Genomic DNA, 115,343 nt, shown 5'->3' on the forward strand with positions numbered 1-115,343 from the left:
CATTTCTGGTAAGCCACCAGCGACAATCGAGTGGGAATAATTTTCCTCTAGACTGTTGAGTTTATAAGAACCAGCCTCCGGGCTGGTTTTTTTGTGCTTCAAATTTTTGAATAGGGGACTCAACTTTTTTATAGGAGATATATACATGCGGAAAAATTAGATATATATTCATTTTAATTGTTTAAATATTATAAATGGTATTGCTATGGAACAGGCTGAAGTTACCTCTCTAATTCCCATCCTTATTACTCTTTTCCTCGCGCTGACGACGAGAAATGTCGTTGTTGGTTTATTCGCTGGTGTGGTGAGTGGTGTCGCTATGCTCGAAGGGACATTTGTCGAACAAGGGCCACTAGACTCGTTTAGTGCGTTGATGAAAAGCTATCTACTGCCGCAATTAACTGACAGCTACAATGCGGGCGTCATTTTGCTCTTGGTCTTTATTGGTGGCTTTGTTGCCTTGATGGAGAAATCTGGCGGTGGTGTAGCGTTTGCTAAAAAGGTCACTCAATGGGTGGCGAGTAAGTGCCAAGCTCAACTGTCCGCATGGTTCGGTGGTGTTGTTATTTTCTTCTCAGACCTTGGTACACCGTTGATTGTTGGTCCTGTTTTTCGCCCTTTATTTGATAAGTTAAAAGTATCACGCCAAAAATTAGCTTTTATTATCGATTCCACATCCTCTCCCGTCGCAATCTTGATCCCTTTTATCGGGTGGGGCGTTTACATCATGGGTTTGATTCAAAAGGAGTTTACGGCTCTAAATGTCACGATGAGTGATTGGGATGCTTTCATTGGTGCCATTCCGTACCAGTTTTACGCCTTTCTAGCGATTGCGATTGTACCGATTGTCTCTTTCTTCAAGTTGGACTTCGGCCCGATGGCGAAGGCCGAACGGTTAGCTGAACAAGGTTCCGACTTTGGAAAAGTTCAGGAATCGATGAATGTATTTACGCATAAAAATGCAAAATCCAGTTTTGTCTGGGCGCCTTTGCTCGTTATGCTGGTGGTCCTATGTACCATCCTCGTACCACACGGTTTTCCTTTTCAAAAAGTGGCGGGCTCAACGTTTAGGGCTGCGCTGTCTTCTGCATACTTCTTCGCCGCCTTCACTTTAATTGCGCTGATGGCGTTTTATGGCGTCAGAAAGCTTTCCGATGGTATCCAAGTCTACCTGAAAGGCATGTCAAACATGATGTCGGTTGCGGTTATCTTGGTATTGGCTTGGGCGCTTAGCTCTGTTGGGAAAGAGCTGGGCGCGGCAGCATACATTGCTGAACAAGCTCAAGCGGGTTTCCCTTATTGGCTATTGCCAGCGGTTGCCTTTTTGCTTGCTGGTATTATCTCGTTCGCGACGGGATCGTCGTGGGGAACGTTCGCCATCATGATGCCATTAGTGATCCCAACCGCTGTTGCGATTGACGCTCCTTTGTTGGTTTGTATTGGTGCGGTGTTATCTGGTGGTCTGTTTGGCGACCACTGTTCTCCAATCTCTGAAACGACGATTTTGTCGTCGACAGGGGCAGGGTGTGAGCAGTATGAGCACTTCCGTACACAGTTGCCTTACGCATTACTCAATGGAATGATTGCATTAGGGTGTTTCCTTTTAGCTGGAATCAACGCCTCGCCAGTGATTGTGCTTGCCGCCATTGTTGCCCAGTGTGTGGTTTATTTTGTGTTGTCTAAACAAAAATCAACCGCGCAGCTAGACGTGGTTTCGGCAGAACAATAAAGATAGAAATATCATAAAGCGGAGGCTCATTGGGTCTCCGCTTTTCTTTTGAGTCAAGGTAACATTTTTCTTGTGACAAAATGTGTGCGAGGACTTATTTATTCATTTTGTCTCGCAGAATCAACGCACTTAGCTCGGCGTTTTGTATATATGATCCACTATATGTCTAGTTATTCCTTGTATATTGTATTGTTAAAATCCGGAGACTAGACATGTTTGCACTCAAACATCTTCCTCTTGCATTGAGTTGTGTCCTAGCTGCACAAGCGAATGCGAGTATGAATATCCAGCCCGATCCGCAGAATCCAAACGGTTATGTCATTGCTCGTGGTGACGTTCAAGCCGTAGAGCAAAGCAAAACCTCTGACCCTATGTATGCCATTTGGTCACAAGCATTAGAGACGCGCCCGAACTCAGTGGTGGAGGCGATTGTTCCTGGAGCGGCAACCAATCCAGAAAACGTGAAGCGTGTAGAGCGTGTGTTCCCTGAAAGTGAGTGGGACTTCCTGACTCAAATGGCGGCACCTGAATACACTTACACGCGTTTCCTACGTGCAATTGGTAAGTTCCCAGCATTCTGTGGTGAGTACACGGATGGTCGAGATTCGGATGCGATTTGTAAAAAATCGATCGTGACTGCCTTTGCTCACTTTGCGCAGGAAACTGGTGGTCATATTTCGATTGATAACGTATCGGATAACCCTCTTGGATTGGAAGAGTGGCAGCAAGCTTTGGTTCATGTGCGTGAAATGGGCTGGTCAGAAGGTCAAGAAGGTTACACGACAGGTTGTGGTCAGAATGACTGGCAAAATAAGCGTTGGCCATGTGAACCAGGACAAGGTTACTTTGGACGTGGTGCTAAACAGCTTTCTTACCATTTTAACTATGGCGCGTTCTCTGAAGTGATGTTTGATGGTGATGCATCTGTATTGCTAAAAAATCCAGGCTTGGTTGCGGATTCATGGCTGAACTTGGCATCGGCTATCTGGTTCTTCCTAACTCCACAAGCACCGAAACCTGCAATGCTGCATGTGATTGACCGTACTTGGGTGCCTTCACAGCGTGAGCTTGATGCTGGCATTGGTTACGGCTTTGGTACCACCATCAACGTGATCAATGGTGGTATTGAGTGTGGTGAGCAAAACAAGGATAAAGGTCAACCTGTTAACCGTATTCGTTATTGGGAAGGTCTTGCCGCCCATTATCAAATTCCAATTGAAGCTGATGAAACAAACACTTGTTGGCAGCAGACGCCTTACGGCAGTCTGAACCTAAATGGTGCGACAGACGTGCTTTACACCAACTGGGATGGTAACTGGAAATACTACTCAGATCGTCCGGGAGGTCACTCATTTGAATGTGAGCTGGTTGGTTTCCAAACTGCTTACTCTGCGCTAGTTGCGGGTGATTATGAGAAGTGTGTAACTAACTTTTACCAATCTCATGCGGGGTGGCCAGAAGTTCGTGTGGTTGAAAAACTAGACCCTGTTGATCCGGTCGATCCACCTGTAGGTGGCGTGGCGGCTTGGGATGCAGGTAAAGTGTATAACACAGGTGATCAAGTCTCTTACCAAGGTGCTGTTTATGAAGCGAAATGGTGGTCACAAGGTAATGAACCCACGCAAGGTGACCCGTGGAAGTTGGTCTCAGGCACTCCGACAGAGCCGCCAACAACGGAACCTGAACCGCCGGTGACTGAGCCAGAACCGCCCGTCACAGAACCTGAGCCACCAGTAACCGAGCCAGAACCACCAGTGACAGGTAATTTTATTCAGTGGGAGCCGGGCGTAACGCAAGTCGCTAACGGCGATAAAGTGACGTACCAAAACAAATGTTTTGTTGCGAAAAATGGTCCAGGTGTGTGGGAAAGCCCAACGCAAAGTAACTGGTTCTGGGACGAGATCTCTTGCCTGTAGTTGATTGAAAAATAGTCTAACCATCTATAAAGACTCTGCTTTTTAGCGGGGTCTTTTTTTATTTGAGCGGTTGCTTATTTATGGAATCTAAGTTTTCAATAACAGTTTTTCTCTTTTGTTCTGGCGCCCATTAAAATTCGCGCGCATTTTTTATCAACATTTTTGAAAAAAGGTATTTGTACATGTCGACAAAACTGGCTAACCCAGCACCGCTAGGTCTAATGGGTTTCGGTATGACCACTATTCTGCTTAATATTCATAATGCAGGATTTTTCCCAATTGACTCTATGATTCTAGCGATGGGCATCTTTTACGGTGGCCTTAGCCAAGTAATCGTTGGCATCATGTGCTTTAAACGCGGTGACACGTTCGGCACAACTGCGTTTACTTCTTACGGTCTATTTTGGCTAACATTGGTTGGTCTAATCGTAATGCCTCACATGGGTCTTCCTGCAAGCCCTGCAAGCTTTATGGGTTGGTACCTAGCGCTTTGGGGCATCTTCACTGGTTTCATGTTCATTGGTTCTCTATGCTACCCAACAGCGAAGCAAGTGGTATTTGGTTCTCTAACTATCCTGTTCTTCTTGCTTGCTGCTCGTGATTTCACTGGTAGCGAAGTGATCGGTGCTATCGCTGGCTTCGAAGGTATCTTCTGTGGCGCAAGTGCAATTTACTTCGCAATGGCGCAGGTACTAAACAACGAATTTGGTCGTGAAGTTCTACCTGTAGGTAAAGCAAAAATCGCTCGTAAAGTTGAAGCTGTCGCTGCTTAATCCTTTACACATAATGCAGAAAAGGGGATTAACCAATGGTTAATCCCCTTTTTTATGCCCTTAAACGGACCACTGCTTTTTCTTGTTTATGCGTTAAGGCTATGTTGATGGTTGTTCTACAGTTTCTGTAGTACTGTTGTCTGCCGTTGGTGCCTTACCCGTTTTACGCTTGTACTTATCTTCCCAGTAATCTGCGCCTTTAATGCCTAGCGCTACAGGGTTGAATGTAAAGTCGGTCACACCACGTTTTTGTTGTTCTTCGTAATCGTTCAATGCTTTGAGAGCTGGTTTCGACATAAAGAAGATGATCAAAATACCGACGATGTTAAGCCATGCCATTAGACCTACACCTACATCACCCATCGCCCAGGCTAAGTTGGCGGTTTTCACGGTTCCGTAGAACACGGATGAAATAATGATGACTTTCAGAATAAACATCAGCCCATTTACTTTGAATGTACGACGAATGTAAGCAATGTTCGTTTCTGCAATGTAGTAATAAGCTAGAATGGTCGTAAACGCAAAGAAGAAGAGTGCGATTGCGATGAATGGCTTACCCACACCAGGTAGAGCACTTTCGATCGCCATTTGCGTAAATACAGGACCATTCGCACCAATATCAGCCGGTAGGTTTTGAATTAGGAACGTACCTTCAACTGCACCATTTACGTTGTACGCGCCAGTGATAAGAATCATAAACGCGGTTGCTGAACACACAAGTAGTGTATCGATGTAAATAGAGAAAGATTGAACAAGACCTTGCTGAGCTGGGTGATCAACACTCGCTGCAGCTGCAGCGTGAGGACCAGTACCTTGACCTGCTTCGTTGGAGTAAACGCCACGTTTTACACCCCAACCGATTGCCGCACCAACACCTGCCATTGGTGTGAACGCGTCACCAATGATCATGCCGAAAATGCGTGGAACCTCACCAATGTTTAGAAGGATGATGACAAATGCAGTGATGATGTAAGCCAGCGCCATAAATGGCACAACGATTTGGGTAAAGTTCGCAATACGTTTTACGCCACCGAAGATGATGAAGGCCAGAATGACACAGACAACCGTACCAGTGAAAATTTTAGCAAAACTGAAGGTACCAATAGCGGTTTCAATCATGTCACCTGAGCCAAATGCTGCTTCTACTGCGTTACCGATGCTGTTCGATTGAACGCCAGGAAGTAGAACACCACATGCAAAGATGGTCGCGATAGCGAAGATCCAAGCGTACCATTTTTGTCCCATTGCTTTTTCAATGTAGTAAGCAGGACCACCACGGAATTCACCTTCGTCTTCTTCTTTATAGATTTGCGCAAGTGTCGACTCTGCGTATGCGGTTGCAGCGCCAAAGAAGGCAACGACCCACATCCAGAATACGGCGCCTGGGCCACCGAAACCGATAGCGGCAGCAACACCAGCAATGTTACCTGTACCTACACGGCCAGATAGTGAAACGGCAAGTGCCTGAAATGATGATATCCCTTTTGTTGAACTCTTCCCTGAAAGTAATAAGCGCCACATCTCAAAGAAGTGACGAATTTGTACAAAACGCGTCATGATTGAATAGAACAAACCTGCACCAAGGCACAAATAGATCAGTACCGGGCTCCAAATAATTCCATTCAGAAAATCAACTAATGACTGCATGAGTATTTTCCCTGTTAGTTGTGTTTGTGGTTGTTTTTCACACAATACATTACCCTTTATGTAATGCAATTGTTAACTTTTTTGGCTATAAATCCTTTGTAGCGTGATGGTGAACACAGAATGGAGAGTGATTGTTAAAATTTAGTTCTTGTTGCTTATTTGCTCCTTTGAGGTAGAAGATTTGTCTGATGATTAAATATGCAGCACATTGTCATTAAAATGTGCTGCACATTTGATGAGTTAAAAATGCCAAATACTATGCATTTTGTGGAGTAAAGGCCTGTTTGTTTTTTATGCAGATATGTCCTTATGCATAACGGCAAAGGTTAAGCTCTGTGTCATCCATCACTTTCGCTTTTTCACCAGCCATAATGCTCGCTAGTAATTGACCAGAACCACAAGCCATAGTCCAACCCAGAGTACCGTGTCCAGTGTTAGTAAAAAGGTTATCGTATTTGGTCGCGCCGATAATCGGTGTGCCATCAGGCGTCATTGGTCTAAAGCCACTCCAAAACTCGGCTTGGTTAAAGTCGCCGCAGCGAGGGAAAAGATCACGGATGACCATTTCGATGGTATTTTTTCGTTTTTGCGGAAGGGAGGCATCAAACCCTGCTAATTCTGCGGTGCCCGCTACGCGAATTCTGTCATCAAACCGAGTCATGGCGACTTTATAGGTTTCATCCATCACAGTAGATCGAGGAGAGAAGTGCTCATCTTCCATTGGGATGGTGAGCGAATAGCCTTTTACTGGATAGACAGGAATCTCAATGTCGATTTGCTTGAGTAGCGCTGTAGAATAGCTGCCAGAGGCAACCACATATTGGTCCGCTTTAAACTGTCCTCGGTTTGTTTGGACACCCATGATCTTTTTGCCTACTGTAACCCAATTGCTTACTTCGGTGTCGAACTCGAACCTCACGCCATGGGCCTTAGCGAGCTCTGTTAGTTGTTGGCAAAACTGATAGCAATCGCCTGTTTCGTCATCTGGCAGGTGCAAGCCACCAACCAGCTTATCTTTCACAAGATCCAGTCCAGGTTCTTGTTCAATGCAGCGTTCTACGTCCATCAACTCAAACCGAGTCCCGCTTTGCTCTAGAAGCTGCATATCCTTTTCAATGGCTTGCAGCTGTTGAGGCGTTCGAAATACTTGCAAGGTGCCGAACTGGCGACCTTGATATTCAATGGCATGTTCTTGACGTAATTGTTCCAGACACATACGACTGTGGTTAGCTATCGAAAGCATGCGAGCTTTGTTGACTTGGTAGCGAGACAGGGTGCAGTTGGCCACCATCTTACTTGCCCAACTGATCATATCGGCATTGAGGGTTGGTTTGATTTTGAGTGGAGCATGCTCTTCCATTAACCACTTTATGGCTTTAACAGGAACACCAGGCGCAGCCCAAGGCGAAGAATAGCCGTACGAGATCTGCCCAGCATTGGCGAAACTTGTTTCCATTGCACTGCTTGGTTGACGGTCAATAACAGTAACTTGATAGCCTGCTTGAGATAAATACCAAGCAGAGGTTAAGCCGATGACGCCGCTGCCTAATACGATGACTTCCATTGATGTACTCCACACATTTATCTGAGTGGTTAGTTTCTTTTCTTTACCTTTTGTTAACAATCGATATAAATTACATACAGCGTTTAGAAAAACTATAGGCTCAAGGATGAGAAGTAATTTAATAAGTGGCTTGTGTCTGTTTGGCCAAGTCGCGGAACACAGCAGCTTTACTGGCGCGGCTAAGTTTTTGCACCTCACTACGGGAGCCGTGAGCCAACAAATTATTCATTTGGAAGCGTTATTAGGTTTTATTTTATTTGAACGCCATTCCCGCGGTATTCGTTTAACCGCTAAAGGCACTCAGTTACACCAAGCGACGCAGTTTCACTTTTCCGAGCTGAGCAAACTGCTTGATGAGCTCAAAGTAGAAAAGCACACCAATGAGATTCGCTTAAAATTAACGCCTTCTTTTGCTTTTAAATGGTTAGTCCCAAAGCTGGAAAGTTTTCATCACGAGAACCCGGATATCCAAGTGCAAATCTTCGCGGAAGGTGCGTTAGTGAATAGTGAGATAAAAGACTATGACGTCGCGATAGACTATGGTCTTCATCCTTACCGAAATGCTAATGCGGAGTTGATTTTGGATGAGCAACTGCTGCCCGTAATGAGTCCGAAGTACCTTGAGGATCATGGTTGGCTAAAAGCGCCTTTCTATGAACAAGAATCCTTAATGTCAGTGAAGCAATGGCAGGAGGCGACGCTACTACACGATGCGATGCCATGGGAAAAAGCGACGCGTGACTATGAGTGGCTATATTGGGCGTCAGCAATGGGATTAGACTTTACAACCGATGTTGGACACTTTTTTAATCGAACGGATATGGCGATGTCTGCGGCGGAAGCAGGAGTTGGGATTGCGATGGCACGAATGGCACTGATTGAGGATGAATTGACAACAGATCGTTTAGTTTCTCCCTTTCAGCCGGTTCCAGCCAATGCAGGGTACTACTTGATCATGAACACACGAAGCCAGTCCACAAACAAGTTTCGTACTTGGTTATTACAGCAAGTGGCGAGCAAATAGATAAAGTGCCTGGTGAGTCAGATAGAAAACACCGCCTCGATAACGGCGGTGTTTTATTTTGGATTACTGTCGTTGATAAACCGATTCACCTCTGCTGATGGTTTCTTCCACGTTGAGATCTTTTAGCGCCTTAGGTTCAATCTTCATCGGGTTGTTATCGAGGATGATTAAATCCGCATTCTTACCCACCTCGATAGAACCTTTATACGACTCCTCAAAGTGTTGGTAAGCCGGCCAAATCGTCATGGCTTGCAGTGCGGTATACGTGTCAACGCGCTGATCTGGCCCCAGTACTTTATCGGTTCTGGTGGTGCGATTGACGGTCGCATCTAATACTCGGAATGAACTTGGCAGCGCCACAGGTGCGTCATGGTGTGTACTGAATTTTAACCCCGCCTTTCTCACCGCTTGAGTTGGTGAAATGAAATCAGCACGAGGATGGCCGAGTACCGAGTCCACATGCCAGTCACCCCAATAGAAAGTATGCATTGGGAACAAGGAAGGGAAGATGCCTTGCGCCGCTAAGCGATCTACTTGGTCTTGGCGCATGGTTTGGCCGTGAATGAGTACAGGTCGGCGGTCTTGCTTTCCTAGCTTTTCATTTGCTTTGGTCACTGCGTTGATAAATTGCTCGATCGCCGCGTCACCATTGGCATGCGTCAGCACTTGCCATTCATTTTTAAAGGCTGTTTCTACGTAATCGTAAGCTTGTTGATCTTCGAAAGTTGGGTAGCCAGCGTAGTCTTTATCTTGTCCATGTGGTGGGTGGAAGTAAGGCTGACTTAGCCATGCCGTTTTACCTTGTGGAGAGCCATCAAAGTTCAGCTTTACGCCACCGATGCGGAAATGGTTGGTGTACTCTGGCGTGTTGTATTCCGAGTCCATAAAATCACTGCTCGATACCATATCGGCGTACGCAACCAAGTCGATCATCAGTTTGTCGTTTTTCGACGCGCGTTTCATCGCTTCATAACCTTCTGATGTTGCTCGTCCTTCTTGAGCCGTGGTATAGCCATATTTCGCGTACATACCTTGCGAGGCTTCTAACATGCGATCTTGAAGCTCAGAATCAATCAACTTATTGAGGTTGAACAGCATTGCAAAGTGCGCGTTTTCTTCTAGAACACCATTTGGTTCTTGGCTGTTTTCCATTCGGCGGATAAGGCCACCTTTTGGATCTTCCGATTCTGATGTGATGCCTGCGAGCTCTAACGCTTTACTGTTCGCGACACTCAAATGCCCCGAAGTGTGGATGATCAATACAGGCTTATCTGTACTGACTTTATCGAGATCCGCTTTGGTAGGGTAGTAATCCAGTTGGGCGTCGTCGTAACCAAAACCTAAAATCCAACCCGTTTTCTCAATGAATAGGCGTTGCGTATTATTGTTCTCGGCATTTTTTAGAGTTTCGATGATTTTCGCTACGGTATCGGCTTCGCCATCAGGAGATGGCAGCACGTTTGCGACCATGGCTTGCAGACCAACACCATACACATGACTGTGCGGATCAACAAAGCCAGGCAACATAGTTTTGCCTTTTAAGTCGACCAACTGTGTTTTACCGAACTTGTGTTCCATCGCTCCATCTTTGCTGCCGACATAAATGATTTTCTCGCCTAATGTCGCGACGGCTTCGGCGTACTCTGGCTTATCGCTAGCCATGGTTAGGATATCGCCACCATAATAAATTTTGTCTGCGGCGGTTACTTTTAGCGGCTCGGCGACGGCTTCTTTCGCTTCTTCAGAAAAACACCCCGTTAAAGCAAGCCCAGATAGGGCAATGGGGATCCAGTTTTTGTTCATCGGTCATCTCCATACAGAGTAAGGTTTTTGCCTATTGCCCCCATCTCAATGAGTTTGAGAACTCAATAGGTCAAATTCACTTTAGTTCATATTGAAGGAGGATTATCAACAAGATTAAAGACTTTCAATCAAGCGCAAGTTATACCTATCGATGAATATCAAAAATGTTACCTTTTCCCATTTCATAAACGTTTCTGGACTTGGGCAATGTGACCCATAACGAGGTTCTGTGGTTAAAAAGTCGGCATGATAAGTCCACGATTTATTTCGATGACGCTCAAGGAAGAACATGAAAGACGAAACGCTATCCATCCATTTTGGTTACGAAACTGACCCTACCACTAAATCTGTCGCGACACCGATTTATCAAACGGTCGCGTACGAGTTTGATAACGCGCAGCACGGCGCTGATCTGTTTAACTTGGAAGTACCGGGGAATATCTACACTCGCATAATGAATCCGACTAACGATGTTCTGGAAAAACGCATGGCGGCGTTAGAAGGTGGCATTGCAGGGTTGGTCGTGAGCGCGGGGAGTGCAGCGATTAACTATGCGATTCTGACGTTAGCACAAGCGGGCGATAACATCGTTTCTACGCCGCAACTTTATGGCGGTACTTACACCTTGTTTGCGCACATGCTGCCAAATCAAGGTATTCAGGTGAAGTTTGCTAAAGATGACAAGCCAGAAAGCTTGGCCGAGTTAATTGATGAAAATACCAAAGCGGTGTACTGCGAGAGCATTGGTAACCCAGCCGGTAATATCATTGATTTAGAACGCGTAGCGGAGCTTGCTCACGCACAAGGCGTACCTGTGATTGTGGATAACACCGTCGCGACGCCAGTGCTGTGCAAACCCATCGAGTTCGGTGCGGATATCGTCGTTCACTCCCTCACTAAGTACGTTGGTGGGCATGGCACCACATTGGGTGGCGTGATTGTGGATTCCGGTAAATTCCCTTGGGCGCAGCACAAAGACCGCTTTCCCGTTTTCAACCAACCAGAACCTTCTTACCACGGCGTGGTGTATACCGAAGCGTTTGGTGAGGCGGCATTTATCGGGCGTGCGCGTACCGTACCATTGCGTAATACCGGATCGGCATTATCACCGATGAATGCATTTATGCTTATGCAAGGGCTAGAAACGTTACCGCTGCGTATGGGGCGCCATACCGAGAACACTCTCAAAGTGGCTGAGTTCTTGGAACAGAATGACAAAGTCAGTTGGGTGAGTTATGCCGGATTGCCAAGTTCTGATCACTTCCATCTCGCCGAAAAATACATGAAAGGTAAGCCTTCTGCGATTTTGTCGTTTGGTTTAAAAGACGGCTATGACGCAGGTGTGCGCTTTTATGACGCTCTGAAAATCTTTAAGCGTTTGGTGAACATTGGCGATGCAAAATCATTGGCTTGCCATCCAGCATCGACGACTCATCGTCAGTTGAGCGAAGCAGAACAAAAACAAGCTGGTGTGTCACCAGAGATGATTCGTTTATCTGTAGGGATTGAGCATATTGACGATATTCTAGCCGATTTAGAACAGGCACTAAACGCGTAAACGATTCTGTTTTTAGCTTTTGGTTACCCATAGGCCAGCCTTTAAAGAAGCTGGCCTGTTTTTATTTTATTATTTAAATATCAAAGGCTTTGGTTCTTTTGGTTTGTGGTATTCCAAAAGCTCATAGAGGGTGAAATTTATTCCCTTGTCACGTTTGGGTTTGTTCCTGATGATGTGTGCAAATCTTATACATTGGAAGGGACTCAAATGTCTTACGTATTTCACCGTCATTGCCATGCCACGCTGCCAATCATCGATAAAGGTGAGGGTGTTTATCTATTCGATAAACAAGGGAAACAGTATCTCGATGCATGTGGCGGCGCTGCGGTATCAAACCTTGGCCACAGTCATCAAGCCGTTAAAAAAGCCATGTTGGAACAGCTCGATCGAGTGCCGTTTGCTCATACTGGATTTTTTACTAGTGACAGCGGTGAGCGACTAGCGGAATTGATTTGTCAGTACATGCCTGAGCAGTTCAACCATGTGTATTTAGTCAGTGGCGGGTCAGAAGCGGTGGAGTCGGCACTAAAAATGGCGCGGCAGCATTTTGTGGAATCAGGTAAGCCAGAGAAGAAGCAATTCATCGCGCGTCAGCAAAGTTATCACGGCAATACGTTGGGAGCTCTGGCGGTCGGTGGTAATGAATGGCGACGTGAACCGTTCAAACCCATCTTGCATCCGAGCCATCACATTGCCCCTTGCTATGCTTATCGGTATCAGCAGACTCATGAGTCGGAATTGGATTACTCATTACGAACGGCGAATGAACTTGAGGCAAAAATTCTTGAGTTGGGGGCTGAGAATGTAATGGCTTTTGTCGCCGAGCCTATTGTGGGAGCCACCGCTGGAGCTGTACCTGCGACTCAAGGTTACTTTAAACGTATTCGCGAAATATGCGACCAATACGATGTGTTATTGATCTTGGATGAAGTCATGTGTGGCGTTGGGCGCAGTGGCAGTTTTTTTGCGTTTGAGCAAGAAGAGGCAGAGCCCGATCTGGTTTGCATGGCTAAAGGGCTTGGTGCGGGTTATCAACCGATTGGCGCGGTGGTTGCGAATGATCGAGTCTATCAAGCTATTGCTGATGGAAGCGGTTTTTTCCAACACGGTCATACTTTTATGGCGCACCCTGTGGCGTGCGCTGCTGCAGTGGCAACCATTGAAACCATCTTCCAAGATGACTTATTAACGGCGGTGAATCGGCAAAGTGTTTTGCTGCGTAAAGAGCTTACTTCTGCATTAGCCCATTTACCGTACATTGGCGACATTCGTGGTAAAGGCTTGTTTTTTGGCATTGAGCTGGTGGCGGATAAAGAAAGCAAGTCGCCTCTGAGTAAAGCCACATTGGCAGACAAACGCATCAAACAGCGAGCAATGGAAAATGGCTTAATGTGCTACCCAATGGGCGGAACGATTGATGGCGTTAATGGGCACCATATTTTGCTCGCACCGCCATTCATTATTCAGTCTCATCATATTGATGAACTAGTCGGCAAACTCTCACTGACGTTAAAAGAGGTGGCGGAGACATGGAAGTAGCAAACCAATATTTGCGAGAACCTATCGCTATTATCGTGGCTCCAAACGGCGCAAGAAAAACCAAGCATGATCACGCCAACTTACCCATGACAACAGACGAACTGATTGCAGAGGCTATCGCTTGTCAAACGGCAGGGGCTGCCATGATCCATTTGCATGCTAGGGGCGCTAACGGACGTCATTCATTAGACATCGACGACAATATGGCAATTTACCATGCCGTGAAAGAAGCCGTAGGAGAGACCATGATGGTGCAGCTCACCACAGAGGCGGTGGGCTTGTATTTTCCGCCACAACAGATGGCGTTAGTTAAAGCTGTGAAACCAGAAGCGGCTTCTTTCGCATTGAGGGAGTTAATCCCCGATCGAGCAAGTGAGAAAGAAGGGCATGCCTTTTTCCATTGGGTGGCTGAAAACAACATCGTGAGCCAAATTATTCTCTACGATGCAACCGACATTGAACGTTATTTCCAACTGCGTGATGCGGGTGTGTTACCTAAAACGCATCAGCATGCATTAGTGGTGTTAGGGCGTTATCACCAAGCTCAACAGTCTTCGCCATGGGATTTACGAGGCTTGAATTTGGCGCGTTTTGTCGAGGAAGAAATTCGATGTGCCATTTGTGCTTTTGGCGCGCGAGAGCAAGATTGTTTAGCGAGTGCGATGTTACTTGGATTAGATGTGAGAGTTGGTTTTGAGAACAACCACTTCGATGTGACAGGCGAGTTAGCAATCAGTAATGTGGCTCAGGTGGAAGCTCTACGCGATGTGGCGCATCGCTTTGCGATTCCTTTACACAGTGCGCAAAGTTTGCGTTCAGCTTTGAAGTAAATCTGCTCGCGGAAAGAAAAATAAAGAAGAAAGGAAAGTAAAAAGGCTCCATCGGAGCCTTTTCGGTATTTGTCGTTAGTTTTCGGTTTGCACTACAGGTTGACGCGCGGGATGTTTGATAAATACCGCGACAACAGCCGCTATCGCTAATGCAAAACAGTAGTAAGAATTAGCAACTACTTCAAGTGGCGATAGGTTGAATACGGAACCTAGCAGCAACACTTGAGCGCCGTAAGGCAACACGCCTTGCACCACGCATGAGAAAATGTCTAACAAGCTTGCTGAGCGGCGAGGAGAGACATTATTCTCTTCCGCCAGTTGGCGAGCAACGCTGCCCGATACAATGATGGCTACGGTGTTGTTTGCCGTACAGCCATTGACCATCGACACTAAGCCTGCGATACCTAGCTCGCTCGCGCGGCTGTTGGCATGCTTAGAGTGGCTAGAGCCAAACGCGTGGATAAGGCTGCTAACGAAATTGGTTAGGAAAGCAAGACCGCCTTGACGACGCATCAGTTCACTCAAACCACCAATTAGCATGGACAACAAGAAGATCTCTTGCATGTTACCAAAGCCTTTATAAACGTCTTGGGCTAGATTAGTCAGTCCGTAATTGTCAATCGATGCCAAGCTCACGCCGCCAGCCAAAAGGATACCAATCGAAAGAACCACAAACACATTCACACCGGATACCGCTAGGATCAAAATAGTGATGTACGGCAAGACTTTTAGCCACTCAATATCGCCAGTTGCAGGCACTTGAGTCGCTGTACTGTTGAAAGCGAACACTGCAATCGCGATCAACGCCGCAGGCAAAGCAATACGAATGTTCTCTTTAAACTTGTCTTTCATCTCACAACCTTGAGAGCGTGTCGCCGCGATGGTGGTGTCAGAGATGATAGAAAGGTTATCACCAAACATAGCGCCGCTCAGCACAACGCCTGCGGTTAACGGTAAGCTCATTCCTGCTGATTCAGCAATCCCCAACGCTACGGGGGCAACGGCTGCGATAGTACCCATCGAAGTGCCCATCGCTGTTGCGATAAAAGCAGAAATCAGAAAAATGCCCGGCAAAATCATGTTGGTTGGAATTGCGGATAAACCAAGGTTCACCGTTGCATCAACACCGCCAGAGGCTTTTGCTACCGCAGCAAAAGCACCAGCAAGCAGATAGATCATACACATTGCGATGATGTCTGGGTGGCCAACACCACGCATGAAGTGTTCGATTGAGCGGTTAAGTTTCTCTTTACTTAAAAGAAACGCAATGATGATGGCTGGTAATACCGCGATGGGTGCAGGCAGCTGGTAGAAGGCAAATTCAACGCCTTGCAAAGATAAGTAAGTGCCTACGCCAATAAACAGCGCAAGGAATACAATCAATGGGATCAGTGCGACCGCAGAAGGTGCAACTGTTTTAGTTGTTTGTTGGGAACCGGACATGTAAACGACAATGTTAATAATAAGAGAGAAGAGCAGACTAATATCACATTTACGCATTGTCAACGTCTAGACGTCTAAATGGCTGTTTAAATTTTGCACGTAAAGAAAAAGATAAAAGCTCGTATTACGTATCTCACTGATACCACGAGCTTTAGTTATGCGCTAATGAAGAGACTGTTGTTATTGCATTGATTTGGCTTTTTTGCGTTTAACAATACCTAAAATCATCCACGTAAATAAGACAGCAGCAAATGCCCATACCAGATATTTGTATTCGGTGTACAGGTTGCTCAACACGCTTAAATGTTCAAATGCAAAGTGAGTTAACAAGCTAAATACCAATACCCAAACCGTCGCCGCGAGGGCGTTACCGAGCAAAAACTCTCTACGTGGCATTTTCGCGATACCGCATGCAAGAGGCATAAATTGCTTCATTCCTTCAATAAAGCGGCTGACGACCAAGCACGTAGGGCCGTATTTCTGGATAGTCAGTTGAAGTGTTTGCATCTTCGGGCCAGAGATATAGCCTTTTTTATCCAACCAGCCTTCAAAGTAATACCCGATTAGGTAACCACAGGTATTCCCAAAAAAGCAGCTTAGCCACGATACCATCATAACCATACTTAGGTTCATGACTTGTTCTGAAGAGAGCAAAGATGCCGCGATCATCAGCGATTGACCAGGCATCGGTACACCTATCCCTTCTAGAAATATACTGACAATCAGCGCCAAGTAGCCGTATTGCTCGAGCAAAGGCTTCATTGACATGAGAAGTTCGTTAATGTGTTCCAAAAGCTTTCCCCTAATAAAAGCGGAACGAAGTTGGAGTGATACTCCGAATGTCCTACTGGGTCAATTCTTGTTTCTCACCGCTGAGAAAAACTGACATGCCTCTGATTATTGTGCGGAATCAATCTGCTGCTTGTTTTATTCGCCGCCACGCTCCCGTGTGGCGACGAATAAGGCACACCTTTATGACTCTTTAGCTTTAGTAAATGCGCCATACAAATCAAGACGTCGGTGACGTAAGTTGGTTACTGAACCCTCGGTATTCAGTTGCTTCAACTTAGTCAAATCAACATCGGCGAAGATCATCATTTCGGTGTTGGCGCTTGCTTCTGTCAAGGTCGCATCGTGCGGGAAGTAGATATCCGACGGTGAGAATACGGCAGATTGTGCGTACTGGATGTCCACGTTATCAACACGAGGTAAGTTACCGACACTACCACCAATTGCAACATAGCATTCGTTTTCAATGGCTCGCGATTGGGAACAAATTCGTACTCGTTGGTAGCCATTTTTTGTGTCCGTCCAGAAAGGAACGAATACAATTTGTGCGCCTTGTTCTGCTAACATTCTTCCCAATTCAGGGAATTCGCTGTCATAACAAATAAGTATGCCGACTTTGCCCGCATCGGTTTCGAACACTTGAACATTGTCACCACCGTCGATCACCCAGTCTCTTTGTTCATGAGGCGTGATGTGGATTTTATATTGAGCGTTAATTTCACCATCTCGTTGCAGCAAGTAGGCCACATTATACAGTTTGCCATCTTCGATAACGGGCATACTGCCTGCAATAATGTTGATGTTGTAGGTGACCGCCATCTGCGAGAAACGGTTTTTGATCTCTTCCGTAAAGCTAGCCAAAAAGCGGATTGCCTCAACGGAATTTTTGTCGTTTTGCAAGCCCATCAGCGGTGCGTTAAAGAACTCGGGGAATAGGGCGAAATCGGCTTTATAGTTCGCAAGAGAAGAGATGAAGAACTCAGCCTGATCGAGCAAATCCTCCAGGTCATTCATCGCGCGCATTTGCCACTGTACGACACCAATCCGAATCAGCGTTTTTTCTACATCGTGTACGGATTGAATATCCTCTTCGTAGAAAAAGTTATCCCACTCCAGCAGTGTCGCGTAACCTTTAGAAGCGCTATCCTCTGGCAAGTAGCCGCGCATGATACGTTTTACATCGAAGTCGTTAGCAAGCTGAAAAGACAAAATAGGGTCATGAAGCTCACGGCGTTTTACTTTGTCGATGTACTCTGCAACGCTCAGTTCATCTGCGTATTGGTGGTAATTAGGAATGCGACCACCGGCTAAAATTGCTTTGAAGTTCTTACTACGGCAAAGCTCTTTACGCGCATCATACAAACGTCGACCCAAACGTAGCCCTCGATAGTCCGGGTGGACAAATACATCGAGACCATACATTGCATCACCGGTTACTTGATTCTGTATGACGTTGTTTTCGGTAATGATGTCGGTATACAGGTGAGGAAGAGAAAAGCGGTTGTAGTCCACTTTAATGGTTAATGCTGCACCGACTATTTTGCCGTTATCTTCAATACAGATTTGGCCATCAGGAAACTGATGAATGAGATCCATAATCGTCAGCCGTGGCCATGAGCCGCCAACATCAGGAAACACTAAGTCCATTAGTTCTGCAAGCTCAGGGTAATCCGTTGGCTCAATGGTACGTAATGAGAGTTTGGGCGAATTGCTGTCCATATCTTTCAATCCATTTATCCTTTTGAAACAGTGTTAATGAGAATGCCACAATTTGGAGCAGACAGATACTGAAGTCTTTGAGTTGTTTTGGGTTACCAAAAGCATTTCAAGAAAACAATATTAGCTTAGTTTGCTCTTCAACCATTCGTAAAACGCCGCCACTTTCTTAGCCGATAGGCGATAATTCGGGATCATCACGTAATAACCATAACCACTCTGTAAAGACAGGTTGAGAATACGTTGGATATCCCCTCTTAAAATGGAATTCTGCGCCATAAAATCAGGAAGTAAGGCGAGTCCTTTTCCCATTTTGACGGTTTCGTAAGCTAGGTAAAAATGTTCAAAGCCTACAGAGTGATAGGTAACGGTTGATTCTACTGCATGTGCAGCCTTAAATTGCTCCCACAACTGAGGACGAGTGATTTGAGTTATCAACGGATAGTCGCTAACAGCGTGCACATTCTTGAGTGCAGGAGTGTTAGTACAACCGACCAATAGTAGTATTTCTTCACATAGTAAGTGGCTGTATTCATAATGCGTGGACAATGGAAGACAACGAATATGCAAGTCGCTTTCACCGCTTGAACCTTTGACGTACCCATCTCCGGTACAGATTCTTACACGGATATTGGGATGTCGCTGGTGGAAGTCATCAATATGAGGTACCAACCAAAGGCTAGCGAAAGAAGGAGTAACATCCACGGTGAGCAATTCTTGCTTTGAATCTGATTGGATTAAGTTAGCGGTTGCATTCTGAATAAGTTCTAGTGCTTCTGTGACTTGCGGTAGGTAGCGTTTTCCTTCCTCAGTTAACTCAATACCATTCGAGCCTCGTTGTATTAAAGGTAAACCCACTAGTTGTTCAAGCGCGGCGACTTGTTTGCTTACTGCGCTTTGTGTAATGCATAGGGCATCCGCCGCTTTAGAGAAGCTGAGGTAATTTGCAACCGCGACAAACGTCCTTAATGCTCGGATAGACGGGTACTCACTGCCTTTTAACATACTTCAGTCCCATGGAGATAGCCTCTTCACAGAGTAGGAGATTTACCTATTGAAGCAAAGAGAGAAAAAGCCGATGTGTGATTACCTTCCTTACTCGTTCATAAAGAACCCAGACCAAAAATTAAGAATCCTAAATATAATGGGTATGTAAATAATTGATGATTAGGGTTTATTTATTGATTCTCCCTATCTTTTGAAAAAACTACAAATAAAATAGAATGTTTTACATCATTAGTATTTACAGAAATCTAATATTGTTTTTTCAAGGTAAATAAAACGATATAACTTTTGGTTTTGTTGTTTTAATTTTAAAATAATGTCAATTTTTTATAAGGTAGAAAATGTTTCTCATTAAATTAAAATTGGCATTGCATTTGCTTTGTATAATTCGAACTTTCAATGGCACTTATATTAGGAGAACGAAATGAAAAGCAATGTTGTTACTTTGATTGGCCTTTTTTCTTTAGCAACGTTTAGTACTTTATCTCACGCAGCGGACTCCAAAGATCATGGTGTTTATGTCGGCGCCAATTATGGTTACTTAAAAGTTGATGGACAAGATGACTTTGATGATGACAGTGATGCTATTCAAGGTTTGGTTGGTTACCGTTTTAACCCTTACTTAGCGTTAGAGGGCGGTTACATTGATTTTGGTAGCTATGGTAATAACTTAGCAAATGCCGAAACGGACGGTTACACCGCAGCACTAAAAGTTACAGCCCCTATTGCTGATCGTGTCGATCTTTACGCAAAAGGCGGTCAAATGTGGTACTCGACGGATTACAACGTTGCGGGCTTCCAAGGCAACAAAGATGACGAAGGTGTATTCGCTGGTGCCGGTGTTGGTTTTAAAGTTACTGATAACTTCTTAGTTAACGCAGAATATATGTGGTACGACGTAGAACTGAATGCAGAGAACGTCGCGAATGGTGCAAGCACAAAAACTGATTTTAACCAAGCATCGCTAGGTGTGGAATATCGCTTCTAATATTGTTAACCATGTTAAACCCAATAAAAATGCGAAGCTAAATGGCTTCGCATTTTTATTTTTTAAGAGATTTAATTATCTGCATAAAATTACTAATGAATAAAATATTTATAAAGTTGGAAGTGTTGATTATTAGAGATCGTCTGCTTATTTTTCTATAAGCTATAAAAGAAGCCGTGCACTAATAGAAAGTAACATCGTAAAAGTAGATCGTGTACTGTTGCAACATAAGTACGGATAGCAGATACAAAAAAGGCCACCCGAAGGTGGCCTTTTCCAAACGTTTGGTGGAGCTGGCGGGAGTTGAAAAGATTTCTCAATCTTCGTAAATTCAGTGGCTTATATCGATGTTACCAATTTGGTGTTGCATCAAATGTTACATCAATTTCCTGCTTAAAAAGGAACTGAACCCGCGTCCATGTATTCCTAAATCATTTAAAAATACTAGCTTGTTATAGCAATTCAATCTAAATAAATAGGGCTGATACTGAGCATTTTACCCATCCTCACCATCCATTAATAGCGATTTTAACGCATCGGGAGAAGAAGGGAGTAGTCCGACTTTTAAGCCAAATGGTTTGAATACCTTGTTGAGAATCTCTGTATTGTAGCTGCCCCGATCATTCTCTATATCTGAGAGTGTTTTTCTTGAAACACCGACGAGTTTTGCGAACACATCCTGTTTGAGTCCCAGTATATTAATACGTAAATATTTCAACGCTTGACCTTGCGTAAGTTTACCAAGCAAGAGTTGCTTGATGGTTTTGCTTGCCTCGGTTTTGCGTTCTGATGGACGAGTGGAGGGGGTGATTTTTGAGACTCTCTGATTTATTGAAGTTTTGGGCGATGTATTAACGACATATCTCTCTGATATCTCGTGAGGTGCATCTCGATTGGCCCTTAAACGAGCTATGACTTCTTCTACAGACTCTCTTTTTTCTGGATCACTTTTATGCATAGCAGCCTCGCTTCATCAGATCCTCTAAAGCTTATGAATTAGTTATTAATGTTATGAGTAAAAAATTACTCATAACATTGATTCTTAGATGTTAATGAGTATTTTCTTACTCACTTAGCTTTTATCTAGATCTCTGAGGTGATCAAGTAAGTATTCGGTGTAGTAAAGCGGCATAACGATGTGCTCTTTCTCTGTTGCTGGAGAGCCTTGAGTGCCTGTAAGTTTGATTGTCTTGTAGGGCTTGCACTTCTCGATGTAGGATTGCAATGATTTCGCACGGGTTCGCTTACCGCTTTTTACTTCTACAGGTACGATACGACCTAGGTCATCAGCGATAATGAACTCTATCTCTGCTCTTGCGTCTCCCCAAGAGAAACTTGGTTCAATGCCTAGCGCAGCGATTTCCTGTTGAACATAGTTTTCAGCGACATATCCCTTGTATTCATAGCCTTGCTGTTTGATTTCACGGTAACCAGTCCCGAGCATATGGTTCAATAGCCCTACATCAAAGAGAAATAGTTTAACTGTATTTTCCTTCTGATAAGCAGCTAAAGGAGAACGAGGCTGTCCTTCAATAGGATGGTTTTTTAAAGCAAGCCGACACTTGTGAAGCCATGTGATCGCACTTTCATATTCAGCATAGCGAGACTTGCGTTCGTGAACTCCCTTGAATTTAAACCGTTTAACGGAGTCGTCGAATACCGAAGATAGTTGAGCGGGAATGCTTCGAAATACAGATTCGATTAGCTGTGCGTCCACTTTTCCAGAGTACTTTCCGAAATCACGCATGTAGCCCTCAATTAAGTTCCTATGGACTTCAGATACGGCTTCAATGCGTTCAATAATACTGAGTTCTGAGTTTTCGAACCATGAGTTTACGGCTTCAGGCATGCCGCCAACAAAATAATAATCGGTCAGTAGTTCGATTAATTTTGTATGAGCCGCTGAAGAGTTCAGCTTTTGGTCAAATGCTTTTTGAAGTACTTTTTCTCCAGATGCCCACAAGAACTCCCTGAAAGTCAGTGGCCTTAAGTTGTGCTGCTCAACTTTTCCAACGGGAAAGGACGTGAGCAATCCGATATTTGAACCACTGGCCGCAACATAAGCTTTGGGAGCCTTTTCTGCAAAGTACTTAAGAGAGGTGACCGCTCTTGGACATTCACCAATTTCATCTAAAATAAGGAGATCTGTCGATGGTTCGAAGATTTCTCCTGTTAAGAGTTCAATGTTGGTGATGATGTCATCAGGGTTTAGAGAGCCTGAAAAGGCTTCCATTAACTCAGGGCTTTCTAGAAAATCGATTCTTAGGACATTTTCGAATGTACTTCCTAATAGTTCCTGCAATAGGAATGTTTTACCAGTTTGTCTAGCACCGTCAATCAGCAAAGGCTTCCTTGTCGGCTTGTCTTTCCAGGTGAGTAGGTTTTCAAGTAGTGTTCGTTTCATCTAGCCACCTCAGTTAAAGTGCTTATCTGGTCGATTGTTTATTACACAAAAATGCGCAATAAAATGCAAGCGTTAACATTTAAATGCGCATAAAAATGTATTAAATAACACTTTTATGCGCGTAAAAGTGTTATGTGTGTATTTGTGCGAATGATAGTGTTGGGATTGTGAAGGGAGGTGATGAATCTATGCATCATTTCTGATTGGTTGCTTGGCAAGGTGCTCAATTATCGCAGCGAGAAAGCCCTAACGGACTTTCAGATGCCGAAGTTTCTTGCTGTCTAGCTCTTATAGGTAATAAGCTTTATTAGTAAGTATTCCACTGGTTAAGCAGACAGAACCCTTGGGGTTACAAATAAATGTGGTCTTACCGCCAGCAATGACTTTCTCTACAGCATCATGTTGATGCCCTGCCACCCAATACCTAGCTCTTGAGATCAACTCATTACTCAACCCTGCATGATAATACGGAGCATAATCGCTGCTGGCATTTTGCTCGAAAGCAAAAGCTTCTTTAGATGGAAGGTGGTGAGATATTGCTATATCAACTTTCTCTGGAAAGTTGTTAATGAATGCTTTGTGCTGCTCTTCAATCATTTGATGGCTGATGTACTTTGTATCATTCATCAGTTCTGAGTACGCATCAATCAGTGTAGACGAGTATGTGTGAATAGGAAACCAAAGAGTTCCCCCATAAATGCTATATCCATCTAAATCAACTGACTCATTATTCAAAAAGAACAGGTTTTCAGTTGTATCACTATGAGCCTTAAGCTTGGCTAGTACGGAACCACTAGAATCTTTGAGAACGTCAGAGTTAGCACTAGATTTGCACCCAACGGACGTACTTCTATGGCGGTAGGATTTACTCTTATTGCTATACCATTCATGGTTTCCTGCAATCATTATCACAGTCTTAAAGTGGCGGCAAAGTACATTCTTCACATACGCCATGCATGAGAGGCCGTTCGCTGTGTCACCAGCAACGACCAATGTGGCTTCTTTATCGAAGTCATGCCAAAAGTCGCGGCGTATTCCGTGAGTGTCCAGGTGTAGGTCAGAAACAACGTAAAACTTCAAACTATTATAACCTTAAGATTGATTGACTATCCGATGGTACATCGGTTATTTGGCTTAGAGAAGTGAGCATATACGCTAAGCACTTCTACTCAAGTTACTTGAAGGGTACTTCTGTACACGGTAATCATTGGACGTGTTGTTTAATTTTTCGGCACTAAGATTTAGACACTAACTTTTAGTGTCTAAATCTTAGTTGTCTTTAACTGTATGAAATTATTTGTTTTTTACTGTTTTTGGTAAAGGTGTTTTGATGAGGCAACCTCTCTGAAGCTGGCGAGAGTGTAATTGTACTATCGTGATTAAGGCATTTTTATGAGCAAGCCGACTTAAATGATAGTGACGTTGCGCTAAATGGGATTATTGACTTGCTCGATTACGATATCTCTACCAACACAGGCAAGGTAGTTTGAAGTAACTGAAGCCCTCACAGAGCAGCTGGAAGAGATCATTGGTGACGAGCAGGTTGACCTAGACGGAAAGTATTAAGAATAACCCCTATTTGAGGCTGCACAGCATAAAGCTGTGCTTTTTAAGCGGCATGCGCCGCAGTAACGAGTGATGGACATCATGCACAATAGCTTTCTTGCAGTGTATTCTCTAATTCTTTGCCGAGAATAATCTCAAAGTCAGTAAATACAGCAATAGGGCGGCAAGCGCTGCCTTTTTCCTCGAACTGGATGAATCCTTTTGATGATAAGTCGTCGAGTGTTCGTGAGAGTTCGCGGATATGATGGTCGCTAATCTCCGCAAGCTCAGCTAGGCTTTCAGGCTTTTCTCTACTGATCAGAAGCATTAGTTCGATATTCTCATTACATAGTAGCTTTGAAGCTTCATTTAGTGACGTGAACCAAAATGTGGGGAGATGCTTGCTATGATTAATGTTGCCTGCGGACAAATTAATCATGTGCCTACGAATGAGATCTTCCGATGTAACCCCAATGCGAGCTTTCATGAGTCTATCCTTCTCAGAACGAAGTAATAGAATCCTAGTGTATACGATGCTGTTCTGAAAGGAAAAGTGGATAGATATCCTTTCATTGTTTTAGTGATCGTGTGCATATCTACTTAGGGCATACTAAGTGTAAGATTAAAGATTTCAGAACATAAAAGGAATAGTTATGGCTTTTAAAAAGCGTGGGGCGCGTCATGTAGCCTCGTTAAGCCCTGACCAGTTATTTAGGGAGCTACCTCGACGCAAATATCCAGATGTTCTTCCTCATCAGCAGTTGATGATGCAAAGATATGCAGAAGAAGCTGAAAATCACCGTGATGTCGCTTTACAGTTACCAACAGGCAGCGGAAAAACATTAGTAGGTTTATTAATCGCTGAATGGCGTCGTCGAAAGAATAACGAGAAAATTGTCTATCTCTGCCCAACTAAACAATTAGTAAATCAAGTTGTCGAACAAGCAGAAACCAAGTATGGGTTGTCCGTTTTAGGCTTTACTGGCAAAAAGGCAAATTATGATCCTAGTTCTGTCGCAAAATACAAGCAGGGAATGGCAGTTGCTGTTACAACATACAGTAGCGTTTTCAACACTAATCCATTTTTTGAAGACCCTGATATCATAATTGTTGATGATGCACATGCGGCAGAAAACTATGTTTCAAAGCTATGGTCATTAGAGGTTGAAAGGTTTAATGATGACCACAAAGTTGTTCACGAAGCTTTATGTTCGCTAGTTCGGCCTTATTTAGATGGTACAAGCTATTCAAGGTTAGCTGGTAGTTGGGAAAGCCCTTATGATCAGGGTTGGGTTGATAAGTTACCAACGCCTATCCTACATAAAATCAAGGATGATTTGGTAGATGTTCTGGATGAGCACACGGACGGCACGAAGCTAAAATACTCCTGGTCAATGCTTAGGGCAAATGTTCATGCGTGCCATCTATATATGTCGTCTAAGGGGTTCTTGCTTCGCCCTTTGATTGCGCCGACCTGGGTTCACCCTGCATTTGATAATGCTAAACAACGTATATTTATGTCAGCGACATTAGGTGAAGGAGGTGACCTAGAGAGGCTCTTAGGACGAAAAAATATTTATCGACTAGCTACTCCTGAAGGCTGGGATACTCAAGGTGTTGGTCGTCGGTTTTTTATTTTTCCATCACTTTCTTTAGCTGAAGATGATTGTTTGAAGTTTGATTTGGAATTACTCAAGAAAACTGAACGCAGTTTGGTCTTAGTACCAAGTGAAGTACAAGCAAAGGTGATAAAAGACACCGTTAATGACCAAACCACGCTAAAAGTCTTTGAAGCTAGTGATATAGAAGACTCAAAGAGTATTTTTATTAGCAGTAAAAGTGCAACAGCTGTCGTTGCTAATCGATATGATGGTATTGATTTTCCAGGAGATGAATGTCGCTTATTAGTTATTGAAGGGCTGCCGAAAACTGTAAACTTGCAAGAGCAGTTCTTGATGTCCAGGATTGGTGCTAACGTTCTCTTCAATGAGAGAATACAAACTAGAGTGATTCAGGCTATTGGTCGATGCACCCGATCATTGGAAGATTACTCAGCAGTTGTTGTGAATGGGTCTGAACTTGTAGACTTTTTGGCTGATCCTGCTCGCCGACATTACTTTCATCCAGAGCTTCAAGCTGAGTTAGAGTTCGGTGTCGAGCAATCGATAGATAGCACTTTTGGCGACCTAGTCGAAAACTTTTCAATTTTTATTGAGAATGGTGAGGATTGGGAAGAAGTAAACGGTGAAATCGTTGAACTCAGAGCTTCTAAATCGAAAACCAACTTCCCTGGAATTGCTGAGTTGGCAAGTAGCGTCCCTTCGGAAATCGAATATGTTAAAGCTCTTTGGTCATATGATTACGAAGAAGCATTGAACCAAGCGGAAAGAATACTGGGTACTCTAGCTTCGGGAAATTTGCGAGGTTATAGAGCTTTGTGGGAATACTTGGCTGGTTCAGCTGCATACCTTGCTAATGAACATGGGTATTCTGACGCGCAAATTAAAGCGCGAGAGCACTTTATACGAGCGAAAAAAGCGGCAAAAGACATCCCTTGGCTAGTTGGTTTAAGTCGATATACAAATACTGTCGAAGGGGCAGCCGATGAAGCTAAGAACTTGTTAATTATGAAGCAAGTTGAGAATATAGAGTCATTATTACATTCTTTTGGGTGTATGCATGATAGAAAGTTGTCTCAAAGGGAAAAACAAATTAGGGAAGGTTTGAACTCTGACAGAGAGTTTGAAGAAGCACATAGGTTGCTAGGTGAGCACATTGGGTTTGATGCTCATAAAGTCGAGGTCGATGCGTCCCCTGACCCATGGTGGCAGTTAGCTGATTTGTGTTTTGTGTTTGAAGACCACGCCAATGCTGAAAGTGATACATTAAATGCGACTAAGGCAAGGCAAGTAGCAACTCATCCCAACTGGATAAGATCGAACGTTGATTCATGTAGTTCAGATAAGGTAGAAATCATTCCAATATTACTGTCTCCAGTAACAAAAGTGAAAAGTGGTGGGCATCCTCATTTGGCAGAAGTCATGTATTGGAGCTTAAGTGATTTTAAAGATTGGTCTAGAAAGGTCTTAGATGTAATCAGAAGGCTAAGGACTTCCTTTCAGGAGCCAGGTGACTTGGTGTGGAGATCTGAAGCTGCTGATATCTTGATAACTGAACAACTTGATGTAGAAAGCATCAAAAAAATGCTTATGAGTCAAAATGCTTCGAAGATACTTGAAGTAGTTGTTTAGTCAATGTTTGTTCATATTTTGTCTGTAGTTGTTAGCACTAATATTAATAGAATGGGCTAGATTTTGTACTCTAGCTCGTTTCTATCCAGAGAGAGGCGTGCCAGGACGATCACTGCTAGCACACTGGTGCCCCATAACAAGTTTGAGATACCAGACAACATACTTAGTTTTAGTAATGCTAAAGTGGGCAAAAATCAGTGGCGCTTGATGCAGTATGGTAATGTTGCGCATGGTTTTGTTCTAGTTTTTCCTAGCGCAATTGATTAGATCAAACAGCACTATGCGCGTCTACATATTGATTGTATGAGAAATTATCTGGGGATTCCCTAGAGTTAAGTGTTAACTGTAAAGTAGGCCTTTTTTGTAAGCTTTTGCTGGCGAACTTTAGCTGTTGACTCAAATCAAGAATAACATGGACGTTTAAATGAATGTAAGTGGTTTCATCGTTAATGAAGATTTGTGGCAAAGTCTGAGACACTGCCAGCAAGAAAGTATTCAAACGGCGTTAAGTTACTTAAAAAAGCCGTTAAATGAATATGCGAACTCTTGCCTTATTAGCTTGCCAACGGGTGCAGGTAAGTCGGGTGTAATTAGTATTGTCTCTCACAAAGCAACCCAAAAGCGGGTGCTGGTTTTATGTCATCGACGTGCTGTATGTGATCAACTCTTTAAAGAAATAGATGGGAAGTTCTTTAGTGATCGTGTTGAAGGTGAGGTTATCAAGCGCAAGGCTGTTTATAGTGATGTAAATGATACCTCTAAAAACGGCGTTTATGTTTCCACCTTCCAGAAACTACAAACTTTCGATAGTACTCAGCTTGAGCGGTTAAAGAAAGATGTTGATCTTATTATTATTGATGAGGGGCACGCTGAACCTTCTCCCGTATGGAGCACATTGGTACGCGGTATTGATGCTCATAAAGTCGTTATAACAGCGACCCCGTACAGGAATGACTTGTATCAATTCGACGTTACCGAAGACGCTAGCTATATTTATACCTTTGAAAGAGCACTTGCAGATGGTGTTTTAAAAGAACCAACTTTTGAGTCAATTACTTTAGATGAATTAAGTGGGAAAATCACTGACTTCTTAGACGCTAATGATGGCACAAAGTGCATTATCAAATGTGAAAAGTTCGAAGATATTAAAAGCTATTACGATTTGCTAAACGATGACTTTTCGGTATTAGCAATACATGAACAATTTACTAAAGATGAACGAGATAATGTAAAAGTTTCCGTGCCAGCGAACCTTAAAGGTTCTGATTACCAAGTCATTATTCACCAGCGGAAACTAGATGAAGGTGTCGATATTCCAGAAGCGAAGTTATTGGTTTTAGCCTATGCAGTTAATAGTGGTCGGGAACTAGTTCAAACCATCGGAAGAGTAGTTCGTCTACACGGTGATATTGAGCCTAAGATTTTGGAGATTGAAAACGATGCAAATAGCCAAATGTGGCAGAACTACAGAAAATTTGATCGTTCACTAGATAGTGCTGATTCAGTTAAAAGATTCATAGCATCACTAGACAGTAATAAGTTGATTGAGCGTTACTTAGAAGCATTTCCTGATGTTAGTTATTACGGCAACCGCTTTGTTAGTAAGTTTGACCTTAATACGTTTGAACCTGAGCGCTCTCTTAATATCCCTACGGCATCAATTTGTTTTTTAAATCAGTCGCAAGGCTTCAGTATTCAGCTTTTATCAGACCATCTATACTGGCGCTGCAACAATGCTGGTGAACTCGCGAGAGTCTTTTCTACAGAATCTGGTATTCATGGTGTTATCTCAATCGCGTTCAATAAGTCTCGGTTTTTAACAGACCAGTTTTTCTTTGAGCCTTCATTAGAAATAACATTGTATAAACAGCTCTCAAATAACGTTGTTGCAATTTATGATAGCCGAGGACGCAGGTTTAATGGTGAGAAAGATTTGAAACTCGGCTCTGCTGTGTCTCTCGATAAATTGCTTAAGGTAATGTCATTAGGTGAATCAGCCTCAACGAAAGAAGCGAGTAGTAAATCGATTAGTTCTGCTAGAAAACGTCCTGAAAGCATTGCGGTAAAAGGACGAAACTTAGATCAAATGGCTGACATGCAAGCTAATGCTTCGTATCGGTTAGCCACAATGCGTTGTGATATCTATGACCAACTCAATAAAAAGAAAGGTAGTTATTATGTAGGTGCAGATTCTGGGCGAATCTCAGATCAAAAAGAGTCATCGTTTACTTTGGGTGATCTGAATGATTGGCTTACAGATATAGATAACGTCATATCTGCAAATATTAATATAAAGAACGCCTTAGTGCATTCATATGCAAAGCCAATATCTGTTGATGAAAATTTTGAAGCTTGCAGTTTGATTTTTGATTTTACAGAGTTTGAGTTTCCGATAAGTATTTTTATAGCAGGGGAACAATATACACTCGACAATTCGTTTTTGTATTTAATTTATGACAACGGAACTTTGCTTGTTGATGGTGTTGAGGAAAGTAAAATCTTAGTCAACTTTAATCAAGAAGAACCCTATCTAGAAATTGCACCAGAAACGGAAATAACATATTTACTTGAAGGTGGAGAACAGCAAGACATAACTGATTTTCTCAACGAGCACTTACATAAAGCTCTTTTAGCTAATGGGATAAGTTATTCAAATTGTAAGTTCTATCAATTAACGCTTCCAGTGGCTGATAGTTTTGATTTAGGTGCTTCCAACCTTGCCAATGTTGTTATCGGGCTAGAGTCTCTTGTTGGCGCAAACTTAGATGAGAAAGGATATAAAGATGGTGCTCATCAGGTTGTCGATGGAGGCTTTAGTAGTGATTCGGTTTTCTATTTATTGGATCAATTAAAAGCTAATGGCTTGGCTAACCCAACAAAAAGCGAACTAGGTCCATTTGCTCCCTACATACCTGATGCAGACTTGCTGATTAACACGGATATGGGAACCGAACCTGCTGACTTTATTGTATCGTCAAAAAACAAGTTAGCATTTGTTCATGTTAAATGTGGCAGTGCAATAAACCCGCGTTCATCAGCAGGAGCACTTGCTGAAGTAGGGGCGCAAGCCATAAAAAATATTGAAATGCTAATTAGTGGAGATACTGAACTGAAGCCTTCAAATTGGAATAGGCTTCATACGGCTTGGCCTACTCCTGAATCTGCTCAAAATATCGCTGAAAGAATTAGAGTTTTCCAAGGGGTTATTTTTACGGCTCAAAACGAGCAAGAAAGATTAGAAAAACTAAATGAGCTGTGGGATACCGTTGCAATGAGAAGACGCTCAACAGCAGTAAAAAAGGAAATTTGGATTGTTGCTGCCAATAGCTTTTCGGCTGCCCATTTTGAGCAACAATTAAAGTTAGGCTCAGAGGCAAATGGCGAAACCTTACAAGCTTTTCAATTATTAAATAGTTGGCTAGCGACTGCGCATGATAATGATGTTGAGTTGAAAGTTTTTGTTTCACCATAGTTTAAGGCAAGAGCTAAGGAATAAATGATGATAGGTGGCCAAATTGCCTAGAGATTTTACAAAATATTATTTTAACAGGCAGACTCTTGGTAACGGACGTTTGGTTTTAGCTGTAGTAAAAGAGTGAAATTGCACCCAAAGATAATCCTCTTCACTCCCTGATTTGCACCGAGGACTGATCCGAATTTGGTTTTTTGATATACGAGAAGTTATCTGAAACCTAGAAACAAGTTGGTGGTAGTAACTCACTTTTGTCCAAAAGTGAGTTGTGTGGTTTTTGGGAGTGCCAGCATCTGCCTAATCGTGATCCGTTACAATCAAGTGTGTGTTTCTGCCAACCCTCTTCAAATCTCGAATGGCAGTCTCTTTACTAGCAATCCGCAGGGGACGATCTGAAGTTATTGTATTGCTGATAATGTCAATATCATCACGTTTCGTATGTGTAAACTCGATAACGCCGTAGGGGGTCCTAAACTCCCCTTTACGTCCAGTCGTCATGATCGTAATTCGATCAAGCATTACTTGGGAAATAACACTGTATTCCGAGAGTGCCGATTCTAGAGAGATGTAGTTGTATTCTCCTCGTCGCAAGCATTTAGCAATGTATTCAATTGTATAACCGTCCTTATGACGACTGTATGAGAATACATAAACACCGTTGCACACCCGCTCTAGTACTCCAGCTTTCACCAAACGAGGTAAACTTTGCTGGAATGCTGTAAGTGAATCATCAAAAAATAATCTCCTGAGGTCACTTTTTCGGTAAACGTGTATACCTCGCCTATCAAATTTATGCAGGCGTTCTAATGCAGCCTCAATCTTCACTTCAATGCTCATAAGTGTTCATAAAAAGTAAGTATAACATATATTTTTGTACACTTTTGATTGAAGATAGTAGTTGGTGGTCGTTAATACCTTTCCTGATCCCTGATTGGTTTTTCCGAGTTAGGATCCTAACTTGGAATTTGTAGTGATGATTGTGGTTGCTTTGAGGTGAGGAAATGGCAGCACTAATCGTCAGATGCGATGTTCATTCTCGGTTAGGATCCTAACTCGGAATTTATGGGGATGATTATGGTTGCTTTGAGGTGAGGAAATGGCAGCACTAATCGTCAGATACGATGTTCATTCTCGGTTAGGATCCTAACTCCGAATTTATGGGATGAATATGGTTACTTTTAGGCTAGGAAAATAGCAGTACTAAGCGCACAGCCAGACTCCAATGTTCATTCTCGGTTAGGATCCTAACCGAGAATTCATGGTGATGAATATGTGGTTCTTTGAGGAGAGAAATCGCAACACTAATAGCCCAGAATCTGATCTTTTTCATTTTTAGTTAGAAGTTTAACTAATTATTATTTTTCTAATTTAATAATTAAAAAACCAAACGGTTTTTATTAAATAATTAAATGTTAATGTGATTTTTAAAATAGTGATTGAAGGTCCTTTACAAAGAGAATATTACTTGATAAATATAATAGCCATTGGATTTATCTATATATATCAAAAGGGTTGTCGATATGTCTCAAGTTTTGGTTTATTCTAAACGTAATCGTGAAATGAGTTATCTATCTTCAAAAGAAGAACGTGAAACTAAGTCGAATAGATTTCAAGTCGTTTATAACGACATTTCCGATGAAGAAGCATTGCGTAGAGCGAATTCTATTAATTTAGATGAAAAGAACAGTGTTCCACAAGTTCGTTCAAAAAGACAATCTATTAAAGAAAAGAAAGAATGTCGAGTTCCTGGTTTATATGGTTGTAACCGTTATAAGTCAAGAAAAAATGAAACATTCAATGTATTCTAACGTTGTTCCTTTTTTACACAACGTTAAAGCCTATTGAATTATGTTAGTCAAATAGTGAAAGCCTTAAAAATTCCGTCATTAAAGCAGGTGGCAAGAGAATTTGCCAAGATTGGCAATCAATGTGTCAATACAGGCATTGAAAGTGTCAATGGTGGCAGAAGAATTTTTGCAATAATTTAAGCTTGTTTCGTCTTAAACTTCATTTTTTAAAAGGACAACCTTATATTAGAATTATAACTTTATAATAGTTATAACAGTTATAATAGTTATATCATGAAAAATTGAATAAATAAAATTTAATTTTTCATGTTGGATTTTAATGTCAAGGTGTTTTTAAACTGAATTTTTTTTAATTATATATAAATAACTTTAGGGTAATGATATTTACCTATGAGTATTGATTTATTTTCTCGATTTCTATTAAGGCAAAGGTGGTTTGCCAAAATTATTGACTTAACTAGTCAACTTTAGCGAAATGTAAACATCCCTGTGGTATCAACAAACATCCGTTTTCTGATACCAGACGGGAATGAAGTGTTTGCGGTCTCATAAAGTAGGGTTCGGATTTTTATGATACCCAACCGATTGATGATACCAATTGTGATGCCAAAAGGAGTGAATAGTATGGGACGGACATTCGCTTATTGTCGTGTATCGACTAGCGAGCAAACTGTGTCAAATCAGATCTTAGCTATCAGAAATGCTGGCTACGATGTTCAAGAACACCGAATTGTACATGAAACAGTTTCTGGTAGTGTGCCTGCAACTGAACGACGTGAGTTCAAAATGTTGATTGAGCATAAACTAGAGCCAGGGGACAAACTAGTTGTATTAAAGCTAGATCGACTTGGCAGAGATAACATCGATGTTCAGCATACGATCAGTATGCTGTTAGAGAAGGGCGTTACACCAATTTCTCTGGATCTGCCAACCGCTGATCTAAGCTCAGCTGAAGGACGATTGATGCTGCAAATGTTCTCAGCATTTGCTGAATTTGAGCGAAACCGAATTCGAGAGCGGACGCTAGAAGGTCAGGCTAGGGCTAAGTCTGAAGGTAAGCGGATTGGTAGACCAGAAGCACTAACCACTACTCAAAAAGTCCAAGAATGTAGGGCAAGGGGGCTGAGTCAATCTAAGACAGCAAATGCTCTTGGCATCTCGATCCCAACGGTTAAGCGCCATTGGAATAAGAAACTAACGGAAAGTACTCAATGAGAACAATGTTCCATGATACCTAGAGCTACCAGAAGTAGTTATTAGCTAAGAAGTTTAAACGATATTGTAAGAACCTTGTTCTCGCTTAGCTTATCAAATAATACCAGGTTCTCTCGCCGACATTCAGTGGAAGTCTTATCTTTCGCTAGTTTTGAGTAAGCTGCTAATTGATGCCTGATAATCATATCGAGAGTGAACTGCTCTTTACTCGGAACAATGTTCTTATGCTAACCCTAAAATAGTAAAGATTGGGTATTTGATTAATCAATAAAAAACTGTGGAAGAACAATGTTCCGAATGATAAGTCAGAGAACCTTTCTTTTAATAAGAGAGACTTTCAGAGAGTAGTGCTTGTGGAGTTAATAATTAATACTCAACAACTAGCCTTCTAAAAATATAATTAATTAAAAGTCCTGAAGAGTAGTTTTGCAATTAATAATAAAAAGGCCGAGATAAACTCGACCTTTTTATCCAACGCTTAACCGCCAGTTGGCGCGGAAGTAACCATCTATTAGCGGATAAAATAGTGATACATTTACTTGTATTAAAACTAATTTTTCTTTAAGCCACCAGTGAGGTGGAAGAAATTACTTTTACTGTTGAAGATGAAGTAATATTAGTTTAAATATATCTTTAAGCCACTTTCTAGATAGAAGCTCTGCTTCTTGCTACGGGATTTAATATATTAGATTGTTTTTTCTTAATCAAGAGTTTTTTCAACTTGACTAAAAAGTTTTTTATGTATAATGAAAAACATTAAAAACTATATTGAATTAAAATTTGTTAGTTGAGTGGTTTTAATTGGTGTGTATGTATCATAAACCTATTTGAACACCTAAGTTTGATACTGCGAGAACATTGTTCTCGCTAGGTTCCTAAAAGATGAAAGTTATTCAATTAAATTAGCGAATAAAAAGTCGTGAGTAGAGGGCGAGTGAAAGATTTAGAGCAATGGGCAGTGCCTCTTGGCATTTTCAAAGTGCAGTAGACTCCGCTAGATCCCCATCCCAGAACGCTCTACCTCTTCATGCAGCTCTTTCCAGTCAGGACAATACTTGGCGACTAGTTTCCAAAAGTTTTTGCTATGGCTTTTTTCTACGGTATGACATAGCTCATGAAGGATTATGTAATCCATCACCTTATTGGAAAACTCCATGCAACGAGGGTGAAACTCCAGAACATTGTTCTCGGTACAGTTAGCCCAGCGTGCATTAAACTTTTTTATGTGGAAAGTTGTGGCTTGCATGCCCGTTTCCTGCTGCCAATAGCGTAAGCGAGAAGCAACTTTTTCTAAGGCTTTCTGTTTGTAGAAACGCTCCAACGCTGGTTTGAATCGCTCACGGCTGACGAAGTGGCCTTCGGGAGAAAGAACTTTGAAACGGCTTTGGTTAAATTTTACTTCTACCGTCGATAACTCTGGCGCGGGGATCACTTCACAATAGAAAGAACGACCACGGTAAGGCGCTCGGCTACCTGTGACGATTTCTTCTTTTAACGGTTGATTGACTTCCGCTAAGCGCTCTTTAATCCATCTTGCTCTGTAACGAATCAGCTCTCGTTGCTCATCCTCAGAGGCACTTGGGCCTCTGAGAAGAACATTCTTCCCTCTTTCTACAGTAACGTAGTGGTGACTGAGTTTTGAGTCGAGCTTAAATTCCCACTCGATTTCAGTTGTACCGTATTGAAAAATTGGCATATGTTTCTTTCGTCATTGATGAAGCAAAGGATCAGTTGTTCAGCATAATACTGAAAATTTCAGCAGAGTGCTGACGTGCTACTGTCATATCCCAGCCGCCAAGACCACGTAAAATCGTTCTGATTGTTTTTTTGATCTCATTATGAATATCAGTCTGCTTTTTCCATATCGGTGACAACATGACTTCAGCGATATCAGGGTGGCTAAAGATGCCTTTAGTCCATGCCAGAGCTTCAGCTTCCTCTACCTGCTTTTCTAGGTAGTTGAACACGGCTCGCTCTGTTGCTGTTCCCAAGCCCATTTCAGATGGCTTTGCATCTTTATCACGAACACGCTGAGCAAAAAGCTCTAGCTGTTCCAGGAATAGAGCTTGTTCAATACGTCCTTCACGTTCATCTTGGATAAGCTTTTCTAGCTCTTCTTCCAAGTCACCAAAGAAGGCAGGATCTTTACCTTTCCCCGTCTTAATGGTGTGTTTGAGTTTGTTCTTCATGACCAACGCTGCACTCCCTGCACTTTTCTGTTTGCGGAGTAGATCCATATCCGCAGCATCCAGAATTGAAACTTCGCTGCCTAGCAAGCTCTTAACTTCACTCGCTTCTATATGCTCGTCGAGCATGTTTTTAAGCAGCTCAGATTCAGATGCGGTGATGCGAACCGTATCTGCACTCTCAGGCATTTTGTTGCGCAGTTGGAGTTTTATCTCATTCAGTACTTTGAAGTAAGGCTGATATTTAGATGCGCGTTCGTCGGGTAACACGATATCTAAGCGGCTATTGAATCCAGCGAGAGCAACGAGGAAATCTTCAACAATATCTAGACGAGTATCTGGGTCTAGGTAGAGATCGGCATCCTCTTTGTAAGGTTCAGGTTGTTTTACTGGGTTGTGCTTTTTCGGAAGAATGTCTAACACTTTTGTCAAAGCTGATTGAAGACGTGGTAACTCCGCTTCGACGTCCGTCCATACTTGATCGGGTTGTACGTCACCCCCATAAACTTTCAGCGCTTCATCTAGGTACTCAACCACCCCGAAGTAATCGACAATGTAACCTGCTTTCTTACCTTTTCGAGTTCGGTTTACACGAGCAATAGCCTGAAGCAAAGTATGTTCTTTTAGCGGTTTATCCAAATATAAAGTGCTAACAATAGGCGCATCCCAGCCAGTTAACAGCATGTCAGAAACGATGATTAACCCAATGTTGTTAAACTTGGTTTCTTCTTTAGTATTAGCGGATTCATCACCATAAGGCAGCTTAAATTCATCATTCACCAAGCTTGGGATCTTTTCAGATGGTACGGCTATCGGTGTTTGGCCTTGTTTGAGTTCCCGCTTGATACGCTCTTCGATAGTTTCAAGTTTTGAGGTTGAGCCTGATGCATAGTGAGCTTGTTGTTCACTAATACCTGTGCGCTTATCTGTCATACTACCGAGAGAGATAACCACTCGGCTTTCAAAGGTCGGCAGACCTTTGTTTTGACGCTCCTGCATGATTTTGTTCAGTACGTCTTTATAGCGAACAGCCATATCACGCCCGTCACATACCAGCATGGCTTTAAAGCCGCGAGGTTTCACGCTTGATAGAAAATGTTCGACGAGATGGCGAGCATTCTCCTCAATACGCCCGATAGCACCACGACGTTTTTTGAGTAATTCTTGCTTTAGCTTTTTCTTACGGGCTAAAGGCTCACTACCAAATTCATCCTCAAAAGCTTGTTTTAGCTTTCCATCGCTTCCCCATTGCGCCATACCTTCAAGATATTTAATAGGCAGTGTCGCGCCATCGGCAACCGCCTCGTCGAGGCGGTAAGTATCGATGTATTCTTTACCGCCGAATGTACCTAGGGTTTCTTTATCGTCTTTAAAAAGCGGGGTGCCCGTAAATGCGATGAACTTTGCATTAGGTAAAGAAGCACGCATGAATGCAGCAAGGAATCCATACTGACTGCGGTGAGCTTCATCAACCATCACGAAGAAGTTTGGCTTAGTACTCAGAACACGAAAATCAACTTTCTCTTCGCTCACGAGTTCCCATTTGGCTTTTTTAGGGTTGCCATTAGCATCGGTTTGACCGTGAAGAACATTGTTCTCCTTTAAAATCCAGCACTGTTCTTGCCCAGAAACATCCCTCCTCAAAACGCGTCTGACACGACTTTTAGAGTCTGCAATGGAATCCTCATCTTCAGACTCTTTTGCGGCCTGTATCTGCTTACCATCGCTCTCTTGAAACTTTTGAACGGTCGAAGTGAAAATGGTGCCGTAGTCATTGCTGAGCATGGCTTCTAGCCCAGCGACGGAGTCTGCTTTAATCGATTCAAGACCGACATTAGTAAAGGTATTGTGGATCTGACGGTCAAGGTCAGTGCGGTCGGTAAGAATCAAAATACTTGGGTTATTGAAACCAGAAATTTCGGCTCGCATTAAACGGGCAAGTAGCGCCATCGTCAGTGATTTACCACTTCCTTGCGTATGCCAAACCACGCCGCCAAGTTCTTGGCCTAATAGCTGTGGGTCTTTACCCTGTAGACGGAGTAGCGTCTTCTCTACTGCACGCCACTGTTGGTAACGTGGCAGCTTCTTGATCATGACGCCTTTCTCGATTTCATACATAGGGTAGAAACAGACTAAACGCACAAAGCGGGAAGGCTCGAATAATGCCCACAGTAGCTTGTCTTGCTCTGTAGGTTTCTTTCCTAATTGGTTTTCTAATTCGGTAAGAACAATGTTCTCGTCAGGCTTTTTCGGATCAAATTTGTAAGTCAGATAGAACTGTTCTGGCGCATAGATCGCGCCATACTTGGCTTGGCTGCGATTAATGGCGGCACAAACCATATTAAAGGCAAAGTGTTGAGTGAAAGTGCCTTGGTAGCCATCAATTTGTGCAATGCCTTTGCTTAGCTTAATTGAGCTGTTTTTACACTCAATCAAGCCAAGGGGTAAGCCATTAATGAATAACAATAAATCTGGCTTAAAAAGCTCATCGTTGGCATTTTTGCCAACGTACTGATCAACCACATGGAATAAGTTACCCTCGGCACCAGTTTGGTTGATAAAACGGATGCTACGAGGCTGACCATTTTTGTCTTTTTGTTGCAGGTTCGATTGAAACAGAACATGCTTCCAGAACGCATGGTTAGCCAGCATTAAGTCGCTGTTATGCTCAAACCATATGTCTCTAAGCTGTTTAATTGCTTTGCTTGCACCGTTCGGAACCTCGGCGAGCCAAGGGTTAAGGGCGTGTAGTCTGTCAGTTAACACCGACTCCAGAATAACAGGCTCAGTCTTGTGCGTTTTTTCTACATCTCGACCTTTAATGTGCTGATAACCAAGGGTTTTTAACCATTCAATCGCTGGGCGTTCTACCCCAACTAGCTCTGGATTCGATGATTCAGCCTGACCTGACATACCTTATTCCTTTATTTATTGTTATTCATTTTTTATTGTTCATTTAAATTACGTTTTTTGCTTTTCAGATGCCTTCGCCTGAAGGCATCATGAAGCAATTGCTAAGCGGCTTCAGTTTCCTCAACAGGAACTCGCCATTCGCCCGTAAGTAGCTTTTGCATTAAGCCTTTTTTAAGTCTCCGAGTCTCTTCCATCTGCCTGTTGAGCAATATTAGTTTTTTGTCCACAGTGGATAATATATTTACTATCTCATATTGCTCTGCTTCTTGTGGAACCTTTATAGTTACTAAATTGAGAGTTCGACCAGAAACTAGAGGTTGAGCGTTTCGGCTCGCGTATTTATTCAGATCTACGGAAACCAATAAATAATACAAAAATTCAAAACTTACATTGATCAAAGTTTCAGTAACAAGGAGTGCATTATCTGTTATCCATGACTTTTCGGGAGTAATATGCACTGCTCCACAATATTCACCAACTCGCCCAATAACTAGTTGTGGTGAGTTGAAATTAGGTTTCGAATGATATCCAGAAATCCCATTTCCACCGAAGACAGGAATACATCCTTCTTCCATGTTTTTTTTGCTCAAAGAGTCACCGCTTTTAACTTTAATTACCTGAGATAAAGTGGTTTTTAGCCAACCTTTAGGGATTTGACTTCCCTCCACTGTTTCAAAATCAGTATGCGGTTGCCATTCCCCATTCTCGTCCTGAATACCAACACCTTCTGAAAACAGCTTTTGCATTAAGCCTGTTTTAAGCTTTTCGGTTTCTGCAATCTTTTGGTCGATAAGGTCGATTTTTTTATCGACAGTTGAAAGGACTTCTGCGATTTTTTGTTGAATCGCAATATTTGGCAAAGGTATTGAAAATTCTTTTATCTGTTTTGCGCTGATGTGTGGGATTCCACTGCTTGTTTTTACGCTATCAACATAGTCAGTAAAAATCTTGGATCCTATTAGTTGATGTAAAAACGGTAGATGTAAGCCTTCTTTTGCACGAATTCTAGCGACTCGTTGGACGAGTAAACTAGGGAGATCTTTAGGTGATACAAGAGCATAATTTCGGCCCACTTTTGAACCATCCATTGAAATGACTAAGTCGCCTTCCTTAAGGTAGTATTTATCAAGGTCAGTAGATGAGTTAAACCAAAATTTGTCGATAGTATCGTTATTTCTTATAGCATTTTCTGTAATATTGATACCACGAAGCAAGCGTATGTGCTGTTCTGTTGTTGCGACGTCAGAAAATTCATTGCTCTTAAATGCAAACCCGCTTAGTAGATCAATCAATGGACCAATTTTTTTTAGTGTATAAGGAGACTTTTTGAGCATCGATTTACTTCTCCAATCCTAAAATAGATAAGTATTTTGAGATTTGAATTTCAGTATCAAGGAGCTGCTTTTCGATATTTCTTAGATGATTAAGGCATTTTTCTACATCTATAATTTCCTCAACCTCTGACGTGTCGATATAGCGACTGATATTCAAAGTAAAATCGTTTGCCTCAATCTCTTCAAGTTCAACTACTCTTAGGTATTTTTCCACTGAAACTGAGTCCAGTAGATTGGAAAGTCTATCTTCCGTTTGCTCTCCTGCATCAACTAAAGTTTGTTTCGCTTTGCTGTACTCGGTTGTGATACGTTTGATATCACTTTCACGAAGATAGTTCATTGCTTTACCTTCGCCAAACTCGGCTGAAGCATCAACGAAAATAACCTTGTTCTTCAGTGCCGCAGGTTTGTCTTTATTAATGATTAAAACCGCAGCCGCAATACCTGTATTGAAGAAAAGTGCAGGCGGCAAACCAACGACACCTTCGATCAAGTCGCCTTTAAATTCATCGTTGCCGATAAGCATACCTTTACGAATTTTACCCTCATCACCTTCACGGAAAAGTACACCGTGAGGGACGACAACGCCGATGCGACCATCATCTTTCGTTGAGGCAACCATATGCTGAACAAAGGCTAGATCTGCTTTCGTCCTCGGTGCAACGCCAAGGCCAAATCGACCATAAGGATCTTTAAGGTCAGTGCTGTATTTCACGTTTCTCTCTTTACCACTTTTTCCATCAATGATTTTACCATCATTGAGTTCTAGTGGTTCCCACCACTTTGATTGAGAGAAAGGAGGGTTGGCAATGACACGGTCGAACGTTTGAAGGCCTTCGCCATCTTTATGTAATGGATTTACCAGTGTATCGCCACGCTTAATGTCGCCATCTAGGTTGTGTAAGAACATGTTGAGTTTGGCAATTGCCCATGTTCCTAGGTTCTTCTCCTGACCGTAAAGTTTACAGTTAGGCTTACCCATGATGGTGCCATTATCGTAGTTTTCTTTGATGTGACGAGCTGACTCAACCAACATACCGCCACACCCACAGGTCAAATCGTAAATTTCATGGCCTGGTTGTGGGTCAATCAGCTTAACGATAAGCTCTACCACTTCGTGAGGGGTGTAGAACTCACCACCTTTCTTGCCAGCATCATCAGCAAATTTACCAATCAAATACTCGTACGCATCACCAAGTAGGTCGGCTTTGTAGAGGTTTTTATTGCCCAACTTGTGTTGGTTAAAGTGACGGAGTAGGCGAGTTAGTAACTCATTGCTGAGCTTCTCTTTATCACCGAACTGAATGGCGGTAAGCACTTTTTCTAGTGATGGGTTTTGGTGTTCGATTTCAGCAAAGGCTTCATCGATGTACTCACCAATATTTTCCGTTCTTTCGATCAGCTTGTTCCAACGTGCATACACAGGAACGAATTGCTCTGGGTTATCTTCCTGAATGAGTGCCATTGCTTCTTCAGCGTTGCAACCTTCTTCTTCCATCACGGCCTCTACACGCTCGTCAAATACGTCTGAAAGACGTTTTAAGAACAGGAGACCAAAGATATAGTTTTTGAAGTCTGAGCTATCTACGGTGCCACGCATGATGTTTGCGCTGCCCCAAAGCCATGTTTTTAGCTCTTCAAGGCTGATTTTTTCTACTGTTTCGGTTGTCATAGTATTCTGTCGTTCACTTCTCCGCGCTGCGGAGGTCATAGATGATTGTCGGTATTATACAATAAGCAGCCTTGCTTAAGCTGCTTACTGTCATAAAGAGTCAAACTAAGGGTGTTTCGCTGCAAGCCATGCGTAGTAAACCAAAGCGTTCAAGATATACCAGCGCGACTTTGCATTCTTATCTTGCCTTACATCCTTAAACCAATGGAAAAACATTGACTTAACTTCAGGGGTTACTTTGAACGTCATCATCACGTTGTTATGACACAAGTACAGCTCTTCTGTTGCTTGAAGAGGACGTACACCCATAGCGCATAGGTAAGCCGCTTGTACGATTGCACTCAGAGCTTTTTTCCTCCTGCTTTGCTTTTCTCGTGTTCCTACATTCTCAAACTGGTGCTGAAAATCAGAAAAAAGCTTTTCTGGAACAGGGAGCCACTCAAAGGATTGATTCGCTGTTTTTATACGATAATGTTTGTTTCTTGCTAATGTATAAAACTCTGCTTTTGGTAGTTGTGTCTCAATAGATACAGTGATTTTTAACATTTAGTACCCCCTTACGTTATTGGTTTAGTAGTGCGAATAACTCCTCTTGAGTCTCTTCGAATTGTTGTTTTGATTGCTGAAGCGCCATCATCTGAACTTCAACGGAAGGCAATACAAGCTCTTCCTCAGCAGACAGGTAATGGGCTACATTTAGGTTATTGCCTGAGTTGTCATGCTCAAGCTGTCTGATTTCTCGAACCGTTACATTTCTTGCATTAGGACTATCTTCGGAACCATTCACAAGGCTTCGAGCTAACTTAAGATCCTCTGCATTTAAGGTGACTGTTGTTCTATTTCTATTGCCGATATCTCTCAAATCAACAAAACGAATAGGTGAGCCTTTTTCTTTAGATTTATCTAAGATCAGTAACACTGGCTCTATGCTGGTATGGTTTAGGGAACCTGATGGTAAAGCTACGACTTTGTCTACCAACTCGTTATCAAGCAGATACTCACGTACTTCAGCGTCATATCCACCTCTAAACAGACAGCCCTGAGGCAGCACTAGATAAGCTTTGCCTTTGCTCTCTAAATGATACAAAGCAAACTGAATCCATAATGCATCTCCCGCAGATGTTGGCAGTGCTTTTTTCAAATCAAGAACATATGGAAGTGTTGCTATCTGCTCTCTAATTTCACTATCTAACCGCAAGCCAAGTGGTGGCTCCATAACAACAAGGTCATACTTTTGTTTGGGATGGTTTAACTCAAGTAAGCTGTTACCAATGGAAAGCTCCGCATTCTTGTTTTCGATGATTAAGAGGCGTTGAGCAAGGCTGGCAGTAGAAGCCACGTACTCTTGAAGAAAACAATGTTTTGTTTCAATCAATGAAGTCATACGTGCTAGGCCACAAGCTGCATCTAGTAGGCTCTTATCGTGAACATCGCCAATTAGTGCTGGCAACAATGCTTCTGTATAGCGAGAGCTGCCAAACTCTCCTGATGCTTTACCCACGTTCTCAGTCAACTCCTCTCGGATAGCTGATGCCAACGGTTTTAAGTCTTCTAATTCAGATAGCGTGTAAACAATATCGACAACAATTTGATCAGGTAGCTTCGATAAAGAGACGCTTGGTTCAAAGGTATGCGAGAGCACCCCATCAACCATTTTTTTAATTTCAGGAACCAGTGTACTGGCTCCCATATCTTTAATTTTATCGAATTGATCAGGTGCTAAGGATGCACCAGCGGCAATAGTCGCAATGACATCTAAACCATCACGTACCTCTACAGAACCTCGGCAGTGGTCTAACATTTTCCATAGTGATTTCTTATAGTTAACCATTACGTTATTCCTCCCACATCCAATTAAGAACCTTCGCCTGTACGGCTTTCTCTTGTTCCTCAATTAAAGACATTGCAGCTCTTTTCGCCTTTACATGCGAATGAAACAAAGTAGAGATTTGATGCTGTTTAACGATCGATGGGAAAGGTAGTTCCAGCTTCTTTAACGAGCCTAATGAAATACTCTTGACCGCATTAGTTGAAGAGGAAATGCTCGGACTATTTAAAGTTTGCTTTCCGATAGGAGAGTTAAAGTAAGTAACCAAAAACTCACCAGAATGCTCTTCCTTTAGGCGCAAGACTATGAAGTTTGCAGTAACCACAAGGTTTAGTTTCGCTGCGTCTTCATCGACAATACAACAACGCATTGACTGACCACGAGCTAACAAGACGACATCCCCTGCTTTGAGCAGGAATTTACCGATCTGCTTCCCTTCCTTGATTTCGATATCTTGTAACCCTTCAGTCGCTATATAGCCATCCGAGCTAAGATCTGATGCGCGGAGTGCTTTATACGTTTCACGTGTTCCTGATACCTCTTTGTTGAAGAAAGAGTTGGGAGCGCCTGCAAACATAGCTGCACATTGCTTGGATAACATACCACCTCCTTGAATCGTAAATCGTTTAGTATTTATGTGTTAAAAGTATATTAGACATCACATTGCTAACAGTCAACTAATAAATACTAATTAAATTACGATTTTTTGTGTATGAATAATGATTGTGAGTGGGAGGCTCTCATTCGAATTAAGTAAGATTATGATTTGATAGGGGATATTCCCTGCTACCTTCTGAGTGTCGTGGTAGCAGGGCAGTGTTGGCTGTTAAGCTGCGGATTTGGTAGTTTCAGATGGGGTTGTATTAAAGCAAGCATAATTACGAGCGTTTTTATGCAGCTCTACTTTTGCTTTCTTGCTACTGCTGCGGAATGTCCCAACTTCGAAGCCTAATGAGTTTAAGAGTCTTTTCAGGTATGACGTCGCCTTGTTTGGTTTTGCCTCCTGATGAAGAGGCTTGGTAATGTGTAAGCCATCTTTAAAAGCCCAGTTTAATACATCTTGCTTCAAATAGCAGGCTTTTACAATCTGGCGAACATCGTCTTTGTGAATCCAAAAAGCGTCACCATCGACAGAAAACCCATACTTTCTCAAAATATTGTCATAGATGAACATCGCGGCACAATGGTGCTTGTCTTCGATTTCCACTTTGTCACTAGAGCGATTCACGAACGGGAATGAATCAAACACACTTCGATTGGCTAAGAACTTGAAGTGGAAGTTAACGTCATCTTCTGTAACTTTTTTCACTCCGTAATCCCGTTTGATCTGAAACTTAGTTAAAGAAGCGTTATCAGAAGACGTCCTTCTGTCTTTAGTCCATAACCAGGAAGCTTGTTCTTGAGTTAAATCAGGTGAGGATACAATCGCTTGCACTTCTAACTCTTTGTACGCTTTGGCTGCCAGAGTAGCACTCTTTTGAGCAAACAGTTGTGCTGTAAAAGAGGATGGGGCCGATGTAGTCATAAAACCGAGTTCTTCCAACGTTAAATGTAAATGTAAGGCTAAAGGAGCGAAGAAGCGCTTTTTAACGTTGTTGAATGCAATGTTCAACTTGTCAGTTGGCTGGACATGGACTGTTGGTTTGTACGTCGTCTCTTTGGCATGTGGCGTAATGAAATCTTTGTATGCATCAACGGCAAACCAAATTTGTTTTGCTGTACGAAATCGACGTGCGAAATTAATCAGCTCTAACGGTGTTAGTGTCTTATCGCAGAAAACCACAACCTTGTTAGTAAAGTGCGTAGTAATTGAAAAGCCTGAACTTAAGCAAGGAGATGCCATGATTGCGTTATACTTCTTAATCTCTTCGTTTGGATTCTCCAAAAAGGCTTTTTGAGCAGGCATGTCTTTATTGTGAGCGTGAATAATTAAGACCCCGTCTTTTAGTGCTTCTTCTTCACAATCTAGCCTATTAGAATCTTTATAGCCCAGTGATTGGGTTACCTGGCGAAGTGTGACGAGAGAGTCAAACAGGAATACTTTATCTTTCTTAGTAAGCTGCTCTTTGAGATAAACGTTGGAGAGGTACTGGTTTTTATCTGTGATCACAGCTTTGATTGAAGAGTACGGATTTTCTTTACAATCCAATAGTGTCACTTCGCTTCTTAACTCTTTGATGTAACTCAAGCTGATGTCTGAAAGATCTGCATCACCCACAATCAATTGTGGGACATTACGAATGACTTCTGACAAGCTTTCAAAAACTTGTTGCTTTGGTAACTGTTTACTGGGTTCAGAACATACGACAGTCGTCAGTACTTTTTCGAACTCATCAATGATAAGAATATCCGCCTGATTAAGCACAGAGCGAATATGAGATTTCCAAATGCTGTTTACAACAACCCCCATTGCATCCGCCTGTTCTAGCTCACATAAATCTTGGTTGTAGCTGACTGCGAGATTGTCATTACAGTATTGTTCGACCAGTGCGGTCAGGTAAGACAGATAAACGATCTTCTTGTTTTTGCTTCGAGCCGCTTTCGCTAATGGACCAAATAGATGCTTGGTCTTCCCTGTGCCTGTTGCCGCTCTTACTGCAAGAGTTTTGCTGTCGTTGATAAGCTGTGAGCACAGCGGAGAGCGCAATGAATCAACGGTGATGGTCTTAGTTTGAAGAGTCGGAGACATGAACTTTCGCACTCTATTGCGATTCTGTTCGAGTTGCTCATCAAGTGCAGCTCTCAATAACTCAATACTCTGAACGCCCTGTAAATCAGACAGAAAGGTGTTAACACATGCCTCGGTTGTGCTGTTTGTCAGAGGAACAGTACGAATCAATTGCTTGGAAAGCCACTGCGATGTCTCTTTGCACGGTGATAGAGAGTTGCAAAGGGTTAGATAAGTCACAGTGCTTCTAAAGTTCTCTAGGCTGTAGTAAATCCCTGTCGCGCTATCTAACATTGGAACACGACTTCCACAGTAGTTGCTTTTCATTAATCTAGCCGTTTGAGTCGGGAACAGCTTTGAATCGGCGACTAATGTAGTCGTATAGCCAGCATCTAGATAATATCGGACGACATCCATCGCATTGCTTCTGTCGTTGCGTAGAGCAACGACTCGATGATCATTCGAGCGATGCTGAAGGCACGGGTCGAGCATAATGAAAACCGACTTAGCTTTTGAGGTTTGAAGTAGAGTGTGTTCTGTAGCTTGAGATTGCGCGATGACGTTCATTTATTCTAATTCCTACTTGAACGTAAAAGTGCAAAATTTCTAGATAATATATATAACTAAAAAATTCTGCACTTTTACCAGCATGCTAAAGCATGCAGTAAACAATTGATTTATTTGTGCTTAGTGAGAATTTTTAGTTATGCGGCTAGTGCATAGAGACTGTTGTCGAAAAGAGACTGTCTTTGCTCAACAAGATGAGAAACAGTTTGCTGTAGATCTTTGCCTAGTGCCATGGCTGCGATAATTGCATCGACCTCATGAGACAAGAAACCAACAGAGTTTGCACCAAGTGGAATTGAAGGTGGGAATGTTCCATCATTGATTTTGCGATGGAGAGTCGCTCTTGAGAATGGAACGCGCTGTAGAACGTCAGATTTACGTACGATTTTTAGAAGAGGAGTTGTATTTACAGACATAACGATAACCTACATTAATTCATGTCTAGTACTAACTTTATATTCCAATACTTACACTGATCCACGGAAGTTTATTATCAGTGAAGGAACACCTAGATGGGACTGAAGCCTATTGGGTTACAGACTCATTCCTTAACAATTAAAGGAAGGTATTCGTATGTAATGGAATAGTGAAGTCTTCAAAAAAGGCTCCGAAAGTTAAGTTAATACCAAAACAATAAACAAATAGTTAAACCGAAGTTTAACGGGAATAAGTTACGTTGCCGCGTAGCGGACTTTAAATGTCTGTTTCCTATGTGAAAATTAAATATTTAGACGCGATTTAAAATAATGCGGGCGATTCTCATCGTCAATACAAAATTACCCGCACCTCACTAAAACTGTGATATTTGTCACTTAATTTTTTGGTTTTGCTATAGTATTGGCGTTTTTAGAAGCATCAAGTATGAAATTACTCCACCAATCCATGATCTTTCGTCGCTCTTCCAGATATTCAGCATTGTTGTAGATGTCACGAATCGTGTTCTTGTCTACGTGTGCTAGACACAGCTCAATAGCATCTTTGTTAAAGCCCTGTTCGTTGAGCGCTGTACTGCCGATTGAGCGTATACCATGGCTCACCAGCTTTCCCGCCATACCTGCACGTTTCATTGCGGCGTTGATACTTTGACTGTTCATGTGTTTGTCTGCTGAGCTAGCGCTTGGGAAAACATATCGTTGACCGAATGATATAGGCTTCATAAAGTTCAATAGCTGTAATGCAGCGTCTGAAAGAGGGATCTTATGGTCGCGTTTCATTTTCATTTTATCTCGACCAATGATCCAAAGCCTGTTTTCGAAATCTATCTCATTCCATTCGGCTCTAGCGCACTCATTTGGGCGGGTTAGCGTGTGAAGCTGAAACTCAAAGGCGCACCTAGTGGTAAGCTTGATATTTGCCAATGACATTTTTTGCATAAGAATATGTAGCTCATCAGGCTTTATCGTAAGCATGTGTTCACCTTTTGGCTTTTTGAAAGCTTTCCAGATGTTTTCGAACCGATTGAATTCAACTTTGCCGCAGTGTTGTGCATATGTCATAACTTCATTCAAGCGCTGACAGACGCGTCTTACTGTTTCTAAAGCTCCTTTCGCTTCAATAGGTCGTAATGTTTGAATCACTGTTTGAGTAAGTAATTCGTTAACAGGCATATTTCCTAAATTGGGGAAAACGTGAAGCTCAAGAGAGCGCCAAATGTCATCTGCATAATCATCTGACACATCGTGTTTCTTCACTTCAAACCATTCTTCAGCGACAGCTCTTAACGTGTGAGACTGTGCTACCTGAGCAGTAAAACGTTGGTTATCTCTGTGAGTTTTAGGATCAATGCCTTCAGCGACCTGTTGGCGCATTTCTCTTGTTTTCTCTCTCGCGGAAGCGAGAGTGATATCAGGAAATGCGCCGAGGCTGATGTTCTTGCGTTTTTTAGTTACTGGATGGATGTAGTTGAAAATCCAAAGTTTTGCGCCATTGGGCTTTACACGTAAGTACAGACCGTTGCCATCGGCAAGCGAATATTCTTTCTCTAAGGGCTTAGCTTTGGTTACTTGAGTTGATGATAAAGGCTTGATTTGCTTAGCCATTTTAATGGTTCCTTTCTGATGTAACACCAATTTGTGTTGTTATTGGTTAGTGTTACGCAGAATGTTACTAAATGACTGAGATTAAGTGAATCTTGATGAGACACCCTGAACCACTTAAAGCTAGATGGGGCAAGGGTTTAGAAAAGAAAACGGGACGTCCTGAGACGTCCCGTTACTAGTGATTGGTGGAGCTGGCGGGAGTTGAACCCGCGTCCGAAAACCGTTCATCATTGGTACTACATGCTTAGTCGATCTTTAATTTCGCCACCCACCTGCGAACCGACACGCTAATGAATGACTAGCCTGAATTAAAATTCGCCGTTCATCTCTCAGGCGGGAGAATCCGGGCTAGCGCGTTTGGGTTTGATCCCTCGTTATTCCCCGTCTTACGTGCGGAAGCTAGGGCGAGAGAGCTCTGAGCAGGTTATTAAGCTGCTAGTGCGTAGTTTTCGTCGTTTGCGACTATTTTTTTGCGGTTTGTTAACGAGGCCTACCGCACCTCGGCATGCACCTCAGACTTCTGAATTCCCGTCGAATCCTAAATCAGCCCCAGGTAATATTCGCATAGTAACAGAAAAGCATTGGCTGTCCAGTACTATACGTTTAAGTGGTCAAGATTAACGCAGTGTACTCTTCATGACGCGTGCTTTCTCTCTTGCCCAGTCTTTTTCTTTTAAATCCGTACGTTTATCGTGCAGCTTTTTACCTTTTGCTACGCCAATTTTTAGTTTCACCCAAGAGCGAGACCAGTACAGAGAGAGGGCCGTTAATGTCATACCTTCACGGTTCACACGTCCGAATAGGTTGTCTAGTTCACGACGACTCATTAGTAGTTTACGCACACGTGTGGGGTTCGCCACAACGTGTGTCGATGCCTGATTTAAAGGAGTGATTGTCATGCCACTCACAAAGGCTTCACCGTCACGCATAAATACGTAACTTTCAGAAATATTGGCTTTACCTTGGCGAAGGGCTTTCACTTCCCAACCTTGGAGCTCCAAGCCAGCTTCGATTTCATCATCGATGAAATACTCGTGGCGAGCTTTTTTATTCAGCGCGATAGTATTGCTACCCGCTTTTTGTTTCGTTTTTTTCTTTGCCATAATAGCGACATTATACGGGTTGGATATCGGATAGGAAATCCTTTTATTTGCGCAATCGTGTAATAAAAGTAAAATTGGCAGGAGCTTTAAATCTGTACATGTATCGATAGGAGTATGTATGAAGCAAGTCAGCCGTTCTGCGCTTGTGTCTTTTAGTGCTGAACAGATGTTCAATCTGGTTAACGATGTTGCTAAATACCCTGAGTTTCTGCCTGGTTGCTCGGGCTCTAGAATCATTGAGTCTTCGGGTAATGGTATGGTGGCTTCTGTCGATGTGGCGAAGGCTGGTATCAGCAAAACGTTTACTACTGCAAATGAGCTGATCCCAGGCCAAGCAATTATGATGAACTTGGTGGATGGCCCGTTTAAGACGTTGCGTGGTGGTTGGATTTTTACCGCGCTAGATGAGCAAGCTTGCAAGGTTGAGCTAAAGCTTGAGTTTGAATTCTCAAGTAAAATGATTGAGATGGCCTTCGGTAAGGTTTTTAACGAGCTTACCAGTAACATGGTAAATGCATTCACTAAACGCGCAAAACAGGTCTACGAGTGTTATGAGTATTGAGTCAGATATGATTCACGTAGAGGTTGTCTATGCTCTTCCTCATGAACAGCGTGTATTTAATTTAGTGGTGAATAATCACGCAACGGTAGAAGAGATCATTCGACAATCTGGCGTGTTAGAGTTATACCCTGAAATTGATTTATCTAAGAATAAAGTGGGTGTGTTTAGTCGTAATGTGAAGTTAGATGCGACCGTTCGAGATCGAGATCGAATAGAGATATATCGTCCGTTACTCGCAGACCCGAAAGAGATTCGTCGTAAGCGGGCGGAGCAGGCTAAAGCCGAGGGGAATGCAGACCCAGTCACCGGTGGTAAGCCTAGCTCTGTACGTAAGAATAAGTAGACTTGATATCAATCCCAATGGATGGCGTCATTGATTCAAAGTGTGATTGCGCGATATCTAGATAATAAAAAACCTCTCATGTGAGAGGTTTTTGCAAAAGTCGTTTACTGAATCTGCTCGTAAAAAGCGTCACTTTTTGGGAAGTCACCACTGATATCTGCGAGTGTGCCTTGATCGTTAAAGTTAACGATCAGGTCTTTTTGCACTGGATCACCGTGACCAGGAGTATGGTGATAAATGTAGTACCAAGTGTTTGGGTAGCCGTTTTCAATAAGCATTGGCGACCCTAGTACGAAGCGAACCTGTGCTTTAGTCATCCCAAACTTTAATTTATCTACCGCACTTTGTTCTACATAGTTGCCTTGGTTGATATCAATGCGATAAACCAGTTTTTCCAATACCGAACATCCTGTCAGCAATGTCATTGCTAATGGTACGGCAACTAACCACTTCTTTAATTGCATAATAATTTCTTAGTAACCTTTAAAATACTGCGCTGATAATAAACAAGCTCGACGCAGATGTAAAAAGCTATGCGTCGTATGATAGGAAATCTGACAACGAATTTTGAGTTGAGTTGCATTTATTGATTCTCTCACATGTATGTTTATGTCGATGAGCGATTTTCTATCCAGTTTAAGCGGTAACTAATGACAAATAGCCAAGTTATTGAGCTATGGGGTGGCACTGACCATTATTTCGAAAGGGAATCAGAACCCAAGCACTTTGATATGGTGATGGGGGAGGTAGAGTCACGGAGTAGTGTTCGTGACTCTATCTTTGAAAGAGCATGGCTAAGCGGCGATGAGGAGCTCTTTGGCGTTTGCAAGGGTAGAATCTGTAATTTGGCTACCTCCAAGTAGGCGAGCTAATTCTGCCACACGTTGTTGTTCATCTAATGCGTGCATTTGTGTTTCGGTTTGGCCAGCTTTTGTTTGTTTAGCCACGAACATTTGTTGATGGCCACAACCTGCAACTTGAGGGAGGTGAGTGACACACAATACCTGAGTAGACTCGCCAAGCTTGCGTAGCATTTTGCCGACTACAGCTGCTGTTGGACCACTAATACCGACATCCACCTCATCGAAGATCAAGCTTGGTGTATCCACTTTCTGAGCGGTAATCACTTGGATAGCTAATGAGATGCGTGATAGCTCACCGCCTGACGCAACTTTTGCTATAGGTTGCAATGGCTGTCCTGGGTTGGTCGATACTAAGAAGCACACACTGTCCATGCCAAGTGGTGATGGGTGCGTGTTTTCATTGCTGACTTCGATATTGAATACCGCTTTTTCCATGCTCAATTCGTGCATGCTTTGTGTGATCAGTTTGTTCAGTTCTTTTGCGTAACGGCTGCGTGATTTGTGTAGTTTTTCTGCTTGGTTTAGGAAGCTTTGGTACTTTTGTTCCACTTCTTGCGCGAGTTCATCTAAACGTTCATCAGAGCAATCTAACGCTTCTACTTGAGCCAGAAGATCTTGGTGATGTTGGTATAGTTCTTCTGGCATCACGTGGTGTTTGCGAGCAACAGACATAACTTTAGAAAAACGTTCTTCTACATAAGCCATACGAGCAGGATCCACATCTATGCCATCTAGATAACTGCGTAATTCGTTCTTCGTTTCTTCCAGTTGAATCATCGCTTCTGACAACATGTTGGGTAGCTCAGATAGCTTTTCATCTAACTCAGCTAGTTGAATTAGGGAGTGATTGGCCGATTGCAAAATACCAAGCGCATTGACTTCTTCACCTTCGTAAATAAGTTCGATGGCTTGCTGACAGGTAGTGGCGAGTTCACCACTATTGGATAGTCGTTTGTGCTCTTGCTCGAGCTCTGCAAATTCTTCTTCACCTAGCGATAACTCATTTAGTTCTTTGATTTGGTATTCAAGCAACTGTTTTTGCGCCTGGTTTTGCTGGCTATTTTCTTTTAGTTGCTTGAGGTTATTGTCTGCCTGACGCCAATGCTGGTAAGCACTTCGTGTGCTTTTTAGTAGGTTTAGATGACCTGCATATTGGTCGAGCATAGCCATTTGGTGTTCGCTTTTCATCAATTGATGATGAGCGTGTTGCCCATGGATATTGATCAGCAGTTGCCCTAAAGATTTGAGCTGTGATAGTGGGACAGGACTGCCATTAATGAAGGCTCTTGAGCGACCTTCTTTTGTGATGATGCGACGCAAAATACATTCACTGCCATCAAGCAGATCGTTATCTTCTAGCCAACGCGTTGCATGTAGGTTGTTGTCCAGTAAAAAAGCGGCACTAACTTCGGTTTTTTCTTCACCTTGTCGAACCATGCCAGCATCGGCTCGTCCGCCTAAGCAGAGCCCTAAAGCATCTATAGCAATGGATTTACCCGCGCCTGTTTCACCTGTGATGGTGGTCATGCCCTTAGACAGCTCGAGTTGTAAAGACTTAACAATCGCAAAATTATTAACACTTAGATGAGCCAGCATTTTTTATTTACCTGTATAACTGAACAATACTGTATAAGAGAACAGTATATACTGTTTCTTTATACAGTAAAGGCGGGTGAGAAAAAATTTCTGTGTGGGGTGCTTTTTTGTGATGAAGTGGGAAAAATGAGCCGAAGTGATTACAACGACTCATTAAAATTGAACAGGTTACGGACGAGTTGGGTTAATCGTGAGCGGCTCTAATGTGACTACTGCATTCACACCAGCACCTGGATGATCCACGTATGATGTGTCTTGCATTAGTGTGTAGTAAACGTCGACGAAGTCATCATCATTCGTTAGGACGCCGTCAGGGATCGTGTCGATGATCTTATTAGTGATTTGCGGAATAATCGCGTAAGCCTGAACTTCTGGATCTGGAATCGCTTTCAGCACTTCTCCAGCAACTTGAACGAGGAGTTTTGCCAACTGTTTATAGTCTGTACCATCATCTTGTTCCATGAGCACGATATCTGCAGCGCCCCAGCGGTAACGAGACCAGTGAATAATGATCTGATTCGGGTAGTAATCTTGGTTATCGTAGTCTAAGTATGGAAGCTCCACTAAATCGAGAGTCGGTTCATCACGACTTGGATTGACGCCCGTTACGATAGCGTAGATTTCTGCCTTGCCAGAGATCCAAGGTTCTTTGTCATCGGCTAGACGGATCTTTTTCAACTGCGTTGTTTGAATTGGAGCCGCTTCGCCCACTGTGCTACTTGACAATAGCGGTGCATTTTGGCGTTGTTCATCAGCAACGTATGGTTGAACTAAAGCTGGCTGACCGAGTTTTTTCATCTCAGCTTGCATAGCTTGCAAGCCTGCTTTTAGCTCAGCAGAGCTGTTGTTATCAACAACGAGTACAGGTACATCTGGGAGTTGGTAAACATCGAGTTGATGGATGTTGCCATACACATCAAATGCTTCGATATATTGCCAATTCTCATCATCACCACTTGGTTCAAATGCAAATAATGGCTCGACCTCGCCACTTTGCCATGCTGTTATCATGCTCTCATTCGCTAAACGAACTTCCAGCAACTGATCTGAGTATTCAGAAATACCTTTCCAGCTACGAATTTGAGTGTCAGCTTGTACAAGCTGATGGCTAAACTCGGAGTTGGGGTTTTGTTGAACAAATGCTGATACAGAGACGCTAGTCTGTTGTGGAGTAATATCTCTTCTCAACATGGGTTCAATGGCAGCATAGTTCTCACTCAATTGTTGAGCGAGGGCACGCTTCGTCTTAGTGATATCTTCCGCTTTTGCGTTGGATACACTGTTGACTTGCGTTTCCTCTGATTGGCAGCCAATAAGTGCTAATGTACTGAGAACAGACAGAATGATGGTTTTCTTCATAATATGTCCTTTATTTATTTTATGAAATAGAGTTAATACTCTATTCATGGTGAGAATATCACCGGACATAGATCATTGAATTTGCTTTTCTATCTTTTGTGTAAACTTTGCCCACAGGATCAAAATTTATAAACTTCTCTTTAATGACAGCAAATATCGTGTCGCCTCACTACTTTGTGTCTATTTCTTGTCTAAGAAAGCCAAAAGCCAGTGGCAATTAAGCTACTGGCTTTTTTATTGAAGTCATTTCCCTGAGTAACAAGTGTTAGAACAATTTACTAGACCAGCCAAGCTTATTCCGTAAGACGTGATAGTAGCTGTAGTCTTTTGGATGGATGAGCTTTAGTACATTTGGACTTTGATAGATGTGGATTTCGTCTCCTGGAGAAACAGGGAGAGACACTTGTCCATCACAGCTAACTTCTTGTGTTCCTCGGTTCTCTGGTGACACCACCAATTTAATTCGACGCTTTCCATCAACCACCAAAGGTCGACTCGACAAGGTATGAGGAAACATTGGCACGAGTGAAATGGCATTCAAGCTAGGCGAAAGAATTGGACCACCGCCAGAAAGCGAATATGCGGTCGAGCCCGTTGGTGTAGAGACAATCAAACCATCGGCTCGTAAAGAGAAGGCGAAGCTTTCATCAATGTACACTTCAAATTCAATCATATGGGCAATTTGCCCTGGGTGAAGTACAGCTTCATTTAGCGCAGCGTTGTGGCTTTTAATTTGCCCGTGACGGTGTACTTCCGCTTCTAAGAGAAAGCGCTCTTCTTCAATATACTCACCGTCGAGTACCGCTTGCAGAGACGCTTGGAACTCGTCTGGGTTTAAGTCAGTTAAGAAGCCTAGGTTTCCACGGTTCACCCCTATGACTGGAACATCAAATCGGGATAAAATTCTTGCCGCGCCTAGCATGTTGCCATCCCCACCAACCACAATGGCTAGATCGGCATTTTTTCCTAGTTCAACTAAACTGGCAAATTGACTCTGCGGGATATCATCCAGTATTGCGGCAAGGCGATCGTCAATAAATACTTTATAGCCTTCAGAGGTCAGCCATTGGTACAACTCTTTATGAGTTTGAATTGCTTGTTGATCTCTTGGTTTTCCGATAATCGCGATCACGTTACATGGATTTTTCATAGCATTTCCGCATTAAAGAGGCTTGAATCAGGAATCTTCATCCCCATAATAATGGCAAGTCACCTAAATATGCGAATTTTTATGTGGTTAAAGCCCGCAAAAACGCGCATGGCTTTAAGGGCATTATGTTGAATTCTGGAGATATCATGAGCAACGAAGAAAACAAAGTTACAGAAGAAGAGCTTGATCAAATCATCGAAGAGGCTGAAAAAGTAGAAGCTGAAGCACAAGAAGTAGAAGCTGAGCTTGAAGAAATTGGTGATGAGACAGACGCTAAGATTGCTCAACTAGAAGCGGCACTACTGTCTAGCGAGGCAAAAGTAAAAGAGCAGCAAGATGCGGTGTTGCGTTCTAAAGCTGAAGTAGAAAACATGCGTCGTCGTACCGAGCAAGAGATCGATAAAGCACGTAAGTTTGCGTTGAACAAGTTTGCCGAAGAGTTGCTTCCTGTTATTGATAACCTAGAGCGTGCAATTCAAGCGGCAGATACAGAGAATGAAACGGTTAAGCCGTTCCTAGAAGGTGTTGAGTTAACACACAAAACGTTTGTCGACGTTGTGGCGAAATTTGGCTTGAAAGCAATCAACCCTGAAGGTGAAGCATTCAACCCAGAGTTCCATCAAGCGATGTCGATTCAGGAAAGCCCAGATCATGAATCAAACACAGTTATGTTTGTTATGCAAAAAGGTTACGAACTAAACGGCCGTGTGATTCGTCCGGCAATGGTAATGGTTGCTAAATAACCTTAACTGCCTGTTTTCAAATATAAAGCGCCCATCATTTTTGATGGGCGCTTTTTTGTTTTAAACGTAAGTTATTGCAATGAGCTTCATTGTATATCGACAAAATGGAAGTTTGATCCCCTTCATATTTTTTCTTATTGGTTAATTATTTTCCTATAGGAGATTTCTTCTCATCTCACTGCGTGTTTATGAACGAAGAGGGCTATAAGTAATTGTAATCATTCGTTGTGTGAATGTTTGTCCTGCATAGGAATGTAAAGATAGTCATTTTTTCCACAATAACTCCATTAACAAAAATGTAAATTATCACTTTATTTTGTAACTTTCGTGTGTATGATTTGCGACTAATGCTTTAAAAGTAAGCATATATAACTACAAAGATGTAAATAGCAAACACAACATATCGGAGATTTATAATGGATAAATCGCTTTCTAGTAAGATTTTTATAGGCTTGTTTGCCGGCCTTGTGCTGGGAACAGCAATTCAGTACTTATTTAGCGGTATTGCGATTTTTGATACATACCTACTTGGAGCAGCAGAAGGCGTTGGCGGCATGTTTGTCTCGCTGATCAAATTGCTTGTTGTTCCTTTAGTTTACGTTTCAATCGTATGCGGCATTGTTGACTTGAAAGACATCAGTGCATTTGGTCGTCTTGGTGGAAAAACTTTTACCCTCTACATTCTTAACACCATCATTGCGATTACGGCGGCTTTGACTGTTGGTTTGATTTTCCAGCCAGGAGCTGGTGCTAATCTGGCAGGAACGGTATCTGAGGCCGTACAGCTGACGACGACAGAAACGCCGGACATTTTCTCTCTAGTTGTTAACATTGTTCCTAGCAACCCAGTACAAGCGTTTGCTAACGGCGACATGCTGCAAATCATCTTCATGGCAATTCTGACAGGTCTTGCAATTCAAGCTTTGGATTCTCGTGGTGGCCCTGCCATCCGCACGTTCAAAATGGCAAATGAAATCATGATGAAACTGGTTGGGTTAGTGATGAGTCTTGCGCCATATGGTGTGTTCGCGCTAATGATTCAATTGGGTGCAACACTAAACGCCAATACATTGATGTCCGTGGCTGGTTATGTGGCCTTGGTGGTTGCGATGTTGGTGTTCTGGATCTTCTTCTTCTACCCAATGGCAGTAAGTCTTGCGACAGGGACCTCTCCAAAGACTTTCCTACGTGCAACTCGTGAGCAGATTCTGTTCTCTCTATCTACCGCGAGCTCAAATGCGACTATCCCGGTAACGATGCGAACACTGACAGAAAAGCTTCAGGTCTCTAAATCGGTTGCTGGCTTCGGTGTACCACTGGGCGCAACGATGAACATGTCTGGTGTGTCTATCTATATTGCTCTAGCAACGATGTTTGTTGCGAACGCTTTTGGCCAGCCAATTAACACTGCAGACATCTTCACGCTTGGTTTAACTATTCTTCTATTATCTATTGGTGCTGGTGGCGTTCCTGGAGGCGGCGTGGTAATGGTAGGCGTTTTGCTTCACCAACTAGGCTTACCACCTGAAGGTTTGGCAATTATTGCTGCGGTTGACCGTATTAATGATATGTTCTGTACGTCATCTAACGTTGTCGGTGACACGGCGGTAAACACCATTGTTGCAAAAACAGAAGGTGAGATTGGTAAAGAAGAAGGCGTTGACGCTGAGCCTGCTCAAGCGAACGCATAATGTCTTGAATCATTTATTTTAACCCTAATATTGAAACGAGCTCTTATGAGCTCGTTTTTTTGTTTAGGAAGAGTCGGGCATAAATACATTTACCTGAGAAATGGTGTTTTGTTGCGCTATAGCAGTGTGACGAGTTCCCAACTAATCAGAAAGAAACACATAAATTTCGAAAAAAGACGCTTTTTTTTAATTCTGCCCTTGAAAAGCATTTTGCCGCCCTTATCTATGTGGCATAGAGAAGCAAACATTGATTATTTTTGTTTGTGAGCAAGGGTTGAAACCCGATTCTCCTCCCCCCACATTGGGGTTATAACCAAACGAAAATAGAATTTATTCGGAGATAGCCAGATGGGTAAAATCATTGGTATTGACTTAGGTACTACTAACTCATGTGTTGCTGTATTAGACGGCGACAAACCACGTGTAATTGAAAACGCAGAGGGCGAACGTACTACTGCATCGGTTATTGCTTACACTGACGGTGAGACGCTAGTAGGTCAACCTGCGAAACGTCAAGCAGTAACTAACCCAGAAAACACGCTATTTGCAATTAAGCGTCTAATCGGTCGTCGTTTTGAAGACGAAGAAGTTCAGCGTGACATCCAAATCATGCCTTACAAAATTGTTAAGGCTGACAACGGTGACGCTTGGGTAGAAGCAAAAGGCCAAAAAATGGCGGCTCCTCAGGTTTCTGCTGAAGTTCTTAAGAAAATGAAGAAAACTGCTGAAGATTTCCTTGGTGAGGAAGTAACTGGCGCAGTTATCACAGTACCTGCTTACTTTAACGATGCTCAGCGTCAAGCTACAAAAGATGCTGGCCGTATCGCAGGTCTAGAAGTTAAACGTATCATCAACGAACCAACAGCAGCAGCGCTAGCTTACGGTCTTGATAAGAAAGGCGGCGACCGCACTATCGCGGTATACGACCTTGGTGGTGGTACATTCGATATCTCTATCATCGAAATCGATGAAGTTGAAGGCGAGAAAACATTCGAAGTTCTAGCGACTAACGGTGATACTCACCTTGGTGGTGAAGACTTTGATAACCGCCTAATCAACTACTTAGTAGACGAGTTTAAGAAAGAGCAAGGTATCGATCTTAAGAACGATCCACTAGCAATGCAGCGTGTTAAAGAAGCAGCAGAAAAAGCGAAAATCGAGCTTTCTTCTACTTCTCAAACTGACGTAAACCTACCTTACGTTACTGCAGATGCAACTGGTCCTAAGCACATGAACATTAAAGTGACTCGTGCAAAACTAGAATCTCTAGTTGAAGACCTAGTACAACGCTCTCTTGAGCCACTAAAAGTAGCTCTAGCTGACGCTGATCTATCAGTAAATGACATCACTGACGTAATCCTAGTTGGTGGTCAGACTCGTATGCCAATGGTTCAAGCGAAAGTTGCTGAGTTCTTTGGTAAAGAAGCGCGCCGTGACGTAAACCCTGACGAAGCAGTAGCAATGGGTGCTGCAGTTCAAGGTGGTGTACTTGCTGGTGACGTTAAAGACGTACTACTACTAGACGTAACTCCACTGTCTCTAGGTATCGAGACAATGGGTGGCGTAATGACTAAGTTAGTTGAGAAGAACACAACTATCCCAACTAAAGCGAACCAAGTTTTCTCTACAGCGGAAGACAACCAGAGCGCGGTTACTATCCACGTTCTACAAGGTGAGCGTAAGCAAGCGATGTACAACAAGTCTCTAGGTCAATTCAACCTAGAAGGCATCCAGCCTGCACCACGTGGTATGCCACAAATCGAGGTTACTTTTGACCTTGATGCGGACGGTATCCTACACGTGTCAGCGAAAGACAAGCAGACTGGTAAAGAGCAGAAGATCACTATCCAAGCTTCTGGCGGTCTAAGCGATGAAGACATCGAGAAAATGGTTCAAGAAGCAGAAGCTAACAAAGAAGCGGACAAAAAGTTCGAAGAGCTAGCGACTGCACGTAACCAAGCTGACCAAATGATTCACGGTACTCGTAAGCAAGTAGAAGAAGCTGGTGAAGCACTACCTGCAGAAGAGAAAGAGAAGATTGAAGCAGCAATTTCTGAGCTAGAAACAGCGCGCAAAGGCGAAGACAAAGAAGCTATCGATGCTAAAGTTCAAGCACTAATGACCGCTTCTCAAAAACTGATGGAAATCGCTCAACAACAAGCTCAAGCGCAGCAAGCACAAGGTGCTGACGCCGATGCACAGTCTAAAGAAGACGACGTTGTAGATGCTGAGTTCGAAGAAGTTAAAGACGACAAGAAATAATATTTCTTAACCAGATGGCTGCAAAGCCATCTGGGGTCGATAAGACTTCGTGTGCGGGCGTTTGGGGCAACTCTTACGCCCGTCTGTTTGTAAACGCTGTCTTTCTAGTTAAGTATGTTGCGGATAAGTGCACTTACCTAGAACGATACAAACACCAAGCGGTGAATCGATGCCGTTTGTAGTAATTAACTGGTGACGAAGAACATGTCAAAACGTGATTTTTACGAAGTATTAGGCGTAAGCCGTGATGCCTCAGAGCGCGATATCAAAAAGGCGTACAAGCGTCTAGCGATGAAATTCCACCCAGACCGAAACCAGGGTGATGAGTCTGCGGCGGACAAGTTTAAAGAAGTAAAAGAAGCGTACGAAGTCCTGACCGACCCTCAAAAGAAAGCGGCGTACGACCAGTACGGTCATGCTGCTTTTGAACAAGGCGGCGGTGGTTTCGGTGGCGGCGGCTTTGGTGGCGGCGGTGCTGATTTCGGCGACATCTTTGGCGATGTATTCGGCGACATTTTTGGTGGTGGTCGTCGTGGCGGTGGTGGTCACCGTGCTCAACGTGGTGCGGACTTACGTTACAACATGGAACTGACGCTAGAAGAGGCGGTTCGTGGTGTAACGAAAGAGATCGAAGTACCAACACTAGTACACTGTGATACCTGTGATGGTAGTGGCGCGAAGAAAGGCTCATCTGCTGAAACATGTGGTACCTGTCATGGTCATGGTCAAGTACAGATGCGCCAAGGCTTCTTCGCAGTGCAACAAACCTGTCCAACCTGTCACGGTAAAGGCAAGATCATTAAAGACCCTTGTAATGAGTGTCATGGTCAAGGTCGTAAACAGAAAACCAAAACACTTAACGTTAAGATCCCTGCAGGTGTTGATACTGGCGACCGTATTCGTCTATCTGGCGAAGGTGAAGCGGGAGAGATGGGAGCTCCAGCGGGTGACTTGTATGTACAAGTGCACGTGAAAGAGCACCATATCTTCGAACGTGATGGTAACAACCTATACTGTGAAGTGCCTGTAAGCTTTGCGATGGCGGCTCTAGGTGGTGAAGTTGAAGTACCAACTCTAGATGGTCGCGTAAGCCTAAAAGTACCTTCAGAAACGCAAACAGGTCGTATGTTCCGCATGCGTGGTAAAGGTGTGAAAGGCGTTCGCGGTGGCGGTATCGGTGACTTGATTGTTAAGTTGGTTGTTGAAACACCAGTAAACCTAAGCTCACGCCAAAAAGAACTGCTCAAAGAGTTTGAAGAGTCTTGTGGTGGTGAAGCGGCGACAAAGCACAAGCCTAAATCAGAAGGCTTTTTCAACGGTGTGAAAAAGTTCTTTGATGATTTAACCAGCTAGACGTTAGTGAAAAGCACAAATACAAAGGCCTGCTAAAATGCAGGCCTTTTTGCATCTCGGTGTTCTTTCTAATTCCAGCAATCACTTGGTTCTTCGACATTTGTTGACGTTAAAGTAATCGTTTTAGCGCCAGTCAAGCACTCGTCGTCGTCTTGTCCCAGAGCCGATTTTGCTGTTGCTGTAATGGTATAGGCCGTACTTGCAGAGCTCGCAATATTGAAAGAAAATCTATCTGTGTCTGAATCACATAGAGTGCATGTGCCTCCAGAGATAATATGACTCCAGTCGTACCCACCATCATAAGATGTCTCTAGCTCTAGCTGAATTCGACTAAGATCGCTCAAGGCAACCGTCCTATGAGACTTGATTACATGATTGGTGTAAGAAGGGTAGGCGACAGCCGCAATGATCCCGACAATCACTACGGCTATCAGTAATTCGATCAATGTCATCCCTCCCAATCTTTTTTTGTAGCTGTTACAGCGAGAAATTCGAATCATCACGAGTAGTTTCCTTTTCACTTTTCCGCCTATTTTTGGCAGGTGATAGCATCTGTGCAAGATGAATTACGGCCCTTTTGCCGTTTACATAGGAATTTGGGAAATGCCTCGCGGGTTTACGTTGTTGGAGCTTCTTATTACTGTTGCTGTACTGAGTATTATATTGGCGTTTGCAGCTCCAAGCTTTAGCCGTGTTTCACAAACTGTGCAAATGCAGCTATTGGCAACTGAATTAGCTGGTTTTCTAAGCCAAAGTAAGTCCGAGGCGGTAATGAGAAATCAAAAGTTATATATACATTTCTCAATGGCTAAAAACGTTGTTGTCAGTCAAGGTGCATGGTCTCTACAGTTAACTGACTCATCTAGCGGCTCAGGGGGAGTAATCTTAAACCTTTCCGGCTCCGCATACTCTGAATTATCTTTGAAGCACAGTTACGATAATCAAAAAATAAGCTTCGATGAGGTCCGTGGACGGCCCCAAGGAGGAAATATAGAGTTTTTCCCAACCAATGCTCAAAACATAAAACTACAAGCAAAGCTCTCAAACCCTCCTGGGAGGATTAAGATTTGTAGTAATTCTGGAGCGAAGTTATATGATTACCATCAGTGCTAACAAACGCTATCAAAGAGGTAGCTCTTTAATTGAATTAATGATTAGTTCTTTAATTGGGTTAATTGTTCTTAGTGTAGTGGGCTCTATATTCTTGAGTTTACAAAAAACAGCAAAAGAAAAAAGCTTAGAGCTAAATTTATTGCAAGGTCTTAATATCACTTTATCTGTTATGAAAGAAGATATTCAAAGAGCAGGTTATGATGGTGGGAACGGTAGTTCACTCAAATTATCCGGAGCTACAGGAACCATAATGCTGAGCGGCGCCTCTTCTGTTGGTTTTGTGTATTTTAAAGAAGACTCAGCTGCCAATGAAGACTATCGAAATATTAAGTATGAGAAGAGAGATACTCGGTTTTTTATATGTGAAAAAGGCGTTGTGTCTCAAACACAAATATTATCTTTTGATGGTATAGATTTTTGTCGTTCTCTATTTGATGATGATATTTTCCAAGTCACCCAATTCACTGTTAGTTCAGAAACAGTGACTAATGGAGGAAATGTAAGTTCGGTCACGAACGTTAAGTTAGGTTTGCAAACGATTGATGGAATCTTTAGTGAAGTCGCGGAGTTTTCTATCAAACAAAGGAATTGGCAATGACATCTAAATATAGCTATTCCGGTTATACCACTTTGCTTGTGACTTCTATACTTTTATTACTTGCTTTAATTGCATCATTAGCATCATCCAAAGGTGTATTTTTTCAAATAAAAGTTGCGCAAAACGAAATAAAATCTCGACAAGCACATTGGTTAGCTGAAGGAGGTGTTGAATGTGCATGGGCGCAATTTAGAGTTAGTAATATTGTACCTGCAGTAATAACAGATTGTGGCTCAGGGCTTTGGACGGTTCCGAATTTTACGAGTACTTCCAATGGGTATTTGGTTACTTCTAATGTTGGATTTACAAGCATTAGTAAGGAGATTATTTTGGGAGGTAACTTGAGCTATGGTGCAATGCAGTCTAGTGCCGACATTTATTTTCATTCTAGTGCAACGTTTTCTACTCCAGATCCAGGGGAATTGAGCAGCGATGGGTGGGAGTGTATTGCGTTAAGGTATAAAAAGCGCTTTTACTCCTCTTCAGTTGATAATAAAGGCGTAATTCATGGAGAGTCTCCCTATGCCGATTTTAACAACCCTACAAATAAAGATTGCGCAAACACGACGGCAAACCGTCATCTCTCATCTAGTGTTGGCGGGGTTGGTGCTGGTGATGATTTTACTCAAGATACAGATTTAAAGCCATTTGAATCCTTCTTTGGAGTAAAGGCTGAAGAGCATAACGATGTCCGAGATAATGGTGTATTTCATGTTATGACGGGCTCAGTGGCTGGTGGCATACCTAATTGTGGTGCTGCTTTAACAGCAGAAATTCAGTCAGGGAAGCATCATTTATGGGTTGAAGGGAGCTGTGAAATCAAGCAATCGGAATACAATGATTTGGTGAATGCTACATCATCGACCAATGGCGTAACAGTGCTCATTCATGATGGTCTTTTCTCCGTGATGGGACCACCGAGCTCCGGCGCTACATCAAATAAGTTTAAAGGGGTCTTGTTTCATTTCAATCATGATTATGCTCCGGCAACAGCGGATTGGGTTGGGTTCGAAGCCAATGCTCACCTAAATCATGTGCCAAGTGTTGTAGAAGACTCATACAGGACAATAGCTTCTTATTATCAGCATGGTTCTTTTACGGTATCTGGTGGTCAATATTTTGATAGTGAAGATCAGGCAGCGGTTTTCTTCGATTCTTTGGACTTTAGATACAATAAAGATGTGATAGACAATTCAAGGAATGCGCATGCAATTCCTAGATGGAAGAAGGGCTCTTGGAATGATCTCTAAACAAAAAGGTTTTAACCTTCTTGAAGTTCTAATTTCTTTTCTGCTTATCGGTGTTGGGGCTCTAGGTTTAACGAAGCTAAACGTGTATCTAGAACGCGAATCCGAATATGCCATAAAAAGTATTGAAGCACTGCGTCTAGCAGAAAACCAGCTCGAATGGTTCCGGACGCGTGGTGCTTCTGCGGCGATGTCTACCATCACACCTGCAAATTTTGCTTCTATTGCAACAGGCTCTTCTGTTACTGGATCTTATGTCGTCGAGTGGGAAGTTCCAGCTGCCACGGTTTCAGGAACACTGAAAACTATCACTATTACCTCTAGCTGGAAGGATAGAATCGGCGAGACGCGATCAGTTCAGCTTAAAACGATGATCTCACAATACAGTGAATTCGAAAACTAAGTTCAATTGCATGCATGCGCTGAGACAAATGCGGGTGTAATTCCTGTTTGATACCGGATTTGTCACGGTTAATAAATGGTTTTTGAACTGTTAATCGAGTTGATGTGCTACTGTTTTTATTATGTTTAATTGAAGTGGTGTTTTTGCAAAATATGTCTCCAATTATGAAAAAAATATAGAACCTTGTGCTTTCTCCATTAGTGTTTACTAGAATACTCGTTGGATAGTAGGCCGTCATAATTACTCAAATAGGCCTTGGCACCAACATCATTCACTATGGAGTTACCATGAGTAACCAAGCTGTAAATAAGGCACCATCATCGAAGCCGAGCGGGATGGAGCGCTTTTTAAACTTTATCGAGAGGACAGGTAACAAAATCCCTGATCCTGCGATTTTGTTCTTCTGGGCATTGATCATTACTTGGGCGGCGTCAGCACTTTTGTCGAATGTATCATTCGATCTTCCAAACCCTCGAACGGGCGAAGCTCTTACTATCACCAACTTACTTACGGGCGAAGCGCTAGCAAGTTTCCTTGCGAACATGGTGACTACCTTTACAGGTTTTGCGCCACTGGGTATCGTACTTGTCGCGATGCTAGGTGTGGGCGTTGCAGACTCTTCGGGCTTTATTACGACGGGTCTTAAGAAGATGCTGAACTTCACGCCAGCTAAGCTTCTTACTCCAATGCTTATTTTGGTTGCTATTGTGTCGCATACTGCGGCAGATGCAGGCTATGTTCTGGTTATTCCTCTGGGCGGTATTATCTTCCATGCGGCAGGTCGTCACCCTCTAGCGGGTATTGCGGCAGCATTTGCAGGTGTATCTGGTGGCTTCTCTGCAAACTTTATCCCTTCTGGTATCGATCCACTACTTGCAGGCTTTACGCAAACCGCGGCGCAGGTTCTTGATCCTGAATACGTGGTTAACCCATTAGCGAACATCTTCTTTACTGGCCTATCTTCCATCATTATTGTAGCGATTGGTTGGTACGTGACAGAAAAAATCATTGAGCCTCGTTTGTCAAAAATGCCAATTGATGACGATGCGGAAACTGCGCCAAACCTAGGCTCATTTACTGAACTGGAATCAAAAGCATTTCGTTATGCTGGTTGGGCAATGATGGCGGGTATTGCCTTACTTGTTGCAGCATTAATTCCAGAAACATCAGCGCTACGCTCGCCTGAAGGTGAAATTACGGCCTTCTCAGCACCGATCATGAAGTCTATCGTTCCGCTGATCTTTATTCTGTTTATCATTCCTGGTTACGTTTACGGTAAAGTGTCAGGTACGTTCAAGACCAGCAACGACATTATCAAAGCGATGGCTGATACTATGTCGACCATGGGCGCATACATTGTAATGTCGTTCTTCTGTGCTCAGTTCCTATCTGCATTTGCTCAGTCAAACATCGGTACGATGCTAGCGTTGTATGGCGCAGAAGGCTTAAAAGCGATGAACCTACCAGGTGAAGTGACTATCATCGGTATGATCCTTCTAACCGCGTCTGTAAACCTACTTATTGGTTCGGCATCGGCAAAATGGGCTTTAATTGGTCCAATCCTAGTGCCAATGCTAATGGCGGTTGGTATCTCGCCTGAGCTATCTCAAGCGGCTTACCGTGTGGGTGACTCTGTATCGAACATCATTTCGCCTCTAATGGTATTTTTCCCTCTTGTAGTGGTTTACTGTCAGCGTTATGTGAAGTCGGCTGGTATCGGTACGCTTGCGTCACTAATGATGCCATTCTCGATCGCAATGCTGATCGGTTGGTCTATCTTCCTAGTTGCTTATTGGATGGTAGGTATCCCGCTAGGCATTCAAGCTCCTTACACTTACACAATGTAAAAACGTGTAGGTAATTGGCAGCCGAAAAGCGCAGGTCTTCGATCTGCGCTTTTTTGTTCTCGCAAAACGAACATCGATAGGTCTTGTAACTAGGTTTTTTGGAGTTGCAAACTTTGTCTCGTGATGTGTTGCTGTAGTGAAACCGAAGTTGGTGATAAAATTCCTGAATTCAATCGTTTTTTGTTTCTTTGGAGCCTCCTTTGTCTAACCATCCGTTTACCCCTCAAGATGAATTGTTTATGCGCAGAGCGATGGTGCTTGCTGAGCAAGCAGAAGCTGAGGGGGAAGTACCTGTCGGCGCAGTGCTTGTCAAAGATGGTGAAATTATCGCTGAGGGGTGGAATCGCTCTATTGGTACTAATGACGCTACCGCACATGCTGAGATTCAAACACTGCGTAAAGCAGGCCAAAAGATAGAAAATTACCGCCTTCTGGATACGACTTTGTATGTAACACTTGAGCCATGTCCAATGTGTGCCGGAGCCTTACTGCATAGCCGCGTTAAGCGGGTCGTTTTTGGAGCGCCAGATTTAAAAGCGGGAGCAGCAGGAACAGTGCTTAATTTGTTTGAAAGCCAAGCTGCTTACCATTACGCCTTAGTTGAAAAGGGGCTGCTAGAAGATGAGTGCCGCACTCAGCTACAAGCGTTTTTTAAGCGTCGCCGAAAGGAAATTAAAGCAAAGAAACAAGCACAAAAAGCATTAGAAAATGGAGAGAGCGAACAAGGTAGTGGGAGTAGTGAGGGCTAGCAAACACCTACAACGTGGTAGATGTTTGCTTGGACGCACTAGTGATTGACTAAATGTACAAAAACACGATTACGTGAACTTACTTTCTTTTTCATACATGTCAGTTTACGTTTACGTCGGATAGCAGCTACTGTGTTATTTAAACGCTTTGACTGCACTCTACGTCTTCTCATATTCAAAACCTCCTGCAGACAAGACTTATACCAGTAAATAGCGGTTCATCGATGTTTTACAATAGGCTCGATAATCGCACTAAACATTTGATGGTTTAACGTTCTTCATTTGACTTCTGCATTGCACAGAGCCAGCAAACAATTTCAATACGGTGCTTAATAATATGAGTGACGTTATTTCGGCAGAGCGTAGCCGAAAGCGCCGCTTCATCAAGTGAGCTAAACCATGTGGTTACGAAGCAATCTGTTACAAAGCAATCAGTTTAACTAATGGTGAAGAAAAGGCGACCAACCATAGGAATGATTGAGTGTGGTTGGTGTCACTCAGAATATTGGATTCTAGATAAGTTTTCGCTAGGACTCAACAAAAATGACGAGCTCATGGGCTCGTCATTTTTTAGTTTACAGCGGGTCTATTCTTCAGGGCTTTCTTGTTCGGTGTCTTCTTCAACCGTGACGTCAGAAGCGCCAGATATTTGCTCTACAACGGTCTCTACTGCTCCTGATATCAAAATGTCAGGGTTGAGCGGCGGGATAACTTGCAAGTCATCGCTATTCTCATCAATCGCTGGTCTTTGGCTGACATGACCAATGATGGATTGGTAGTAACGTCGAATATTTTCTACGTAATTACGCGCTTCATCACCTCTGGCGTACCCATAGCGAGTTTGACTGTAGTAACGCTTCTGACGCAGTAAAGGCAATCTGTCTTTTACATCCGCCCAAGCGTTTGGATCGCCACCTTGCGCTTTAGTAAGTCGTCGTGCGTCCATCATGTGGCCATAGCCAATGTTGTATGAAGCCAGGGCAAACCATATTTTTTCATGCTCGTTGATGCTATCAGGCACGCGACCTACAATGCGACGTAAGTACTCGACACCACCACGAACAGATTGCTCAGGGTCTAAACGGTTTGTTACCCCGACGCTTTTTGCTGTTGGCAGAGTAAGCATCATCATCCCTCTAACACCCGTTGGCGATTTTGCCGCTGGCTTCCAGTGTGATTCTTGATACGCCAATGCTGCAATTAAGCGCCAGTCGAACTCTTCGCTGTACTTTTGGAATAAAGGTGCCCACTTAGGCAATTTGTCATCCAGAGCTCGAATGAATGCGCGAGTATCAACGTAGTCAAATGCTTCAATATGACCAATGTACTTCTCTTCGAGAGTGGACAGTTCTCCTGATTGTTTAATGTTACCGAAAAACTCTATCAGCATCGCATACAAACTTTCGTCTTCAGAGCGTCGAGTAAACCACGATACTGGTTGATCTTCTGTAAGTTCAAACGCGAGCGCAAGATCGGGGTAAAGGCGCTGAGCTAGGGAAAGTTCTACAGAGTCAGTCACAGTAAAACGCAACTCACCAGTGGATACATATTTAAGTAAGTCTCTCGTATCAGCATCGCCAACAATTTCAAACTGTAGCTCTGGGTATTGCTTCTTTAATGCGGTTAGGGTCGGAACATATTGCGATTGTTCAACGATCTTTAATGTTTGCGCGCCTGCATTTGTATCTTCGTCAGATTCGCTGTCTTTCGATGCTTGGTATTCAATCAGCTGTTCGATATCACGTGGTCGAAGTTGCCCCTTTTTATACACAACTTGTTGGCTTACATAATAATAAGCAGGGCCAGGTCTAAAGCGTTTTACCGCTTGTGACGTTTGATTTAAGCCCGTAGCAATGAGATCAATATCTCCTTTCTTAAGAGCAGGAAAAAGCTCAGCTTGGCGAAAGGCAGGTTTAATCTCGAGCTTGACGCCGAGCTGCTCCGCAAACTGACGCGCCAATTCGTAATCCAACCCAGCGGGACCATCGGGACCAATATAATAGGAAAGCTGATTGTTTAGCGTGCCAACACGAAGCACGCCACGTTCCTGAATTTTTTCGAATTCACTTTTGGGTTCCGACTCAATCTGGCAGGCAGAGAGTAGTAGCACAGAAACAAAAATTAGAGCGCTGCGCTTGAGTCGGTTGAGCTGGCTTATTTGCATTAATAGGTACATCTTAGGAAATTTCTATTTGCCTTTATATCAAAGCGAGCTCATGGGGCAAAGTGAATCACACACTTATAGCGTGACATTGTGTGTTTTATCGACATTTTAGTCGTAATTCAAATTTGACAAAAAAAATGACGCAAACGGTTGCTTTTGGTGTTACATCACAAAAACAATTGCTATATAATGCGCTCGCAATGACGAGGTGGAATCGGCATAGGTTCGACAGGGCTTATTTTAAGTGTCTGAATTTATTCCAATATCACCTTAATCAATTGCATAAGAGACCTAAGCACATGAGAATTTTGCGTGGCTCCCCAGCTCTTTCTGAGTTTCGTGTTAATAAACTACTGGAACTTTGTCGTGAACAAGATCTGCCTGTAACTGGCATTTATGCCGAGTTTATGCACTTTGCCGATCTAAAGTCTGACCTTGATGACCAAGAGTTAGAAAAACTTGAAAAGTTACTAACTTACGGCCCAACCATCGAAGAGCATGAGCCAGAAGGTCTTCTACTTCTTGTTACGCCTCGTCCAGGCACTATCTCGCCTTGGTCTTCTAAATCTACCGATATCGCTGTTAACTGTGGCTTGGATAAAGTGAAACGTCTAGAGCGCGGTACGGCTTATTATGTCGAATCTTCAGTTGTTCTATCAGAAGCTCAAGTTGGCGCTGTCAAAGCGTTAATTCATGACCGCATGATGGAAACGGTATTTACAGCATTTGAAGCTGCGTCAGCGCTGTTTACAGTCGCTGAGCCTAAGCCTGTGGCGCATGTTGATATCTTAGCGGGCGGTCGTCTTGCGCTTGAAGAAGCAAACGTTTCCCTTGGTTTGGCACTCGCAGAAGATGAAATTGATTACTTGGTAGAGAACTTTACTAAGCTTGGGCGTAACCCAAACGACATTGAATTGATGATGTTTGCTCAGGCGAACTCAGAGCACTGTCGCCACAAAATTTTTAACGCAGATTGGACTATCGACGGGGTAGAACAACCTAAGTCTTTGTTCAAAATGATCAAAAACACGTTCGAAACGACACCTGACTATGTGCTGTCTGCATACAAAGACAACGCGGCCGTTATGACGGGCTCTAAAGCGGGTCGTTTCTTCCCAGATCCTAAATCTCGTCAATACACTTACCACCATGAAGATGCGCACATCTTAATGAAGGTAGAGACGCACAACCACCCAACGGCAATCTCTCCATGGCCGGGCGCATCGACTGGTTCAGGCGGTGAGATCCGTGACGAAGGCGCGACGGGTATCGGTGGTAAGCCAAAAGCAGGTCTGGTTGGTTTTACAACCTCTAACTTACGTATTCCTGGTTTTGAACAGCCATGGGAAACCGACTTTGGCAAGCCAGGTCGTATTGTTAACGCGCTAGACATCATGCTTGAAGGTCCTCTAGGCGGCGCGGCATTCAACAATGAATTTGGTCGTCCAAATCTATTGGGTTACTTCCGTACTTACGAAGAAAAAGTGACCTCTCACGCGGGTGAAGAAATCCGTGGTTACCACAAACCAATCATGATTGCTGGTGGTATGGGTAACATTCGTGACAAACACGTGCAGAAGAAAGAAATTCCAGTGGGTGCGAGCTTAATCGTACTTGGTGGTCCTGCAATGAACATCGGTCTTGGTGGTGGCGCGGCGTCTTCAATGGCGTCTGGTCAGTCAGCAGAAGATCTGGACTTCGCGTCAGTACAGCGTGAAAACCCAGAGATGGAGCGTCGCTGTCAAGAAGTGATCGACCGTTGTTGGCAGCTAGGCGACGACAACCCAATCGCATTTATCCACGATGTGGGCGCGGGTGGTATCTCTAACGCATTGCCTGAACTTGTCGACGACGGTGAGCGTGGCGGTAAGTTCCAATTACGCGATGTACCAAACGATGAGCCGGGCATGAGTCCGCTAGAAATTTGGTGTAATGAATCACAGGAGCGTTACGTTCTTGCGGTAGCGCCAGAAAACATGGAAGCATTCGATGCAATCTGTAAGCGTGAACGCGCACCATATGCAGTGGTGGGTGTGGCGACAGAAGAGCGTCATCTAACGCTAGAAGATTCTCACTTCGACAATACGCCAATCGATATGCCAATGGATATCCTGCTTGGTAAGCCACCGAAGATGCACCGCGACGCAACCACACTAAAGGTGGAAAGCCCTGCCATTGTTCGTGATGGTATTGAGCTTAATGAAGCGGTGGATCGCGTACTTCGTCTTCCAGCGGTTGCAGAAAAAACATTCCTAATTACTATCGGTGACCGAACAGTAACGGGTCTGGTTGCTCGTGATCAAATGGTTGGCCCTTGGCAGGTACCAGTAGCAAACTGTGCAGTAACAGCGGCAAGCTATGACACTTACCACGGCGAAGCAATGTCGATGGGTGAGCGCACGCCAGTGGCATTACTAGACTTTGGTGCATCGGCTCGCCTAGCTGTTGGTGAGTCACTAACGAACATTGCGGCAACAGACATCGGTGATATTAAACACATTAAACTGTCTGCGAACTGGATGTCGCCAGCGGGTCACCCAGGTGAAGATGCAGGTCTTTATGAAGCAGTCAAAGCGGTGGGTGAAGAGCTCTGTCCTGCATTAGGTTTGACGATCCCAGTTGGTAAAGACTCCATGTCGATGAAAACCAAGTGGGAAGAGAACGGCGAGAGTAAAGAAGTCACTTCTCCACTGTCTCTAGTTATCACGGCATTTGGTCGTGTGGAAGACGTACGTAAGACCGTGACTCCACAACTACGCACTGACAAAGGCGATACTTCTCTAGTTCTTGTTGACTTGGGTAACGGCAAAAACCGCTTAGGTGCGACAGCATTGGCACAAGTATACAAACAGCTGGGTGACAAACCTGCTGACGTAGATAACGCTGAGCAGCTAAAAGGCTTCTTTGATGCAATGCAAGCGTTAGTACGTGATGACAAGCTAGTGGCTTACCACGATAAAGGCGACGGCGGTCTGTTTGTTACACTGGCTGAGATGGCGTTCGCGGGTCATTGTGGCGTAAAAGCGAACATCGCAGAGCTGGGTGATGATGCGCTAGCCGTTCTATTTAACGAAGAGCTAGGTGCGGTTGTTCAAGTTAAGAATGATGAGCTGGATTCAGTTCTATCTACTCTGGCGGCAAACGGCTTAGAGGCATGTTCACATGTGATTGGTTCAGTTAACGCTTCAGACGACTTTATTATCACTTCTGGTGATGCAGTTGTTCTTGAACGTTCACGTACCGAACTACGTGTTATCTGGGCTGAAACAACGCATAAGATGCAGGCGCTACGTGATAACCCAGCGTGTGCTGACCAAGAGCACGAAGCTAAGAAAGACAACTCTGACCCGGGTCTAAACGTTAAGCTAAGCTTCGACGTAAATGAAGACGTTGCAGCGCCTTACATTGCAAAAGGTGCGAAGCCTAAGATGGTGATTCTACGTGAGCAGGGTGTTAACTCCCACGTTGAAATGGCAGCAGCGTTTGACCGCGCAGGTTTTGAAGCAACCGACATTCATATGAGTGATATCCTAACGGGTCAAGCCGTTCTGGATGAATACCATGGCCTAGTAGCTTGTGGTGGCTTCTCTTACGGCGACGTACTAGGTGCGGGTGAAGGCTGGGCTAAGTCTATCCTGTTTAACGCACAAGCTCGTGAACAGTTCCAAGCCTTCTTTAACCGTAAAGAGACGTTCTCTTTAGGTGTATGTAACGGTTGTCAGATGCTTTCTAACCTGAAAGAGCTGATCCCGGGTGCAGACTTGTGGCCACGTTTTGTTCGTAACGAATCTGAGCGTTTTGAAGCGCGCTTTAGCCTAGTTGAAGTTCAGAAATCTGATTCTGTATTCTTCGACGGAATGGCTGGTTCGCGCATGCCAATCGCGGTTTCCCACGGAGAAGGGCGTGTAGAAGTACGTGATGCAGAGCACCTGGCAGCGATCGAGGCATCAGGTACGGTTGCGGTTCGTTACGTGGATAACCTCGGTAACCCGACGCAACAATACCCGAACAACCCGAACGGTTCGCCAAACGCGATTACTGGCTTAACAACAGCAGACGGTCGCGTGACAATCATGATGCCTCACCCAGAGCGTGTATTCCGCACAGTTGCAAACTCTTGGGCTCCGGAAGGTTGGGGTGAAAATGGTGCTTGGATGCGTATGTTCCAAAATGCACGTAAGAATATCGGTTAATTAACCAAAGGTTAATCTAGCTTAAGTAAAGCGTTGGTTGAGAGACCAGCGTTTTCTTTTTTCTTATCACTCTTTTTTCTTTGTCGCTCTTTCTAGTGACTGGGCGAAACGTTGCTTTGTTCTGCCTCTTCTTTGTCATCTATTATCTCGCGTAAAAAACTTGCAGCGTTTAGATTACTTTTATGCTCTAATACCGCGCTTACCAAGGGATGGTGTTAAACAGCTCAGCTTAGATGGAGTTATCAAGTTGACCGAATCCCTGATTGATCCCTAAATCCCTTAGGAAATGAAAGAAATGTCTAAGAATCCAAAATTTGCTATCCGCGTCACTGAAAAACGTAACGGCTGGAGCGCAGAAATCACTCGCCAAGTGACATCTCGTAAGACTGTAGTATCAAAGCGTGAAACTGGCTTTGACAGCGAAGAGAAAGCACAAGCTTGGGCTGAACAAGAACTGGCTGGTTTTATCCAAAACCAAGTGGTTCGTAACGAGCGTAAAGCAGCGCAACGTCAAGAGCGTGAAGCAGAACAACTAGCGGCAAAAGTTCGTAAAGAAGAAGCCCGCAAAGCACGTGACGCTGAAGTAGACGCTGACGAAGAATAGATTCAAGTCGGTGAGATGGTGACGTCACCCATCAAACAAAAAGTGAAAATGCCCTGAGTTTTGTCTCAGGGCATTTTTTATTGTATCGACTTAAAAACAATCCGAAGATACTGACAGACTAAACGTACCGTCTTCAGGGGCTGCAAATTGTTTATTGCCAGGAAGAAGGTGAGGGTTATTAGCATAAGTGCGATGTGTTGACTTGCCCTTTGCCGAGTGCCTCTCTGGTAAATCAAAGTGTTGCAATCCGTCAGATAGATCGTTTGCTTCACCGTAGTCGAAATGTGTTGCGACGTCCTTGGGCTGCTTGGCGTAACGACAGTGATCCGGCTTGCCATCTTCGTGCCAAGTTAACGCGTTTGCTTTGGCGTCTAGATTCAGGCTATTTGTTGTTGGTTGTGCGTAATGATCCTCAATAACCTGGTGCTGACTCTGCTCTTGTAAGTAGTCAGCAATGCTCTCAGAAGTCTGTGCCAGGCTTTGACTTGCTGGAACGAAGCAAGCAAGAAGAAACAATGTTTTTAAGTTGTTCATAGTGTGTATGCAAGCAAAAAGAAATGATAGTACTGATAAATAAAACGGTGTGCAATTATGGTTGTTCGTTAAGAAACAGCAGGGCAGTTAATGTCTGCCCTGCATCTTTTAGGTATGGTTAGTATTGATAAGTGAGATGCAGTTTGACTTCGCGACCAGGCGAAGGCACGCCATTAGATAGGTATGCTTCGTAGTAACGATCGGTTAAGTTTTTCACAACAGCGCCAACACTCAAGCCTTCGACTTGTTGTATTTCCCAAACCACGTAAGCGTTTTGTAGCGTGTATTGCTCACTTGGCGATTTCACTTTTAAATTGTTACCGCTTGCCTTGGTTTTGGTTTGCGCATCATACCAACGGACTTCCCAGCCCGTACGTAAACCAGGAATCCATTCGTAACCTAAACCTAAGTTGATATTTAATGGTGGCACATCAGGGTGATCATCATCTGAACCTGTGGAGTCAGATAGACTACCTTTGTTTTTGCCGCGAATGTAACTTGCTGAGAAATTACTGTAGAAATCTTCAATCCGGTATTGTGAAATTAGCTCAAAGCCGTAGTTTTTAAAGCCATCTAGGTTTGTATTCCAGCTTTGTAACTCAGTAGTATTGGTGTCGAGGTTTTCGCCCGTTCGTATATCAACCGTGTCGCTAACATCGTTATAGAACAAAGTTAACTCTGTTGCGAGGTTATCGCGAGAGTTCACCAGCCCTTCCGTTAAGTTGATAACGCTTGCTTGATAAGCATGGATACGAGACACGTCCAGATTCAAAGCAGTAGCCGTAGCGGTAGCTCGTGCATATTGCACTGAGTAGATGTTATCAACGGTTGGTGCTTTTAAAGCGTAGGCGTAGGAGGCGTTTAAACGCGTATTATTAGTCGCATTAAAGTCGATATCCAAACGTGGGCTAAAGCCTTTATGCGTCGTTTCACCGTAGTCATGTCCAGCGGCTGGGTCATTATAATCCGGCGCAGCGTTCCCTTTTCCTTCACTCTTAATGTATTCGTAACGCAGAGAAGGTGTGATGGTTAGACGGTTTGTTGCTTGATAGTGATCAGCAATGTAAGCCGCATAAATTGACTGAGTGCCAGATGGTTCGTAGTAAGGGGTATACCAACCGTAGTTTTTGGCTTCATTACTGTCGTATGATGCGTTGAATACTAATGAGTCTCTATCGGTTTTTTGATATTGAAGCCCTGTCACTAGAGTGTGGTCTCCGAACTGCGCTTGGTTAAACACATCAGCATAGTCACGCTCGTAACTCAACCAAGACTCGTGACCGTAACTGCCAACAGAAACGAACATTTTCTCGAATGCCACGTCAGGGCGAACCCAGTGACGATCGTTTTCAGAACGTGCCATTTTGATATTGAAATCAATATACGGGTTAGTCGGCATGTAGTGGTAAGAGATGGTCGTGGTGTTATCCGTGTATTTATTATCGACGGTGTATGCGTATTTGGCTTTTTCTAATGATCCGTATTTCTTGATGTTGTACTCAGTGATGTTAGGCATTTTTCCGCGGCGGTTAGCCCAAGGTTTACGACCTTCATCTTTGTAGCGAGTGTGGCTAATTTCAAACTCGTGATCGTTGTTTTCATAACCGACTTTTACGAGCATGTTTTCTTGCTCATAACCTGAGTAATCCAGCGTGTCACCACCACCGACTTTAATGTCATCAGAATCTTTTACCGAGCCATTCGCTAGAAAATAAAAACCAGTATCGTTTTTACCATAGAGTGTTAGCGTGTAGGCATTCTCATTGCCGTTGGTGTTGTATGCACTTGAGATGCGAGCACCAAAGTTTCTATTGCCGTACAGTAGGTCATCGACACTCTTGGTTTTAATACGAATTGAGCCACCAAACTTTCCGTTGAGTGCTCGATAGTCGTGCGCGCCCTTGATAATTTCTGCTTCACCAATCAAGAACGGATCAAAAAAGAAAGTTCCGTAGCGGTATTGTTGAAAGCCAATAGGAGCGCCATCGACAAATACGGCGATATCGCTTGGATCATCAAAACCACGAATGTTAATACGTTCGCCACCAGAACGACCGCCACCATCTAATGATGCGCCCGGAACGGCATCGATCATTGAGGCAAAATTAGAGTACTGTTGCTCTTCAATCTCTGACCAATCAATGGTGGTTTGCGCAGGCTCAGCAATGGTAATAGGTTTGGCATAACGCACACCGATGACTTCAAGTTCTTCATTTGGCGTTGTCTCGGCATATGAATAAAGAGGGAAGAGCAAAGTTAGTGAAATGAGATTTACTTTGAATGGATGACTTTTTAATCGTTTCATATTGATGATTTATAGTGTTTTTATGAAGCTCGGATTATAAGAACATTATTACGATTAATAAATGATAATGAGATTGATTATCAAATGTGTTTTTGCGATGGCTTGTAAAGTTTTTTATCCATTCGTGGAAACTACGATGAGTATCGTTAGCTTACAGAAAACAAAAAGCCCAGCATCATGGACGCTGAGCTCATTGGCTTTTAAACAAGATGGTGCGAGCACTGTTGCTCCTTTCGAGCTAATCAAGTGCGTACTTGGTAGGAATTACTGAGTTTCTAACGGGATCTGTCCGGTAGTCAGTGGCTCGACATCGAACTCGGTCAGTCCTTCAATGTAACTTTCAACGGCTTGTTCTACCGAATCATCACCTTGGTTGAAGTAAGCAAGGTGGAAGATCGCATCGCCTTCATTAACCAGTGGCAAAGTTTGTTGACCGATCACCAAGCCACGCTTTGGCGCTTTGAGCTCTACCTCATCATGTCCAAGAGGAGAGCTGATATAGGCGAGAGTTTCACCCTGTTCCACTTTGTCTCCCAGATTAACGACAGTACGCAAAATACCGTTACCTGACGCACGAACCCAGCTGGTGGACTTCGCTATGATAGGCTCAGGCAGCTTTTTTCGGCTAGCGCGCAGCATGCCAATGGCTTGCATTACACGCCGAACCCCGAGTACACCAGCGCTGATTGACAGTGGATCAAAACGCAATGCTTCGCCAGCCTCGTAGGTTAGCACGGGGATATCACATTTTTCTGCTTCACTGCGTAAAGAGCCATCACGCAATGCTGAATCAACAATCACTGGCGTCGCAAACGCCTGAGCAATACGCAGAGTTTCTGGGTTGCTTAAGTTTGCGCGAATCTGTGGCAAGTTCGTGCGGTGAATGGCCCCAGTGTGCAGATCCAAAATGTAGTCACAACGTTTGGCTATGTTGTTAAAGAAGCCGTGTGCCATTCGAGATGCAAGCGCGCCTTTTTCACTGCCAGGAAAACAACGGTTGAGATCTCGTCGATCGGGCAAGTACCGTGATTTATGGATGAAACCAAAAACGTTAACGATAGGTACTGCAATGACAGTGCCTTTCAGTTTTTGTGGATCCAGTTGGTTAATGATCTGACGAACGATTTCTACGCCATTAAGCTCATCACCATGGATAGCAGCATTCACCATTAACACAGGCCCTTCTTGTTTCCCATGGATGATTTCCACGGGAATAGATAAAGGCGAATGTGTGTATAGCTTCGCTGCTTCAAATTCGATCTCTAATCGTTGTCCTGGTTGTATTTGATGCCCTAAGAGCTCAAACACTTTGCTTTTTTTACTTCTGGCCATAAACCATCTCTGTCAAATGCGTTATCAGCAATGTAACAATTGCTGCAAAATCGCACTAATCATTCTCATTAAGGACACGACAAATTACTTTAATCGTCATGCGCGAAACCTCAGCATGTGTGAAGTTTTTGTTTTCAATATGATCTTTTCTATCAGTTTAATACATAACGAGAGGTACAGAAGGAAGAGCAATCATAGGCTTAAAAAATGTGACTGTATTAAAAATAATACTGATAATGAGGGACAAAAAAACGGACTTTTAACCCTACTTTTTATCCGATAATATCCGCGCCGAATTTGAGGTCTAACATTTCTAACTAGAGGTTTTGATGAAAAAGGCAATTGCTAAAATTGGTGCATTGACTGCTGTAGCAGTTTCACTTTCAGGTTGCGTTGGCAGTAATGCCGTGACAGGTTATGTCATGGGGTTTAACTTGAAAGCTGTAGATAACCGTTACGCTCGAGGTGGTCTAAACATGCTTTTAGCACCTGTTTATGGTGTCGCAATCGCAGCGGACTACATCGTGTTTAACTCTCTAGAGTTTTGGACGGGTAAGAACCCTTTAAATGGTAAGCCACATATCTTCGATACAAAGATGGATACTTACATCGATGTAAACCACCAGTTAGATAAATCGTTAACGACGGCGCCAATTGCACCGTTATCGAATAACCGTGTTATTGAGCAGGGTCGAATGCAGCAAATCGATGAGAATACTGTTCAAATGGATATTACTTACAATAACGGCGAGAAGGCGACACTCATGGGTGTGCGCGATGGTGAGTTTGTCACTTACTACATTGATGGCGAAGTCGTTGCACAAACCTCAATGGATGAGCTAGCTGCTTATACGCAAAATCGCGTGTAATTTGGTCCAGCCAAACAAAAAAAGGGTGCAGCGCTAAGTATACAGTAAAAACCATGTCTATTTATGAAAGAGTGAGTGGTAGCCCTTTACTGGCAATGCTTCTTTTCAATATGAAAGGCGTACATACTATGTATATTGGTGTGTACGCTTTTTTATCCCTGAAGGCTTAGCAAGGTGATGGCCTCACTGCGTGAAACCATCACCTTGCCAAAAGGGTATTTAAGGGGAATGGTAGTAAAATAATAAAGCCACTCCTTACGCTCGCACTGCTCACTAGGCATTTATAATTTTTCTTGCTCACTCGATGAAACACGTTTCTGGACAAAAGTTGGTTAGGAAATTTACTCTATTTAGACTATTAGGTGTTAGGAAAAGTATGGGGGCTGCACTATTCCCCTTAATGCATGCTCAATATTTGCCCATTGAAAGACCGTGCTCTTCAATAGATAATCTCTAAGCATCATTAGCACCCACGACATGTCTGGGAGGGACATCATAGCGAGAGCGGCGTTATGTTGCTTAAACAATGGTGGGCGATGATAAATGTCAGTCATAGTGCGCATTGGTTTGTGGATTTGGAGCGTACAGCGAGAGTCGAACTCGCATCATCATATTGGAAGGTAGAGAAGTAGGCTTTGCGTTCATATTTCTTGATAATCAGTGATTTGACTAGTCAATTTTAATCAAGAAGGCTAAGTCAGTTAGAACGCTATAGCATGAAAAAGTGCTATATTGAAAGCATCACATCTTCACGCCCCCACAGAAGGAATAATACGATGCCGACCTACCAGGTCACTTACTTCAACGTGAGACACGCCGTGATGGATAGCGAAGCTATCTTCATGAAAAACCTAACGAACGCAAAGCGCTCAGCAGAGCATCATGCGCCAGAGGGTACTGATCAAATTGAAATCAAAGATTTAATGGATCAAGTTCTGACTCGGTTGACGCTTGAGCAAGGCTGGGTTGATAACATCGAAGACTGACATTGCCTAGCAATCACGGTTCGTTTGGAGTGTCATCAATAAATACACAGGCTTGATTAGTTTTTCGTATTAGCCTTTGACACAGTTTAATTTGTTTGTCTGTCAAAGCCTGTTCACAGTAGAGTTGGTCGAGTAAACCTGCAAGCATGTCTCTTTCCAAGTTACTCAGTTTTTCAGAATGCATGAGGAGTGTCGTATTGATAAGTTCAGAGAGGTTTCTTGAACTCACAATCCCCATTCCTTTTGTTCCTCAATATCTTCTATTCGTTTGCGGACATCCTTTCTCTTCAACTCTTCTGGTATCCGCTTAATCCTTTTTCCTTTCGGATTAAGACCAAGTTGTTTCTGCTTTTGTGTCGGTTTAGGTAACTTGCTCACATATAATCCTATTTTGATGATTGACTGAATTTCGCACCGCATCCACGTTGGCTATGAAAGAAACAATGATACTACACAAGTCAGCATAAAATAGACAAAAGTGAGTAACAGCACTAGTTAAATTAGCATTGTAAGTATCGCAAAAACCAGCTAGTTGCTTCTTCGGCTATTTGCTCGCAGTCGGCATAAAGTCATTTTTTGTTAGCTAACGCATTAGAAACTTAATAATATTTTTTAAAATCATAACCTTACAGCTAAATTAAAATATGACCGAAGACTAAACTAACTATTTTCAATTTAAGGCTTATACTTAAAGTAGCTCCGCGAATTTGAGTTATTTTTTCATTATAAAACAAGTTTCCTTTCACAGTTATTTTCGAAATTTTTCGTTTAACTTCTGCGACAGCCCTCTTGAGTGACTATGAAATAGCTCTAGTTACCAGAGCCTTAACCTATAGGATTAGTCGAGGTATATATGTCTGACAGAGAAACTGGATCAGTAAAATGGTTTAACGAGAATAAAGGCTTTGGATTTATCACCAAAGATAGTGATGGCAAGGATATTTTTGTCCATTTCCGTTCGATTTCGTCTGATGGGTTTAAGACCCTGTTGGAAGGGCAAAAAGTAAGTTTTGAAGTTGAACCAGGTGAGAAAGGACCACACGCAACAAACGTGGCTCTCATCTAGATACGGCTGAAGGCATAGCAATCAAAAGCTTTGCCTTCATTTTTTGTCTAGTTATTGTTTGATGGTAAAAGTCCATTCCAACTTCTTCCTTCTTTTCGAAATTCAACTCTGATCCTTTCAGGTTATAGATTTTCAGCTGATCAAAGCTATTTGGATATGGGAAATATAAAAATGTCCCAGAAAACAGTCTATGACAAGGAGGTGCCTTTTATAAAGGTCAACCATCATTGAAAGGAAACAAATCATGATACCCACTAACGAGAAAACATGGCGCCAAACATATCTAAGGTCACTGAATTTAAAAGGTACAGAATATAGATACTGGTCATTAAAAAAACTTGCCCAAGATTATCAAGTAAACCTGTCCAAAATTCCCGTAACTAAACGTCTGCTTATTGAAAATGTAATGCGACAAACCTCTGATTTAAAAGAGTCATCTCGAATTATTGAAGCATTGCTCTTTAAAAATAAGGCTCTCGACTCAGAGAACAACGGTCATTCATCAGAATTGAGCTTCTATCCTAGTAGAGTACTGATGCAGGACTATACTGGGATACCTGCTTTAGTCGATTTAGCCGCAATAAGAGATGCAGTAGCTAAAGAAGGCGGAGATCCGAGTTATGTAACACCTAAATGTCCGGTTGATCTTGTCATTGACCATTCGTTAATTGTTTATCAATCAGGTTCAGAATCTTCGATACAAACAAATCGTGCACATGAAATGGCACGAAATAGAGAGCGTTATACATTTCTAAAATGGGCACAAAAAAACTTCCGTAACTTGACCGTGATCCCTCCCGGTAAGGGGATATGCCATCAAGTTAATCTGGAATATCTATCTCAAGTTGTGCGCGAAGACGAAAAAAGAGTGTTAACACCAGACACGGTAATAGGAACCGATAGCCACACCACTATGATAAACGGGTTAGGCGTGTTGGGTTGGGGAGTGGGAGGCATAGAAGCCGAAGCTGCAATGCTTGGTCAGCCACTAAATATCGCTATCCCACGAGTTGTCGGAGTACGTCTTGATGGGCAATTGCGTCCCGGTGTGACTGCGACCGATTTGGTTTTGACGATTACAGAAAGGTTAAGGTCTCATGGCGTGGTTGGTAAGTTCGTTGAGTACTATGGTGACGGCTTAGCCACTCTATCGGTGGCAGACCGAGCAACGCTTGCCAATATGGCACCAGAGTATGGAGCCACTTGCGGATTTTTCCCAATTGATGAAAATACTATCGCCTATTTAACCCTGACAAACCGCCCTTCTTCACTGATTGATAGAGTGCGGGCGTACGCTCTAGAGCAAGAGCTATGGTGGGATACAAACCGCCCTTCACCAGAGTATGACGAAAATGTTGTAGTCGATTTATCTGCTATCGGTACCTCAATAGCAGGGCCCAAACGACCTCAAGACAGACTTAATATCAGCGCCATTAAGCAAGCGACTCTTGACCAATGTGCTATTGAAGGTGCCGCAAACTCAAGCCAGCCAGGCTCATCCAGACCCTTACATCATGGTGATGTCGTCATTGCAGCTATCACCTCGTGCACTAACACGTCAAACCCCGCTGTTATGCTGACTGCGGGTTTGGTGGCTAAGGCAGCAGTTAAAAAAGGGTTAACCGTTCCTAGCTACGTCAAAACTTCTCTCGCACCCGGTTCATTAGCTGTCGCTCGATATCTCAATGATACGGGTTTGCAAGACTACCTCGACCTATTGGGATTTCATCGAGTTGGATACGGTTGCACAACATGCATTGGTAACTCTGGCCCATTAAAAAACAATCTTGAAACTGAGATCTCGGAAAACGGCCTGAATGTATCGGCGGTATTATCAGGTAATCGCAACTTTGAAGGTAGAGTACACCCCTCTGTTAGCCTAAACTGGCTTGCCTCGCCACCTTTAGTCGTCGCATTTGCGTTAGCGGGTACGACCTGTATTGACTTAGAAAAAGACCCAATTGCGCTCAATAGTAACAACGAGCCCGTCTATCTAAAAGATCTGTGGCCAAGCCAAGCCATGCTGGATGAAATGCTAAATCAAGTCCATGAGAGCCACTTTAGATTGAGCTACAGCGACATTACTGAAGGTGATGAAGAGTGGGAACAATTGTCAATGAAAGATAGCCCCTGCTACCCTTGGGACGAAGGCTCCACTTACATACAACGCCCTCCTTTTTTGGAAATACCACCGCCGACTTTTCCTGTTGAATCAGCGCGTGTATTAGCCATTTTGGGGGATTCAATTACGACCGACCATATTTCACCAGCAGGCCGCATTTCAGAACATAGTCCGGCGGGTCAATATCTACTTTCAAAAAACATCACACCCGAAGAGTTTAATAGCTATGGTTCACGCCGAGGAAATCATCACATCATGGTTCGTGGGACTTTTTCAAATGTACGTTTGGAAAACAAAATCGCCTCCCCGACGATAGGCGGTGTCACGCGATGTTACGGCGATACCAAACTGGATGACTGTAACATGTCAACCACTGAGAAAGCGCCTCCCATCATTCCTATTTACGACGCCAGCAGGAGGTCAATCGAACTTAACGTTCCGTTGGTAATATTTGCTGGCAAAGACTATGGTTCAGGCTCTAGTCGTGACTGGGCGGCAAAAGGTTGTTTGTTATTGAATGTGAAAGCGGTCATCGCGGAATCGTTTGAGCGAATTCATCGTAGTAATTTAGTCGGTATGGGCATACTGCCTCTTCAACTGATGCGACCAGATGAATTAAATTCACTGACTTTAGAGGGTAATGAGACTGTTTTTATTGCCCCCCACGAACCTATAAAGCCGTTATTGGAGCTCAATATTATCGTAGTAACAGCGCAAGGTGCTGAGCTCACCATACCTGTTACTGCTCGTATAGATAACCCTAAGGAACTGGAGTATTTTAACTCGGGGGGTATCCTTCAATATGTTCTGAAGCAGCTGACAGCTAATATCCCTAAAATGTCATAGTGAAGTCTCGCGTCTTAGATTACGGTGTAGCAGTCTGCGGTACTTTTTCACCGCAGGCTTTCTATACATTTCAGATTCAGATTTAGATGTTGTTCTGTTTTTCTCTTACAGAGAAATACCGTAAAAAAGTGAGGCCGAGTAAAGCTGAACAGATGGAAGCTGAGAAAATTCCAAGTTTTGCTGCATTAATTTGATCAGTGCTATAGGCTAACTCTGAGATAAACAATGCCATCGTAAAACCAATGCCAGCTAGCATCCCACCCCCCAAAATCATTCCCCAATTCATATTTTCTGGAAGCATGGCTACCCGGAGTCTTACGGATATCCAACTGAACAGCACAATACCTATAGGCTTGCCAAAAACAAAACCCAAAAAGACAGCAAAAGTAATTGGAGAAGTTGCGTTCGTACTGGTTAGTGAAATCCCAGCATTAGCAAAGGCGAATAGTGGTAAGATGATAAACCCGACCCAAGGATGAAGTAACATTTCTAAGCGCTCGACCGGTGAAAGCGTTTCACGGGCCGCCGCAGCAGCCGTCCTTAAAGTCTCTCCTTCAATCTTATCTCCGCTCCATTGCTTCATAGGAGATGATGCCACTATTGAGTTCACAATAGTGGAGAGGTGTTGCTTGCTGACCCACTTATTTGTGGGGGTTAATAAGCCTAGAATCACACCAGTAATTGTCGGATGTATACCAGACATGTCGACCGACAACCATATCATTCCTCCAACAAGAGAGAAGAGTACAATACTGCGAACTCCCAAGAAGCTCATACCTCGAACAATAATAAAACCTATCAATGCATAAACGACGGGCCACCATTCAATGTCATTACCATAACCAATAGCCACAACAAAGATTGCGCCAATATCATCGACTACGGCCATTGATAACATGAATATTCGTAAGCTACTCGGAATACTTCGTCCTAAGAGCGCTAGGCATCCGATCACAAATGCGGTATCCGTCGCCATCACAGTCCCCCAACCATGATGCCCTGGTTCACCAAATTGGATAAATAAATAGAAAAGAGGAGGCAACAACATCCCACCAAGAGCGGCAGCAATGGAAAGTACAGCTAATTTAGGATTACGAAGTTCACCTAGCATCAACTCACGCTTAAGCTCTAAGGCAATGAGAAAGAAAAACAAAGTCATTCCTGCATCGTTTATCCATTTGTGCAAAGAACGCTCAAAGACTAAATCACCGAAAGTAATCCCTACCGAAATCTGCCAAAAATGAGCAAACTCTTCACTTAGATTTGAATTGGCAAGTAAAACAGCAAGTACTGCTGAAACAAATAGAACAATGCCTGCTGCGGATTCAATATGTATAAAACGGTTTACTGGTTGAGCGACCCAATCAATGTATTCTTTTGGTAATCGAGTCGGATTAGTTGGTGCTATTGGGATTTTTTTACTCATTGTTTTCAACTGTAGGTATTAAGTTACCTTCAATGCTATTGAGAAACTTGAATATGTCACTGTTAGTAGATAAAACAAGCGTTGTATTTTCTGAAATGATAGTTGAGTAAGACTGCATTGTTCGCGTGAACTCATAAAGGTCTCTCGCTTGAGGGCTTTTATTGTAAGCTAACGAATAAATTTCGGCGGCTTTGGCATCAGCTTGTCCGCGAATCTCTTCGACTTCACGATAGGCTTCAGACTGGATTTTATTCAAATCTCTGATGCGGTCACCACGAATCCTCGCAGCTTCCCCATTCCCTTCGGATAAAAAACGTTCCGCGATTTGCCGACGCTCACTAATCATTCGCTCGTAAATTTTAGGGCGAACACTTTCATTGTAATTAATACGTTTGAAGCGAATATCGAGCAATTCAATACCAAATATCTTTATTTTTTCTGACGCAGCAGAGAATATTTCTTGTTCTACTAGTTGACGCCCTTTTTTAATAGGAACAAGGGTGCCAATTTTTAACTCTCCTTCAGTGTCACTTAATAAGGCATCTCGTAACGGTTTTCTGTTTTTGTTGGTACGAATTATTTCGATTAGTTCATGCTTTGCGACAGCATTTCGCGTCTCACTTCCCAAAATATCGTCAAGACGAGATTGTGCACTACGCTCATCTTTGATTCTTAAAAAGTATTGAAGTGGGTCGATTATTCGCCACCGAGCGAATAAATCAACTGAAATATACAGCTTATCTTTTGTGGGCATATCGGAAGGGTTGCCATCCCACTCCAACACTCTTTTGTCTATAGTGTTAATCTCATGAATGAATGGCATTTTTATCTTTAACCCGGCATCCACAACAGGTTCTCCTATTGGCTTCCCAAACTGAGTAATAATGACCTGTTGTACTTCACTCACGGTGTAAAGTGCGTTGTATATACCAAGAGAGACACATAAAACTAATGCGGTTATGACTCCTATTTTTTTCGGTTTCATTGTGCATCTCCTTGTGTCTTATTGAGATTAAGTAAAGGTAAGATATTGTTTGCTCGCTCATCAATGATAATTTTGGCCCGAATATTCGGTAATACAGCTTGCATGGTTTCTAAGTAGATTCTTCGTTTGGTCACTTCTGGAGCTTTAACGTACTCAAACAATAGTGCATTAAATCGCGCTGTATCCCCCTCGGCTTCATTCACTCTTTTTAAACGATAACCATCAGCCTCTCTGATCCTTTGATCTTTTTCTCCTAAAGCTAAAGGGATTACTTTGTTGTAATCTCGACGAGCTTCATTAATAAGCTTTTCTTTTTCCTGTTGGGCTTGGTTCACTTCGTTAAATGATGCCTGAACAGGTTGAGGAGGGTTGATGTTTTTCAATTGCACTTGGTCAATGCTTATCCCTAAGGCATATTTCGTTGAGAGCGCCTGCATTTTTGAAAGCGCTTCATATTCAATTTCTTGTCGGCCTATTGTGATCACTTCATCCACAGTTCTATCCCCGACAACTTCACGCATTACGGACTCAGAAACATATCGAAGCGTTTCACTAGGTTCCCGGACTTCGAACAAAAACTTAATAGGTTCAGAAATTCGATATTGAACTACCCACTCCACAAGGGCAGCATTTAAATCACCAGTGACCATTTGTGTCTCTTGGCGACGATCGTTCACTCTGGGACTTTGGTGAGGATCATTAGCTCCTGGCGTCGTAAAACCAAACTCTTGTTTCAACTGACGTTTAACTGGAACTATTTTTACCGTGTCAATACCAAGTGGAACCTTGATGTGGAGCCCCGAAGGAACATTATTTACATACTTACCAAAGCGTTGTACGACAGCGACAGAATCACTTGGAACGGTATAAAATGTTGACCATAAAATGAGAGCTAAAAATAAAATAATAAATGGAGAAAAAAAGCTCGATGGTCCGCCACCGATAAGAATTTTCTTGAAGTGCTGAAGAATAGTATGAAAAGCTTTTTTCAAATGTGGAGGATCTTGCTGACCTCCGCCCCAGGGGTTTCCTGAAGAATTGTTACTTGGGAGCATGAGCATGCCCTCCGGCTATAGGTAAGGAATTTGACCTATGCAAAATTGAATGAGGTAGGTAGCGCTTAATCAACTAGAGTAAATTGTGTGCAGTTTACGATTAGTTACTAAGTGTTGCCTTAGGATAGGGACGGTCTATTTAAACTTCTAATATAATCAGAAATTATTAGCTAGTATGATTCTAACTATATCTCAAGCTCTACAGTAACCCCTAATTACTAGGACTAGGCTCTTTTTATCGCTAGCGTTATGCGACGTGTAGTTATGTGAGAGCATACATCTTTAACTATTATTATAGGTTATTTATGTCCGCATAAGGACAGATTTGGCGATTTTTCTACAACGGAACAAGCCTTGTAGAAAAGTATTACTCGAAAAAACTAAGAGAGCGGCCGTTCTAGCAAAAATCGGGATAAGATAAAGCAGAGTAGATCCATTGACTGATACTCTGCTGAGTTCTAGGAGTGATTTCATAGTGCACATCAGTGCCCGTTTTTTGCTGGATGCATTGAACCCTCTCATAAATCACTCCTTGCGAAGAGACATCGTATACGTGTAGTTTTCGTAAATCACTCGCTCTCAACTTACTATCAATGGCTAGGTTTAGCAGAGCAAGTTGCATTAGGTCGTTTTCAAGCTCAAGCCTGGTTCTGATTCGCCAGATTTCTTCAAGCTTAAATTGCCTTTTTATGCCACTGCACTTTGTACAAGATAACTTTCTCATGATGACCTCCTCTCAATGTTGTTGGTCAACATTAAGTTTGGCAGTCATATTTAATAGGGGGCTGATACAAAACGATGCGCCTTAGAAGTTTTTGGACATACTCTTCCATCCACGGATTCTGGGCTAGATTGTTACTACAACTTTAAACTTGTAGGGATTAACTAAATTAAAATAAAGGTATCTTTAATTAAATAAGTCTGTATAGTGTTTCTTGCTCTGACAAAGAGTTGTTTCAAGATAAAGTATAAAGAAAGTCTTCCAGCGTCATTCCTAGCAAGTTTCTCTCTGTAATCTCCCTTAATTCGCTATCCTAAAATAATACCTATGTTCAGTGCACCTTAATTTTTAATTTTTAATTTTATAAGGGGCATAATATGTCTAATCAAGTAATTGGTACAGTAAAGTGGTTTAACGAAACTAAAGGTTTCGGTTTTATTTCTCAACAAAATGGCGATGATTTATTTGTTCATTTCCGAAGCATTTTAGGCGATGGTTTTAAGAAGCTTGTTGAAGGTGATAAGGTTTCTTTTACTGTAGGTAAAGGGCCAAAAGGTCTTCAAGCAGAAAATGTAGCGACTATTTAGTCTCACAGTTGAATTTTAACTACCTTGTCATGTTTGTGGCAAGGTAGTTGCTCTGACAAAGAGTTGTTTCAAGATAAAATATAAAGAAATTTTTCCAGCGTCATCCCTAGCAAGTTTCTCTCTGTAATCTCCCTTAATTCTCTATCCTAAAAATAATACCTATGTTCAGTGCACCTTAATTTTAAATTTCTAAGGGGCATAATATGTCTAATCAAATAGTTAATAATGAGAATAGAATTAATAAAAATAATACTATTCAAAATACCGAAACTTCAATCAATAAAAAAACACAAGTTAATAGCCTTCTCCAAAGAATTGCCAATGGTGAAAGTGGTGTTGTTTTGGAGGAAATACTTTGAGAAATAATGGTCGAAAGAAGATCTGGTTTAAGTTGAAAAAGTTCGAATCAAACACTAAAAAAACTAATTAAAATGATTATCCTGTTTGTAAAGGGTTGCCATCTGGTAGCCCTTTCTCGTTTTATGCTATAGCCAAATTGTTTAACTAGAGATTAGTTAGCATAGAGGCCTATACCTAAGCTTCTAACAAACTTAGGGGCAAAGACGTGTTTGTCGAGATCGACGTCAACACGTCCTTGGACAAAAGCACGTTAGAGTATGGGTTCTAATGTGCGAGACTTGGATTAGAAAAAGTATCTTGAAGCCTTAAACGTTTGTTATGCGTGTAGTTACATTTTTACGGAGCCAATAATGAACTGTAATAGTTGCTGTAGCTGCCAAACAATGGCTTGTACTGTTCAACAATAACCACCTTGCCCTCCAATACAGATCGACTTGCAAATAACCTGAACAACCTCCCCATGCTCTAACTTTACGGCTGCTCTATAAATGTGGATGCTTCGGCTTTTATCAGGAGCATTAGTGTTATCCCACGAAGATAGAACCACGCCGTGATGAGTCTCTATAAGCTTTCCTCGAAAAAAGCCAACAGCTATAACAATTCCAATATCAAGGAAAAATAATATGTATTTTGCAATTTGCTTCTTTTGCATATTATTTCCTCCAAGCACATAACGCCACGTTGCGAATCCCTCTTGAGAAGTTTGTTAGTTTGTTCTCAGCTGTACCCAAGGGGTTTATTTATCGCTTAATTTTCTTCTTTTTTTCTGGGAATAAAAAAAGCAAACCCACCTGGCGAAGACGGATGTTCATCGCCATACCAACTTGAGCGGGCCCGTATTACTTCTGAATTACTTTCTTGTAGTTTGGAGAATACTAGATTGAATCCAAACCTTAACAACGAGATAAACTGCTCTGTACTGAATTGTGAAGTAATAAAATCTTCCCCACACTCAGCAGTTGAGATCGATATCTCTTCGTCAAGGCCAATACAGCTAATGATTATTTCTCGCACCTCAAAGTTGAAAGTTTGGCTAAACTCAACTTGCTCACCTTGTGACTGCTGTAAATCAAAAGCAGCATCAGATGTAAAGCCGTCGCATGTTAATAGAGAGATATTGTAAAGTCGTTTATCCCCTTTTAGACTTATTTGTGAAATGCGATGTTTAGATAAGTCTCGACTGTTTGGCTCAATGAACTCTTCTAAAATTATGTCGCTAAACTTTTGGCTAACACAATAATGAGGGTCTGTGTCATACATAATATTTTCTCTCTCACCACACTGAAATATGCAAACTAACACCCTGTTAAGGTGTGAGCAACGCAATACCGAAGTTGCAACATACCACCTTAAACACTAAAACCAACGCATAGTAAAAATGCCACGCGTTGAGGGGCTGCTTAAATTGCTTGTTATGTAATTGCGTGTTCGGACTTTATTGTTGCCACCAGACTACTAAAAACGCCCTTGTACTCAATGTTTTTTTGATGGATTTGAGTGCGAAAGCCAAATTCGAAGTGGGGGGGACAACGATTTCAAGACCGTGAAATTCAGCGAGAGACTTTGCTTCTTGAGCCTGAGATACAAGCCGAAATGAACTAACTAAGTGAGTTCATTTCGGCTGCCCACTTGCCATTAGTCATCTACCTCACCCAGTAGCTTGCGCAGCCCTGTGACAAAGCCCCTAGGGAATACTTCGCTGTTGTATTCCATGTCTTTTACTTGCCCCGCCTGAGTATATTGCCAGTCGTTTTTTTCCATACATTCATCAGAAATGGCATACGCTAAGGCTTTTTTCTCTGATTCGGTGAGTACGCCTGATAGAGATGGCAGCACTTCCACGCTCACTTCTGCGGTGGTATCAAACTGGCGTACAGGGCGTTTGTCGATGGTAATATTGGCGTGTTGCTTGAGCAAATTGACCTCTTTGCGGTAGCGGTTACGTTCGGCAATGATTTGACCGAACAAGGCGCGAACCGCAGGGTCTGGGATGCGCTCTAACAGTTTATTGTCCGCAGGGATTGATTTAGAGCGTGAGGTGTTGGATAGCGGTTTTTTGGTATTGGTATTGCACTTCGCTGCCCATGCTTCGATGAGTGTTCGGTAGTGCTTGTTACGGGTGGCACGCAAAGCCTCATACGCCAATCCGCCATTTTCGGCTGACACCCGTCCAATTTGCGTGATGGAGAAGTCACGCTGACCTGATTCCGCATAGGCTTTCAGTGTGTCGTTGAGCTTATCGAGGTTGTGCTGCGTGCGAGGCACCTTGCCTTCTTTTAAGTCAGCCAGAATAACATCAATATCGAGTTCCATTAGCCCTCCAATAAGTTCGGTAGTGCGATGCCATCTAGGTGAATGGTTTTATCAGTCAGTGCATGAACACCCTGAGATAACAGTTTGTTATCGTTCAGGTATTCTCCCGCTTCGATGTAGTTCGCCACCTTGCGGTAGCCTTCAAGTTTGTCATCAGGGTCAGCAATTTTCGCCATTTGACGCAACATGGCATTGGCAGCGATGAGCTGCTGTTTGTCGTCCATTTCCATAAAAATCGGCTCAAAGCCTTTTTTCATCAGCACACGGCTAAGTTGACGAGAGCGCTTTTCTATCGCGGGGGTTTTACGCAGCTCGTCCTGTAAGTCAGGGTAAAACTCCGCGTTATCACACAGCAGTGATAAGTGCAGTAACTCTGAGTCGGTTTCGATAAACCTCAGGGCATGACTTACATCTTGCTCAGAGCCAACCGCAATCAGCTTATCTTTGGCGTCATCTTCATTTCTGGTTTCTTCGACACGAATTACTTTATTGATAAGCTCAAAGCACGCAATCCAGTCTTTGGCGTATTCATCAGCTTCGACTTGCTGTTTTTCATAGCGGCGCTGTAGGGCTTGCAGTTCATCGTACTTGATAAACAACTTGCCTTGCTCCTCACAAAAGAACTGTTCGTCTTTGAGAGCTTCCAGTTTACCTTCAATCTCAACAGATAGGCTCGCGGCCTGATGCGCTTTGTAGCTCAGTTGATTGAAGCAGGCATTGAGTGCAGGAAGGTAACGTGCTTCGGTAATAAACCAGCGGCAGCGAGAGCAGTTTTCAGGGCCGTGAGGTACGCTAGAATAAATGCGATGTGTGGCAGATTTGGCATCTCTTATCAACTCGCCACCGTTCCAACAACCTCCAAGGGTACTGGCTTCATTTGATTTAACGGTGTTGCCACCAACCAGACACATCCCACACGAGCGCTCCTCCCAACCTATCGGGTTACGGTTAACCAGCGCCGCCTGAATGCTATCATCGTTGTGATACACCATCTTGCATTGTATTTGCTCCATCGAGGCATCTTTGAGGAAATTGCGTACCGATTGCTTGGATTTTTCGTCTAGCTCTCCATGCGCTTCATCCATTTTTTCTGCCATCACCGATGGGGTGATTTTGTTATAGTAGATAGTCATCAACAGGCGCGTATGCCCTGCCAATAGCTTAGAAATCACGGGCAATGGCAGTTGTGAATCCATCGTATAAGCCGTGATGAGTGAGACACGCAAACTGTGCAAAGGAAAGAGTGTGGCACTCATATCCCCTTTACTCTTACCTTCCGGGTAATCCACAACCAGTTTTAAACGTTTGCCATTTTCAAGTGTATTACCTTGCTCTGCAAGTTGGTTTTCTAACTCAAGGAGAAGTTGATACCAAAAAGGAGCTGTTGCGGTGGCACTGATAGGTTTGTGCTTATCCTCACCCTTTGCTGAAGCATCACGAAACAAAAAAGCAATTTCGCCCATGCTCTCTAGTTGTTTGTCCGATTTTTTATTGACAGTGTGCTTTTTCAATAATGCAGTGCAGTCGGTAGGCTTTACAATCGGGTTGTATTTTTCTTGCCAGTTACGCAGTTTTTCCAGCCAGTACAGCATCTCTTCGTTCTGCCAAGGGATGATGTAACCACGTTCCAGTTCATCTTTGTTCTGGTCAGCGGTCTTGTTGGTGTTGATATACAACCCTGTTGAATACAGCCCTGTCATGGTGTCATGTATGCGGCGGAAAACACCTTTCCCAAAAGGGCGCTTTTCACTTCCAAGAACAAAATCATGTTGGGTATTCACTACCCATTGACCATTTTCGTATCGCCACGTATCGGCCTCTCCACTGTCTAGCATACGTACCTGATAGGTACGTAGAGGGAGATGGAGCTTCATAAAAATCACCATCGCTTTTACAGGCGACCAGATTTGGTGAATAACGGTAGGCACTGCTGCTTTGTCTCCCTTGGGTTTGCGTAAAACCTCTTTGCTACGCCACACACAGTCAGGGTCGGATTTATCAATCAGTTCAGGCTCGACTTCAAACCAGTCACCGCCTAGAGAACCATGTCCTGTCTGATGCTGCGCCCAAGTCCAGTGCTTAAAATGGCGATAGTAATAAGCTGAGAGAAAGGAATCATCGTCCTTGAGATTTTTCTCAATGACCGCAAGTTCGGTTTTATCAGGTAACGGACAAAGGATTTGGCGCAAGTCCTGAATATAGCGATACGGCAAAGGGGTACGTACGGTTTCCGCAGTATTAAATTGTACTTTAATTTTATTGAGCGGGTTTTGAACTAAGAAAGTAAGGTTGCCATTATCATCTTCTTCGGAGAACACTTTTTCAATAACAAAGTCGATGAATTCATAAGGATAGTTCACGCCTTTATAGATGAAAGCGGGGCTGTTTTGCGTTTTTTTAACCAGTTTTTCCAACTCTTCGCTAGAGCACTTATGTCCATGGTAGCCCTTAAAAAACAAATCTATATTGCCGATGGCATAGGGTGCATATTCAGCAATATAAGACTCAAAGAAGCGGCTTAACGCCTTCCGCTTGTCATCGACACCAGATGTTTGTGATGCCATCCACTCAGCCGCCAGTTCCTGCCATTGTTGCCATTCGGCACCAAGTGTGGTCAACATCCAAGAGAAGGTTAAATCCGATGCGCGTCCGTCATGTTTTTTGCCTCTACTCGACATTATTTACCTCTCAATTTTGGATGCTTGCCAGTGAAGTAGCCCTGCGGGTCGACGTCATCAAAACCATTCTCAATCAGAGTTTTCCAGTCGAGCGCTTTGACTTTGGATTCAGGGTTTGCCAGTTGCAACGTCGCTTGGGTCAGTTCGTCAGAGATTTCCTGCTGACCTTTTCCTGTGTAGGGGATTTGTGAGTCCAAAGACTTGTGGTGCATACAGCGGCGAATCACCAAAGGGTTCAGACCTGAACGCTCTAACCGTCTGCCGTAATTATGTCGGTGCCCATGTGGATCTAAGCCTTCTGCCTTGCTCGGCTCTAAACCAATGCGCTTCAAGCCGTTGGCGTAGTTATCATGGAAAGCGTTTATGGTGTAAGGATTGCCTAACGCGCTGTGATGAAACGCAATAAACGCATAAGGGTGATGGCATTCGATGCTAGCACGGTACTTTTGATAGGTTTTCCACAGTGACATAAACACTCTGCCATAGTCGGTGGGAAACCATTGAACCTGTATGTACTTATCTTTATGGTCAGGCAAACGCCATTTCCTACCAAGATGAGCAGTACCTTTCATTCGTATTCGAGGGATACGCGCATACTTTTCTTTTAAGTATGTTTCTCTATTCTGATTTTTAGAACGCACTTCAAGATCACTTGGCGCTTTACCGTCGATTTCATCGTAAATTCGAACGATAGCGCTATCCGGTTTATAGGGGGCTTCAAACACATCTGTGACCCAGAGCGTTAAAGCCTCACTTTCGCGTAGCCCGCCACCGTGCATAAGCATGAGTATTAACTTATCCCTGAGAGCCACTCGTGGGTCGCTCGCGCCACCAATGCCATTTATATAAAAGTCTTCCCAATGCTTTTCAGGAAAGGCGATAGCATCATCTTCGGTTTTGGTGAGTGGTATGCGTCCCTTAATGGTTCGCGCCTTACGGATGGTTTTATTGACGGTTTTATCTTCGATATGGCCGAGGAAATCATTTTGGTTTTTTCTATACCATGCAGCGTAATTTAATCGCTGCTCATGAGGTGTGGCATCGCGCAAAGGATTCATAGGTGCCGAGCCTTGCTTGTCTGACAGCCAATCAGTGAATGCCGTCAGTCGGTGAATGTGCTTATTCACGTTACTGGTTGAACTTGGCACCCAATACAAACTTGATGGATCAAGTCCATCTTCACCAATCGTTCCTGTGTATAGCCGCTTAGAAAAGGTCTGAAAGAGCAACTCCGGATCGTCAAACAATCCTCTATTTGCTTCCATATAATCCAGCAACAAGGATACAGCTTGAATAAATCCATCCATGACAGAGTTACTCACCCCGTCCGCTTCTAGCTTGAGTAGGTAGTCTGTGACTGTACTTAACTCTCCTTGCTCTGTTACCAAGATAGACAGTTGGCTTTTGATGCCCGTATTGTCTTCTACAATCGTCGCTCTGACTTTTACTGATGACAAATTATGCTTTTTCCATACACAGTATACATATAATTTACTGTATTCCTATAATTTAGATTGTGCAATAAAAAGGCAGATTTCTCTGCCTTAATACACAATATACACCCTTTAAGTTACTATATATAACGTAAAGCACCCTTTGTCGTTTTTCATGGTTGAATTACGCTTTCTCTGGAATTGCCTCTAGAAGCGCTACCATTTGGTCCCAGTACAGCTGAACGGTATCAATCTTCACTTTCTCATCTGGTGAGTGAGGGAATTTAATTGTTGGACCGAAAGACACCATATCCATGTGTGGGTATGGTTCTTTAAACAGGCCACACTCAAGACCAGCATGGATGACCATTATGTTCGGCTTATGACCGTAAATGCCTTCATACATATCACGGAAAATTGCCATGATCTCGGAATCTGCATCTGGCTTCCAGCCAGGGTAAGCACCTGAGAACTGAATTTGTGCGCCTGCTAATTCAGCAATTGAACGTAGCATACTCTCAACTTGGCTGCGGCCAGAGTCAATGAGAGAACGAATCAAGCAAAGCACGGTGACTTTATTTTCTTCTGTGCTGATCACACCAACGTTTAGAGAAGTTTCAACAACACCTTCCACCTCGTCACTCATACGCATTACTCCGTTTGGACAAGCGTTAAGTGCCGCAATGAATCGTTGCTGATCGGCGATTGAAAATACTTGCGCGTCAGTCGTGATCACTTCATTAAAGGTTACGATACCTGTTTCGACTTTACCCAACTCAGTTTTAAGCAGCTCAGTGTAGTGATCGAACAACCCTGCAAGTTTGTCTTGGTTTTCAGCAGGAAGAGCGACAGTGACAAACGCTTCGCGAGGGATTGCATTACGTAAGCTACCACCACGGAATTCGACTAAACGTAAATCAAGCTCTTGCGCATGACCCGCGAGGAAACGACCAAGTAATTTGTTGGCATTACCGCGACCTGTGTGAATGTCACAACCTGAGTGACCACCTTTTAGGCCTTTCAGCGTCAGTTGGCGTGTTACGAAACCTGCAGGTGTTGCTTCTCGAGAAATATCGAAAGTCATGGTGCCATCAACACCACCGGCGCAACCCATGTAGACTTCGCCTTCTTGTTCAGAGTCTGTGTTTAGAAGGATCTCACCTTCTAACCAACCAGCCTCAAGACCAAATGCGCCAGTCATGCCTGCTTCTTCATCAATCGTCAGCAGAACTTCGATTGGGCCGTGCTTAATGTCTTTAGATGCCAATACAGCAAGGCAAGAAGCCATACCAATCCCGTTATCTGCACCAAGCGTCGTGCCTTTCGCCGTTACCCATTCGCCATCGATGTAAGGTTGGATTGGATCTTTGGTGAAGTCGTGTTCGGTGTCTTCGTTTTTCTGCGGCACCATGTCGATGTGTGCTTGAAGTACAACAGCCTTCTTATTTTCCATTCCAGGTGTCGCGGGCTTTTTGATGAACACGTTACCGGTTGGATCACGGCGAACGTCAAAGCCTTGCTCTGTTGCCCAGTTGATAATGTACTGTGCTAATGCTTCTTCATGCTTAGATGGGTGAGGGATAGAACAAATCTTATCGAAAAACTGCCAAAGTGGAGCAGGTGATAAGGTACTGATCTCAGAATGGAACTCAGACACGGAGGACTCCTTTTGATGTGCTTTGCCAAATATATACCGTAAAAATATTGTCGAGATAGCATTAAATGCTAGACGATTTGGCCTTCAAATTGCCGTTTAGCATACCACCAGATAAGGAGTACGAGTAGTCGCGTGCACAAGGATTTCTCTCAGAACTGTCACAGTTTGTGAACACAATAACAGGCACTATGTGTTCTTTATCATACATTCTGAAAGTGGCTTTATTTTTTAATTCACAAAACTGTAATTTAATTACATTTAAACTTTGATGAAGGTCAGTTTATACATTTTTTGTGATTTTAATCACTAAAATGCTTGTAATTAAATTTCTTGGTGGTATATTTGTAACCAGCTTCTGAGAGAAGAATGAAATGCTCAAAGGATGAGTCCGTTTTATCGCCTCCAAGGAACCGAGAAATCAACGAATGTTTAATTGATTTAAAAGGTGATAGTTATGAAAGGTTTACCAAGTACAATGTTCTGGAATAGCAAGTCTGTTTACACCGGCAACTTTGTATACCCAACAAGCTTTGGCTACTAAGTGAAGTCAACGCATGTGACTCGAACAGTTTGTTCACCCCTATAAATTGGAATTTTTTTTCAGTGATAGTGCTGACATGATTCGCCGCCACCCAAATTGGGTGGCGTTTTTTTATCTCCACTTTCTCTTTCTGACACATTTTCTGCCATCAAGGCTGGATTCTATTCTCCGTTCTTCAGTTTTATCGACTTTCCCGTCAAATCCACCTAGATATGACGCTTAAAACGCCCAGTTTCTATTTGAAAGTTTAGTACATTGTTCAGTTTTTATTCTGTTGTTGGGTTCTGAGCAATAATTATTAATTGTTGTTTTATAAGAATATATTTTCTGTTTTGCTTTTAAGAATTAGCGAATGGGTTTCATATCCAAAGAAAAAAATCGCATTAGAGTGAAGATTCTATCTAGAATTTGCTATTTGATAACTTTATAATTCCCGCCAATCGATTACGCAACCGTTTACTTTTTACCTTTACAGGATTCGATCATGCTCGAGAGGCTTTTTAAGCTCAGTGACAATGGCACAAATGTGCGCACTGAGATCATTGCAGGTGTTACCACCTTCCTAACCATGGCTTACATTATTTTTGTAAACCCAGCGATCCTGTCGGATACCGGTATGGACCGTGGTGCCATTTTTGTTGCAACTTGTCTTGCGGCTGCTATCGGCTGTTTCATCATGGGATTTGTTGCCAACTACCCAATTGCACAAGCACCAGGAATGGGGCTGAACGCATTTTTCACTTACTCTGTTGTGTTGGGAATGGGCTATACGTGGCAAGTTGCGTTAGCGGCGGTGTTTGTTTCAGGCCTGCTGTTTATTCTTTTGAGTATATTTAAGATCCGTGAGTGGATTATTAACTCGATCCCGCATTCTCTTCGAACTGGTATTTCAGCCGGTATCGGTCTTTTCTTAGCATTTATCGCATTAAAAAATGCAGGCATCGTCGTTGATAACCCAGCGACATTAGTTTCTATGGGAGACATCACATCATTGCCATCTGTATTGGCTGCGATTGGTTTCTTCCTTACTATCGCGCTTGTTCACCGTGGTGTGAAAGGTGCGGTGATGATCGCCATTCTTGGTGTTACAGCGCTTGGCCTTCTATTTGGTGATGTGCAGTGGAGCGGCATTATGTCTACGCCACCAAGCATTGCACCAACTTTCATGCAACTGGATTTCTCTGGTTTGTTTGAAGTTGGCATGATTTCCGTTGTGTTCGCTTTCCTATTTGTCGATTTGTTTGATACCGCAGGTACGCTAGTTGGCGTTTCTCAAAAAGCAGGCCTCACGGATGAGAATGGCAACATCCCGCGTTTAAACAAAGCGTTACTTGCAGACTCAACAGCAACGTCAGTAGGTGCACTACTTGGTACCTCAAACACCACATCTTACATTGAGAGTGTTTCTGGTGTGGCGGCTGGTGGTCGTACTGGTCTAACAGCAGTGGTTGTTGGTGTGCTCTTCCTACTTGCTCTATTGTTTTCACCACTAGCAGGAATGATCCCTGCTTATGCAACATCGGGCGCTCTGTTCTATGTCGCGATTTTGATGCTGTCTGGACTGGTAAGCATTGATTGGCGTGACCTAACCGAAGCATCACCAGTTGTTGTGACTTGTTTGGTGATGCCATTAACGTTCTCGATTGCAGAGGGTATTACGTTAGGCTTTATCGCGTACTCGGCGATCAAATTATTCAGCGGCAAGGGTCGTGAAGTGTCGATGAGTGTGTGGGTGATGTCTGCCATCTTCATCGTCAAATACCTCGTCGGTTAATTTCTCGAGCAAAAAGCCAGTGTGGATTTATTCACGCTGGCTTTTTCTTTTTTCACGTTGTTCACTTCAGACGGTTTTTCTGCGGAATAGGCAGAGAATTTTGATATCACCGTTGGTATTAACGGTGTGTTTCGGTAGAATAATCGTTTGCGCAGCTTGAAATCCTCATCTCCATACGTTTTGGAGAGGTCAGTGAGCATTCCGCTTTTGAGTGAGTTTGCTAGATTTTGAGGATGCATATTTTCAAATTATTAGGTTATTACAATGAGTAAAAAATTCATTATCACTTGGGATGCAATGCAGACTTACTGCCGTGAACTGGCTGAAAAACAAATGCCAGCTGAGCAATGGAAAGGGATTTGGGCGGTAAGCCGCGGTGGTTTGGTTCCTGGCGCTATCTTGGCTCGTGAACTGGGTATTCGTTACGTTGATACAATCTGTATTTCAAGCTACGACCATGATCATCAGCGCGATATGACGGTACTAAAAGCACCTGAAGGCGATGGTGAAGGTTACCTAATCGTTGAAGACCTAGTAGACAGTGGTGATACGGCGCGCAAACTACGTGAGATGTATCCAAAAGCGAAGATGATCGCTGTGTGTGCAAAACCTTCAGGCAAAGCGTTGCTAGATGATTATGTGGTAGATATCGCGCAAGACACTTGGATTGAACAACCTTGGGATATGTCAATCCAGTACGCTGAGCCTGTAAACCGCAAGCAAAAATAAACGCTATTAAAGAATATTGAGAAATGCCCCTGTATAGGGGCATTTTTTTTATTATCATAACAACTCATGCTAATAGCCTAAGGTTCTTCCTATGTCTGAAGACGTCAGTAAAAATCTTTCCGAAACTTTGTTCGTGAAACATAAGCAAGCAAAAGAAACCTCTGCGCTTACCCAGTACATGCCGACCAGTCAAAAAATACTTGATGAGCGAGAGGCGCAGGGTGATCGTGCTTGGTATCGTCATTTGCGCCGCTTGCAATGGGCTTGGCAAGGGTTGTCTCCGATAGAGATGGAAGGTGTGCTTTCTAAAATCGCTTCTTCTTCCCACTCTCGAACCAATGATGATTGGTTAGACACCGTAATGGGATACCACAACGGCAACTGGACATTTGAGTGGATTAAGCTCGGCATGGAGCATCAGAAGCGTTCAAATGAAATGCAAGGTGAGGAGGCCGCCGATGAACTCTTCACTGCATCTCTATGTTTTAGTATCGCAGGCTACCCACATCTGAAGAATGATAATTTGGCCTTGCAGGCTCAAGTGCTGGCAAACAAAGCGTACTCTGACGGCGCAGAGAAGACCAAGTACACCATCAAGCAAATTGAAGTGCCTTACCAAAATCGCAAAATCATCGCGAACCTTCATTTGCCAAGAACCGACAAACAACTGCCTGTGGTGATGGTGAGCGCTGGTCTCGATACGTTACAAACCGACATGTGGCGTTTGTTCCGCAATCATCTTGCACCACGAGATATTGCGATGTTGACGGTTGACATGCCTTCGGTAGGGCACAGTTCTCACTGGCCTTTGACTGAGAACTCAAGCTGTCTGCACCAAGCGGTACTAAATGAGCTGTATTCATTGCCTTGGGTGGATCATCACAAAGTGGGGTTAGTTGGATTTCGTTTTGGTGGTAATGCCATGATCCGACTCTCTTTTGTTGAGCAAGAGAAGATCAAAGCTTGTGTAGCCCTTGGCGCACCCGTACATGATATTTTTACTTCCCCTGAGAAGCTGCAAAAAATGCCGAAGATGTATCTGGATCTGTTGGCTTCTCGCTTAGGGAAAAGCGCGGTTGATATTAATAGCATGGCGGGCCAGATGATGGCCTGGTCATTGAAGGTTCAGGGCTTCTTGAGCAGTAGAAAAACCAAAGTACCTATTTTAGCTTTGAGCCTTGAAGGCGATCCGGTGTCTCCACACAGTGATAACCAACTCGTTGCGCTGTTTAGCCAGTATGGCAGAGCGAAAAAAATCAGTTCCAAAACGATTACAAAAGGATATGAGCAATCCCTCGATTTAGCCATAAAGTGGCTAGAAGATGAATTATTAGGGTGACAATTCTCCTAAATTAGTTAAGAGTGATATATCTGAGCAAAAAATAAGCTCATGATAATTAAAAATAATAATCATTCTTGGGTGTTTACTTTTAACTATGAAAACGGAGATTCATATGTCAGAGACGACTCAGGGCCCGACTCACTTTCGCTTGATGTCAAAGTTGAAGGCGATAGGGCCTTACCTGCGCGAACCACAATCGCAAGAAGGGCGCTATTATTTTGATTGTCTATCTGTTTGTGTAGACGACAAAAAATCGCCTGAAAAGCGTGAATTTTGGGGCTGGTGGATGGATTTGGAATCCATCGAAGGAGGCTTTACTGCCAAATATCATATCGGCAAGTACAACAAAGAAGGGCAATGGGTATCTGAAGCCCTGCCTAAAAAAGCGGTAGAGGAAGTGTATCTGACGCAGAGCACATTCCATCAAAAGCTGGTTGATACTTTAGAAGAACACTTCAAATTAGAAGTCGAATATCACACGGAGTCTTTCGATTTCGCTTAATTTGGTTGTTTTAATTTAATACCAAACAAAAAGGTGCGAAAACGCACCTTTTCTCTTGTTAATTCCCTATTTGATTGTTAAAACATCCTCTCTTTATTTGTTTTTCACTTCAGAAGACATCATGACAACGAATCAACAAAATGCAGTTGTTTCACAACCACAAACTGTCGTTGTGAAACTGGGTACAAGTGTGCTGACAGGCGGCACTCTGGCACTCGACCGTGCTCACATGGTTGAGTTAGCGCGCCAGTGTGCTGAGCTTAAAAAACAAGGCCATTCAGTGGTAATGGTTTCGTCTGGTGCTATTGCAGCAGGCCGTGAGCATCTTGGTTACCCCGCATTGCCCAACGAGATGGCGAGTAAACAATTACTTGCGGCGGTGGGGCAAAGTCGCTTGATTCAAACATGGGAGTCTTTGTTTGGTATTTACGGTATCAAGATCGGCCAAATGCTACTAACTCGTGCTGATTTAGAAGATCGCGAGCGATTCTTAAACGCACGTGACACCATCAATGCGCTCGTTGCGAACGATATTATTCCTATCGTAAACGAAAATGATGCCGTTGCGACTAGTGAGATTAAAGTGGGCGATAACGACAACCTTTCCGCTTTGGTGGGCATTTTGTGTGGCGCAGATAAGCTCTTGCTTTTAACTGACCAAAAAGGTCTGTTTACTGCTGACCCTCGTAAAGACCCGAACGCAGAGCTGATCAAGGAAGTAAAAACCATCGACGATACGCTGCGTAAAATCGCAGGAGGAAGTGGTACAACATTGGGTACTGGCGGTATGGCAACGAAGCTGCAAGCCGCAGACATCGCTCGCCGCGCTGGTATCGAGGTTATTATTGCTGCCGGTAGTGCACCGAATGTTATCTTTGACTCTTTGAGCGCAGAGCCACAAGGCACACGCTTCCTACCTTGCGCTGAAGCTTTAGAAAACCGTAAACGCTGGATTCTGGCGGGACCTGCGGCATCGGGCGACATCATTATTGATGACGGTGCGGTAAATGCTGTGGTTGGTAAGGGCAGTAGTCTACTTGCTAAAGGGGTAATCAAAGTAAGTGGTGACTTTGCACGAGGCGAAGTGGCGCGTGTAACAAATTCTCACGGTAAGTTGGTGGCTCGTGGCATCAGCGCCTACTCAAGTGATGACCTAACTAAAATTACGGGTAAGCACAGTAAAGATATCATCTCTATTTTGGGGCATGATTATGGCTCTGAGGTGATTCACCGCGATGATTTGGTCGTCATTCAGGAATAGAATTAGAGGGAAGCAAAGTGGATTTAACGAATATGGGTAAAGCTGCTAAAGATGCAGCTTTCGAATTAGCGACAGCGTCAACTGCGCAAAAGAACCAAGCATTAGCGATCATCGCTGATGAGCTGGAAGCAAACTCCGCTGCTATTTTGGCGGCAAACGCTAAAGACATCGAACTTGGCCGTGAAGCGGGTTTAACCGATGCGCTGCTCGATCGCCTTTTGCTGAATGAAGAACGATTGACTGCAATTGCGAATGATGTTCGCAACGTCATTAGCTTGAACGATCCTGTAGGCAGCGAAATCGACAGTAAGGTACTGGAAAATGGGATGTCATTGTCTCGTCGCCGCGTACCACTGGGTGTTGTGGGCGTAATTTATGAAGCGCGTCCTAACGTGACTATTGATATTGCGGCACTGTGCTTGAAAACCGGCAACGCAAGCATTTTGCGTGGCGGCAAAGAGACATTTTTCTCGAATATGGAATTAGTGAAGGTTATTCAGTCTGCGCTAGCAAAGGCGAACCTTCCTGCCGCTTCGGTTCAGTACATTGAAAAGCCAGATCGTGAATTAGTCTCTCAACTGCTTAAACTGGACGATTACGTCGACATGATCATTCCACGCGGTGGTGCTGGCCTACACAAAATGTGTAAAGAAAACAGCACGATTCCGGTGATTATTGGCGGCTTTGGTATCAGCCATATCTTTGTCGATGAATCCGCTGATCTAGAGAAAGCTCTGAATGTGGTTGAGAACTCTAAAGTTCAACGTCCATCTGCGTGTAACTCACTAGATACGCTGCTCGTGCATGAAAAAATTGCAGCACAATTCCTACCAATGATCGTAGAGCGCATGAACGATAAAGTGACGTTCGTGGCAGAGCCAAAAGCAAAAGAACTCATGGAGCAAGCGAAACAAGTTCGCGATGCTGTTGAAGGTGACTTTGATACGGAATGGTTGAGCTACACCCTTGGTGTAAAAGTTGTGTCTGATGTGAAAGATGCAATTGATCATATGCGTGTTCATAACGCGAGCCACTCAGATGCGATCATGACCAATAGTTTGGAAAACTCAGAACTGTTCATCAATTCTGCTGGTTCCGCGGCGGTTTATGTGAATGCTTCAACGCGCTTTACAGACGGTGCGCAATTTGGCCTTGGCGCAGAAGTCGCAGTATCCACGCAAAAGCTACATGCCCGTGGTCCAATGGGCTTAGAAGAGCTAACTAGCTACAAGTGGGTTGGTAAAGCGAACTACTTAGCACGCAGTTAACACATTCGACGAGATCTTGAGTGAAAAAGGGGCCTTTGGGCCCCTTTTTGTTTTGTCTAACATACCAATTCCGCTACACTACATGAGCTTTTATTTCGGTTTGAAAGCGTTATACCCAAATAGCTTTAATAGAGTCCGTATAACCATGAACGCGTGGTTATTCGTGATTGCTCATGAGGTTATTTTGGTATAGATATGGAGGTGATATGCATTGTCCTTTTTGTTCCGAGAACGATACCAAAGTTATTGATTCCCGCTTAGTGGCTGATGGCCATCAAGTTCGACGTCGCCGTCAGTGCTTGGCGTGTAGCGAGCGTTTCACTACGTTTGAAAGCGCAGAGTTAGTGATGCCTAAAGTGATCAAATCGAATGGTAACCGTGAACCATTTGATGAAGATAAAATGGTTGGCGGTATTCAACGCGCTTTAGAGAAACGCCCAGTGAGTGCTGATTCTATAGAGTTAGCGATCAGTATGATCAAATCACAACTGCGTGCGACGGGTGAGCGAGAGGTTCCGAGTGAAATGATTGGCAATTTAGTCATGGACCAACTCAAAGAGCTCGACAAGGTCGCTTATATCCGTTTCGCCTCAGTTTACCGCAGCTTTGAAGACATTCGCGAGTTTGGCGAAGAGATTGCCCGCCTAGAAGACTGAGTAGCTCATGACTCAACACACTCCTGAAAGAGCGTTTTCTGATTTAGATTTCGCCATGATGTCACGAGCTATTAAGTTAGCGAGACGTGGCATTTATACCACCGCACCAAATCCAAATGTGGGGTGCGTCATCGTTCGTGATGAAGAAATTGTTGGTGAGGGCTATCACCATCGCGCTGGTGAGCCGCATGCCGAAGTGCACGCGATGCGCATGGCGGGTGAAAAAGCAGTTGGTGCAACCGCTTATGTGACGCTAGAACCTTGCTCTCATTACGGCCGTACACCGCCATGTGCTGAAGGGTTAATCAAAGCCAAAGTGGCACGTGTGGTTTGCGCAATGGTAGACCCAAACCCTAAAGTTGCGGGGCGGGGCATCCAGATGTTGCGTGATGCTGGAGTTGAAGTACAAATCGGCTTGTTAGAGCGAGATGCCCTTGCCCTTAACCCTGGTTTTATAAAGTACATGCGTACAGGCATGCCGTTTGTTCAATTAAAAATGGCGGCCAGTTTGGATGGGCAAAGCGCACTCAGCAATGGGCAGAGCCAATGGATCACCTCCCCTGCGGCCCGCCAAGATGTGCAGCGTTATCGAGCGATGAGTGGTGGTATTCTCTCTACCAGCAAAACGGTGATTGATGATAATGCGTCACTCAATGTGCGTTGGGATGACTTACCTACCAGTGTTCAAGCGCAGTATTTACGAGAAGAACTTCGTCAACCAGTACGTGTAATCTTAGACCGTCAGAACCATTTAACGGATGCGCTCAAGCTGTTCCACACCGATGGAGAGCGAGTTATTGTTAGCCCAGATGGAGACTGTATCCCTCTATTGGACAGCGCTGACCAAATTGACTTATCAACAACATTAAAGCGTATCTCGGATGAGCACCACATCAATCACTTATGGGTTGAAGCTGGAGCTACGCTAGCGAGTGCGATGATAAAGGCTAATCTTGTAGATGAGCTCATTGTTTACCTTGCGCCAAAACTCATGGGCAGCGATGGTCGGGGGCTTATCGGTGCTTTAGGGTTAAGCGCTATGGCTGACGTCATAGATTTAAACATTACAGACGTTCGTATGGTTGGGGTAGACATTCGCATCACTGCCACCATCAAACGTAAAGAACTTAGATAAGAAATAGTATGTTTACAGGAATAGTAGAAGCAGTTGGCAAGTTAGCTGCGATTACGCCGAAGGGCGAAGACATCACCGTCACAGTTGAAACGGGGACGCTTGATATGTCAGACGTTAAGTTAGGCGATAGCATCGCGACCAATGGTGTTTGCTTAACGGTAGTTGACTTCGGAAGCCATTATTACAGTGCTGATCTGTCATTAGAAACCTTGAAGAAAACTGGGTTTGCTGAATACCAAGTAGGCGATAAGGTGAATCTAGAAAAAGCCATGTTACCAACAACGCGATTGGGTGGACATATCGTTTCAGGCCATGTCGATGGAGTTGGTGAAATTGTCGAACGCAATTCAGTTGGCCGTGCGATAGAGTTTTGGGTTGCAATGCCAGCGGAAATTAGCAAGTACGTCGCAGAGAAAGGCTCGATTACTGTTGATGGTATTAGCCTAACCGTCAACGACTTACGTAAAAATGCTTTTAAACTGACGATCGTTCCTCATACGAGTGAAGAAACTACGATTGACCAGTTTCAAGTGGGGCGCAAAGTCAACTTAGAAGTTGATGTACTTGCGCGTTATATGGAGCGTTTACTGCAAGGACAGCAAGAAGATAAGGCCGAGTCTCGTATCACGATGGACTTTTTACAGCAAAACGGTTTTGCATAAATCTGGGAGTGGCTGCGTGAGGCATGCGATAAAGAGCAGACTCACAGAACACCGCGAGATTCATTGACTTGCTTGGTGCAAAGCTCAAACTATTGACCTAATTAGCATTCACTGCAACATGATTTTTCATTGCTGTCGCAATAACAAATTTAGAATAACGGGATAACAGACTATGCCAATTAGTACGCCACAAGAAATTATTGATGATATTCGCGCAGGCAAAATGGTCATCCTAATGGATGATGAAGACCGCGAGAATGAAGGTGACTTGATCATGGCTGCCGAGCATATTACGCCGGAAGCCATCAACTTTATGGCAACCTATGGCCGTGGCCTGATTTGTTTAACCATGACCAAAGATCGTTGCGAAAGCCTAGGTCTGCCACCAATGGTGCAAGACAATAATGCGCAATACACAACCAACTTTACCGTTTCTATTGAGGCGGCAGAAGGGGTAACGACGGGTATTTCAGCCGCGGATCGCGCACGCACGGTTCAAGCGGCAGTCGCGCCAAACGCCAAAGCTGCGGATTTGGTGCAGCCTGGTCACATCTTCCCTCTCGCAGCCCAAGACGGCGGTGTACTGACTCGCGCAGGTCACACTGAAGCTGGCTGTGATTTGGCTCGCCTTGCTGGTTTAGAGCCTGCATCGGTTATTGTTGAGATCTTAAATGACGACGGCACTATGGCTCGTCGCCCTGATCTAGAGATCTTTGCAGAGAAGCACGGTATTAAATTGGGCACTATTGCCGACCTAATTGAGTACCGCAATAACACTGAGACAACGATTGAACGTGTGGCAGAGTGCAAGTTACCGACAGAGTTTGGCGAGTTCACGTTAGTCACCTACAAAGACACTATTGATAACCAAGTGCACTACGCAATGTGCAAGGGCGATTTGAAAGAAAAAGCGCCACTGGTTCGCGTACATCTTCAAGACGTTTTTACCGATTTACTACGTAGCGATCGTAATGCAGAGCGCAGCTGGACACTAGATAAGGCAATGAAACGCATTGGTGAAGAAGGTGGTGTGCTGGTTGTTCTTGGCCATGAAGAGTCGACCGATCTACTTATTCATCGTGTGAAGATGTTTGAAGCGCAAGACAAAGGTGAAGCACCAACGCTTGCTAAGAAACAGGGCACGTCTCGCCGTGTTGGTGTGGGGTCACAGATTCTTGCGGATCTCGGTGTACATGATATGCGCCTTCTGTCATCGACCAACAAAAAGTACCACGCATTAGGTGGTTTTGGTCTGAACGTGGTTGAGTACGTCTGCGAGTAACAACCGAACAATAAGTTCCTAGTCTTTTACGCACTCAACTCGTCAATGGCTAGGAACCGGTGATTTGCCTCCAATTTCCATTAGATATTGCTCACAAATTTGTGCTAGAATCCGGCGATTCTCACTTGATGAACATATTTCACTTATAAATAGAGTTAAAGGAAAGCTTATGAAAGTGATCGAGGGTGGCTTCCCAGCGCCAAATGCAAAAATTGCTATCGTTATTTCTCGTTTCAACAGTTTTATTAACGAAAGCCTACTTTCTGGTGCGATCGATACACTAAAGCGTCACGGACAAGTAAGCGAAGACAACATCACGGTTGTGCGTTGTCCAGGTGCCGTAGAACTACCTCTAGTAGCTCAGCGTGTTGCTAAAACTGGCAAATTCGACGCTATTGTTTCTCTAGGGTCTGTTATTCGCGGTGGAACGCCTCACTTTGACTATGTTTGTAGTGAAATGAACAAAGGTCTAGCACAAGTGTCTATGGAATTCAGCATTCCAGTAGCATTTGGTGTTTTGACTGTTGATACGATCGATCAAGCGATTGAACGCGCAGGAACCAAGGCTGGTAATAAAGGTGCAGAGGCTGCACTAAGCGCACTTGAAATGATTAATGTACTATCTGAAATTGATTCCTAATGGGGGCCAGTGTGAAACCAGCCGCACGTCGTAACGCACGTCAATTCGCTCTACAGGCGATCTACTCATGGCAAATTACTAAAGAGAATGTTGCCAAGATTGAAGAACAGTTTTTGTCTGGCGACAAATACGATGAAGAAGAACTTCATGCATCTGAGCCAGCGCTTGCTGCTCCAGAAACAGACGTAGCTTACTTCCGTGAACTACTAAGCGGTGTTGTACTTAGCCACGCTGAGCTAGATAGCAAAATTCGTCCATACATCTCACGTCCTATGCAGGATTTAGATATGATGGAACTTGCTCTTCTTCGCCTTGCTATGTACGAGATGACTCGTCGCGAAGATGTTCCTTACAAAGTTGTTATCAATGAAGCGATTGAACTTGCAAAAGTCTTCGCAGCAGAAGATAGCCACAAGTTTGTGAACGGTGTACTTGATAAAGCAGCACCTCACATTCGTAAGAAATAACGATTTCTTCAATGAAAAGGTCAGCACATGCTGACCTTTTTTGTATCAAAAGCTTTTACATCAAAAAGTAAGTGAATTATGTCTGGTGAATTTAATCTGATAGACAAATACTTCGTCGGGCGTCAGAACCAACGTAAAGATGTCCACCTAGCGGCTGGTGATGATTGCGCACTCGTCAAAGCGCCGGCTAATGTTCAGATTGCGATTAGCACGGATACATTGGTGGCTGGAACGCATTTCTTATCCGACGCAAATCCGGCGTGGGTGGCGCACAAAGCATTGGCTTCTAACATCAGTGATTTGGCAGCGATGGGCGCAACGCCTGCATGGGTGAGCTTTGCATTAACAATGCCCGAGCCAGATGAAGAATGGCTTGCACCTTTCTGTGATGCATTTTTCGAATTGGCTGATTACTATGGTATTCAGTTAATTGGCGGTGACACCACAAAAGGGCCATTGTGCTTAACGCTGACGGTGCAAGGTTTTGTGCCTGAAGGTAAAGCTCTCACACGTTCCGGAGCAAAGTCAGGGGACTGGGTGTACGTAACGGGGAACCTTGGCGATGCAAAAGCTGGCTTGGATGTGATTCTAGATGGCTCTCTACGCAGCAGAGCTGGCGCGGAAGCACTAGAGCGCGCTCATTACCTTAGTTCGCCGCGTGTGCTAGCTGGTCAGGCTCTGGTTGGCTTAGCCTCGTCGGCGATTGATATCTCAGATGGTTTAATCTCTGATATTAAGCACATTTTACAGCGATCTCAGGTTGGGGTGAGTATTGATGTCTCTCAGTTACCGATCTCTTCAGAATTAGTCCAGTTTTTAGATGATAAGATCAGCGCGCAGCAGTATGCTTTAGCAAGTGGCGAAGAATACGAGTTGTGTTTTACCGTGCCGGAGCAAAATCGAGGCTCGTTACAAAGCGCTTTATCTCATACTGGCTGTAAGGTCACATGTATTGGTCAAATCCGACCAAATGGAACCTTCGAGCTGCATGATAACAATCAACCACTTGATTGGGACTTAAGTGGCTTCGACCACTTTAAATGATCTGAGCTAAGCTCTAGCCAAGAGCCTGTTACTATTGAGCAACTCGCAGGCATGACGATTGAAACCAAACTAGCAGTATAGGTTTAAGGATATGACCAACCCTCTTTCTCTGATTTCATTAAAGAACCCGTGGCATCTATTGGCGACGGGTTTTGGCAGCGGATTATCCCCGTTTATCCCAGGAACAATGGGCACATTGGCGGCCGTGCCCTTCTTTTTGTTGTTGGCACAATTGCCATTTACGGCGTATGTCATTGTTGTTCTGATTTCGTGTGTGATCGGTATTCAAATCTGCCAAGTGACGTCTGCAGACATGAAAGTACATGATCATGGTTCAATTGTATGGGATGAATTTGCGGGTTTTTGGATTGCGATGAGCATCGTCCCTGCGCTAAATATTCCGTTAACCGAGTGGAAGTGGTTGCTCACTGGCTTCATCTTGTTCCGTTTTTTCGATATGGTAAAACCGTGGCCAATTGGATGGCTAGATAAGCGAGTTCACGGTGGGCTGGGTATTATGGTTGATGATATCGTGGCGGGAATTATGGCTGGTGTTGCCCTGTTTCTAGTCGCAAAATACGCCGGCTGGATGAATTAAACGTTGGACGTAAAAAAGGGATGCAATGAGCATCCCTTTTTACATGCTATTTTGCTAAATAATCCAAGATGGATTTTTCAATCCCTTTTGCATCGAGACCAAGCTCTTCATGCAGTTCATCTTGTGTTCCTTGATGAATAAACTCATCGGGTAAGCCTAGGTTTAAGACTGGCTTAATGATTTTATCTTTCATCATGAACTCAACGACACCTGCACCTGCACCACCTGCGATAACATTTTCTTCTAACGTCACGAGCACGTCATGATCTGCGGCTAATTGACGAATTAATGCTTCATCGAGCGGCTTCACAAAGCGCATATCAGCAACAGTGGCGTTAAGGTATTCTGCCGCTTCTAGCGCGTTACCCAAGAAAGTACCAAAGTTCAGAATAGCAACTTTTTCACCTTGGCGAACCATGCGTCCTTTACCGATTTCTAAAGCCGTAAACTCAGTTTCGATTTCTACGCCCATCCCGCTACCGCGAGGGTATCGAACCGCACTAGGGCCAGTATGTTTATGGCCAGTGTAAAGCATTTGTCGACATTCGTTTTCGTCACTTGGCGCCATGATCACCATGTTCGGAATACAGCGCATAAAGCTTAGATCGAATGCGCCTTGGTGAGTTTGGCCGTCTGCACCAACGAGACCTGCACGGTCGATAGCGAACATTACTGGTAAATCCATGATCGCGATATCGTGGATCAGTTGGTCATAACCACGTTGCAAGAAAGTCGAATAGATAGCAACGATTGGATGATCGCCCGCAATTGCCATACCTGTTGCAAGTGTCACAGCGTGTTGCTCAGCAATCGCCACGTCAAAGTATTGGTCTGGATATTCTTTTGAGAAACGTACCATACCAGAGCCTTCGCGCATTGCTGGCGTAATTGCCATTAGCTTAGGATCTTGGGCCGCCATATCACATAAAAAGTCACCAAAGATCTTTGAGTAAGTTGGCTTACCGCCACTGCTTTTCGGTAGACAGTTATGCGTTGGATCGAATTTAGGAACACCGTGGTAGCCGATAGGATCTTTCTCGGCAGGCTCATAACCTTTGCCTTTCTTGGTCATGATGTGCAGGAACTGAGGACCTTTGAGCTCACGCATGTTTTTTAGCGTTTTGACGAGTTCATTGACGTCGTGCCCATCAATCGGACCAATGTAATTAAAGCCGAACTCTTCGAACAGAGTACCAGGCACTACCATGCCTTTGAGGTGCTCTTCCGTACGGCGAACCAACTCTTTAATAGGTGGAACACCAGACAGCACTTTCTTACCGCCTTCACGGATAGAAGTGTACAAGCTGCCAGAAAGTACCTTAGCAAGGTGGTTATTCAGCGCGCCTACGTTTTCTGAAATCGACATTTCGTTGTCGTTCAAAATCACCAACATATCAGGATGAACGTCGCCAGCGTGGTTCATGGCTTCGAATGCCATGCCTGCTGTAATTGCGCCATCGCCAATCACACTGACAATTTTACGACCTTTGCCTTCTTTTTGTGCGCTGATGGCCATGCCAAGACCTGCACTAATCGATGTCGAAGAGTGACCGACAGATAAGGTGTCATATTCACTTTCTTCACGCCAAGGGAAAGGGTGTAGACCATCCTTTTGGCGAATTGTTGGCATTTTATCGCGACGTCCGGTGAGGATTTTGTGCGGGTAAGCCTGATGACCAACATCCCAGATCAATTTGTCGATAGGAGTGTTGTAAACATAATGCAGAGCTACAGTTAGCTCTACGGTGCCTAAGCCAGACGCTAAGTGTCCGCTAGATTGGCTCACTGAATTTAGCAGATACGTTCGCAGTTCATCACACAGATTTGGTAATGTTTCTTTCGGAAGGAGACGTAATTCTTCCGGTGTATTTGCTAACGCCAGTGTTGGGTACTTTGAAATATCAAGAGTCATATAAATGCGCGCTTATAGTGTTAATTTTTGCGCTCGATGACATATCGGGCGAACTCTTCGAGTAACTGAGTATTGTATGGGATAGCTTCCAATGCTTGAAGTGCTTCCTGTAACAGAGTGTGAGCTTTCTCTATGGCTCCCTCTAAACCCAGTAGGGAAGGATAAGTGCTCTTATTCAGACCTTGGTCGGAACCTTGAGGCTTACCCAGTGTTTCTGTGTCACTGATGATATCAAGAATATCGTCTTGAACCTGAAACGCCAAACCAATTGCTTTTGAGTAGCGCTCCAAGTGAGGTAGAACCTCGATACCTTTCTCACCAGCAGCTAATGCACCTAATTTTACCGCACAATCTATCAGAGCTCCGGTTTTTTTACGGTGTATCTCTTCCATTTCTTCAAGAGAAACTTGGCGATTTTCTGCGCCTAAATCTAAAGCTTGTCCAACACACATGCCGTTGGCGCCAGAAGAATGCGCCAACGCTTTGATCATGTTGATGCGTTGAGTTTCTGCCGCCGGGTTTAATTGACCATCGGCAATAATGGTGAAGGCGAGAGTTTGTAGTGCATCACCTGTCAGTATTGCGGTTGCTTCATCAAACTTAATATGACAAGTTGGTTGACCTCGACGCAGTTCATCATCGTCCATGGCAGGCAGATCATCATGAATGAGTGAGTAGGCATGTATACATTCGATAGCAGCGGCAGGAGTGTCTAAGTCTTCTGGTTTACAGCCGAGCATTTGACCTGTGATGTAAACAAGAAAAGGGCGAACGCGTTTTCCACCTAGCAAAAGGCCGTATTTCATTGCTTGAATCAATGGCTGCTCTTGATATGGAAGCTGATCGAGCCACAAGTTCAATTGCTGATTGTTTCTTTGTTGAAAAGACGTCAATGTCTGTTGCATCACATTGCTCACTACTGATGGTTATTCTGAATCTGGTTTGAAGTCACTCAGTGGTGCTTCATCATCTTCGCTAAGAAGAATACTTACGCGCTGTTCGGCGTCGCTAAGTTTAGTTTGGCCAGCACGAGCTAAGGCAATGCCTCGTTCAAACTTACGTAGAGCATCATCTAGGGCAAGATCG

General features: G+C 43.4%; 92 protein-coding genes, 1 other RNA gene and 1 pseudogene (2 of these 94 cut by a window edge). 47 read left to right on the forward strand and 47 right to left on the reverse strand.

From position 1 onward, the window contains the following. From guaA to L3V32_RS00285, 4 genes are all read left to right on the forward strand, one after another. Positions 1-40, forward strand: the end of a protein-coding gene (gene guaA / locus L3V32_RS00270) for a glutamine-hydrolyzing GMP synthase (protein WP_237283624.1). Its footprint begins 1,514 nt before the window's first position; 40 of the gene's 1,554 nt are visible here — the last part of the coding sequence; the start codon falls outside the window, past its left edge; the stop codon is at positions 38-40. Between the two features lie 165 nt (positions 41-205). After that, positions 206-1,729 (forward strand): Na+/H+ antiporter NhaC family protein, encoded by a 1,524-nt coding sequence (locus L3V32_RS00275; protein ID WP_237283625.1) that lies wholly within the window; start codon positions 206-208, stop codon positions 1,727-1,729. A gap of 212 nt (positions 1,730-1,941) precedes the next feature. Beyond that, the gene (locus tag L3V32_RS00280) at positions 1,942-3,645 is read left to right on the forward strand and encodes a chitinase (protein ID WP_170903107.1); all 1,704 of its coding nucleotides are present in this window, start codon (positions 1,942-1,944) and stop codon (positions 3,643-3,645) included. A gap of 182 nt (positions 3,646-3,827) precedes the next feature. Continuing rightward, entirely contained in the window at positions 3,828-4,418 is a 591-nt protein-coding gene (locus L3V32_RS00285; RefSeq protein WP_005391518.1) for a GPR1/FUN34/YaaH family transporter, read from the forward strand. Between the two features lie 99 nt (positions 4,419-4,517). Here the strand turns inward: L3V32_RS00285 and L3V32_RS00290 are convergent, their stop codons facing one another. Beyond that, a complete protein-coding gene (locus L3V32_RS00290) occupies positions 4,518-6,065 on the reverse strand; it encodes a sodium:alanine symporter family protein (protein WP_012842106.1) in 1,548 nt (515 codons plus the stop codon). Positions 6,066-6,372: 307 nt separating this feature from the next. Next, a complete protein-coding gene (locus tag L3V32_RS00295; RefSeq protein WP_048626052.1) occupies positions 6,373-7,629 on the reverse strand; it encodes a D-amino acid dehydrogenase in 1,257 nt (418 codons plus the stop codon). A 106-nt stretch (positions 7,630-7,735) separates the two neighbouring features. On the opposite strand from L3V32_RS00295, the gene L3V32_RS00300 reads away from it, so the two are divergent. Beyond that, positions 7,736-8,653: a LysR substrate-binding domain-containing protein gene (locus L3V32_RS00300; RefSeq protein WP_237283626.1), complete on the forward strand. Its 918-nt coding sequence runs from the start codon at positions 7,736-7,738 to the stop codon at positions 8,651-8,653. A 63-nt stretch (positions 8,654-8,716) separates the two neighbouring features. Here L3V32_RS00300 and L3V32_RS00305 read toward each other — a convergent pair whose 3' ends face one another. Beyond that, entirely contained in the window at positions 8,717-10,456 is a 1,740-nt protein-coding gene (locus L3V32_RS00305) for an amidohydrolase (protein ID WP_237283627.1), read from the reverse strand. 289 nt (positions 10,457-10,745) lie between these two features. Here L3V32_RS00305 and L3V32_RS00310 point away from each other — a divergent pair, with 289 nt between their 5' ends. From L3V32_RS00310 to L3V32_RS00320, 3 genes are all read left to right on the forward strand, one after another. Continuing rightward, positions 10,746-12,014 carry an O-acetylhomoserine aminocarboxypropyltransferase/cysteine synthase family protein gene (locus L3V32_RS00310; RefSeq protein WP_237283628.1) on the forward strand — a complete coding sequence of 423 codons (1,269 nt, stop codon included), beginning with the start codon at positions 10,746-10,748 and terminating at the stop codon, positions 12,012-12,014. 207 nt (positions 12,015-12,221) lie between these two features. Further along, the gene (locus L3V32_RS00315; protein ID WP_237283629.1) at positions 12,222-13,553 is read left to right on the forward strand and encodes an aspartate aminotransferase family protein; all 1,332 of its coding nucleotides are present in this window, start codon (positions 12,222-12,224) and stop codon (positions 13,551-13,553) included. Continuing rightward, positions 13,544-14,383 (forward strand): 3-keto-5-aminohexanoate cleavage protein, encoded by an 840-nt coding sequence (locus L3V32_RS00320; RefSeq protein WP_237283630.1) that lies wholly within the window; start codon positions 13,544-13,546, stop codon positions 14,381-14,383. The genes L3V32_RS00315 and L3V32_RS00320 overlap by 10 nt, the downstream gene beginning before the upstream one ends. Positions 14,384-14,458: 75 nt before the next feature. Here L3V32_RS00320 and L3V32_RS00325 read toward each other — a convergent pair whose 3' ends face one another. From L3V32_RS00325 to L3V32_RS00340, 4 genes are all read right to left on the reverse strand, one after another. Beyond that, positions 14,459-15,826, reverse strand: coding sequence for a Na+/H+ antiporter NhaC family protein (locus L3V32_RS00325; protein ID WP_237283934.1), 1,368 nt, complete (start codon positions 15,824-15,826; stop codon positions 14,459-14,461). 180 nt (positions 15,827-16,006) lie between these two features. Next, positions 16,007-16,594: a DedA family protein gene (locus tag L3V32_RS00330; RefSeq protein WP_191907348.1), complete on the reverse strand. Its 588-nt coding sequence runs from the start codon at positions 16,592-16,594 to the stop codon at positions 16,007-16,009. Between the two features lie 204 nt (positions 16,595-16,798). Beyond that, on the reverse strand, positions 16,799-18,334 hold the full coding sequence (locus L3V32_RS00335) for a bifunctional GNAT family N-acetyltransferase/carbon-nitrogen hydrolase family protein (RefSeq protein ID WP_005391488.1): 1,536 nt from the start codon (positions 18,332-18,334) through the stop codon (positions 16,799-16,801). Positions 18,335-18,454: 120 nt separating this feature from the next. Further along, entirely contained in the window at positions 18,455-19,336 is an 882-nt protein-coding gene (locus tag L3V32_RS00340; RefSeq protein ID WP_237283631.1) for a LysR family transcriptional regulator, read from the reverse strand. Positions 19,337-19,760: 424 nt separating this feature from the next. On the opposite strand from L3V32_RS00340, the gene L3V32_RS00345 reads away from it, so the two are divergent. Then, on the forward strand, positions 19,761-20,324 hold the full coding sequence (locus L3V32_RS00345) for a porin family protein (RefSeq protein WP_012842100.1): 564 nt from the start codon (positions 19,761-19,763) through the stop codon (positions 20,322-20,324). A 496-nt stretch (positions 20,325-20,820) separates the two neighbouring features. On the opposite strand, the gene L3V32_RS00350 is transcribed toward L3V32_RS00345, so the two are convergent. From L3V32_RS00350 to L3V32_RS00365, 4 genes are all read right to left on the reverse strand, one after another. Beyond that, positions 20,821-21,282, reverse strand: coding sequence for a helix-turn-helix transcriptional regulator (locus L3V32_RS00350; RefSeq protein WP_237283632.1), 462 nt, complete (start codon positions 21,280-21,282; stop codon positions 20,821-20,823). A gap of 114 nt (positions 21,283-21,396) precedes the next feature. After that, positions 21,397-22,728: an ATP-binding protein gene (locus L3V32_RS00355; protein WP_237283633.1), complete on the reverse strand. Its 1,332-nt coding sequence runs from the start codon at positions 22,726-22,728 to the stop codon at positions 21,397-21,399. 288 nt (positions 22,729-23,016) lie between these two features. Beyond that, a complete protein-coding gene (locus L3V32_RS00360) occupies positions 23,017-23,808 on the reverse strand; it encodes a metallophosphoesterase (protein WP_237283634.1) in 792 nt (263 codons plus the stop codon). A 565-nt stretch (positions 23,809-24,373) separates the two neighbouring features. Further along, a complete protein-coding gene (locus L3V32_RS00365; RefSeq protein ID WP_237283635.1) occupies positions 24,374-24,760 on the reverse strand; it encodes a transcriptional regulator in 387 nt (128 codons plus the stop codon). Between the two features lie 166 nt (positions 24,761-24,926). On the opposite strand from L3V32_RS00365, the gene L3V32_RS00370 reads away from it, so the two are divergent. After that, entirely contained in the window at positions 24,927-27,524 is a 2,598-nt protein-coding gene (locus tag L3V32_RS00370; RefSeq protein ID WP_130349330.1) for a DEAD/DEAH box helicase, read from the forward strand. A 424-nt stretch (positions 27,525-27,948) separates the two neighbouring features. Beyond that, positions 27,949-30,996, forward strand: coding sequence for a DEAD/DEAH box helicase (locus L3V32_RS00375; protein ID WP_237283636.1), 3,048 nt, complete (start codon positions 27,949-27,951; stop codon positions 30,994-30,996). 297 nt (positions 30,997-31,293) lie between these two features. On the opposite strand, the gene abiEi is transcribed toward L3V32_RS00375, so the two are convergent. After that, entirely contained in the window at positions 31,294-31,833 is a 540-nt protein-coding gene (gene abiEi / locus L3V32_RS00380) for a type IV toxin-antitoxin system AbiEi family antitoxin (RefSeq protein ID WP_237283637.1), read from the reverse strand. A gap of 683 nt (positions 31,834-32,516) precedes the next feature. Between abiEi and L3V32_RS00385 the strand changes: the two genes are divergently transcribed. Both L3V32_RS00385 and L3V32_RS00390 read left to right on the forward strand, forming a co-directional pair. Further along, the gene (locus L3V32_RS00385) at positions 32,517-32,804 is read left to right on the forward strand and encodes a hypothetical protein (protein WP_237283638.1); all 288 of its coding nucleotides are present in this window, start codon (positions 32,517-32,519) and stop codon (positions 32,802-32,804) included. 624 nt (positions 32,805-33,428) lie between these two features. Beyond that, the gene (locus tag L3V32_RS00390) at positions 33,429-34,019 is read left to right on the forward strand and encodes a recombinase family protein (protein ID WP_134647881.1); all 591 of its coding nucleotides are present in this window, start codon (positions 33,429-33,431) and stop codon (positions 34,017-34,019) included. 994 nt (positions 34,020-35,013) lie between these two features. Here L3V32_RS00390 and L3V32_RS00395 read toward each other — a convergent pair. The 12 genes from L3V32_RS00395 to smpB all read right to left on the reverse strand — a co-directional run bounded on the left by L3V32_RS00395 (position 35,014) and on the right by smpB (position 50,329). After that, positions 35,014-35,715, reverse strand: a complete 702-nt coding sequence (locus tag L3V32_RS00395) for a M48 family metallopeptidase (protein ID WP_237283639.1) — start codon at positions 35,713-35,715, stop codon at positions 35,014-35,016. Positions 35,716-35,746: 31 nt separating this feature from the next. Beyond that, entirely contained in the window at positions 35,747-39,118 is a 3,372-nt protein-coding gene (locus L3V32_RS00400; protein WP_237283640.1) for a type I restriction endonuclease subunit R, read from the reverse strand. A gap of 101 nt (positions 39,119-39,219) precedes the next feature. Further along, a complete protein-coding gene (locus L3V32_RS00405) occupies positions 39,220-40,452 on the reverse strand; it encodes a restriction endonuclease subunit S (protein ID WP_237283641.1) in 1,233 nt (410 codons plus the stop codon). 4 nt (positions 40,453-40,456) lie between these two features. Then, positions 40,457-42,124, reverse strand: coding sequence for a class I SAM-dependent DNA methyltransferase (locus L3V32_RS00410; protein ID WP_237283642.1), 1,668 nt, complete (start codon positions 42,122-42,124; stop codon positions 40,457-40,459). A gap of 105 nt (positions 42,125-42,229) precedes the next feature. After that, positions 42,230-42,670 (reverse strand): hypothetical protein, encoded by a 441-nt coding sequence (locus L3V32_RS00415; RefSeq protein ID WP_029861036.1) that lies wholly within the window; start codon positions 42,668-42,670, stop codon positions 42,230-42,232. A gap of 16 nt (positions 42,671-42,686) precedes the next feature. Then, on the reverse strand, positions 42,687-43,955 hold the full coding sequence (locus tag L3V32_RS00420) for an N-6 DNA methylase (RefSeq protein WP_237283643.1): 1,269 nt from the start codon (positions 43,953-43,955) through the stop codon (positions 42,687-42,689). Positions 43,956-43,959: 4 nt separating this feature from the next. Then, entirely contained in the window at positions 43,960-44,553 is a 594-nt protein-coding gene (locus tag L3V32_RS00425; RefSeq protein WP_049879909.1) for a restriction endonuclease subunit S, read from the reverse strand. A 225-nt stretch (positions 44,554-44,778) separates the two neighbouring features. Next, positions 44,779-47,187, reverse strand: a complete 2,409-nt coding sequence (locus L3V32_RS00430) for a hypothetical protein (protein ID WP_237283644.1) — start codon at positions 47,185-47,187, stop codon at positions 44,779-44,781. 137 nt (positions 47,188-47,324) lie between these two features. Next, entirely contained in the window at positions 47,325-47,603 is a 279-nt protein-coding gene (locus L3V32_RS00435) for an AlpA family transcriptional regulator (protein WP_000115789.1), read from the reverse strand. 396 nt (positions 47,604-47,999) lie between these two features. Continuing rightward, positions 48,000-49,226 carry an integrase domain-containing protein gene (locus L3V32_RS00440; protein WP_237283645.1) on the reverse strand — a complete coding sequence of 409 codons (1,227 nt, stop codon included), beginning with the start codon at positions 49,224-49,226 and terminating at the stop codon, positions 48,000-48,002. 183 nt (positions 49,227-49,409) lie between these two features. Next, positions 49,410-49,777: a transfer-messenger RNA gene (gene ssrA / locus L3V32_RS00445) on the reverse strand. 66 nt (positions 49,778-49,843) lie between these two features. After that, positions 49,844-50,329: an SsrA-binding protein SmpB gene (gene smpB / locus L3V32_RS00450; RefSeq protein ID WP_005391476.1), complete on the reverse strand. Its 486-nt coding sequence runs from the start codon at positions 50,327-50,329 to the stop codon at positions 49,844-49,846. Between the two features lie 118 nt (positions 50,330-50,447). Here smpB and L3V32_RS00455 point away from each other — a divergent pair, with 118 nt between their 5' ends. Then, the gene (locus L3V32_RS00455; protein ID WP_104974428.1) at positions 50,448-50,891 is read left to right on the forward strand and encodes an SRPBCC family protein; all 444 of its coding nucleotides are present in this window, start codon (positions 50,448-50,450) and stop codon (positions 50,889-50,891) included. Beyond that, positions 50,881-51,234 carry an RnfH family protein gene (locus tag L3V32_RS00460; RefSeq protein WP_005391471.1) on the forward strand — a complete coding sequence of 118 codons (354 nt, stop codon included), beginning with the start codon at positions 50,881-50,883 and terminating at the stop codon, positions 51,232-51,234. The genes L3V32_RS00455 and L3V32_RS00460 overlap by 11 nt, the downstream gene beginning before the upstream one ends. 104 nt (positions 51,235-51,338) lie before the next feature. On the opposite strand, the gene bamE is transcribed toward L3V32_RS00460, so the two are convergent. From bamE to nadK, 4 genes are all read right to left on the reverse strand, one after another. Next, positions 51,339-51,698: an outer membrane protein assembly factor BamE gene (bamE, locus tag L3V32_RS00465; RefSeq protein ID WP_005391468.1), complete on the reverse strand. Its 360-nt coding sequence runs from the start codon at positions 51,696-51,698 to the stop codon at positions 51,339-51,341. Positions 51,699-52,028: 330 nt separating this feature from the next. Next, on the reverse strand, positions 52,029-53,693 hold the full coding sequence (gene recN / locus L3V32_RS00470; protein ID WP_104971335.1) for a DNA repair protein RecN: 1,665 nt from the start codon (positions 53,691-53,693) through the stop codon (positions 52,029-52,031). 168 nt (positions 53,694-53,861) lie between these two features. Further along, positions 53,862-55,052 (reverse strand): DUF3103 domain-containing protein, encoded by a 1,191-nt coding sequence (locus tag L3V32_RS00475; protein WP_084742357.1) that lies wholly within the window; start codon positions 55,050-55,052, stop codon positions 53,862-53,864. A 265-nt stretch (positions 55,053-55,317) separates the two neighbouring features. After that, complete coding sequence (nadK, locus tag L3V32_RS00480) at positions 55,318-56,202, reverse strand: NAD(+) kinase (RefSeq protein ID WP_005391462.1); 885 nt, start codon at positions 56,200-56,202, stop codon at positions 55,318-55,320. A 146-nt stretch (positions 56,203-56,348) separates the two neighbouring features. Here nadK and grpE point away from each other — a divergent pair, with 146 nt between their 5' ends. The 4 genes from grpE to dnaJ all read left to right on the forward strand — a co-directional run bounded on the left by grpE (position 56,349) and on the right by dnaJ (position 62,251). Then, positions 56,349-56,945, forward strand: coding sequence for a nucleotide exchange factor GrpE (grpE, locus tag L3V32_RS00485; protein ID WP_012842091.1), 597 nt, complete (start codon positions 56,349-56,351; stop codon positions 56,943-56,945). A gap of 416 nt (positions 56,946-57,361) precedes the next feature. Continuing rightward, positions 57,362-58,636 carry a dicarboxylate/amino acid:cation symporter gene (locus L3V32_RS00490; protein WP_012842090.1) on the forward strand — a complete coding sequence of 425 codons (1,275 nt, stop codon included), beginning with the start codon at positions 57,362-57,364 and terminating at the stop codon, positions 58,634-58,636. A 348-nt stretch (positions 58,637-58,984) separates the two neighbouring features. After that, a complete protein-coding gene (gene dnaK / locus L3V32_RS00495; protein WP_005391455.1) occupies positions 58,985-60,898 on the forward strand; it encodes a molecular chaperone DnaK in 1,914 nt (637 codons plus the stop codon). Positions 60,899-61,102: 204 nt separating this feature from the next. After that, positions 61,103-62,251: a molecular chaperone DnaJ gene (dnaJ, locus tag L3V32_RS00500; RefSeq protein ID WP_005391453.1), complete on the forward strand. Its 1,149-nt coding sequence runs from the start codon at positions 61,103-61,105 to the stop codon at positions 62,249-62,251. Between the two features lie 68 nt (positions 62,252-62,319). Here the strand turns inward: dnaJ and L3V32_RS00505 are convergent, their stop codons facing one another. Continuing rightward, a complete protein-coding gene (locus L3V32_RS00505; protein WP_047010170.1) occupies positions 62,320-62,751 on the reverse strand; it encodes a type IV pilin protein in 432 nt (143 codons plus the stop codon). 103 nt (positions 62,752-62,854) lie between these two features. On the opposite strand from L3V32_RS00505, the gene L3V32_RS00510 reads away from it, so the two are divergent. From L3V32_RS00510 to tadA, 6 genes are all read left to right on the forward strand, one after another. Then, complete coding sequence (locus L3V32_RS00510; RefSeq protein ID WP_237283935.1) at positions 62,855-63,364, forward strand: GspH/FimT family pseudopilin; 510 nt, start codon at positions 62,855-62,857, stop codon at positions 63,362-63,364. After that, the gene (locus L3V32_RS00515) at positions 63,345-63,962 is read left to right on the forward strand and encodes a PilW family protein (protein ID WP_237283646.1); all 618 of its coding nucleotides are present in this window, start codon (positions 63,345-63,347) and stop codon (positions 63,960-63,962) included. The genes L3V32_RS00510 and L3V32_RS00515 overlap by 20 nt, the downstream gene beginning before the upstream one ends. After that, positions 63,959-65,212, forward strand: a complete 1,254-nt coding sequence (locus L3V32_RS00520) for a hypothetical protein (RefSeq protein ID WP_047010167.1) — start codon at positions 63,959-63,961, stop codon at positions 65,210-65,212. The genes L3V32_RS00515 and L3V32_RS00520 overlap by 4 nt, the downstream gene beginning before the upstream one ends. Continuing rightward, on the forward strand, positions 65,202-65,612 hold the full coding sequence (locus tag L3V32_RS00525) for a prepilin-type N-terminal cleavage/methylation domain-containing protein (protein WP_005381606.1): 411 nt from the start codon (positions 65,202-65,204) through the stop codon (positions 65,610-65,612). Before L3V32_RS00520 ends, L3V32_RS00525 begins: the two co-directional genes overlap by 11 nt. Before the next feature lie 287 nt (positions 65,613-65,899). After that, the gene (locus tag L3V32_RS00530) at positions 65,900-67,459 is read left to right on the forward strand and encodes an AbgT family transporter (protein WP_005383758.1); all 1,560 of its coding nucleotides are present in this window, start codon (positions 65,900-65,902) and stop codon (positions 67,457-67,459) included. A gap of 239 nt (positions 67,460-67,698) precedes the next feature. Continuing rightward, complete coding sequence (tadA, locus tag L3V32_RS00535) at positions 67,699-68,208, forward strand: tRNA adenosine(34) deaminase TadA (protein WP_373273923.1); 510 nt, start codon at positions 67,699-67,701, stop codon at positions 68,206-68,208. 586 nt (positions 68,209-68,794) lie between these two features. On the opposite strand, the gene mltF is transcribed toward tadA, so the two are convergent. Next, positions 68,795-70,372: a membrane-bound lytic murein transglycosylase MltF gene (gene mltF, locus L3V32_RS00540; protein ID WP_182033352.1), complete on the reverse strand. Its 1,578-nt coding sequence runs from the start codon at positions 70,370-70,372 to the stop codon at positions 68,795-68,797. 299 nt (positions 70,373-70,671) lie between these two features. On the opposite strand from mltF, the gene purL reads away from it, so the two are divergent. Both purL and L3V32_RS00550 read left to right on the forward strand, forming a co-directional pair. Beyond that, entirely contained in the window at positions 70,672-74,565 is a 3,894-nt protein-coding gene (gene purL / locus L3V32_RS00545) for a phosphoribosylformylglycinamidine synthase (RefSeq protein ID WP_237283936.1), read from the forward strand. 295 nt (positions 74,566-74,860) lie between these two features. Next, positions 74,861-75,169, forward strand: coding sequence for a DUF3622 domain-containing protein (locus L3V32_RS00550; RefSeq protein ID WP_005391432.1), 309 nt, complete (start codon positions 74,861-74,863; stop codon positions 75,167-75,169). 90 nt (positions 75,170-75,259) lie between these two features. Here the strand turns inward: L3V32_RS00550 and L3V32_RS00555 are convergent, their stop codons facing one another. The 3 genes from L3V32_RS00555 to L3V32_RS00565 all read right to left on the reverse strand — a co-directional run bounded on the left by L3V32_RS00555 (position 75,260) and on the right by L3V32_RS00565 (position 79,340). After that, complete coding sequence (locus L3V32_RS00555) at positions 75,260-75,703, reverse strand: DNA-directed RNA polymerase subunit beta (protein WP_237283647.1); 444 nt, start codon at positions 75,701-75,703, stop codon at positions 75,260-75,262. A gap of 118 nt (positions 75,704-75,821) precedes the next feature. Next, entirely contained in the window at positions 75,822-78,008 is a 2,187-nt protein-coding gene (locus L3V32_RS00560; protein ID WP_237283648.1) for a TonB-dependent receptor domain-containing protein, read from the reverse strand. A gap of 264 nt (positions 78,009-78,272) precedes the next feature. Beyond that, complete coding sequence (locus tag L3V32_RS00565; protein WP_005391426.1) at positions 78,273-79,340, reverse strand: succinylglutamate desuccinylase/aspartoacylase family protein; 1,068 nt, start codon at positions 79,338-79,340, stop codon at positions 78,273-78,275. A 329-nt stretch (positions 79,341-79,669) separates the two neighbouring features. On the opposite strand from L3V32_RS00565, the gene L3V32_RS00570 reads away from it, so the two are divergent. Both L3V32_RS00570 and L3V32_RS00575 read left to right on the forward strand, forming a co-directional pair. After that, the gene (locus L3V32_RS00570) at positions 79,670-80,209 is read left to right on the forward strand and encodes a DUF3332 domain-containing protein (protein WP_237283649.1); all 540 of its coding nucleotides are present in this window, start codon (positions 79,670-79,672) and stop codon (positions 80,207-80,209) included. Between the two features lie 776 nt (positions 80,210-80,985). Beyond that, a complete protein-coding gene (locus L3V32_RS00575; protein WP_005378991.1) occupies positions 80,986-81,195 on the forward strand; it encodes a hypothetical protein in 210 nt (69 codons plus the stop codon). 225 nt (positions 81,196-81,420) lie between these two features. Here L3V32_RS00575 and L3V32_RS00580 read toward each other — a convergent pair whose 3' ends face one another. Further along, positions 81,421-81,573: a hypothetical protein gene (locus L3V32_RS00580; protein ID WP_194944325.1), complete on the reverse strand. Its 153-nt coding sequence runs from the start codon at positions 81,571-81,573 to the stop codon at positions 81,421-81,423. Positions 81,574-82,048: 475 nt separating this feature from the next. On the opposite strand from L3V32_RS00580, the gene L3V32_RS00585 reads away from it, so the two are divergent. After that, positions 82,049-82,261, forward strand: a complete 213-nt coding sequence (locus L3V32_RS00585) for a cold-shock protein (protein WP_005378997.1) — start codon at positions 82,049-82,051, stop codon at positions 82,259-82,261. 244 nt (positions 82,262-82,505) lie between these two features. Further along, positions 82,506-85,229 carry an aconitate hydratase AcnA gene (gene acnA / locus L3V32_RS00590; RefSeq protein WP_237283650.1) on the forward strand — a complete coding sequence of 908 codons (2,724 nt, stop codon included), beginning with the start codon at positions 82,506-82,508 and terminating at the stop codon, positions 85,227-85,229. Between the two features lie 82 nt (positions 85,230-85,311). On the opposite strand, the gene nhaA is transcribed toward acnA, so the two are convergent. The 4 genes and pseudogenes from nhaA to L3V32_RS00610 all read right to left on the reverse strand — a co-directional run. Next, the gene (gene nhaA, locus L3V32_RS00595) at positions 85,312-86,655 is read right to left on the reverse strand and encodes a Na+/H+ antiporter NhaA (RefSeq protein ID WP_029852869.1); all 1,344 of its coding nucleotides are present in this window, start codon (positions 86,653-86,655) and stop codon (positions 85,312-85,314) included. Continuing rightward, the gene (hflC, locus tag L3V32_RS00600) at positions 86,648-87,640 is read right to left on the reverse strand and encodes a protease modulator HflC (RefSeq protein ID WP_237283651.1); all 993 of its coding nucleotides are present in this window, start codon (positions 87,638-87,640) and stop codon (positions 86,648-86,650) included. The genes nhaA and hflC overlap by 8 nt, the downstream gene beginning before the upstream one ends. After that, on the reverse strand, positions 87,637-88,695 hold the full coding sequence (hflK, locus tag L3V32_RS00605; RefSeq protein ID WP_237283652.1) for an FtsH protease activity modulator HflK: 1,059 nt from the start codon (positions 88,693-88,695) through the stop codon (positions 87,637-87,639). The genes hflC and hflK overlap by 4 nt, the downstream gene beginning before the upstream one ends. 421 nt (positions 88,696-89,116) lie before the next feature. Next, positions 89,117-89,419, reverse strand: a pseudogene (locus L3V32_RS00610) (integrase); the annotation flags it as partial. 374 nt (positions 89,420-89,793) lie between these two features. Here L3V32_RS00610 and L3V32_RS00615 point away from each other — a divergent pair. Both L3V32_RS00615 and L3V32_RS00620 read left to right on the forward strand, forming a co-directional pair. Continuing rightward, on the forward strand, positions 89,794-90,003 hold the full coding sequence (locus tag L3V32_RS00615) for a cold-shock protein (protein WP_069543965.1): 210 nt from the start codon (positions 89,794-89,796) through the stop codon (positions 90,001-90,003). A 203-nt stretch (positions 90,004-90,206) separates the two neighbouring features. Further along, on the forward strand, positions 90,207-90,362 hold the full coding sequence (locus tag L3V32_RS00620; protein WP_167394233.1) for a hypothetical protein: 156 nt from the start codon (positions 90,207-90,209) through the stop codon (positions 90,360-90,362). Positions 90,363-90,760: 398 nt separating this feature from the next. On the opposite strand, the gene L3V32_RS00625 is transcribed toward L3V32_RS00620, so the two are convergent. The 6 genes from L3V32_RS00625 to L3V32_RS00655 all read right to left on the reverse strand — a co-directional run bounded on the left by L3V32_RS00625 (position 90,761) and on the right by L3V32_RS00655 (position 98,444). Further along, on the reverse strand, positions 90,761-91,015 hold the full coding sequence (locus tag L3V32_RS00625; RefSeq protein WP_237283653.1) for a hypothetical protein: 255 nt from the start codon (positions 91,013-91,015) through the stop codon (positions 90,761-90,763). A gap of 95 nt (positions 91,016-91,110) precedes the next feature. After that, positions 91,111-91,623 (reverse strand): hypothetical protein, encoded by a 513-nt coding sequence (locus tag L3V32_RS00630; RefSeq protein ID WP_025768885.1) that lies wholly within the window; start codon positions 91,621-91,623, stop codon positions 91,111-91,113. A 375-nt stretch (positions 91,624-91,998) separates the two neighbouring features. Then, positions 91,999-92,676 carry a gamma-mobile-trio protein GmtX gene (gene gmtX, locus L3V32_RS00640; RefSeq protein ID WP_025768886.1) on the reverse strand — a complete coding sequence of 226 codons (678 nt, stop codon included), beginning with the start codon at positions 92,674-92,676 and terminating at the stop codon, positions 91,999-92,001. Next, complete coding sequence (locus L3V32_RS00645; protein ID WP_237283654.1) at positions 92,676-95,354, reverse strand: integrase family protein; 2,679 nt, start codon at positions 95,352-95,354, stop codon at positions 92,676-92,678. Before L3V32_RS00645 ends, gmtX begins: the two co-directional genes overlap by 1 nt. Next, positions 95,354-96,811 carry a gamma-mobile-trio recombinase GmtY gene (gmtY, locus tag L3V32_RS00650; protein WP_029865152.1) on the reverse strand — a complete coding sequence of 486 codons (1,458 nt, stop codon included), beginning with the start codon at positions 96,809-96,811 and terminating at the stop codon, positions 95,354-95,356. Before gmtY ends, L3V32_RS00645 begins: the two co-directional genes overlap by 1 nt. A gap of 160 nt (positions 96,812-96,971) precedes the next feature. Continuing rightward, positions 96,972-98,444: an aminoacyl-histidine dipeptidase gene (locus tag L3V32_RS00655; RefSeq protein WP_237283655.1), complete on the reverse strand. Its 1,473-nt coding sequence runs from the start codon at positions 98,442-98,444 to the stop codon at positions 96,972-96,974. Between the two features lie 1,025 nt (positions 98,445-99,469). On the opposite strand from L3V32_RS00655, the gene L3V32_RS00660 reads away from it, so the two are divergent. The 14 genes from L3V32_RS00660 (at position 99,470) to pgpA (ending at position 112,345) form a co-directional block, all read left to right on the forward strand. Beyond that, the gene (locus L3V32_RS00660; RefSeq protein ID WP_006741838.1) at positions 99,470-100,759 is read left to right on the forward strand and encodes an NCS2 family permease; all 1,290 of its coding nucleotides are present in this window, start codon (positions 99,470-99,472) and stop codon (positions 100,757-100,759) included. Positions 100,760-101,023: 264 nt separating this feature from the next. Continuing rightward, the gene (gene tet(34) / locus L3V32_RS00665; protein WP_005391418.1) at positions 101,024-101,488 is read left to right on the forward strand and encodes an oxytetracycline resistance phosphoribosyltransferase domain-containing protein Tet(34); all 465 of its coding nucleotides are present in this window, start codon (positions 101,024-101,026) and stop codon (positions 101,486-101,488) included. 91 nt (positions 101,489-101,579) lie between these two features. Beyond that, on the forward strand, positions 101,580-102,827 hold the full coding sequence (frsA, locus tag L3V32_RS00670; RefSeq protein WP_005391416.1) for an esterase FrsA: 1,248 nt from the start codon (positions 101,580-101,582) through the stop codon (positions 102,825-102,827). Between the two features lie 115 nt (positions 102,828-102,942). After that, positions 102,943-103,332, forward strand: a complete 390-nt coding sequence (crl, locus tag L3V32_RS00675) for a sigma factor-binding protein Crl (protein WP_005391414.1) — start codon at positions 102,943-102,945, stop codon at positions 103,330-103,332. A 121-nt stretch (positions 103,333-103,453) separates the two neighbouring features. Then, complete coding sequence (proB, locus tag L3V32_RS00680; RefSeq protein ID WP_005391413.1) at positions 103,454-104,593, forward strand: glutamate 5-kinase; 1,140 nt, start codon at positions 103,454-103,456, stop codon at positions 104,591-104,593. 17 nt (positions 104,594-104,610) lie between these two features. Next, positions 104,611-105,861 (forward strand): glutamate-5-semialdehyde dehydrogenase, encoded by a 1,251-nt coding sequence (locus L3V32_RS00685; RefSeq protein WP_031780207.1) that lies wholly within the window; start codon positions 104,611-104,613, stop codon positions 105,859-105,861. Positions 105,862-106,067: 206 nt separating this feature from the next. Next, positions 106,068-106,517: a transcriptional regulator NrdR gene (nrdR, locus tag L3V32_RS00690; RefSeq protein WP_005381578.1), complete on the forward strand. Its 450-nt coding sequence runs from the start codon at positions 106,068-106,070 to the stop codon at positions 106,515-106,517. Between the two features lie 7 nt (positions 106,518-106,524). Continuing rightward, a complete protein-coding gene (gene ribD / locus L3V32_RS00695; protein WP_074190969.1) occupies positions 106,525-107,652 on the forward strand; it encodes a bifunctional diaminohydroxyphosphoribosylaminopyrimidine deaminase/5-amino-6-(5-phosphoribosylamino)uracil reductase RibD in 1,128 nt (375 codons plus the stop codon). 8 nt (positions 107,653-107,660) lie between these two features. Then, the gene (locus L3V32_RS00700; protein WP_005381574.1) at positions 107,661-108,314 is read left to right on the forward strand and encodes a riboflavin synthase; all 654 of its coding nucleotides are present in this window, start codon (positions 107,661-107,663) and stop codon (positions 108,312-108,314) included. Positions 108,315-108,486: 172 nt separating this feature from the next. Then, positions 108,487-109,596, forward strand: coding sequence for a bifunctional 3,4-dihydroxy-2-butanone-4-phosphate synthase/GTP cyclohydrolase II (gene ribBA / locus L3V32_RS00705; RefSeq protein ID WP_005381573.1), 1,110 nt, complete (start codon positions 108,487-108,489; stop codon positions 109,594-109,596). Positions 109,597-109,765: 169 nt separating this feature from the next. After that, a complete protein-coding gene (gene ribE, locus L3V32_RS00710; protein WP_005381572.1) occupies positions 109,766-110,236 on the forward strand; it encodes a 6,7-dimethyl-8-ribityllumazine synthase in 471 nt (156 codons plus the stop codon). After that, positions 110,236-110,703, forward strand: coding sequence for a transcription antitermination factor NusB (gene nusB, locus L3V32_RS00715; protein ID WP_005381571.1), 468 nt, complete (start codon positions 110,236-110,238; stop codon positions 110,701-110,703). The genes ribE and nusB overlap by 1 nt, the downstream gene beginning before the upstream one ends. A gap of 78 nt (positions 110,704-110,781) precedes the next feature. Beyond that, positions 110,782-111,747 (forward strand): thiamine-phosphate kinase, encoded by a 966-nt coding sequence (gene thiL, locus L3V32_RS00720; protein ID WP_085342982.1) that lies wholly within the window; start codon positions 110,782-110,784, stop codon positions 111,745-111,747. 91 nt (positions 111,748-111,838) lie between these two features. After that, positions 111,839-112,345 carry a phosphatidylglycerophosphatase A gene (gene pgpA / locus L3V32_RS00725; protein ID WP_237283656.1) on the forward strand — a complete coding sequence of 169 codons (507 nt, stop codon included), beginning with the start codon at positions 111,839-111,841 and terminating at the stop codon, positions 112,343-112,345. Positions 112,346-112,391: 46 nt separating this feature from the next. Here the strand turns inward: pgpA and dxs are convergent, their stop codons facing one another. The 3 genes in view from dxs to xseB are tightly spaced (at most 21 nt apart) and all read right to left on the reverse strand, a layout consistent with a single transcriptional unit that may run on beyond the window. Then, positions 112,392-114,257: a 1-deoxy-D-xylulose-5-phosphate synthase gene (dxs, locus tag L3V32_RS00730; protein WP_047010153.1), complete on the reverse strand. Its 1,866-nt coding sequence runs from the start codon at positions 114,255-114,257 to the stop codon at positions 112,392-112,394. Positions 114,258-114,277: 20 nt separating this feature from the next. Further along, complete coding sequence (gene ispA / locus L3V32_RS00735) at positions 114,278-115,162, reverse strand: (2E,6E)-farnesyl diphosphate synthase (RefSeq protein ID WP_005391389.1); 885 nt, start codon at positions 115,160-115,162, stop codon at positions 114,278-114,280. A 21-nt stretch (positions 115,163-115,183) separates the two neighbouring features. Continuing rightward, positions 115,184-115,343: the 3' portion of an exodeoxyribonuclease VII small subunit gene (gene xseB, locus L3V32_RS00740; protein ID WP_005381566.1), read on the reverse strand. Its footprint extends 83 nt past the window's final position; only the last 160 of its 243 coding nucleotides appear in the window; its start codon lies off the right edge, out of view; it ends in the stop codon at positions 115,184-115,186.

This window comes from Vibrio sp. J2-4 (genome assembly GCF_021728155.1).
Taxonomy (GTDB): domain Bacteria; phylum Pseudomonadota; class Gammaproteobacteria; order Enterobacterales; family Vibrionaceae; genus Vibrio; species Vibrio diabolicus.

What these genes read in the sequence shown, in the direction of transcription:
- L3V32_RS00275 (WP_237283625.1), top strand. Translation starts at nt 206, where the DNA reads ATGGAACAGGCTGAAGTTACCTCTCTAATTCCCATCCTTATTACTCTT.
- L3V32_RS00280 (WP_170903107.1), top strand. Translation starts at nt 1,942, where the DNA reads ATGTTTGCACTCAAACATCTTCCTCTTGCATTGAGTTGTGTCCTAGCT.
- L3V32_RS00285 (WP_005391518.1), top strand. Translation starts at nt 3,828, where the DNA reads ATGTCGACAAAACTGGCTAACCCAGCACCGCTAGGTCTAATGGGTTTC.
- L3V32_RS00290 (WP_012842106.1), bottom strand. Translation starts at nt 6,065, where the DNA reads ATGCAGTCATTAGTTGATTTTCTGAATGGAATTATTTGGAGCCCGGTA.
- L3V32_RS00295 (WP_048626052.1), bottom strand. Translation starts at nt 7,629, where the DNA reads ATGGAAGTCATCGTATTAGGCAGCGGCGTCATCGGCTTAACCTCTGCT.
- L3V32_RS00300 (WP_237283626.1), top strand. Translation starts at nt 7,736, where the DNA reads ATGAGAAGTAATTTAATAAGTGGCTTGTGTCTGTTTGGCCAAGTCGCG.
- L3V32_RS00305 (WP_237283627.1), bottom strand. Translation starts at nt 10,456, where the DNA reads ATGAACAAAAACTGGATCCCCATTGCCCTATCTGGGCTTGCTTTAACG.
- L3V32_RS00310 (WP_237283628.1), top strand. Translation starts at nt 10,746, where the DNA reads ATGAAAGACGAAACGCTATCCATCCATTTTGGTTACGAAACTGACCCT.
- L3V32_RS00315 (WP_237283629.1), top strand. Translation starts at nt 12,222, where the DNA reads ATGTCTTACGTATTTCACCGTCATTGCCATGCCACGCTGCCAATCATC.
- L3V32_RS00320 (WP_237283630.1), top strand. Translation starts at nt 13,544, where the DNA reads ATGGAAGTAGCAAACCAATATTTGCGAGAACCTATCGCTATTATCGTG.
- L3V32_RS00325 (WP_237283934.1), bottom strand. Translation starts at nt 15,826, where the DNA reads ATGTCCGGTTCCCAACAAACAACTAAAACAGTTGCACCTTCTGCGGTC.
- L3V32_RS00330 (WP_191907348.1), bottom strand. Translation starts at nt 16,594, where the DNA reads ATGTCAATGAAGCCTTTGCTCGAGCAATACGGCTACTTGGCGCTGATT.
- L3V32_RS00335 (WP_005391488.1), bottom strand. Translation starts at nt 18,334, where the DNA reads ATGGACAGCAATTCGCCCAAACTCTCATTACGTACCATTGAGCCAACG.
- L3V32_RS00340 (WP_237283631.1), bottom strand. Translation starts at nt 19,336, where the DNA reads ATGTTAAAAGGCAGTGAGTACCCGTCTATCCGAGCATTAAGGACGTTT.
- L3V32_RS00345 (WP_012842100.1), top strand. Translation starts at nt 19,761, where the DNA reads ATGAAAAGCAATGTTGTTACTTTGATTGGCCTTTTTTCTTTAGCAACG.
- L3V32_RS00350 (WP_237283632.1), bottom strand. Translation starts at nt 21,282, where the DNA reads ATGCATAAAAGTGATCCAGAAAAAAGAGAGTCTGTAGAAGAAGTCATA.
- L3V32_RS00355 (WP_237283633.1), bottom strand. Translation starts at nt 22,728, where the DNA reads ATGAAACGAACACTACTTGAAAACCTACTCACCTGGAAAGACAAGCCG.
- L3V32_RS00365 (WP_237283635.1), bottom strand. Translation starts at nt 24,760, where the DNA reads ATGAAAGCTCGCATTGGGGTTACATCGGAAGATCTCATTCGTAGGCAC.
- L3V32_RS00370 (WP_130349330.1), top strand. Translation starts at nt 24,927, where the DNA reads ATGGCTTTTAAAAAGCGTGGGGCGCGTCATGTAGCCTCGTTAAGCCCT.
- L3V32_RS00375 (WP_237283636.1), top strand. Translation starts at nt 27,949, where the DNA reads ATGAATGTAAGTGGTTTCATCGTTAATGAAGATTTGTGGCAAAGTCTG.
- abiEi (WP_237283637.1), bottom strand. Translation starts at nt 31,833, where the DNA reads ATGAGCATTGAAGTGAAGATTGAGGCTGCATTAGAACGCCTGCATAAA.
- L3V32_RS00385 (WP_237283638.1), top strand. Translation starts at nt 32,517, where the DNA reads ATGTCTCAAGTTTTGGTTTATTCTAAACGTAATCGTGAAATGAGTTAT.
- L3V32_RS00390 (WP_134647881.1), top strand. Translation starts at nt 33,429, where the DNA reads ATGGGACGGACATTCGCTTATTGTCGTGTATCGACTAGCGAGCAAACT.
- L3V32_RS00395 (WP_237283639.1), bottom strand. Translation starts at nt 35,715, where the DNA reads ATGCCAATTTTTCAATACGGTACAACTGAAATCGAGTGGGAATTTAAG.
- L3V32_RS00400 (WP_237283640.1), bottom strand. Translation starts at nt 39,118, where the DNA reads ATGTCAGGTCAGGCTGAATCATCGAATCCAGAGCTAGTTGGGGTAGAA.
- L3V32_RS00405 (WP_237283641.1), bottom strand. Translation starts at nt 40,452, where the DNA reads ATGCTCAAAAAGTCTCCTTATACACTAAAAAAAATTGGTCCATTGATT.
- L3V32_RS00410 (WP_237283642.1), bottom strand. Translation starts at nt 42,124, where the DNA reads ATGACAACCGAAACAGTAGAAAAAATCAGCCTTGAAGAGCTAAAAACA.
- L3V32_RS00415 (WP_029861036.1), bottom strand. Translation starts at nt 42,670, where the DNA reads ATGTTAAAAATCACTGTATCTATTGAGACACAACTACCAAAAGCAGAG.
- L3V32_RS00420 (WP_237283643.1), bottom strand. Translation starts at nt 43,955, where the DNA reads ATGGTTAACTATAAGAAATCACTATGGAAAATGTTAGACCACTGCCGA.
- L3V32_RS00425 (WP_049879909.1), bottom strand. Translation starts at nt 44,553, where the DNA reads ATGTTATCCAAGCAATGTGCAGCTATGTTTGCAGGCGCTCCCAACTCT.
- L3V32_RS00430 (WP_237283644.1), bottom strand. Translation starts at nt 47,187, where the DNA reads ATGAACGTCATCGCGCAATCTCAAGCTACAGAACACACTCTACTTCAA.
- L3V32_RS00435 (WP_000115789.1), bottom strand. Translation starts at nt 47,603, where the DNA reads ATGTCTGTAAATACAACTCCTCTTCTAAAAATCGTACGTAAATCTGAC.
- L3V32_RS00440 (WP_237283645.1), bottom strand. Translation starts at nt 49,226, where the DNA reads ATGGCTAAGCAAATCAAGCCTTTATCATCAACTCAAGTAACCAAAGCT.
- smpB (WP_005391476.1), bottom strand. Translation starts at nt 50,329, where the DNA reads ATGGCAAAGAAAAAAACGAAACAAAAAGCGGGTAGCAATACTATCGCG.
- L3V32_RS00455 (WP_104974428.1), top strand. Translation starts at nt 50,448, where the DNA reads ATGAAGCAAGTCAGCCGTTCTGCGCTTGTGTCTTTTAGTGCTGAACAG.
- L3V32_RS00460 (WP_005391471.1), top strand. Translation starts at nt 50,881, where the DNA reads ATGAGTATTGAGTCAGATATGATTCACGTAGAGGTTGTCTATGCTCTT.
- bamE (WP_005391468.1), bottom strand. Translation starts at nt 51,698, where the DNA reads ATGCAATTAAAGAAGTGGTTAGTTGCCGTACCATTAGCAATGACATTG.
- recN (WP_104971335.1), bottom strand. Translation starts at nt 53,693, where the DNA reads ATGCTGGCTCATCTAAGTGTTAATAATTTTGCGATTGTTAAGTCTTTA.
- L3V32_RS00475 (WP_084742357.1), bottom strand. Translation starts at nt 55,052, where the DNA reads ATGAAGAAAACCATCATTCTGTCTGTTCTCAGTACATTAGCACTTATT.
- nadK (WP_005391462.1), bottom strand. Translation starts at nt 56,202, where the DNA reads ATGAAAAATCCATGTAACGTGATCGCGATTATCGGAAAACCAAGAGAT.
- grpE (WP_012842091.1), top strand. Translation starts at nt 56,349, where the DNA reads ATGAGCAACGAAGAAAACAAAGTTACAGAAGAAGAGCTTGATCAAATC.
- L3V32_RS00490 (WP_012842090.1), top strand. Translation starts at nt 57,362, where the DNA reads ATGGATAAATCGCTTTCTAGTAAGATTTTTATAGGCTTGTTTGCCGGC.
- dnaK (WP_005391455.1), top strand. Translation starts at nt 58,985, where the DNA reads ATGGGTAAAATCATTGGTATTGACTTAGGTACTACTAACTCATGTGTT.
- dnaJ (WP_005391453.1), top strand. Translation starts at nt 61,103, where the DNA reads ATGTCAAAACGTGATTTTTACGAAGTATTAGGCGTAAGCCGTGATGCC.
- L3V32_RS00505 (WP_047010170.1), bottom strand. Translation starts at nt 62,751, where the DNA reads ATGATTCGAATTTCTCGCTGTAACAGCTACAAAAAAAGATTGGGAGGG.
- L3V32_RS00510 (WP_237283935.1), top strand. Translation starts at nt 62,855, where the DNA reads ATGCCTCGCGGGTTTACGTTGTTGGAGCTTCTTATTACTGTTGCTGTA.
- L3V32_RS00515 (WP_237283646.1), top strand. Translation starts at nt 63,345, where the DNA reads ATGATTACCATCAGTGCTAACAAACGCTATCAAAGAGGTAGCTCTTTA.
- L3V32_RS00520 (WP_047010167.1), top strand. Translation starts at nt 63,959, where the DNA reads ATGACATCTAAATATAGCTATTCCGGTTATACCACTTTGCTTGTGACT.
- L3V32_RS00525 (WP_005381606.1), top strand. Translation starts at nt 65,202, where the DNA reads ATGATCTCTAAACAAAAAGGTTTTAACCTTCTTGAAGTTCTAATTTCT.
- L3V32_RS00530 (WP_005383758.1), top strand. Translation starts at nt 65,900, where the DNA reads ATGAGTAACCAAGCTGTAAATAAGGCACCATCATCGAAGCCGAGCGGG.
- tadA (WP_373273923.1), top strand. Translation starts at nt 67,699, where the DNA reads ATGCGCAGAGCGATGGTGCTTGCTGAGCAAGCAGAAGCTGAGGGGGAA.
- mltF (WP_182033352.1), bottom strand. Translation starts at nt 70,372, where the DNA reads ATGCAAATAAGCCAGCTCAACCGACTCAAGCGCAGCGCTCTAATTTTT.
- purL (WP_237283936.1), top strand. Translation starts at nt 70,672, where the DNA reads ATGAGAATTTTGCGTGGCTCCCCAGCTCTTTCTGAGTTTCGTGTTAAT.
- L3V32_RS00550 (WP_005391432.1), top strand. Translation starts at nt 74,861, where the DNA reads ATGTCTAAGAATCCAAAATTTGCTATCCGCGTCACTGAAAAACGTAAC.
- L3V32_RS00555 (WP_237283647.1), bottom strand. Translation starts at nt 75,703, where the DNA reads ATGAACAACTTAAAAACATTGTTTCTTCTTGCTTGCTTCGTTCCAGCA.
- L3V32_RS00560 (WP_237283648.1), bottom strand. Translation starts at nt 78,008, where the DNA reads ATGAAACGATTAAAAAGTCATCCATTCAAAGTAAATCTCATTTCACTA.
- L3V32_RS00565 (WP_005391426.1), bottom strand. Translation starts at nt 79,340, where the DNA reads ATGGCCAGAAGTAAAAAAAGCAAAGTGTTTGAGCTCTTAGGGCATCAA.
- L3V32_RS00570 (WP_237283649.1), top strand. Translation starts at nt 79,670, where the DNA reads ATGAAAAAGGCAATTGCTAAAATTGGTGCATTGACTGCTGTAGCAGTT.
- L3V32_RS00575 (WP_005378991.1), top strand. Translation starts at nt 80,986, where the DNA reads ATGCCGACCTACCAGGTCACTTACTTCAACGTGAGACACGCCGTGATG.
- L3V32_RS00585 (WP_005378997.1), top strand. Translation starts at nt 82,049, where the DNA reads ATGTCTGACAGAGAAACTGGATCAGTAAAATGGTTTAACGAGAATAAA.
- acnA (WP_237283650.1), top strand. Translation starts at nt 82,506, where the DNA reads ATGATACCCACTAACGAGAAAACATGGCGCCAAACATATCTAAGGTCA.
- nhaA (WP_029852869.1), bottom strand. Translation starts at nt 86,655, where the DNA reads ATGAGTAAAAAAATCCCAATAGCACCAACTAATCCGACTCGATTACCA.
- hflC (WP_237283651.1), bottom strand. Translation starts at nt 87,640, where the DNA reads ATGAAACCGAAAAAAATAGGAGTCATAACCGCATTAGTTTTATGTGTC.
- hflK (WP_237283652.1), bottom strand. Translation starts at nt 88,695, where the DNA reads ATGCTCCCAAGTAACAATTCTTCAGGAAACCCCTGGGGCGGAGGTCAG.
- L3V32_RS00615 (WP_069543965.1), top strand. Translation starts at nt 89,794, where the DNA reads ATGTCTAATCAAGTAATTGGTACAGTAAAGTGGTTTAACGAAACTAAA.
- L3V32_RS00620 (WP_167394233.1), top strand. Translation starts at nt 90,207, where the DNA reads ATGTCTAATCAAATAGTTAATAATGAGAATAGAATTAATAAAAATAAT.
- L3V32_RS00625 (WP_237283653.1), bottom strand. Translation starts at nt 91,015, where the DNA reads ATGCAAAAGAAGCAAATTGCAAAATACATATTATTTTTCCTTGATATT.
- L3V32_RS00630 (WP_025768885.1), bottom strand. Translation starts at nt 91,623, where the DNA reads ATGTATGACACAGACCCTCATTATTGTGTTAGCCAAAAGTTTAGCGAC.
- gmtX (WP_025768886.1), bottom strand. Translation starts at nt 92,676, where the DNA reads ATGGAACTCGATATTGATGTTATTCTGGCTGACTTAAAAGAAGGCAAG.
- L3V32_RS00645 (WP_237283654.1), bottom strand. Translation starts at nt 95,354, where the DNA reads ATGTCGAGTAGAGGCAAAAAACATGACGGACGCGCATCGGATTTAACC.
- L3V32_RS00660 (WP_006741838.1), top strand. Translation starts at nt 99,470, where the DNA reads ATGCTCGAGAGGCTTTTTAAGCTCAGTGACAATGGCACAAATGTGCGC.
- frsA (WP_005391416.1), top strand. Translation starts at nt 101,580, where the DNA reads ATGTCTGAAGACGTCAGTAAAAATCTTTCCGAAACTTTGTTCGTGAAA.
- crl (WP_005391414.1), top strand. Translation starts at nt 102,943, where the DNA reads ATGTCAGAGACGACTCAGGGCCCGACTCACTTTCGCTTGATGTCAAAG.
- proB (WP_005391413.1), top strand. Translation starts at nt 103,454, where the DNA reads ATGACAACGAATCAACAAAATGCAGTTGTTTCACAACCACAAACTGTC.
- nrdR (WP_005381578.1), top strand. Translation starts at nt 106,068, where the DNA reads ATGCATTGTCCTTTTTGTTCCGAGAACGATACCAAAGTTATTGATTCC.
- ribD (WP_074190969.1), top strand. Translation starts at nt 106,525, where the DNA reads ATGACTCAACACACTCCTGAAAGAGCGTTTTCTGATTTAGATTTCGCC.
- L3V32_RS00700 (WP_005381574.1), top strand. Translation starts at nt 107,661, where the DNA reads ATGTTTACAGGAATAGTAGAAGCAGTTGGCAAGTTAGCTGCGATTACG.
- ribBA (WP_005381573.1), top strand. Translation starts at nt 108,487, where the DNA reads ATGCCAATTAGTACGCCACAAGAAATTATTGATGATATTCGCGCAGGC.
- ribE (WP_005381572.1), top strand. Translation starts at nt 109,766, where the DNA reads ATGAAAGTGATCGAGGGTGGCTTCCCAGCGCCAAATGCAAAAATTGCT.
- nusB (WP_005381571.1), top strand. Translation starts at nt 110,236, where the DNA reads ATGGGGGCCAGTGTGAAACCAGCCGCACGTCGTAACGCACGTCAATTC.
- thiL (WP_085342982.1), top strand. Translation starts at nt 110,782, where the DNA reads ATGTCTGGTGAATTTAATCTGATAGACAAATACTTCGTCGGGCGTCAG.
- pgpA (WP_237283656.1), top strand. Translation starts at nt 111,839, where the DNA reads ATGACCAACCCTCTTTCTCTGATTTCATTAAAGAACCCGTGGCATCTA.
- dxs (WP_047010153.1), bottom strand. Translation starts at nt 114,257, where the DNA reads ATGACTCTTGATATTTCAAAGTACCCAACACTGGCGTTAGCAAATACA.
- ispA (WP_005391389.1), bottom strand. Translation starts at nt 115,162, where the DNA reads ATGCAACAGACATTGACGTCTTTTCAACAAAGAAACAATCAGCAATTG.